We start from the raw sequence: 115,343 nt of genomic DNA on the forward strand, positions 1-115,343 counted from the left end.
ATTGTTAAAGATCACAGAATATTGAATTCTTTTTTCTGCTTGCCTTCCGGCTTTTGCTTCGAATCGTTTTGTTCGTCAGCAGCAGAGAAACGAGATTATGAAGCCTAGCCACGCTTGTGTCAACACCTTGATCGGAATCTTCTGTTTATTCTCTTTAAAACCTTGTCTTAACTATTATTCGGCGCAACAAAACTGGTTTGCGCTTAGCATCACGAGATGAACTATGATTTATTTGATGAGCTCACTAATACACCCGCCCAACCTGAAGAGATAGAGCCGGGCGTGGCTCTGCTGCGCGGTGCAGCCAGCCATCTGGCATCTGATATCCATCAACAACTCGGTGCTATTTTAAATATTTCGCCATTCCGACACATGTTCACGCCTGGCGGCCGGCGCATGGCAGTTGCAACCACGAGCTGTGGGCCTTATGGCTGGATTTCAGATCAGAAAGGCTACCGCTATCATTCTGTCGATCCTCTCACAGAGCAGCCGTGGCCAGCGATGCCTGTCAGCTGGATACACTTAGCACACGAATCGGCTTTACTTGCTGGCTTTCCGGACTTTCAGCCCGACAGTTGCCTGATCAATCGCTACCAAACTGACACTCAGCTAAGTTTGCATCAGGACAAAGACGAGAGAGATTTCAAGCATCCTATCGTTTCTGTGTCTTTGGGTTTAAGTGCGCAATTTCTGTTAGGCGGAATGCGAAGAGAAGATGCCACCATCAAAATCCTCCTCATGCATGGTGATGTTTTAGTTTGGGGAAATCAAAGCCGCTTGCGCTTCCATGGTATTTCGCGCATCCAGGCCGGATATCACCCCGTACTTGGAGATTGCCGGATCAATCTGACATTCAGGTGCGCAAACTAGTTAGTGCCTTAGACCAGCACTTGAACGCAAAAAAACAACCCGATTTACCGTCACGTTATAGATAGTGATATCTTCTTATCAATAATCAAATAATCTGCTATCACTCACCGACACCTGGGCACTTTACACATTTATGGCTTATTCCTTAGACCACTTATTGGTAATCGGCATTTCCTCACGTGCTTTATTTGATCTGGAAGCGGAAGATGAGATTTTCCGTCAACAGGGGCTGGATGCTTTTCGCTCTCACCAACTGCGACATGAAAACAAGGTCTTAAATCCGGGAGCCGGCTTCGCACTGGTCAACGCTTTGCTGAAGCTAAATGCACTCGTGCCAGAACGGCGCATGGTAGAGGTCGTTGTGATGTCGCGTAACTCATCAGAAACCTCGCTCAGGATTTTTAACTCGATAAAACATTATGGATTGGATATCAGTCGTGCTGCTTTAACTGGCGGCGCGCCTCTATCACCTTATCTTAAGGCATTTAATGTGAGCTTGCTTTTTGTCCTTACACGAAGATGATGTACAGGCAGCGATTAACTCAGGCGTAGCATCCGCCATGCTGTATCCCATGCCGCCCAATGCGGCGGACATGGAACAAATACGCATCGCTTTCGATGGCGACGCTGTGATTTTTTCGGATGAGTCTGAGAGAATTTATCAACAGCATGGGGTTGAGGCGTTTGAGCAGCACGAGCGTGAGAATGCCAAAAAACCACTGCCCGAAGGACCGTTCGCACGCTTGCTGGTTGCACTCTCGTATTTACAAAATCAGTTCAGAACGCCGGATGGTCGCGCTTTTCCTATACGCACAGCCTTAGTCACTGCACGTTCTTCACCCGCTCACGAACGCGTGATCCGCACGCTGCGCGCATGGAATATCGCCATTGACGAAACTTTTTTTATGGGTGGAGTGAATAAGTCAGAAGTGTTGGCTGCATTTAAACCGCATATGTTTTTTGATGATCAGCATGCCCACTGCATCAAGGCATCGGATGTCGTCCCTACCGGCCGGGTGCCCATCCGCCAAACTCAGCAGTAATAACGGGAGCAACTGGGGCAACAATAAAAAAACGGAGGCACAGGCCTCCGTTTTTTTTGCAGACTTAACAAACACTCAGCGCTGAGCTACCGCATCCACGACACACAATGCCGTCATATTCACGATACGGCGTACTGTTGCCGACGGAGTCAGAACGTGCACTGGTTTTGCACAACCCAGCAGGATAGGACCAATCGCCACATTGTTGCCAGCCGTTGTTTTCAACAGATTATAGGCAATATTCGCCGCGTCGATATTTGGCATAACCAGCAGATTTGCATCGCCATTTAAGGTTGTATCCGGCATCATTTTTTTGCGGAAAGCGGAATCAAGAGCCGTATCACCATGCATTTCGCCGTCAATTTCCAGATCTGGCGCATCGCGACGAATGATCTCCAGCGCAGCACGCATTTTCTGCGCAGATTCACTGTTACTCGAACCAAAATTAGAATGCGACAGTAAAGCTGCCTTAGGCATCAGACCGAAGCGACGCATTTCTTCTGCCGCCATAATCGTGATTTCCGCCAATTGTTCTGCGGTAGGATTTTCGTTCACATGTGTATCCACCAGCACCAGCTGACGATCTGGCAGGACCAGCGCGTTCATCGCTGCGTAGACATTGACGCCTTCACGCTTACCCAACACCTGATGGATATAGTTCAGGTGCAGCGTGGAATTGCCAAAGGTGCCGCAGATCATGCCATCTGCATCGCCCTTATGCACCATCATGGAACCAATCAGGGAGTGACGGCGGCGCATTTCCAGCTTCGCATACTGTTCCGTGACGCCTTTACGCGAAGTCATCTTGTGATAGGTCTGCCAGTAATCACGGTAACGTGGGTCGAATTCCGGATTGATGACTTCAACATCAATACCTGGACGTATACGCAAACCGAATTTTTCTACGCGTTGCGCCAGAACTTGTGGACGACCAACCAAAATCGGCGTTGCCAGTTTTTCGTCAACCACCACCTGGACAGCACGCAATACACGTTCGTCTTCACCTTCCGCATACACAATACGCTTACGTTCAGCTGGTGCTTTCTTCGCGATCTGGAATAGCGGCTTCATAAAGGTGCCACTGTGGTAGACAAATTGCTGCAATTTATCTGCATAAGCCTGCATATCCTGAATAGGACGCGCAGCCACACCACACTCTGCTGCCGCCCTGGCAACCGCTGGCGCAATCTTGATCATCAGGCGCGGATCAAATGGTTTAGGAATCAAATACTCCGGACCAAATGACAAATTACTGATGCCATAGGCTGAAGCCACAACGTCAGACTGCTCCGCCTGCGCCAACTCAGCAATCGCGTGGACAACCGCGATTTCCATTTCACGGGTAATAGTGGTAGCACCACAATCCAGCGCACCACGGAAAATATAAGGGAAGCACAAAACGTTATTCACCTGATTCGGGAAATCCGAACGGCCAGTCGCCATCACCGCATCATCGCGCACGGCTTTGACTTCTTCCGGCAGAATTTCCGGTGTAGGGTTGGCCAGTGCCAGAATCAGAGGATTTGCTGCCATCATTTTGACCATATCCTGCTTCAGTACGCCTGCTGCAGACAAGCCAAGGAAAATATCCGCGTCAGGAATGACATCGCGCAAAGTGCGCGCACTGGTGTCCTGCGCAAAACGGGCCTTGTCCGGATCCATCAGTTCCGTACGGCCCTGATACACAACTCCCGCTAAATCTGTAACGAAAATATTTTCGATAGGGAAGCCCAGATCCACGATCAGATCCAGACAAGCGAGTGCTGCTGCGCCTGCACCGGACACCACCATCTTGGTTTTTTTGATGTCCTTACCAACGACTTTCAGACCATTCAGGATTGCCGCGCCGACGATAATCGCAGTGCCGTGCTGATCATCATGGAAAACCGGGATTTTCATGCGTTCACGCAGCTTGCGCTCTATATAGAAGCACTCAGGGGCTTTAATATCTTCCAGATTAATACCGCCAAAGGTCGGCTCCAGCGAAGCGATGATATCAACCAGCTTGTCCGGATCAGGTTCATTAATCTCAATATCGAACACATCGATACCGGCAAATTTTTTGAACAGGACGCCCTTACCTTCCATCACGGGCTTGGATGCCAGTGGGCCGATATTACCCAGACCCAATACCGCAGTTCCATTGGTGATGACGCCAACCAGATTGCCACGCGCTGTGTATTTAAATGCAGCAGTCGGATCAGCGACGATTTCTTCACAAGGAGCGGCAACACCAGGAGAGTAAGCCAGCGCCAGATCACGTTGGTTGGTCAGTTGCTTGGTTGGCGTCACGCTGATTTTGCCCGGAGTCGGACATTCATGATATTCCAGCGCTGCCTGACGCAACTGCTGACGAATTTGCTCTTTCTGATCTGCTGAATCCATACGGCCTTCTTTCTTTTTACTTACTCAAAACTTACTGTTGGAGGATAGGCTCTAGATTCTAGCAGAGCATGCTTTCATTCTTCATACGTATTTGTACGGTTTCTATGCTTTTAGCGCATAGGTTCATACCGAATTCGAATGACGCAACCCTGATCGCATAGCAAGCCACTATCCAACCAATAAAAACAATTAATTTCACAAATAAATTACATATAACTATCATCAACAACACTTTGATAGCAAATAACCTTAAGCAGCATAACATGAAGCTCGTCATCACACGCAATCCTGCAACAGAACACTCAGTCCAGTATGAAAGGATACAAAGTATGCATGCCGCGCTCCACCTCCGCCAAGCAATACAAACAATATGGCAACGTTTCAATAACTGGCAGACTTTTCATACCTACAGTCTGTCCCCGGATGTGCAAAATATGCTGCTGACGGTCAGCAGGGTTTAAGCCTACACAAAAGCGGACACCCTGTATTTCCGCTAACAAACTCAGCCGCACACACTCTGCTATTCGGTACAATGCGCGCATGCTCTCCGAATTCGATTTAATCCAACATTATTTTGCGCACCACTCCCCGGCCGACTCGCATCTGGTGCTGGGTGTGGGTGATGACTGCGCGTTGATACAGCCTACGGCTGGCATGCAAACCGCGATTTCTACCGACATGCTGGTCTCAGGCCGACACTTCTTTCCGGACGCCGACCCACGTATGCTCGGGCATAAATGTCTGGCGGTGAATCTGTCTGATCTGGCTGCGATGGGGGCCCGTCCTATGGGCTTTAGCCTGGCATTGGCATTACCGGAAGCGAATGCCGACTGGTTGTATTCTTTTTCCCAAGGCTTACTGGCACTGGCCGATCAGCATCAGTGCCGCCTGATAGGCGGTGACACCACCAAAGGGCCGCTGAATATTTGTATTACCGTGTTTGGAGAAATCCCGCCAGGACAGGCATTGCGCCGGGATGCTGCTTGTGTAGGCGATGATATCTGGGTCTCGGGCACGCTAGGTGACGCACGGCTGGCACTGGCCGGATACTGGCAAGAACTGAAGTTAGACGCCGATATTCATCAGCAAGCGGCGCTGCGTATGCATATGCCCACGCCCAGAGTTGCGCTGGGACTGTCGCTGCGCGGCATCGCCCATGCGGCACTGGATATTTCAGATGGCCTGACTGGTGATCTTGGACACATCCTGAAACGCTCAGGTGTTGGTGCGAGTTTGTGGGTCGATGCCTTGCCAGCCGGACCTATGTTGCAACAGCAAGATCCTGAACTGCGCAGGCGCTTTTGCCTGACTGGCGGCGACGACTATGAATTGTGCTTTACTGCATCAGCGGATCAACGTGAGCAAGTACTGGCGGCAGCGCAAGCCAGCCAGACCCCGGTAACCCGCATCGGCCAGATTGAAGCCCAGCCAGGTTTGCGCTTATTCGATGCGCAACAGCAGCCCCTACAATTACATTTACAGTCTTTCGACCATTTCTCTACCCCATGACCACTCTGGATAAGAGCCAAACGGCTCAGATACAACGCCCTGGCGCACGCTTCATGTTCAGCCATCCTGCACATATCCTGGCGCAGGGCTTTGGCAGTGGCTTATCACCCACAGTCCCCGGCACCATGGGCACCCTGTTTGCCTGGCTGAGTTTCAATATTTTCAGCGACCGCTGGCCTGCATTTTTTACGCCCTGGAACTGGTTGCTCATTATCGCGATTGGTTTCGTAGCCGGCATCTGGGCTTGCCATATCACAGGAAAAAATCTGGGTGCCGCCGACCATGGCAGCATGGTGTGGGATGAGATTATTGCGTTCTGGCTGGTTTTAGTCTTAGTGACACCTGCTGGCGCACAGGCGCAAACCGCTGCGTTCCTGATTTTCCGCTTCTTTGATATGGTCAAACCACCACCGATACGCTATTTTGACCAACGCTTCAAGGGCGGTTTTGGAGTGATGTTCGATGACATTGTGGCAGCGTTTTTCAGTCTGCTGTGCATCGCACTGTGGGGTAGTTGGTAACTGCCAATCGCACCTGATCTCAGCTACGCAGTTGCAGAATTTCTCCACCATTGCCTTTATTGTACTCTATCCTCATAATATTGTGCTCAAAGCAATAAATAGGATATGACATGCGCATTGCCCGCGTTACCTCAAGTCTGATTATCATCACCCAGTTTTTCTTTGCCCCAATAGCCGCCGCCGATGATGAGAGTGGCGAACCCACTCCTGTGGTGAAGTTCGAGTTCCCGATGGATATGAAAGCTATCTGCAAACTGCCTGAATATCCGGCCGCTGCAGTGCGGCGTGGCATAGAAGGTGACACCAAATTAAAGCTGCATATCGATGAGCACGGCAAAATTGCAGCCTTTGACTTGCTGCAAAGTGCAGGCTGGAAAATACTCGATATGAGTATTATGAATCATCTCTCCGGTTGCCAGCTGCTGCCACCAGGCCACTATGCGCCGCAATCAAAAATCTTCGTCTTGCACTGGCAATATGATCACGGTTACTCAAGCCGTGCTGAGCTGGACCTGGCCAGTTGTAAGAAATCTGCGTCTCTTCGCATCGCCGAAAACAAAGATATTGCCAATGATATTGTAGTCGGCGTCATGGTTTCCTCCGGTGGAAAGGTCGTCGATGCAATCATTCAATGGGGAAGCGGCGATGAAGTGCTGGATAAGGAAAGTCTGCGCATTGCGCGCTCCTGTGAATTTTTTCCCGCCGAATACCAGGGTAAGCGAGTGGCAAAAGCGGAATCCTTACGTTTCATTGGTCAGAATGACTAAATCAGCCTGGCAAGCGGGCATTGTCTTATTCGATTAATTTTGTACATAAATCACGCGAACTCCAAGGGAAAACAATGTCGATCACAGCAAACACAGTTGCGTTGCTCGCTTTCATGTCATGCCTGACAGCGACACTTGTGCAGGCACAGGAACCAAATACAGCAACAATGATTTCCGCCAATTTACCCGGTCCACTTGATGTGGAAAAAAATTGTCCGATAGGTCCTTATCCCAAAAAAGCCAGGGAAGCTGGGATGTCAGGCATGGCCAAACTCAAGCTGGCTATCGGCGCTAACGGAAAAGTCGAGAGTTTTGAATTGACCAGAAGCAGTGGATGGAAGTTGCTCGATAGCATGGCAATACAAGCGGTCGACGGCTGCCAGGCTTACCCGGCGGGCAATTACACACCAGCTAGTAAAACAATAAGCTACAACTGGAACTTTACTGGCAGTCGCGATGTACAACTGAAACCGGATACTTGCCCAGAGTCTGCCTTGGTGCGACTGGCGCAGGAAAATGAACAAGGTGTCGGAATCGTGGTGGGAACCTATGTCAATTCTATGGGTGTCACCAGTCAGCAAGCGTTGCTGCAGTGGGACATAGGTGATGCCGGCGCTGAAGCGGAAGCCCTGCGCGTAGCAAAAAGCTGTCAGTTCGAAGCCGCTGTTTCGCAAGGGCGTACTGTAGGCAGTGGCGTTTCCCTAAGGTTTTTTAAGAAATAAATAGGCTTGTGAGCGAGCAGTAAAACCCGCTAACCGGGGCCACTCTGCTGAACAACAAAAGTTGGCAGACAGGTCGCATTATTTTCTTTTGCAAACAGACTTCACCCCAACACAGACTAAGTGGTAAAGTAGTTTCCACCGTTCATGATCAGCCACAGTGTCAACCATGATACGGAGAACTCAATAACCAGACGGGAGACGCATCATGCAAAATGCTATCGAACTCGCAGCACAAGTCGGTGAAGAACTCAAATCCAGACGTCTGTTACTGGCAGTTGCCGAATCCTGTACCGGAGGTGGTGTCTGTCAGGCCTTGACCGAAATTGCTGGCTCCTCAGAGTGGTTTGACTGTGGCTTTGTCAGTTATTCCAATTCGTCTAAGTCTGAACTGCTCAATATACCCGCCGCGCTGATCGCACAACATGGCGCCGTCAGCGAAGAAATCGCTGCTGCGATGTCCGAAGGCGCGATTGCGAACTCGGAAGCCCATGTGGCGCTTTCCACCACGGGAATTGCCGGACCTAGCGGTGCAGTACCAGGAAAACCGGTCGGCACCATCTGCTTTGGCTGGACGGTGGGTGGAATGACGCACACCGAGCGCAAAATATTTAGCGGCGACCGTCACAGCGTACGCGAACAGACTGTCGCCTATGCATTGGAAAAATTATTACGCTATCTGGCAGAAATCTAATCTAAGCGTAGCAGGCAAAACTGCCTGATATCGCATATGGTCTGGTCTGCTCTGGCTAATGGCTCTGCGTCAGTAACTCGTTCAATAATACCGACTGCACTTTGTCCGTAGCCAGTCGCTGGTTCAAATCAGTGCGCATCTGTTCACGGATGCGCTCCAGACCTTCTTCAGTTTTTAAGTCTTCCGGGGCGATGGTAGTCATGGTAATCGGAAACATTTCGGTCAGCTCCTGTTTATGCTTTGCCAGCCATTCCCTGTCCGCATTGGCGACCTGAATATTGACCTGCATACGGATCACCTGACCATCCAGATTCACCACAGTCTGAGGCAATGCGAGGTAACTAGGTTTGTTTTCGTTATTGGAAAATTTTGCGTAAAAAATAACACTAAAGATCGCCACAAAACTCAGCAATGCAACGATTGCAGCATAAAAAGCAAAATTATCTGCTTTCGCCGCCTTCTGCCGCTCGCGCTCTAACTGCTCCTGACGCAATCTTTCTTTGACAAGTTCAGCGGGGGAACGCAAGATCACTGGCGTTTTTCCTGATTTGTTCTCAGTTTGGATCGCCTCTTTGTCGACATCAAACTGCAAGTGTGCCAATTCATCCGGTGGCTCAACGGGCGCGCCGGGATTCCGGATATCTTCGAAATCTAGTTGAGCACTGAGCAAACTGGCCCGTGATTTTTCTCTCGCCATACCACGCTATCCCAAATTTTAACTACTATCTCCGTGCAGAAAACGCATAGAACATTTCAATAGATAAACATATTTTACCTGACTCTCCTGACCGCTCCATCACTGAAATCGCCAAAAACTCAGAATAAGCAAGCATGCAGACTGCCGCTGGCCGCCATCAGCAAATGCGGATACACAATCCAATTTCCCCAAATCGAAATACGTTACAAAAGAGAACTACTTAATTACGGGAAAATATCCTAAATTCGTTTATCATCACGGCTCTTTGCGGTAATTGATTGAATTGACAAGTATGCACACCTCCCGCCCCGCCCTGCCCCTGAACAGAAATACCAGCCTCGACAATATCAAAGGCTTGCTGATTTTTCTGGTGGTGTTCGGTCATCTGGTGGAATTACACATCGCGAGTGATGCCTTCCTGCGCCCAATCTGGATACTGATCTACACCTTCCACATGCCTATGTTTGCGATGGTATCTGGCATGTTATCAAAATCCGATCTGAACCAGCATCAGTCCAGGCAACTGATCCGTAATATACTCGCGCCTTTACTGGCCTTCGAATTGCTGTATGAGCTAACAGAGTATCTCCTGACCGGCAGTTTCAGTGCATACGCAAAACTGATCGCGCCTTATTGGATGCTATGGTACTTATTAAGTCTGTTGAGCTGGAGGCTGTTGCTGCCGCTGTTTACGCGTTTGCAATTTCCCGTTCTTATCTCCATTTTGCTGGCCATGGCAGGCAGCTATTCAGAGCACAGCGGTTATTTTCTGAGCATTTCACGGACACTGACTTTCCTTCCATTTTTTATACTGGGCTGGACGTTGGGGCCGGATTTCTTACAGCGTTGGAAGAGTAAGCCACATTGGTTTTTGCTGAGCCTGCTGATCTGCGCCAGCGCGATCGTCGCTGCCATGTTATTACCTAAGCATTTTGATTACCGTTGGCTGTACGGCAGTTTTTCATTACACAGACTGGGGATGGCAAATCTGACAGGCAGTATGTATCAACTGGCTCAATACGCAAGTTGTACTGTGATCGGTCTGGCTGTTTGTTATTTGATGAGCCGCCGCAACTGGGGACTGGCAAGAATAGGACAGCAATCCATGTATGTCTTTTTATGGCATGGAATGGCGCTGATTATTTTGCATAATACAGGCCTGTTGAACCGCATTTTGCATCTGGAAGACACTGCCCGCCTGTTAGTTTCGCTGGGAGCGAGTGCCCTAATCGTCTGGCTGGCGGCCCACCCGTATTGCGAATTATTGACCAATAAACTCATACTGCAAGCTACGCAATGGTTATTACTGAAGCAGGACAGCAAAACAGAGCAAGTTGCTTCCGCAGCCAGCAGCGAATCCAGGCATATCAGCTAAGCGACAGGTAGCTAGGTAGTTATGACAATCAAACATCCTGATCTGAATAGATATGCGGTTGACAGCTGCATTTCAAGCTGACAACCGCATCAAATCAGGGCCTGATCGTGCACGGCCCCGTCACCCAAGGGATGCGCTGGCAATCGCTGTACCAGCTCAGCGAATTTGAATATTGTCTTCAAATTGCTGTGGATGCTTGCCTTGTATACCGGCGTAGAACCGACGAATTTCCTGCATGTCAGCAACGATATCACCAGTCGGCATAAACATTTTGCCTATACCACCCACTTTACGCCCAAAATCCAGGTAACCCAGGGCTATCGGCACCCCGGCACCAAGTGCGATATAGTAAAAGCCGGTTTTCCAATGGGTGACTTTGCCACGCGTACCCTCCGGCGGTACGATCACTGTCAGCCTGTCACTGGCATGAAATGCATCCACCGTACTCTGCACCAAATTGCCGGAACGGCTACGATCTACTGCAATCCCGCCCAACCAGCGCATGACGCCTCCCAGCACAGGTGGAAACAGGCTGGCCTTTCCCATCCAATACACACGCAGGCGCAGCACAAAGCACACCATCAGGGTCACCGGAAAATCCCAGTTACTGGTATGCGGGGCCGCAATCAGTACATATTTTTTTTCGGCAGGCTGTATACCCTCAACGCGCCAACCGGTCAGGCGTGCGGCCAGGACAGAAATCCAGCGCATCAGGGTGTTAATGATAGGGGTTTCGAAGATAGTCAGATGCATGCCGTAAGTCTTTGATATAAAAAGGGAAACTGCCCTGAGTTCAGGGAGACGGCATTATAGGTAAGTATTGCTGGAGAGGGTAATTTTCCTAAAGAAATATTGAGATTTTCGACCAAATCCTCCAAAACCAGGCATACGCAAGACTTACATTGCGTTACGTCGCATCCGGACACCGATGCGTTGACCAGGAGTCAGGAGGACACCAGGGCGAGCACCTGTTTTCCCCTTTGTACATGTCATTGGAAGCCAACAAGCTTTAGGCTTCTATCCAGCGCAAGACGTCTTCCCATTGCTCCAGATCTTTATCGACACGTGATGGTGCGACATCCCAAATGGTCGCGCCATGGGCCGCCAGTTGTATATAGTTTTGAGTATCACGCAGATAGCCTATCACCGGCAGCCCGAGTTGATTCACGTAATTCGCCAACTGATCGGCGGAGCGGCTGCGGGCATGGACGCGCATACCTAATACGCCGACCTCGCAGCGGTGTTTTTGTTGTGCGATCAGATTCAGGAAATCTTGCGTGGCAAGAATATCAAAAATAGAGGGTTGTAATGGAATGACGATCTTGTTTGCCAGCGCCAGTACCTGTTCCAGCGCCTCACCGGCCAGACCGGCGGGCGTATCCAATACCAGATGTCCTTTGCTTGCTTTGGATGGCAGTGCATCAACTGGCTGCCAGGGGGTGATGCGCGCCAGATTGTCTGGACGGATTTTCAGCCAGCTGAGGGACGACTGCTGAACATCCATGTCCCCTAGCATCACAGTCTGGCCCTGTGCCGCAAAATACCCGGCCAGATTAGTGGAAAAAGTGGTTTTTCCTACGCCCCCTTTGGGGTTGGTCACAGCAATCACGCGCATAGTCAGTTTCCTCATTCATGATCAGCAGCAATATGACAGACCTGCTACCCATCCCGTCAGGCCTGTGAATTCATGTTGAAACGTCGTAGCAACGCGCAGACAGCCCGCTTACGCGCTGAAATCGACTGGCACCAGCAAATCCAGTTGTTCTTGCGTCAGGTAACACCATTCGCCTTCTTCCAACTCCAGCGATGCAAGTGTTAACTTACCTATTGCCGTACGCTGCAAGGCGGCACAATGATTGCCAGCGGCTGCTAACATGCGTTTGACCTGATGATACTTGCCTTGCTCCAAAATAATCTCTATCTGAAACTCAGCAACCTGGCGGCACATTTGGGCAGCTAGGGGGGCAGGTTCATCATGCAACTGCACACCACTGAGTAAGGTATTCACCAGTGCCTCAGTCACTGGTTCAGCCGTTGTCGCCAGGTAGACCTTGGGCACATGACGCTTAGGTGAAGATTGCGCATGAATGAAAGGTCCATCGTCTGACATCAGCAACATGCCGGTGGTATCGTGATCCAGGCGACCAACTGGCTGCACATCGCGCCAGCTGAATTGTTCAGGCAATAAAGTCAGGACACCAGGATGGTGGCTGGGTTTGCGTGAACACTCGAAATTGGATGGCTTGTTGAGCGCAATGTAGACATGCTCGCGATAAGTCCACTCCTCCTCAAATATCGTGAACTGCAAGCCCTCAGTTTCCAACGTCAGCTTATAGTTATCGACAACTTCTCCCTGGATGCTGACCTCGCCATCCTCTATCAGCTCGCGGCAATACTTGCGCGATCCAAATCCCTGCGACTGCAGAATACGGTCTAAAGATAATTTACTCATTACAAGACTGTAGCAGAACTATGGCATGCAGGCAAAGCGACGACATCAGATCAAACAGCAACTTGCTCAATGCGGCGTTTCTGCGATTTTGGCAGTTTTCGGGATGCTCATACTAAAACGCGTTCCTTCACCGACGGTGCTGGATACCCGGATATCGCCTCCAAGCACATCTTTGACCAGATTGTAGACGATGTTCAGCCCAAGCCCACTACCACCTTGTCCCAGACGGGTAGTGAAAAAGGGATCAAAGATACGTCCAATATTGGCAGGTGCAATGCCCTTACCATTGTCAGTTACGGTGATTTCTATAAACGCATGATCCTTGTCGTGCGCCTCGATACATACCCGACCGCGAACTTCCGGATCAAATGCATGGATAAACGCATTGTTGATCAGATTGGTCATGACTTGCCCTAAGGCGCCCGGATAGCTATCCAACAGCATTTTCGCAGGAATGTCAGCAGTCACTTCATGCGGCGTCTTGCGTATCATAGGACCCAGCGTAACAATCAATTCGTCCATCATCTCGTCCAGCGCAAACTGGCGACGATTAGCACTGGTACGGTCTACCGCGACTTGTTTGAAACTGGCGACCAGCTCAGACGCTTTGCTCAGATTACGTAATAACAGGTCCGTACCGAGACGGGCATTGGACAAATATTCTTCCAGCACGGATTTGCGCAAACCTTGTTGAAATTGCTGATAAATTTCTGTCGTTTGCTGCTGCAAAGTACTGGCGACGGTCACACTGGTACCGATAGGTGTATTGAGTTCATGTGCCACTCCCGCAACCAGCGAACCCAAAGCCGCCATTTTTTCCGTACGGAGTAATTCTTGTTGTGCACGCTGAAGGTCTTCGAGCACAACGGTCAGTTCGCTATTGGCCTCTTCCAGTTCATGGGTACGCTCAGAAACGCGCTTCTCCAGCGTGGCATTCATATTTCGGATCGCCTGCTCATTCTGGCGCTTCTCCGTAATATCTTCCTGAACCAGAATCAACATGGTTTCCTCGGCAATTCTTACCAGACGACCAGACAATTCACACAATAACAAACGACCTGCAATGCCACTGCGGCACCAGGCTTCGTAGCCATGTATTTCTCCATCACGCTCAAGACGGCTGACGACGTGATGAAAATCATCCATATTGCGCCACAAATACTCTTGCATACTGACCTGCCCAAGTATCGTCTCATGTGACCAGCCAAACTGGCGCACCCACGCGTCATTCACATCGGCCATGCGATAACTGGGATTTTTTCTGAACACGGTCATAGCGACCGGGGAAGCCTGAAAAATCGCGATAAACTTTTCTTCCGTTTCGCGCAGGATTTGCTCCACCCGCAAGCGCTCTGCGAGTTCCTGTTGCAGCAGAGCATTCTGATGTTCACGTCCCGCAATTAACTCGCCCAGGTTCAAACGCATTTTATCGAGTCCCTGTGCCAGATTACCAATCTCATCCTGCCGGGTCCAGGCGAGTGCCTGGTCCATCTGACCACTGGCCAGCCTGGCTGTTTCCTGCTGCAAAATTCGTATAGGTCGTACGATGCGGCGGTCAAACAGAAACCAAATTAAGGCAAATGAAAATAAAACCTGTGCGCCAAGACCCAGCAATTGCTTAGCTATATCCTCCAGCAAATCATGCTTGACATTTGCCGTTGTGAGCGAAATTTCAACTTTACCAATAATTTTACTATCAAGGATGACTGGGCGAGTATCGGTGATTAATGCAGCGCCAGATGACATATCTTTTTTTTGCTTCACAAAATCCGAACCTGCTTCATCAGTAATTGCAATACTGACTACTTCCGGGTTATGCATCACCCCATTAACAAATTGGCGACCAACCTCTTTGTCGACGTTCCAGATCGGGACTTCCATCGCTTTTGCCAACATGTCAGCATACTGCACCATGGGATTGCGGACACGCAGCTGGACTTCACGCTCATACCGCGCCAACACCATGAAGTAACCGAACACGAGCGCCGGCAGCAAAATGCCGAGACCGACGCCAAAAATCGAAATTTGTCTTAAAGAATATCTTTGCAAAGCAAGCCTCTGTGCTGCAGTTTATTTTGCGTGCTGCTTGCGCCAGAGTTCCATATTGGTCTCCAACAATTTATCCATCACTTTTTGCTTATCAAGTTTATACATCGCTTTTGCCAGACGTGAACGTATATCTGCCGTATTGCACGGAGACTTATGTGGAACTGTCAAATATAAATTTTCGTTAGTGATAGCAGGATAAACTGCCTGCAGACTGGTGATTTGATTTTTTGCAGCAATGGCTAAACCTGGGGTCTCCTCGTATATCAGGTAGTCTGCACGCCCCAAATTCAGAATGGCCAAGGCCTGTTCCAGCGTCGCCACAGTAGAAATACGCAGAGATTCTTTGGCATACCGGTCAAACTCTTCGCCAAAGCTGTTATTAATGACGGTGACACCACTTTTACCAGTCAGGTCACTCCACTTTTTATAGCGAACCTTGCCACCTTTCCTGACCCAGATCACAGTGCTGGTTTCACGAAATGCAGGGTAGACATAATCCATGTAGTCGAAACGGGGTAGCGTCAAAAAAGCACCGGCCAGCAAGTCTACCCTGCCCAGTTTTGCCTCTTCCTGCACTCTTCCCCAGGGGCCTAAATAGCGGACTTCAACCGGAATACCAATTTCTTTTCCTATTGCCTGTACGAAATCAGCATTGGCACCGATCAAACGGTTTTCATCGTCAGGATCGCGCCACAAATACGGCGGATATTCTGGGTTACCGGTAGAAAGTATTTTCTTACACGACTCCGTTGCAGAGGCCTGCACCTCCGACCCGGCAGTGATGAGCAAACCTAATCCTATGCTCAAATGGAAACATTTCAATAATATCCTGCGCATTCTCATCCGTATGCCTCTTGGCAATAAACTTAAATCTGGCTTGCAGTCTAACTGCGAGATTCTTTTGAGGCAAGAAAGGGATTTTTGTCTCTGCATTTTTGTTGTGCAGATGCAGGAAAAAAATAGAAAAACGGCATAACAATTTAAAAAATGTTATGCCGTCATATCTGATACGCAACAAAATTGATCAGAAAAACAATTATCTGCGCACGATGCCGGAACCGCTATTTTTGACTAAATCACCGGATTGAAATCCAGGGTCCTGATCAAAGTGGAAACTTTGTTTGTTCCCGTTATCATATTGAACTGTGACAGTCCAAACTTTGGCGGATTTCACTTTTTGTTCAATTTTATGACCAGCCATCGCACCACCGGCCGCGCCGGCTATCGTGGCCAGATCACGGCCAGTACCGCCACCGACCTGATTGCCGAGTAATGCACCGGCAACGCCGCCTGCAATAACGCCTAAAGCACTGCCTTCACCTTCTTTTTCACTGACATTGACTGCAACAACTCGACCACATTCTGCGCAGACCGGCTGATTTTTCTGATTGGCACTCACATTATTTGATACAGATGCTGTTTTTGCCGCAGCGAGTGCATTGGTGTACACGGCTTTCGCATCCCGTAAGCACTGCATGCGTGCACTGGAACTTGCTTCCTCTGCACACAATTTTTTATCCTCGGCGTAACGATTAGCTGCCTGTTTTGATGCTTCACTATATTGTTGCTTCGACGTCTGTGCATTTTGAGCAAACACCGCTGAGGCAGAACTCAATAACAAACCAGCCAACATTAAATTTTTTTTCATGGTCAACTCCTGTTGAAAAACGATGAACCTGTTAAGCATAACGTCACACCACTGAATCAGATGACAATTATCACAATTACTCACAATTCTGCGTAATTAATTCCAGCTTAGAGTTGCATAGAATAATTCAGTTACCTGTTCAGTTACCTGACTTCCCAAACCAGATAGCCAACAAAAAAGCCAGCTACTGATGGGTAGCTGGCTTCGCCTCATAACAGGTGGCGGGAGATCAGAGTTTTGCTTTGATCAGTTTGCCCAGTTTTTCTATGCCCTCATGAATGCGCTCAGGTGAAACCGTGACAAAGGATAAGCGCAACGTATTTTTCTCTGCTTCATTCGCGTAGAAAGGGCCACCGGGTACAAAAGCCACATTCTGCGCAATCGCCTCGTCCAGCAATTGCTTGCTATCCATATGTGCTGGCAAGGTCACCCAGATAAACATGCCGCCTTCAGGACGGGTCCAGCTGACGCTGGCGGGGAAATGTTGATTCATAGCTTCCAGCATGACGTCGCACTGACGCGAATACAGTGCACGGATAGTAGGGATATGTTCTTCAAGGAAGCCATCTTTGATGACTTCGTACACCACCATCTGTGTCAGCTGTGCGGTATGCAGATCGGAAGCCTGCTTAGCCTGTTCCAGCTTACGGATCAGCGGTACCGGCGCCACGATATACCCCAGACGTATACCTGGGGTCAGCACTTTAGAGAAGGAACCCATGTAAATCACACCGTCCGGATTCATGTTCAGCATTTTTGGCAGTGGCTCACCGCTATAACACAAATCGCCGTAAGGATTATCCTCAATCAACGGTATGCCCATGCGTGCGCAAGTCTCTACCAGTTCATATCTGCGCTCAATCGATAAGGTGCGGCCGGTCGGATTCTGGAAATTTGGCAAGGCGTACATCAGCTTCGCGCCCTGACCTTTTTCTGCCACGGAAGCCGGGATCAAACCATGTTCATCGGTATCGACTGATTCAAACTGCGGCTGATAAACGGAAAACGCCTGCAAAGCACCGAGATAACTCGGTGTTTCCACCAGTACTTTACTACCTTCGTCAACCAGAACTTTGCCGATCAGATCCAACGCTTGCTGCGATCCGGACACCATCATGATTTGCTCAGGCAAAATCGTCGAAGTTGGCGTGGACAGCGATTTCGCCAGAAATTCACGCAGCGGTGCATAACCATCGGTAGGGCCATACTGCAATGCCATCTTGCCTTGCTCAGACAATACTTTGTCGAAAGCTGCTTTCATGCGCTCTACCGGGAAGGTTGCAGGTGAAGGCAAACCGCCGGCAAAGGAAATGACTTCCGGACGCATGGTCACTTTGAGAATCTCACGGATCGCAGAGCTTTGCAGTTGCTCGGCGCGAACGGAGAACTTCCAATCTATAGGGGTGGGATTTTCAAGTTTCATGCTGGTCTCACTAAAAGTCATGCCATGTCGGCAATTTTGTTGTCGTTAAATGTAAGTAAAGCAAATTCCAGTATGTCAGCGCGACCCGGAGTCACGCCAACGGACAGGGATTAAGCGAGCTCGGCGATCAGCTCAATTTCTACGCAAGCCCCCATAGGAATCTGTGCCACGCCGAAAGCCGAACGTGCATGTTTGCCAGCATCACCAAATACTTCTACCATCAACTCCGATGCGCCATTGGTGACCAAATGCTGCTCCGTGTAATCAGGGGTTGAATTGACCAGACTCATCAGTTTTACAATACGCTTGACACGAGTCAAATCACCACCGCAAGCAGCCTGCAAAGTCGCGATCAGATCGACGGCAACTGCACGTGCCGCCAGCTTGCCCTCTTCGGTCGTAATATTCTTACCTAACTGCCCTATCCAGACCTTGCCATCCTGCTTGGCAATATGACCCGAAATAAATACGGTATTGCCAGTCTGGGCATACATCACATACGCAGCAGCAGGTGTGGCGACTGCAGGCAATTCTATGTTCAGTGCTTTCAGTTTTTCGTAAACAGACATAATTAATCCAGAGTAAAGGACGCCGGGGAAAAGGCGACGAGGTTGGCGGCAGTGGTTGCAGATGAACCTGCCTTCGAATAACGTTCTATTGTAAGCCTGCCTCAGAGTGATTCATACCCCCAAAATCGAGTGGTCTTATTGATTTAATTCGGCATAGTCTACCATTATGCGGTTTGCACCGATGAATCTTCGTTTTTCAAAGAACGCTATATCGTCTGAATTTTCAGCATACGTGCAAACGCAAAATATTGCATTTACATCAACATCCATAATGCGGTACATGCCAGCGCGGCGCCCATGCTCCGATTGAAATAACGCAAGCGCTGACCGACCAGTAGCCAAGCTCGTAACTGCTGCCCCATCCAGGCCCAGGTCAGCAAACTTAAGGCACTGGGAATCGCGAAGCCGACACTCATCCAGGCCATACGGTTCAGAAAATCACCTTGTCCAATCGCATAGGTGGAGGTTGCAGCAACCAGCATCATCCAGGCTTTTGGATTGACTACTTGAAACAATGCCGCTTGCGGCAAGGTCAAGGCCTGCATGCCGCGGTTGTCGGCCAGACTGGTAGAAAAACACAGTTTCCACGCCAGATACAATAAGTAGGCGTTACCCAAAATCTTCATCATCAGGATTAACACCGGATACTGTTGCAATACCAGTGTGCTACTGCTGCCAATTACCCACATCATCACGACGAAACCCAGTGGCACGCCTGCCACCTGCGGCAAGGCGGCGCGCAAGCCATGATTCACACCGGTAGTGGCAGCAATCGCTACATTCGGGCCAGGTGTAAATGAGCCTATCCAGGCAAATGCAGAGAACGCAAAAAATTCAGTCAGCGGCATGCCAGTTCACCTGCCTTCGCTACGCCTGGCTGATTGTTCATGGATGCGGACGGCATCTCTGCGGAATTGATTTGCACGGACTGCAGATGGAGTGTCGATGACGTACCCCAGCTTTCGACAACCACCTTCTGTGCTGGTGGTAAATGCAACTGCATACCAGGTGACAACCAATAATCAAAGCTGTCATTACTCACGGTCAGCCACACCAGACCTGCATGCACGCTAAGCAATTGCACGTGATCAGCAGTCCAGGACAGAATCTGTCCTTCCTTTAGCTGTAGCTGATGTTGCTGTGCCTGATGTTGCTGTGCCTGATTTTGCATCCTATTCTCCTTTGTTGGCTCCCTGCATCAACAGGGATAAAGACCCGTCGTCAGATCATGTGTTTGTGCTATCCTAAACGGAATAACCGATACAGTACCAGTACACTAAAAACGATAATTCACACACTGTACTGGACACTTTCCCATGACAGCGGCCGGAGACACGCCCTATGCAAACCCCACATTTTTTTATTTCCCGTGATTCAGGTGGTTCACTGGTAGAACAGATATTTCATGCAGTTGCCAATCGTATCGACGATAAGTTGTTGCGAACCGGCGCACGCATGCCATCAATACGTCAGTTTGCAGATGAGCAAGGCGTGTCGCGCTTTACCGTGGTGGAAGCCTATGACCGTCTGGTTGCCAAGGGCTATCTAGAATCGCGGCGTGGGGCTGGATTCTATGTACGTGAGCGCGCATCGATGACGATGAACACGCCAGTCATGCCGCCCCTGCCGGATAGCGCGCAACAGCTGGATGTGGTCTGGCTGGTCAGGAATATGTTTCGCCAATTACCCCCTCAGAAAATGCCCGGGTCCGGCGTCCTGCCACATGACTGGCTGGATGGAGAACTGGTCGCGAATGGCTTGCGCGCCATCAGTCGTCTGAACCAGAATCTGCTGCTGCACTACGGTACCCAGCAAGGCTTCCTGCCTTTGCGCCAGCAACTGCAACTGAAGCTGGCGGAACAGGAAATAGCCGCAGCACCGGAGCAAATCGTGATGACGACAGGTGTGACACAGGCGCTGGATTTGGTGGCGCGTGAATTTACCAAACCTGGCGATACGATTTTTGTTGATGATCCGGCCTGGTTCCTGATGTTCGGCTCCTTCGCGATTTTGGGTACCAAAGTCATCGGCATACCACGCTTACACGATGGCCCGGACGTAGTCAAACTGGCTGAACTGGCTGCCATTCACAAGCCTAAGCTGTACATCATCAATTCAGTGATGCATAACCCGACTTCGACTTCGCTGTCAGCTGCGAAGGCATTTCAGGTACTCAAAACCGCTGAACTGCATGACTTTATGATTGTGGAAGATGATATTTATTGCGATATGCATCCGGGCAGCGCAGTACAGTCGGCGACCCGGATCGCAGCACTCGATCAGCTTAACCGTGTGATTTACCTGGGCGGATTTTCTAAAACGCTGGCAGCCAATCTGCGGGTCGGCTTTATTGCCACCTCTCCGGAACTCGCGATACGGCTGTCGGATCGCAAAATGCTATCCACCCTGACCACCACAGAAATCGGTGAGCGGGTCGTGTATAAAATTTTATCGGAAGGTCATTACCGTAAGCATGTAGACCGCATTCGCGTCAAACTCGACGGCGTGCGCGACCAGATCACTAAACGCCTGGAAAATCTGGGTATGAAGGTCGAGCACCGCACCCCGGCGGGAATGTTTTTATGGACTGATACCGGGCTCGATACGAACAAGCTGACAGAAAAAGCCCTGGAGCAAGGCTATCTGCTGGCTCCAGGCAGCCTGTTTTCACCGCAGCAGCTACCTTCCACCCGCATGCGTATCAACATCGCTGCCATGTCCGATCCTGGGGTCTGGGATTTTCTGCAAAAAGCCATGAAGTGAAGCCCTGACCGGTTAAGGTCAGAGGGGTAACACATGCCGGTATCTACAGCCCGGGAACAGCAGAAATCCGGATATCTATGCTACATTCTGTCAGAATCCCTGCTTATTTGTGCCCAGCTTGACGTAAAATAGCGGCTTCTCTGCGCTAACCGATCTGGTGTACCCCGGCTAACCCGAACATTACCAGATGCAGATAGCGCAGTCCAAAACGACATCACTTAACCATGACACGTGCATCCAGACTTGCTATCGCTTTCGCTACCGGCCCACGGCCAGGTCAGCGCACAGCCTTAGTCTGTGGCTGCTATTGCACGCATTGTTGCGCTGGTTATTGTACTTGTTGTCGCGCTTGCTGCTTCTGATTCCTGCCAGTCTGGTGATGCCAGCACTGCGCCAGCCAACTGGCTAACAACCATTTTTCTCAATATTTTTCTAAATTACGATGGACATTCAGCTCTACGACAATTGGGAACGCCGCCTGCGTCCTTTTACTCCGCTGCGCAATGACTGGGTAGGTCTGTACTGCTGCGGCCCGACCGTGTACGACTATGCGCATATCGGTAATTTGCGCACCTATCTGTTCGAAGACATCCTGCGCCGTACACTGGAATGGAATGGGCACACGGTACGCCATGTCATCAACATCACCGATGTGGGTCATCTGGTTTCAGATGGTGATGACGGCGAAGATAAGATGGAAAAAGGCAGCCGCAAAGCCGGTGAGTCTGCGTGGCAAATCGCTGACCGCTTTACTGCAGCATTCAAAAACGATCTGCAAAGTCTGAATATTCTGGAACCTGCGATCTGGTGCAAAGCGACCGATCATATTGCTGAGCAAATCGATTTTATCTCCTGCATAGAAAAAAACGGTTACACCTATCGCACCAGCGATGGCATTTATTTTGATACCAGCAAACAGGATGATTACGGCTATCTGGCCCGTATCAAACGCGATGCCATCAAGGCTGGCAGCCGGGTTGAACTGGGAGAAAAACGGAATGCCACGGATTTCGCCTTGTGGAAATTCAGCCCAGACAACGAGCAACGTCAAATGGAATGGGATAGCCCCTGGGGGCGCGGTTTCCCGGGCTGGCATATCGAATGCTCGGCAATGTCCGCCAAGTATCTGACGCCTTGGTTTGATATCCATTGCGGTGGCGAGGATCATATCTCCATCCATCACAGCAACGAGATCGCACAAAATCAGGCCTGCCACGGCACGCGCCTGGCGAACTTCTGGATGCACGGCTATTTCCTGCAAATCGATTCCGGCAAGATGTCGAAATCCAGTGGCGACTTCCTGCGTCTGCAAACCCTGCTCGACCAACATATTGATCCGCTAGCCTATCGCTATCTGTGCCTGACTGCGCATTACCGCAGCCAGATGCAATTCAGCTTTGAAGCGCTGCAGTCTGCGCAAACGGCGTTGCAACGCCTGCGTGAGACTTATCACGCCTGGCCAGCCGGTGGCAGTGTTTCCAGCGCCTACCAGGAAAAATTCACCGCCTTTGTGAATGAGGATCTGAATGTGCCACGCGCACTTGCACTGGTGTGGGAAATGTTGAAATCCGAGCTCAGCGACGCCGATAAAAAAGCGACCATCACTGAGTTTGACCGTATCTTTGGCTTGGGTCTGGCCAGCTGGGTACCACAGGCATTGGAAGTACCGGCTGAAGTACAGACGCTGGCAGAGCAACGCCAGGCAGCCCGTGCTGCAAAAAACTGGGCAGAAGCAGACCGCTTACGCGCAGAATTGCATGCACTCGGTTTTGAAGTAGAAGACAAGGCTGGCAGCATGCAGATCAAGCGTCTGTAATTCAAGCCCTGGCAAAGAAAAAGCTGATCCCGCAAACGGATCAGCTTTTTTTATATCCCGGTATCTGCACCCACAAGCAGGGACTACAAACGTTTTTCCAGCACCAGCCGGATCGCCGTCGATCTTGGCGTCTCTATACTCCGCAGCATATTGCCCTGATAGGTGTAGCCCTCTGCTGTTACGAGTGGCTGATGCAACACATTCAGTAGCGAAAGACGTAACTGCAAGCCCTGCTCCCATTTCCACAAACTGTAAATATCCAAACTACGATTCACGCTGCTGTAACTGTTTAACCAGATTGCGGTACGCACATAGCCTCCGGTCTGTAAGTTCAGATTCATCCCCAGCGTGTGATTGGCGTTGCGCTGATAATCCAGGCTCAGATTGCCTGTTACCGGCACCTGTGCTACCAGGCGGTTATCCGGGCCCGGCACACTGTCCACTCTCGACCAGTTACGCGCCAAATTGAAGCGTATGTCGACCGCCGGTGCCTGAGGCCACCACCATTTCAATGGAAAACGCGCATCCATTTCTACGCCAGCGATCAATGCGCGGCCCTGATTGTCCGGCCAGCTCACCCACTCGCCACCCTGCCGGAATAACTGAAAGGTGGTGATATTGTCGACCCGCTTCCAATACGTGCTCAGGCTCACGACGCTGTCTTTGCTCAGGTAATGTTCGTAAGCCAGATCGATGCCCCAGGCCAGCTCAGGCAGTAAATGAGGATTCCCCTGAAAATCAGCGTTGGTCGGGCTGTTGGCATTATTGACGGTGTAACGCCGTGGCACCAGATTACGCGTGAGTGGCGCTTTATAAGTACGAGATACCGCCAGCCTGAGCTGATCCTTGTCACTGCCGGGAAGTTTCCATAGCCATTGCGTCACCGGGCTGAATACACTGGAACGGGTGTCAACCGGTAGCATTGTTAATCCGCGTATGGCAGTGTTCAGGCCCTCCCAACGCAAGCCCAGATAAGCCTGCAGCGCAGGTGATATCTCCCACTCATCCTGAGCATACACAGCCAGCCTGCGTACATCGGCATGGTATTCTTCGTTTAGCCGGCTCAGTTCTGTCGAACCTGCTGCATGATCAAGCTGTAGGCGTTGCTCGCTGCGGCGTACCAGCCCCCCATCCCAACCCAGTGCGAAACTATGCTGATCATTCAACTTCATCAGCAATTTTCCACTGGCGCTCAGATTCTGATCGACCGCATAAGACACGACATTGCGCACGAATGGTGAGGTAGCGGCGGGTCGGAAATACCCATCAAAAAAATAATCAGAATCGCGCCTTAGGTAAAATCCACTGACTTTGCTGTCGAGCTTGATCTCAGGTGAAAAACGATGGCTCCAGCTCAGGTCGCTGCGCAGATGTCGGGTGTTGGCATCGGAGCGGTAATCATTATCGGGATAATCCGAAGCTTGTCCCAGCTCAGTCTGTTCATGGTTATTGCCGCGCATGCTGTTCTGGCTGTATTCCAGTAAATTCTGCCAGACCAGCTGATCACCATTGTCCAGCTTCCAGCTCAGGCGCGGTGCCATGCTGAATTTATCAGTTTGAAACCGGATGTCTTCATGAAACCGGCGCAAACCTGTGAGCGTATCCTGCGTATCACGCGCCGTCTCGGTCGTCACAGGCTGGCTACCGCTGCGGTTTTGTGTCAATGCAGTATTCAGCGACCAGCTCAGTTTTCCATTCTGATCTGCCAATTCCAGGCTCAGCGCCGGACTCAGACCCGCCTCACCATGCTGGACGCTGAATTTAAGCTGGGTAGTATTCCGTTCCACGTTTTTGCGCAAGATGATATTGATGCTGCCAGCAATCGCCTGCGCACTGAATTCTGCTGTTGTACTGCGAAAGATTTCCACCCGCTCAATCAACTCCGGTGACAAGCTATCGATAGAAAACCCAGGTGGCACCGGCTCTCCATTGATCATGATCTGGGTATAACCGGAACCCAGTCCGCGCATACGAATTTCAGTGCCAACCACAGAAATGCCGGGTTGCCGTTTTAAGGCTTCGGCCAGGCCCTGTTCACCAAACTGCAATAACTCACTACGCGCGATCACGATTTTGCTGGCACTATCCTGACGGCGCTGACTCTGGGTATCGGGCGCAGTGATTTCTACATTCTGAATTTTTTGTTTATCGTCGGCGCCATCCTGCGCCAGCACGTTAGAGCTGACGGCACTGCTGATACCCAGCGCACACGAGACAACCCGAATTAAACCGACGCCAGCAGCAGGCGCGGATTTGTTGAAACAAAACTTAGTCGGCATAAGTAAGTCAATAAAACAAGCATTTATAAAAAGACACATTATGCTCACTTGCGGCGCCTGATGGATAAAAATGTGATGAATGCGGTGATTGGAGGGACGAGTCTCCGCTGTTTCAGAAACAGGCAAGCGCAACAACCGCGCTTTACGTACTGTGTTTTCATAGCCTGCTTTGGATAGCATTAAGTAGTATTGCTGCGCTCATGAAGGTCAGTGATAGCCTGCAGTCTGGTCAAATACAAAACCCTGAATTTGGAAACCTGCACTGGTTTACTGGCTGGTGGCTTAGATGTGTCGGCTATCTGGCGCTTACCTTCAGTCTGCATCTGCTGATCCTTCGCAGGCCCGGGATTTTTCAACACAGATTTGCGATTGCGCTAGGGCCTGTTAACATTGAGATTGGGAGATGCGTTCAAACCAAAACGTGGGCTGGCAAGGCGAGCGTCGCAGTCAGGGCAGTTTTGCGTAAGTCCTAATACAGTTAACATCTGCAACCAACGGTATTTTTCAGCCATCCGACATACCGTCGCCAATAAAGGCACATAAGGGCGCATAAAGGCGCATTTTTCCGGGACAGGCTAAATCGCCTTTTACGACAAGTGCGTGCCAAAACGTTGCAACATTCCGACACGTCGAACCTGCCAGTTCATTCAATGCAAGAGAAGCGGAAATTCCGAATGAAAATAATTTCTCAGTAAAAAGCAGATCTCGAAAACCTGATTTCCAGAGAACGATTCAAATCGTATACCTGACAATGCCCATCGCGATCCTGCCCGCTCATGGCTTTACATGAAAATTTTTTTTCGCGGACGCTAAGTAATATCCGCAGGCATTCAATTTAAAACGCCCCGATATACTGCGCTCTCCAAACAAAAAACCGGAGACTGAAGATGAGAAGTATTGCAGGATGGCCGCGACAATTCATGGCGGCGTTTTTTTGCGTATTGTTAAGCGGAGTCGCTCTGGCGCAAGGCAAACCGAATGTGGTGGTGCTGGCGACCGGCGGCACTATCGCAGGTGCCGGCGCGGATGTCACCAACAGCGCTACCTACCAGGCGGCCAAAGTGCCGGTCGATAAACTGATCGCCGGCATTCCGCAATTGACCGACATCGCCAATGTGCGCGGCGAACAGGTATTTCAAGTCGCCTCCGAAAGCCTGAAAAACGAGAACCTGCTTACGCTCGGACATCGCGTTTCCGATCTGCTCAAGCGCGACGACGTCGACGGCATCGTCATCACTCACGGCACCGACACCACCGAAGAAACCGCCTATTTTCTGAATCTGGTAATTCACAGCGACAAGCCGATTGTGGTGGTCGCCTCAATGCGCCCGGGTACTGCCATGTCTGCCGACGGCATGCTGAATCTTTACAATGCCGTCAGCGTTGCTGGCAATCGCGAGTCGCGCGGCCGCGGCGTGCTGGTGGTGATGAACGATGAAATCAACAGCGGACGCGATGTCGCCAAAACCATCAACATCCGCCCGGATGCATTCAAAAGCCCATGGGGCGATCTGGGCATGATCGTGGAAGGAAAAACTTACTGGTTCCGCCGCCTCGACAAACGCCACACAAGCACGTCTGAATTCGATATCGACAAAATCAAATCATTGCCGCTGGTGGAAATCGCCTACGCAAGCGGTAATGTGAGCGACACAGCCTACCGCGCGTTTGCTCAAGAAGGCGCGAAGGCCATCATCCATGCCGGTCCGGGCAACGGCTCCGTCAGCGGCAGTCTGGTGCCTGTGTTGCAGGAACTGCGCGCCAAGGGCATACAAATCATCCGTTCTTCGCACGTGAACGGCGGCGGCTTCGTGCTGCGCAATGCCGAACAACCTGACGACAAATACGACTGGGTCGTAGCGCACGATCTGAATCCGCAAAAGGCGCGCATTCTCGCTACCGTCGCTTTAAGCCTGACCAACGACAGCAAAGAACTACAACGCATTTTCATGCAGTACTGACAGAGCCTGGGGTTCTGTATAAGTGTGCGGCTCACCTTGGCGATGGGGTGAGCCGTTTTTATTCCGACTACGGAGACAGGACTTCGCAGCTAAGTTGCACTCAATTTTTCAACTTATCCCCATTGACAATCTTAGGGCCTGTAAACAATCAAGCGATCCAGACGTAAGTGCAGACGAGGTTAAGAAATGACAGGTAGTTACGACCCAGCTTTTCATAACGTGTTGCGATCCTTCGAAATTGCTTGATTCGGTTAAAAAACGTTCGACCACTGCATGAATCTTGCTCGTCAGTCCGCCACGCGAGCGTCCTATCGCTTGGGGACCTTCTTGTTTTGGGCTCCCGCCGCATGCTGATGCGCACGCACCGCCGTGCTGTCGATCATCAGCATTTCCAAAATCAGATAATAATTTTTTCCTTGAAATACGTTGTGCTGTCCCCAGATATCGAGAACGCTGTTTTGCAGATTATCTCCATCTTTGTCTGACAAAGCAGGCAAAAGCACGAAAAACCTCTATCTAACCCTGTCTTCCTAAGCTAAATTCCGAGGAAAAAATGTCAGAAAAACAAACCCTGGGCTTTCAGGCCGAAGTCAAACAGTTGCTGCAACTGATGATTCACTCCTTGTATTCCAACAAGGAAATCTTTTTGCGCGAATTAATTTCGAATGCGTCAGATGCATCCGACAAATTGCGCTTTGAAGCAATCAATAATGCTGCCCTGTACGAAAATGACAGTGAGCTGCAAATCCGGGTCAGCTTTGATAAAGCCGCACGTACCATTACGATTTCCGATAACGGTATCGGTATGACGAAAGAAGATGCGATTGCGCATCTGGGTACCATCGCCAAATCCGGTACCAAGGAATTCTTTGGCAAACTGTCTGGCGATCAACAAAAAGACGCGGCCATGATAGGTCAGTTCGGTGTTGGTTTTTACTCCGGCTTTATCGTCGCCGACCGCATCACGGTCGAATCGCGCCGTGCCGGTCAGCCAGCGGCTGAAGGCGTACGCTGGGAATCCGAAGGAAGCGGTGACTTCAGTGTAGAAACTATTGCAAAAGCCAATCGCGGTACCGACATCATCCTGCATCTGCGCGAAGGGGAAGATGACTTCCTGTCGACATGGAAGCTGAAATCAGTGATCCGCACCTATTCCGACCATATCTCGCTGCCGATCAAAATGCAGAAAGAAGAATGGGACGAAGAGAAGAAAGAAAACGTACTGAAGGATGAGCTGGAAACCGTCAATCAGGCCAGCGCGTTGTGGGCCCGCAGCAAATCGGAAGTGACCCAGGAACAGTACGACGAGTTCTACAAACATATTTCGCACGACTACAGCGCACCGCTGAGCCATACCCATAACCGGGTTGAAGGCCGTAGTGAATACACCCAGTTGCTGTATATTCCGGCACGTGCACCGTTTGATCTGTGGGACAGAAATAAACGTGGCGGTATCAAGCTGTATGTGAAACGCGTATTCATCATGGACGATGCAGAACAATTGATGCCAGTCTACCTGCGCTTCGTCAAAGGCGTCATTGATTCGAACGATCTGCCGCTGAATGTATCACGTGAAATCCTGCAAGAAAGCCGCGATATCAAAGCCATTCGTGAAGGCTCGACCAAGCGCGTACTCGGCATGCTGGAAGATCTGGCTAATGCCGAAGGTGAAGAAGCAGCAGCCAAGCATGAAAAATATGCGACCTTCTGGAAAGAATTCGGTCAGGTGCTGAAAGAAGGCATAGGTGAAGACCATGCCAATAAAGACCGCATCGCTAAGTTGCTGCGCTTTGCCTCCACCCACAATGACAGCGATGCGCAAAACGTGTCACTGGCCGACTACCTGGCACGTGCCAAAGAAGGTCAGGACAAGATTTACTATGTGACCGCCGACAGCTATGCCACCGCGAAAAACAGTCCGCACCTGGAAATTTTCCGTAAAAAAGGGGTGGAAGTCTTGTTGCTGACTGACCGCGTCGATGAATGGATGCTGTCCTTCCTGTCTGAATTCGAAGGCAAGGAACTGGCTTCCGTCGCTAAAGGTGGCCTGGATCTGGGTAAACTGGAAGACGAAGCCGAGAAAAAACAGCATGAAGAGACCGAGACGCAGTTCAAAGAGCTGGTCGAGAAAATGAAAGCTGCACTGGCCGATAAAGCCAAAGACGTGCGTGTGACTTTCCGTCTGACCGACTCCCCAGCCTGCCTGGTCGCGGATGAGCACGACTTGTCAGGCAATCTGGCCCGTATGCTGAAAGCCGCTGGCCAGGCTGCGCCGGAATCCAAACCTATTTTGGAAATCAACCCTGACCATCCGCTGGTACAGAAGCTGAAATACGAAGAAGCGAAATTCGCTGACTGGTCACACATCCTGTTCGACCAGGCTTTGCTGGCTGAAGGTGGCAACCTAAGCGACCCTAGCGGCTTTGTGAAACGCCTCAATGAAATGCTGTTAAATGCATAAAGCAAGCGAGTGAAGCGCGATAACGCTTCACTCACGCGCTCAGGCCCGTCCCATCAGGACGGGCTTTTTTATTTTTACAGCGACACGTGAACAAAGAATGCATAACCGCTAGCTGCGCCGCTCTTTCAATCGCAGTACCGGCAACTCGCTAGCCCCACCATCCTTGCACGTGACCACTTGCACCACTATGATGAAAGCAGCCTTCAATCAATCGACTAACTGTCATGCTTTTGCTTCAGCCAACGACTACCGCTTATGATGATCGCAGACTCACAGCGCCAGCAACTGTCAGCTTGTCTGTAAGCGAGGCAAAGTCAGCCGATTCTCCAGCATCGCAAACAAACAAAACCAGCGATAGCAAGAATCAGCCAGCAAAATCCTCAACAGCTAGCAGTCAGCTTGCACTCAGTGAGGAAGCGAAAGCCTTAATCAACCAGCTCAAGGCAACGAATAGCGAAGTCAGAGCACATGAATTTGCTCATCTGGCTGCCAGCGGCGGTCTGGCGACGGGTGGCCCCAGCTTTGTGTATCAAAAAGGTCCGGACGGACAGCGCTACGCAGTTGGCGGCGAGGTGAATATTGATACGTCTGCGGGATCAACGCCTCAGGAAACCATACAACGCGCCAGAACCATACAGGCAGCGGCATTAGCGCCGGCCGAGCCCTCAGGGCAGGATTTTGCAGTGGCGGCTAAAGCACGCAATATGGAGCAACAGGCAATGGCAGCACTACAGTTACAACGTTCAGCGGAGATGCAAGAGGCTTACAAGACTCAGGCGCAATCCGGTGTGCAGGTGAAGAACGGCGTTGATATTCAGGTTTAATTCAGGTTCAATGTCTGCATCTGCACCCGCTCAGGCTGGGTTCACCAGCTTAAATCGCTGGCGACATCCTTCCAATGCAACTCCCGGATCAGCTCAGTCAGATCAAAACCATGCAGAATAGGATTCTGTTGCTGAAACCAGACCAGCGTTGCTGCAGACATCAGGCAATCCGGATGATGTACCGGTTCAGCAAAACGCAAATTGACGGCACAGGCGTACTCAGGCAATGCAGGATAATGCGCATTGTCGTTCATTGAGCTGAACAGCAAATAGGGTTTGCCTTGCCAGGCGCGCTGACGGATATCCTGAACAAAATCAGCCACAATATCCTGATTGATTTTCGGATCTGCCACCCCCTCAATAAATCCGGAATAAATGTTTTTGACGTAAATATTATCGACACTCTGAAACTCTGTACCGCACCGAAACAAGATTGTTTTCATCACTGCACCAGGTAGCTTGACTAGAGATACAGGCATTATTGCCGCATTAACAGTTTTTGTAAAAAAAGACCTGAGCCCAGTTATGCGGGCATCAGGTCTTAATTATTTCAAATAAGAAACTATTTATCTGATTTTGGGGATAAACCCATGAAATCAGACCAAGTTTAGCTTTGTAGAGCAGTAATTCAGTGTACGAGCACCGCTTATTTATTTATTTGGAAAAATCTGTTCGCGCTGTTGTTTTTTAAACCAATCCGTGAGCATTTTTTCTTCATACTGCAAACTGGTATGACCTGATGGGATCATGCTGTTCATGAGGAAATTCATATCTTTAATATCCTCTTTCGCTTCGGCCAGCACTTTGCCACTGCTATCAGTCATCTTATAGTGCAGGCTCATACGTGGCCAATACAAGTCTTTCACAATACGGATATCGTTGACTCTTGCACCCTGTGGAGGGCGCACATCACCCGCAAGATCCAGATCTGTCACCGTCACATCCCATTGCACACCTTCTGGCAACTTTTTTGCCAAGTTCTGAAATACCGCGTCGAGTTCCTTGGTCACGCGTTGCTGGAAAGCCTCACGTGTTTCGCTGGTCGGGCGGATATCTGTGTACTTTTCAGGGTCTTGCCAGGTTACTTTGACCTCGCCAGCCTGCGTTAAGGAAGTAACTGAAACTAAAGCCGATGCGCATAAAAACGCAAATGTGTACTTTTTCATTTTTACTCTCCAAAAATAGCCTGCAATCTGCTTCCATAGCAGATCTGCAGCGCCACATTGACGCAATGATAACTTACCATCTATTGCGAGACTCAATACGCATGGCGCTTAAATTGGGCTAATGAGTGAAAAGCGAAAGACAGACACCCACTGTCTTTCGCAAGAACTTCGGTCAACACTCAGACGCGCAAAGCCGTGTTCAGTGGGTAACGCGGGTGGTACGGCCATTGGATAACAAACGCACGCGTTCACCGGCACGGAAGTATTCGTCAGCTTCCTGCACGATCGCTTTCATTTCACCATTGTCCAGACGTACTGTAATTTCCAAGCCACGCTTCTGGTTCATATTACCTTCGACTTTCTGGCCGATCAGCCCGCCAGCAATCGCACCCACGATACCTGCAGCAACGGCACCGTTACCGCCACCGATACTGGAACCGGCAGCAATACCGCCTAAAGCAGCACCAGCCGCTGTACCTACCCCACTCTGGCCTTTTTCTATGGTCACTTCACGCACAGACTCAACAACGCCCATGCGCACACTTTGCTCGTTCTGAGTCTGACCCGCACGGTAGACACTGCCGGAGTTAGATGGGCTCGCACAGGCGCTCAATAAAGCAACAGAGGTAATCACACTCAGGGCAACAAATTTTTTCATCATGCACTCCTTTTATCCGTTTCGTTCACATCACGTTGTTTACTCTGTTTAAACGTAAAGCATCGTGCTCACGTTGACAGCATAGTCGACGACCACAGCATACATCCAATGAATTCGCCATAGTCTTACATTTTCAGCCTTCGCGTACCACCGCGCTTTAGCCTGCATAACACCACGCATATGGCTGAACGCTTAGCCGTGCAAAGAGCATCCTTAGCGATCGCACCGGCTGCAGCACTGAATTACCTATAAAATACCCGAGGACAAGCTTGCTCCTTTCCCTTGCTCCCTACACTTGAACTTCCTCGCTATCGCATACACAGAAATGACTCCCACCCAAACCGAGCTGCAAGGTTTTCCACCTCTGATTGATGCACAAACGCATACTTTGATACTAGGCAGTTTCCCCGGTGTCGCGTCGCTGCAGACGGGGCAATATTACGCCCATCCACAAAACCAATTCTGGCGCTTGCTGTCTGCGATGCTAAATGCAGATCTGTACCTGTTGACCTACCAGGAAAAAACCGTCTCCTTGCTGAATCATGGCATAGGCTTGTGGGATATCTATGCATCCTGCTACCGCGAGGGCAGTCTTGACAGTGCAATTCGTCTGGGTCAATTCAACGATTTTTCTGCGTTGCGCCACAGCTTCCCTAAGTTGCAAAGAATAGGTTTTAACGGAAAAGTTGCAGCAAAGATTCAATCTCATTTCCAGCAACAAGGTTTTCAGACACTGATCCTGCCCTCATCCTCACCCGCCAACGCAAGCTGGAGTTTCGAAAAAAAATTATCGGTATGGCAGCAATTATTACGTTTTGATGCACAATTCTCCTGAATCACCGCCTGCTTCTGGCACAATGCATAACAAGAATTCCCTGCAACAACAGGACTGACACAAAATTGCCCTGGCAAGGCATAACAACGCGGACCGTAGCAATGCTACGACCAGGAGCTATAACGAAGCCAGAGAGATTTTGCATCTATCCTTGAGAAGATGCAGCGTGAACACAGGAACACGTTTTATTACTCATATGTTAATTAAAAGAAAATCAATCGAAGCGGAAGCGAATCTGCGCTCCGGCCCCAAAGCAGCGATAAAAAAAGCGCCCCGCAAACCCAGGTATGCACCAGTCACCTTATCGGAACTGGATGGCGTGCGCTTTCTGCACTTTGGTACAGAATGGGTGCAAGGTGCGATGCGCATACGTAAGCCAGATGCGATAGAGCTTGAATATGCGCAGCAAATGATGGCGTGGATGCTGTTCAACACTCAGCCGGTTCATGTGGTTCAGCTCGGGCTGGGTACCGGCGCACTGACGAAATTCTGTTATCGCCAGTTCCCTGAATTGCAGGTGACTGCCGTAGAACTCAATCCTGCTGTGATCAACATTTGTGAAAGCATGTTTAAGCTGCCAGCCAATGATGATCGCCTGCAAGTGCTGGAAATGGATGCGCTTGATTTTGTAAATGACAGCAACAATCATGCTTGCTTTGATGCCTTACAGGTCGATCTGTATGACGCCACAGCAAAGGGACCGGTTCTCGATACAGCGGAGTTTTATCAGGCTTGCGCCGCCTGCCTGAAAGACGACGGCATCCTGACGGTGAATTTATTTGGTGAGCACCCTAGTTATAAACGGAATTTAAAAGCGCTGCGTTTCGCCTTCGATTGCGTCATGTGCCTGCCTGAGGTACATGATGGGAACGTGGTCGCTATCGCATTTAAACAAAAGCCGGCGCTGGACTTCACAGCCCTGTATGAGCGTGCCAATGAGATCAAAACACAGACTAAGTTACCAGCAAAATCCTGGGTAAATGGTCTGAAAGCAGCGGCTGATCCCAGCTGAAACAGGCCAACCATTGATACGTAAACAGTCATGAAAACGAATCCGGAACGTCAGCTGAATTTGCAGCAGATTTTTACCTGGCTGATGGCAGATGGCCTGATACAGAAAGAAGATGCCAAGCAAAAATTCAATCAGGCGCAAGGCATACTAAAAAATGCGCCATCGGCCATGCATGCGTTGACCGCTGCTGCCCAATGCAAAATTATCTCTGCCAAAGAGCCCCATGCCTTGCTGACGCTGGACTGGTTAACGGAATGGACAGCCCGTAAAGTCCATCTGCCGTTTTACCGTATCGATCCACTAAAGATAGATTTCACGTCGGTCTCCGAAGTCATGTCAGCCACCTATGCGACACGTTTCAATATTTTGCCGGTAGAGTTATCAGGCAATACCGTGGTGGTTGCGACCACAGATCCTTACAATCGTGAATGGCAAGATGAAATCGCCAGGATTTCGCGTAAAGACATCCGTCTGGTGTTTGCCAATCCGCTTGATATTTCGCAATACATAGGCCAGTTTTTTTCACTTGCCAAGTCGATTAAAGACGCACGTAAATCGAATGGCAACGACCTGGGCTTACGTCAGAATCTGGAACAACTGGTCGAACTGGGTAAATCCAATAAGCAGGTGGATGCCAATGACCAGCACATCATTAATATCGTCGACTGGCTGTGGCAGTTTGCGTTTGATCAGCGCGCCTCAGATATTCATCTGGAACCTAAGCGCGAGTTAGCAGTCATCCGTTTTCGCATTGATGGCGTGCTGCATCAGGTGTATCAGGTACCGGCAACAGTCATGATCGCGATGATCGCACGTATCAAATTGCTGGGCCGCATCGATGTCATTGAAAAGCGCCGCCCACAGGATGGCCGCATCAAGACCCGTACCGCCGCAGGGCAGGAAGTCGAATTGCGTTTATCGACTTTACCTACCGTGTTCGGCGAAAAAATGGTGATGCGTATCTTTGATCCGGAAGTGGTGGTCAAAACCTTACCGGAGCTGGGCTTCCCGCCGGAAGATGCGAGACGCTGGGATCAACTGACGGCTAAACCGCACGGCATTATTTTGGTGACAGGACCGACCGGTTCAGGTAAAACCACCACCTTGTACACCACACTGAAAGCACTCGCGACGCCGGATGTCAATGTCTGTACCGTCGAAGACCCGATAGAAATGGTGGAAGGTAGCTTTAACCAGATGCAGGTACAGTCTGCGCTGGACCTCGATTTCTCAGATGGCATACGCGCACTGATGCGTCAGGACCCGGACATCATCATGGTCGGTGAGATCCGCGATCTGAAGACCGCTGAAATGGCGGTTCAGGCGGCGCTGACTGGTCATCTGGTCTTATCGACTCTGCATACCAATGATGCGCCTTCAGCCATTATGCGGCTACTGGAACTGGGTGTGCCTTATTACTTGCTGGAAGCCACCATCATAGGAATCCTGGCGCAACGCCTGGTGCGCACCCTGTGCGTACACTGCAAGGCGCCGGATGGCAGCATCACGGATCCAGTCTGGACTTCGCTGACCGAAGAATGGGCCTTACAAAAACCTGCCACCATTTATCGCCCGGTTGGCTGCCCGGAATGTCGTCAGACCGGTTATTTAGGACGTACTGGTTTATACGAACTATTGACAGTCACCTTGCCCTTCAGCAAACTGATCACTGAACATGCGGATATTCATGCCCTGCGTCAACAAAGCATACGGGACGGAATGAAGCCCTTACGCATAGCCGGAGCTGAAAAAATTATAGATGGACTTACAACTGCGGAGGAAGTCCTGAAAGTGACTTCATCACTCGTCTAACCGCTGCTGTCTGAACAGATTGCTATGCCCAAGTTATCGTCCCAGTCAATACTAGTGCCGCTCTTGCTGGCAACAGCAGTGTATCTGGCTGCTGGCAGACTGGGCATGTTACTGGCAATTCCACCCGGCTATTCAAGTGCGCTGTTTCCGGCCGCAGGCATCGCCTTTGGTCTGGTGCTGTCATTTGGCGAGCGCATGCTACCCGCTATTTTCGCCGGGCAAATCCTGTTTCATCTGTCTATGAGTCTGAGCCAAAGTGCAGGACTGAACATCGACACTATCTCGCTGGCACTGATACTGGCGGCAATCGCCGTGTTTCAGGCGGCTGCAGCGCAGCGCATGATACGGCATGCGCTCAAGGACAGACTCGTACTGGATAGTAACCGCGATATTTTTTATTTTTTCCTGTGTACCGTAGTGGTTTCGCTTGTCAGCAGTGCAATGGGTGTGACGGCACTGCGTCTGATGGGTCGCCTGAGTGGCGCGGAATCAGATAGCAGCTGGCTGGTCTGGTGGGTCGGTGATGTACTGGGTGTCATTACGACCACCCCGCTGGTATTGGTGTTATTTGCGCGCCCCGCTGACCTGTGGCGTTCGCGCCGCTTCAATGTACTGGTTCCGCTCAGTCTGTGCCTGCTGGTCGTGCTGGTTGCTTTTCTGTTCATCCGCGATCGCGAAACCCAAAAACAACAATTGGAATTCAGGCTGGAAGCCCAGCGTATGAGCCAGAATATACAAAACCGGCTTAACAGCAATGCGGATGTCATGGACAATATTGAGCGCTTATTTTCCAGCTCCAAACATGTGGAACGGGAGGAGTTTGCGACATTTGTACAACATGCACTCAGGGGAAATCCTGCGATCAGTTTGCTGACCTGGGTGCCACTGGTCAGGCATGCACAAAAATCAGCGTTCGAGCGTAGTGTTGAGCTCGAAGGCTATCCGGGATTCCGGCTCACTGAAAAAGATGAAAACGGACGTTACCAGCCAGCCAGGGACAGGGATGAGTATTTCCCCATGCGTTACCTGCAACCCTATAACAGCCCGCCAGACCTGGCAGGCTTTGATCTTGGGTCCGTGATCCGGCACCGCAACGCAATCGAAGACGCACGCGATACCAATCAAATTACCGCGACCGACCCCATGCTGGATGAACGTGGTCAGAAAGTGGTCATGTTATATGTGCCGATTTATCTGCGCGGTCACGCCATCTCTACCCCGGCAGAACGGCAGGAAGCCTTTGACGGCGTTGCAGCAGGCATGTTCAGGGTCGCAGACATGATCCAGGAAACCCTGAGCGCGCAGGAAAAAAACGATATGCTGATCAAGTTCTATGATCTGTCCTATCCCGTATCGAACGGTGTGTTTATCGACACCATAGAATGGTCCGATCCTGCTTTTCAGTTTCAATCCACGATCCATTTCGGTGGCAAACAATATGCCTTCCTGGTGCAGGCCTCGCCCCTGTACTGGAAGACCCACGTCTCCTGGGTAACCTGGAGTGCGATGGTGGGCGGCTTGCTGTTCACCGGTCTGTTCGGTGCTTATCTGCTGATGACCAGCGCTCATACCTATAACGTGGAAGCCTTGGTCAAACAAAGAACTGCAGAGTTACATGAGAGCGAAGAACGCCTGAGTTCCATACTCGATCACGCAGCAGAAGGCATACTGACTTGCAATACCTCAGGCCTGATACAGTCGGCCAATCCCTCTGCAGAAGCCTTATTTCATTTTCCACCCGGCAGTCTGAAAGGACGTCAGCTATTCAGCCTGTTTCCGGAAGAACGCGCACAAAAGACCTTGCATCAGCATATCGATGCGATCACCAATACCGACAGCACCTCAACCATGCCTAAAGCAAACCGGGTGGAAATCCGCGCCAGACAACGTTCTGGCGACGACATTCCGCTGGAGCTGGCGATGACACGGGTCAGTCTGGGGACTCAGACCCTGCTGGTCATCATCTTGCATGATCTGAGCGAAATCAAACGCGCAGATAAATTAAAAAGCGAGTTCGTATCGGCGGTATCCCATGAATTGCGTACCCCATTAACCTCAATACGTGGTGCTTTGGGCTTGCTCAAAGGCGGGGTGGCGCCCAACATTCCGGAACAGGCACAAAAGCTATTGGATATGGCCAATGACAATGCAGTCAGGCTGACCTCGCTGATTAACGATATTCTGGATTTCGAAAAACTGGAATATGGCGGCATGCAATTCCATGCAGAAGACCATATTGTTCAGCACCTGGTCAATCAGTCTATCGACGCCAATCTGGGCTATGCCGAGAATTTCCATGTGAACCTGGAGCTGGCACAGCAACAACTTCCCGATCTATGGGTGCACGTCGATGCCCAGCGCTTTGTTCAGGTATTGTCCAACTTGCTCTCAAACGCAATTAAATTTTCCGGACAAAGAGCCCGGGTTGACGTGCGGCTGTCGATGCGCGGTGAATGGGTGAAAGTAGAAGTACAGGACTACGGCATAGGCATTTCGGATGACTTCAAATCCAGTATTTTCCAGAAATTTACCCAGGCAGAAGCCAACTCCGCCCGCAAATATGCGGGTACCGGTCTGGGCCTGAGTCTGAGCAAAACCATGATAGAAAAAATGGGTGGAAAAATCGGCTTTAAGAGCGAAGAGGGCCATGGCTCTTTGTTTTACCTGTTATTGCCGCTGATACCACCGCCTGATCAGCGCAATCCAAAAATATGAATGCTACAGAACGAGTAAAGCAGCTTCATGCCAGCTCAGCCCGTGCCGCTGCCACACCGGCCTGCACATCGGGATAGCGCAGGCGCATCCCCAGTTCGCGCCGGATACGCAGATTCTTAAGTCGCCGCGATTCCGACATAAAACTCAGTTGCACCGGCGAGACCTGCTGCATCAGTTCAGCACGCGTCAATCGTGGTGCTCTTGGTAAGCTGAACTGATCAGCCACTAAATCAAAGTAGGCCGCCATTTTCAGATCGCTGTCATCCACCGCATGGTAGACACGGGAGGGTTTGGCACGGAACAATGCCAGGCGTATCAAACTGGCCAGATCATCCGCATGAATATGATTGGTGTACACATCTTCCGTCTCAGTCAGAGCTGGCGAGCCCTTGCGCAAACGTTCCAGCGGCAGCCGGTCTGCCGCATATATGCCAGGCACACGCAGAATGGAGAGCCGGGACTGTGAAGCACGCGCCCAATCCCTGAGCAGGTTTTCAGCCGCAACCCGGCGTATCGCACGCGCATTCTGCGGCGCCACCGGACGGCATTCATCAAACTCAGCGCCGCCACAATCACCATAGACGCCAGTGGTGCTGACATAAACAAGGCGGCACTTGTCAGGTAAAATGGCGGCCAGATTCTGGGTGCGGCTATCGATTTCGCCCTCTGCTTTGGGTGGCGCCAGGTGCACCAGCCACTGTGCCAGCCCTTTGAGACGGCGCAAACTGGCTGGCTGATCCAGATTACCAATCACAGGAATAGCACCGGCAGCACGCAATTCAGCTGCCCGCGCTGGCTGGCTGGTCAGGGCAAACACACAGAAACGTTCGCGCAGCAGCGGCAACAGCCGCATGCCGACATCGCCACACCCGATAATGAGCAAGCGTGGCTTGCCGATTTTTTTAAACTGTTTTTTCATGCACAGGATTGTATGACTTTTCAAGTAACCGTGACCCCGAGTGGTCGTCAATTTAGCTGCGAAGCAGATGAAACCGTACTCAATGCCGCACTGCGTGCTGGCCTCATTTTGCCTTATGGTTGTAAAAATGGTGCCTGTGGCTCCTGCAAAGGGAAGGTTAACAGCGGCAGCGTTGTTCATGGCAACCACCAGCAACGCGCGCTGCCTGATACCGAAGAAGCGGCTGGCATGGCGCTGTTCTGCTGCGCCAAACCGCAAAGCGATCTGACCATAGAAGCGCGTGAAATTGTGAGTGATGGCGACTATCCGGTCAAGAAACTGCCGACCCGCATCGCCCGTATGGAAAAACTGTCGCACGACGTGATGCTGGTGGCGCTGCAATTGCCTGCCAATGAAAAACTCAATTATCGCGCCGGTCAGTATATTGAATTCCTGCTGCGTGACGGCAAACGCCGCAGCTACAGTATGGCCAATGCGCCGCATGATGCAGAACAGATCACGCTGCATATCCGTCATATGCCCGGTGGCGTGTTCACCGACCAGGTATTCAGTACCATGAAAGAGCGCGACATCCTGCGCTTTGAAGGCCCGCAAGGCAGCTTCTTCCTGCGTGAAGACAGTGACAAACCGATTATTCTGCTGGCGTCCGGCACCGGTTTCGCGCCGATCAAAGCCCTGATGGAACAACTGATCCATACCGGTTCGACCCGCCCGGTCAGCCTGTACTGGGGCGGCCGCCGTCCGGCTGATCTGTACATGGATGCGCTGTGTCAGGAATGGGCTGCCAAGTTGCCGCATTTCCGCTACATCCCCGTCATCTCTGACGCGCAGGCAGAAGACAACTGGACCGGCCGCAGCGGCTTTGTACATCAGGCAGTGATCGCCGATGTGGCGGATATGTCGGGCTATCAGGTCTATGCCTGCGGTGCACCGGTGGTGGTGGAATCTGCGAAACGTGATTTCAGTGCGCAATGCCAGTTGCCCGCCGATGAGTTCTATGCCGACTCGTTTACCTCCGAAGCCGATCTGGCTGGCTGAGTGCAGGAAACAGGTAAGCAGAAAAAATTCTGAAACGGGTGGAAATTTATTTTGACGCAGTGCGCAAAAAGTCCTACTATCCGTTTTATGAAAATTTCTGCTGACATGTCCTCACCAAATATCGTGCGACGTCGCCGCTCGCTCTGCGAGCCTGGGCGGATGTGTTAGTGTACCTGCGCGTCAAATGAGCGTGCAGCACCCAACCAAAGCCACAGGCCGTCCCTGTGGCTTTTTGTTTTTCTGTTCATATTTAATTTTTTATCCACCCTTGCTTGATCACAGGAGTCCAGAATGGAATTCAGTCAGTACAACGTAAATTCTCTGATGTACATCACGCCGCGCCCGGAAATCGTTTTTACTGAAGGCAGCGGCATGTGGCTGACCGATCATACCGGCAAACGCTATCTGGACTATTTGCAAGGCTGGGCAGTGAACTGTCTGGGCCACAGCCCGGCGGTGATACATGAAGCCCTGGTCAGCCAGTCTAAAAAACTGCTGAATCCTTCACCCGCTTTCTACAATGCACCGATGGTGGAACTGGCGACCATGCTGACTCAGCAATCCTGCTTCGACCGCGTATTCTTCACCAACAGCGGTGCAGAAGCCAATGAAGGCGCAATCAAACTGGCGCGTAAATGGGGCCAGCTGAATAAAAACGGCGCGTTTGAAATCATCACCTTCGATCATGGCTTCCACGGCCGCACCCTGGCAACCATGTCAGCTTCCGGCAAACCGGGCTGGGATACGTTGTTCGCACCGCAAGTGTCTGGCTTCCCGAAAGCCGATCTGAATGACATCGCTTCAGTCGAAAAACTGATCAGCGATAAAACCGTGGCGGTCATGCTGGAACCAGTACAAGGCGAAGGCGGTGTGATACCGGCCAGCCGCGAATTCATGCAGCAACTGCGCGCCTTAACCCAGAAGCACGGCATCCTGCTGATCGTGGATGAAGTACAGACCGGCATGGGCCGCACCGGTGAATTGTTTGGCTATCAGTTGTCCGGTATCGAACCAGACATCATGACCCTGGCAAAAGGCATAGGCGGCGGCGTTCCACTCGGTGCACTGCTGTGCCGCGAAGCAGTCGCCTGCTTCGTGCCAGGCGATCAGGGCGGTACCTACAATGGCGCGCCACTGATGACAGCAGTTGGTATCGCCGTGCTCAAAGAATTGACCAAACCGGGCTTCCTGGATGAAGTCAAACAAAAAGCCGCTTACCTGAGCGCGGAACTGATCAAACTGTCGGAAGAATTTGGCCTGCAAGGCGAACGCGGTGAAGGCTTACTGCGCGCGCTGAAACTGGGCGACAACATCGGCGCAGAAATCGTGGAAAAAGCCCGCAATCTGGAACCGTTCGGCCTGCTGCTGAACTCCCCACGCCCTGACCTGCTGCGCTTCATGCCAGCCCTGAACGTGACCCGCGAAGAACTGGACCTGATGCTGAACAGCCTCAAAGGCATCCTGCGCGACATCAAAGGCGGATCACACTGATCGCCTCAACAATACCTCAGGCAGCGTCACCGTAACGACGCCTGCCCTGTGCACCCTACAAACTAGCCATGCACCCGCATGGCTAGTTTGCTTTTCTGACCTGTCGAACACCGCAACACCCTGCCCAATCACCCGTATCCATCGCCTGCATCAGGTTCACGACTATGCAAAGATCGTCATTTCCCATTTTCTGAGAACCAGACTTTCTTTAGGCAATTGCAAGATCACTATGGTGAATACCGCATTTAGGAAGTTTTTGGGTGTTTTTTGTGCTCTGGTTTCTGTTTGCGTAGCTTGATTGAAATTGGCGGCACCAAGGCGGTAACACGGTAAGGGGCAATCCCCTGGCTCATACGGCGCAATAGGTGCATTCCCTTACGCCTGACCAATTAAACACTTGTTGACGAGATTAGTACGAATTTGCAAACATCGCCTCAGACATTACTTCACCGGCTTTGACTTCAAGCTGTCAGCCGCCGCAGTTGGTGTTATGCACCCAAATACCAATCTTGCCGACGTAATAGGTATGGAAGTCTTCAACTTCGAGGTTGCAAACAGGCAATTTCAGATAAGGATAATTCTCTTCGCTTTTTTCAGCTTCCTCTAAGGCCAATTGCTTGTATAGAGGATGTTCAGATTCAAGAGCTTGAATTCGATCAATCGCCTTGACGTCATTTGCCAAGAATTTACAGTTGACGTAATCCCTGAGACCTCCCAACCCAGATAAATCACCCATTTGCGACGGAGTCCAACCAACGCCTGGTTGATCTGTGACAAAAATTGGCGTACATGCACCGACGCGGGTCTGTGATCCATCGTGTAACTCAAATTTTACGTCACCTGTATTAAAACCTTCTGGCAAATCACGTGCCGCAGTCCAACCTTTGTCTACTAGCCAAAACGGATGGTTTAAGGTCGCGATCACAGGGTCGAAACTTAAAAACTTATTGGGAACCGCTCCGGCAACGCGCATCACCGCCGCAGGCTCATGCGCAAAGGTTTTCAGCACGCGCTTGTAGGCTTGCTCACCACCATTCTCTGGTTTCGATAATACCCAATCGCCGACCTTGATTTTCTCAATGGGCACCAAGCCTTCTTTGGTGTGCACCAACGTACCTGCAGCAAAACAGGCTTCTGAACATTTCTCGCAATACCGTTGGGTGGCTTCGGTGATGGTTTTGCTTGTTGCGTTTAGCACGGTAAAAATAAGTTTCTCCTTAACCCGTAAATTTTTCTTCAGGTAGGCAAGCACTTGTTGAAGAGATCAATGCGAATTTGAGGTCATTGCTTCTGACAATACTTCACCACCGTTGACTTCAAAGTTTAAGCCGCCGCAATTGGTGTTGTGGACCCAAATTCCAATTTCGCCGACGTAATAGGTATGGAAGTCTTCAACTTCGAGGTTGTAAACAGGCAATTTTAGATAAGGGTAATTGTCTTCGCTTTTTTCAGCTTCCTCCAAGGCCATTTGCTTATAGAGAGGATGTTCGGATTCCAGCGCTTGAATTCGCTCAATCGCCTTGACACCAGTTGCCACATATTTACGATTCGCATAATCCCAAAGATCTCCTCTGCCAGTTAAATCGCCCATCTGTGAAGGTGTCCATCCAACGCCCGGTTGATCTGTGACAAAAATTGGCGTACATGCACCGACACGGGTCTGTGATCCATCGTGTAACTCGAATTTTTCACCACCAGTATTAAAGCCCTCGGGTAAATCACGTGCTGCGGTCCAACCTTTATCCACAACCCAAAATGGATGATTCAATGTAGCAATAACTGGTTCGAAACTAAGGGGTACGCTAGGTACAGCGCCACCAACGCTCATCACCGCTGCAGGCTCACACGCAAAAGTTTTCAACACACGCTTGTAAGCTTGCTCACCACTATTCTCAGGTTTCGACAGTACCCAATCGCCGACCTTGATTTTCTCAATGGGTACTAAGCCTTCTTTGGTGTGCACCAAGGTACCTGCAGCAAAACAGGCTTCTGAACATTCCTCGCGATACCCTTGGGTGGCTTCGGTGATGGTTTTGCTTGTTGCGTTTGGCACGGTAAAAATAAGTTTCTCCTTAATGCAGACCTGTGTTTCGCTTGGTATGGTAGTTACCTTACTTTTGTATGGATAGCCTTCCAAGCGTTGTGCAGTTATCTTTATTTACACCTTCGTCAAACCAAGACTGTATAACGACTATGAACAAATCGCTATGCTGAACTCCGCATTTGATGGAAATTTTTTACGGTTTGGCTGCTTCTGAGGCCTTTTGTGTTGCCCGACCGCTGCGGCAAGAAAGCCAGTAAAAAAACCGCTCGCCGTTGCCGGTGAGCGATTGCTTGCTGCGGGCCGTGGAAAGTCCGCGCTGAATTGCCGGTGCAGGAATCAGGGCTTCAGCACGTAGTGCATGACTGAATAGCCGGGCAGGCTGGTGCTGAAATTGTTTTGTGTAATCGTGGCCTGTACATTGCGTGCTGTGACCTGTGGGCCGCTGGCATCGACGCCCCAGGCCTGTACATAGTTAAACAGCACAGGATTTTTAATTTGCACGCTGGCGGTGATCGGCGTTGCCAGGCGGTTGATCGCGATGATGTGCAGGGTGTTCGGGTCGGTGGCGCTGACGGCGGCATAGACAGTGCCATTGCCATTATTCGTCGACACAGCTTTGACCGAGACTTCAGGGAACACGGACTTATTCCCGTCGTAGTTGCGGAACAATTTAAACGCTGCGCCGATATAGCCTTCGACATCGCCAAAATAATTTGCCAGATACACGCCTTGCTTACCGAAAGCACCCAATGCGTCTGCCTGGGCCACGGCACCGGTGACATCATCCCGTCCGCCGAAGTCATACTCCGTCACGGCCAGTTTGGTGCCCGGATAAAAGTCAGCCACGGATTTCTGTAACTTAGGCAGTAAGGCGATGCCACGGCCATCGGTAAAGCCATAACCTGCCTGCGTAATCCAGGTCGGTTCCACATACTGCGCATCCCACAGACTGCGTGAAGCCTGCACCCGGGTCGCCTGATCATACGAGGCTTGAGGATAGTAGTGGAAGGAGAAGGCATCCAGCAAACGCTTACCGGCAGCGGTCGAGGCCTGACGCATTTTATCCAGATAGACATTGGCAAAAGTCATGCCGTTGTAACGGTAGCGATCACCGGTGTTTTTGGAGATATACGGCTCCACATTGTATTGCCCCCAATCGGCTGGCTGACGTGCCTGCGCACCATCCCATACCGACCACAGGCTGAATAAACCCAGGTAGCCACTGACTGCCGGGCCAAAGGTTTTAGCACTGGGATCAACCCGTTTGATGGTCGTTGCGAGGTCCAGATTTTTTTGCACGACGTCAGCGACAGTGCTCAGTTGCGGGTACAGGCGCTCATGGGTACCGTTACCAAATTGCGAAGGCCACAAATGCCAGAGGTCGGGCTCATTATCGAGCTCATAGCCCTTCAGGCCTTTAGCAGCCGAACTCTTACCGTATTTTTTGATGATGAAGTTCAGCTCTTCATCGATATACACCACATTGTCATTCAGACTCGGCGTCAGGCTCAGCGCACCGGCGCTGGCTGGCTTATTGTTGACGATGGTCAGCCAGCGATTGACATCTGTGTTCGATGCGCCGGGCGCATCCTGCCACAGCGGCCAGCCATTGCAATTGCCTGGCGGGTTCATATTGACGATGTCTTTAGGTAATTTGCCTGCCGCTGGCAATTGCAGCAAAGAGAAGGTATTTAATGCGATAGACTGGTCGTGAAATGCCTTGATCGCCGCACCTGGCGCATAGTAGGCCAGACCAGCAGTCTGACTTGGATTTCCGGCACCGCTGGAATAACTGACACCCGCATTCGACGAGTGGCACCAGTCTGCACCGGAATTGCTGACGCCGTTTTCCCAGTTATAGCTGGTCATATTATTCCCGCCCATACGACGCGACGTCAGGTTCAGGCTTTCCAGATTCGCGCGTCCGCCATGCGCATCCCAGCCAGCGCGGCCGCTGCCGTCAGCATAGGCGTTAAAGCCATAAATCAAGGGGCTGATCGCTTTACGTTCGGCCTGGGTATCAATGGTAAAAGTGACATTCTGAGCGTAAGAAACGGATATTTCCGTGGATATCCCTAGAATTGCCAGAACTTTCATCAAATCAGATGGTCTCATCTCATTCTCCGGTTAGCTGCTAATTTCCACATGGAAACTCTTTGCATTCGGAGGACGTTATAAACACCAAGTTTCTTTGAATCAACTTATCTTACATTTCGGTAACACTTCTTACCTTATCTGTAAAAAGTCCTGGCTCTTGTTGCAACTTGAAGATGTTTTTTGTCAGTCATTCCAACCATTACAACGACTATGAAATTGACCAAGATCGCGCTTACTCTCGCCCTCAGCGGTTTGATCAGCAGTGCTGCCGCTGCACCTGGCTATTACCGCTTCCCTGCCGTCCATGCGGATACGGTGGTGTTCACCGCAGAAGGCGATTTATGGAAGGTCGGCGTACAAGGCGGTCAGGCGCAGCGTCTGACCACCCATCCGGCAGCGGAAATCCAGCCTGCCGTATCCAAAGATGGCCAGTGGCTGGCATTCGCGGCTTCCTATGAGGGTGCGACTGAGGCGTATATCATGCCCTTGCAAGGTGGTCTGCCTAAGCGCATCAGCTTTGATAACGATGTGGTGCATGTACTGGGCTGGACCGCGCAGGCTGAAGTCCTGATCAGTACGCTCAACAGCACTGGTCCGAATGCGCATCGCGTGATTGCTGCGATCAATCCGAAAACACTGGAGCGCCGGATTTTCCCGGTCGCTGATGCCAATGAAGCGGTACTGGATGACAGCGGCCGCTATCTGTATTTCACCCGCTTTGGTCTGCAAATGACCAATGACAATGCCAAGCATTACCGCGGCGGTGCCATCGCCCAGTTGTGGCGTTTTGATCTGCAAAGCAAACAGGAAGCCGTTCGTCTGGCCGGTAATGAAAACAGTAATAACCGCCGCCCGATGTGGTGGCAGGGTCGTCTGTATTTCGTCAGCGACCGTAACGGCGCCTTCAATTTGTGGAGCGCCAATCCGGATGGCAGCGATGCCCAGGCACTCACCAGCCACCAGGATTGGGACGTACGTAGCGCCAGTCTGGGCGATGGCAAGATCGTGTATCAGCTGGGCGCGGATCTGCATGTATTTGACCTCAACAGCAAGGCCGACCGCACGCTCAACATCGATCTGGTGTCAGATTTTGATCAGCAAAGAAAGCGCCTGATCCGTACACCGCTGGATTATCTGACCGATACCGAATTAGCTGGCAAGTCAGAAAAACTGATGTTCACTGCGCGTGGCAAAGTCACGATCGCCGGACTCGGCAATCAGCGCCGTATCGATCTGGCGATACCGGAACAGGCCCGCTCACGCGCCGCCGTGTTCTCACAGGATGATCAGTCTGTATTCGCCATCGTTGATACCACCGGTGAAAACGAAATCTGGAAATTCCCGGCCAATGGCATCGGCAAAGCCGAGCAACTGACCAAAGACAGCGACTTCCACCGCTTGCAAATTTTCCCTGCACCGGATGGTAAACATCTGGCGCACACCGATAAGCGCGGGCGCTTATGGTTGCTCGATCTGAACACCAGACAGAATCAGCTGATCGATGATGCAGGCAAAGCAGGTGCCGGTAATCACGCAGAAATCGTCTGGTCACCGGACTCAAAAACCCTGGCGATCGTGCGTGCCGCAACCAGCATCAAGCGCAATCAAATCGCCTTGTATGCGCTCGATACCCGTCAGCTGCAGTTCGTCACCAGCGACCGCTTTGAATCGCAATCGCCGGTATTTTCGCCAGATGGACAATGGCTGTATTTCCTGTCTGAGCGCAACTTCCAGGTCGCGAACCGTTCCCCATGGGGTGACCGGAATATGGGCCCGGCCTTCGACAAACGCACAGGCATTTATGCACTGGCACTGCAGGCGAAAAATCGTTTTGCATTCAAAGCAGATGATGAGCTGAACAAGTCCGCCCCGAAAGCAGAAGAAAAAGCGGAACCGAAAGCAGCAGACAACGTGAATGCAGCTGGCAGCGACAAAAACGCCGACAAAGCCACCGACAAAGCCGCAGCTAAACCAGCAGCCCGTGCAGCAATTCCTGCGATTGAATACACCGGGCTGGCAGACAGGCTGTATCAGGTTCCTGTCAGTGCGGGTAACTACCGTCAGCTGGCGGTTGATGACAAACGCTTGTATATACTTGAGCGTGAAGCCGATGACCGCTCCAGCCTGAAAACCATCGCCTTCAGCAAACAAGGTGCAACGGCAGAAGTCTTTGCCAGCGGCATCCGTCAGTATGATTTATCGGCGGATAAAAAGCATATTATGTTGCGCAATAGCGCAGGTGAATTCCTGATCGTCGAAGCCGGTGCAAAAATCCCGAATGACATCAGCAAAGCCAAGGTCAGTGTGCAGGACTGGAGTTTCCCGTCCGATCCTAAGCTGGAATGGAAGCAAATGCTGGGCGACGCCTGGCGTATGCATCGCGACTACCTGTTCGACACGCAGATGCGCGGCGTCAACTGGCTCAAGGTGCGCGACAAATATGCGCCACTGGCAGAGCGCGTGACTGACCGTGCCGAACTCAATGACGTGCTGGCGCAAATGGTCAGCGAAGTCGGCACCCTGCACTCGCAATTCCGCCCCGGTGATTTGCGCCGCGCAGCCAGCGAAGGCACGCCGGCCTCACTCGGCGCCGTGCTGAGCCGCAATGCGCAAGGCTATAAAGTAGAGCACATCTACCGCAGCGAACCGGATTTGCCGAATGAGCGTTCGCCCTTAGACCGCCCTGACGTGAATATCAAAGAAGGCGATGTGATCCTGTCAGTCAATGGTAAGAGCACGAAAGAAGCACGCGATATTTCTGACCTGCTGTTGAATCAGGCGGACAAGCAAGTGTTATTGCAAGTCCAGCGTGGTAACCAGGCAGCGCACGCAGTGATCGTACATCCGGTCAGCATGATGAAGCATGCCAATCTGCGTTACAGCGACTGGGAACAAAGCCGCGCAGCGCGGGTACAGCAAGCGTCCAATGGCAAGATAGGCTATCTGCATTTGCGTGCAATGGGAGCCCAGGACATCGATGCATTTGCGCGTGAGTTTTATGCCAATGTCGAGCGTGATGGCCTGATCATCGATGTGCGCCGTAACCGTGGCGGCAATATCGACAGCTGGATCATCGAAAAACTCTTGCGTAAAACCTGGGCCTTCTGGTCACGTGCCGGCACTTCACCTTACACCAATATGCAGCAGACTTTCCGTGGTCATCTGGTGGTGCTGGTGGATGAGCTGACTTACTCGGATGGTGAGACATTTGCGGCCGGCATCAAGGCACTCAAACTCGGCCCACTGGTAGGCAAGCGCACCGCCGGTGCCGGTGTCTGGCTGTCCGACAACAATGCCTTACTGGATGGTGGCATGATACGTGCCGCTGAAACTGCACAATTCAGCATGGACGGCCAGTGGCTGGTGGAAGGCGTAGGCGTGGCACCGGATGTGGAAGTGGAAAACCTGCCACATGCCACCTTCAAAGGCCAGGACCAGCAACTGGAAACAGCCATCCGCATGCTGACCGACAAACTCAAAGAGCAGCCGGTTAAAGCTTTGCAGCCACAAGCGATACCACCGCTGAAGTAAGTACACTGTCAGTCGCTAAGTCATTATCAACCACAAGCCCGGTCGTTATAGTGACCGGGCTTTTTTTCGAGGCTTGCTGAGCTTTCAAGCTAAGACTTAACACAGGCTGATATCGGGCATCCCGCGACTTGTACAGAACGATCTGTTCAGGGTTATGCTGACACAGAAATCCACACCACAACAGCCATCAGCGCAACACAGCCGCTGCGCTTTTTATCGTCACATCATGCATCATATGCAGATACGCCTCGACATATCCCTTATGAGAAGCGCCGACTATGCTCAGCACGCGCTGTCCGGGGAATGGATCCAGAGTCTCACGGATATTCGATACCATGCGCAGATTACGGGTTTCCCAGTAAGCGACATATGTGCGGCCATATTGCCGGGCTGACTTATCTTTCAATGCAGCACCGAAGTCACTGCGGTACACAAGCATGGCTTGGTCAGGCCGGTTCAATACGCGGTACATATTCAGCACGCCTTCGTCGCTATCTAAATGGGACTCCAGTGCTTTATCCTGCTCCAGTCGACTGGATGACGCAGGATTGTCCCATAGCCGCTGCATAATGTCGCCAGCAGCCTTATTATCTGCTTCATCCGAAGAAACAGAATCTGCCGTATGATCATCAATCGCATATACCCGTTCAAGCCCCAGGCGTACCGCCAGCGGCGCGGCAAGTAAAGTATTTTCGCTGCGTTTTTCAGCTAAGTCCTGAAGTTTTTCGGTGAGTGCCTGCTCCAGTCCATTACCCGCACGCCGCTCGGCCGCAGGCAGCTTTAGCCACTGCACCAATGCAGAGACAGGTTCGCCGGCAGCCAGAAATACAGCAGCCAGCGAACGTCGCTGATCAGCACTGGGCGCCTTCGGCCAGGTAGCAAGCAAACGCGCCATTTCAGCTGTCGCTGCAGGCACATCAAGTCCGGTTGCCTTGAACGCCGCTGTGGTATCCCAACAATAAGACCGCACCGCGTCGGCATATCGTGCGCTATAGCGACGCATATAGTCACACTGACTACCGGACAGTGCTTCAATGGTGATGATACTGGGCTGCCAGGCTTGCAGTCGACTGATCAGCGTCTGCAAATATCGCGCTTGAAAACCGGCCGGTAATGACGAAAAATGCGGTGTCCCCAGTACCAGCACTTCATTTGGCTTTGCACTGGCTGTCCTTTTCAGCTGACCGGGATTGAAGGCGGGCGTTTCAGCTTGTGCAGCAAACACCGTCACTGAAACAAAGGCACTAAGGAATGCTAAGATTTTGATCATCCTGTTTTCTTTCAACGAAATTTCATCAAAGAGCGTGTCTTACACATATTGGTGTAAGAAAAAAATCAATGAAGCAAGGCAAAACAAGGAAAGCATGTAAAACATGAAGGACAAGGCAGAACAGCCGCAACTCTGTAGCATCTTTCCTGGCAGGATCAACGTATAAAATACGCCATGGTCTCTTTACATTGAACTACTTTGTTTTACCTCTTGATGCAGCAGGATAAAACGCTTACAAGGTCGTGCGTATCCCGCACAGCAGTGTCGTCACTGCAATCGGGAAACAAAGAGCTCCCAAACTATCGCATTGTCCATAAAACAAATCAAGTATCTAAGGAATCCAAACATGTCTACACCAGCAAACCCACCATCCGGCTTTCCACTGGCCATAGTCGCCGACAGTGCACCGCTGCGTACGGTTAAATCGCTGTATCCGGAACAGTTTTCCTTGTTAATGGAAGGCCGTAGTAAACAACCTTTGGGGACCTTGTTTGGCTTAAGTCAGTTTGGTGTAAATCTGACGCGGCTGGCGCCGGGTGCGATATCGGCTTTACGTCACGCGCACTCGCTGCAGGATGAATTCATCTACATCATCAGTGGTCATCCCAGCCTGAAAACAGATGAAGGCCTGACCCAGCTGGCACCGGGGATGTGCGCAGGCTTTGCGGCTGGCAGCGGTAATGCGCATCAGCTGATTAATCTGAGTGAGCAGGATGTGGTGTATCTGGAAGTCGGTGACCGCAGTGCAGGCGATCAGGTCAGTTATCCCGACGATGATTTACAGGCGACTATGATTGATGGTCAGTGGCGTTTCAGCCACAAAGACGGCAGCCCTTACTGAGGCTGCCGGTAAGAATCAGGAAGGGATGTCACTGGCTGCGGTCACTGGGGTGACCAACCACATCCTTGTAGGCGTGCCAGGTCGCATGGCCGATGACGGGTATCAGGATGATCAGTCCCAGATTCCAGCTCATCATGCCGATCACCACGGCCGCCACGATACAGAGCCCCCAGAACAAACAGGCCGGTACATTGATGAACAGCGAGACACAGCTGATAATCATGGCGGTAATCGCATCGGTGTCGCGGTCCAGCATCAGCGGGATCGAGACCCAGGAAATCGCAAATACGATGCTGGCGAATACCGCGCCTATGCAGGCGTAGACCAGTACAAACTCCAGGTGGTCGAGCGAGAATAACTGGCTCAGAAAGCTTTGCATGCTGGGCATGCCCTTGTTATAGAACAGCGCAAAAATCACCAGCGAGGCGCGCGCCCAGACCATCATGATGACGGCCAATACCAGCGCCAGTACGCCGATATTGCTCCAGCGGCCGCGCATAGAAAACACGCTGCCGAGCAAGCCTGAACGCTGATTTTCCATACGGCGGCTGATGTCGTATAAACCCAGCGCCAGCAAGGGACCGATCAGTAAAAAACCACAGCTGAGTGCCGATACATATTCGGGTGCATTGTGCAGCACCAGCTTCAGCACCATGCCCATGAGTGCGAAGCAAATGCCGTAGAAAATACTGGTCGCCCCCGAGGCACGAAAATCCTGCCAGCCGGCCTGTAACCAGCGCAGCGCCCTGAACATCCCCACCCGGCGCACGGGCGGGAACGGAGACTCTTTATCGATGATAGTACGAATATCCGGCGGCGCGCTGTCGCCGCCTCTGCCCTGTGCCTGGTCGCTCATGCTGTCTCCTGTTTTCCCTTATGGAAATGCACATTTTTTTAGCAACAATACTAAGGTGATCGGCACGCTTTAGCAATCAGGAATGTTGCAAATTTCAGGAAACTTACATTGCAGTGCAATAGCTGCTTAGAACTCAATTCGGTGTCACGACCGGATCCAGAAAATCTGTTAACACCGGCAGCAGGCGTGGTGCGAGTGGCAAATCCGGGTTCATATACGTGGCGATATTCGCGGCGCGCTCAGCCGGTGCCAGCTTGAGCACATGATTCATGCCGCCGATGATTTCCAGTCGCGCAGCAGGTAGAGCGGCTTTCAGTGCACGCGCCTGTTCGGTACCGACCTGAATATCATGATCACCCTGCACAATCAGTACTGGTAACTGCAAACGTGCGATTTCCTGCGCCGGGGTATAGCGGTACAACGAAATTAAATACGGCTGCACACTAGGGCGGAATAATGTCGCCAGGGCCGGAGGCGCATCGGACACCGTTTTACCTTCCTTCAGACTGCTGAGCGCCTTGTTTGCCTGCGCCAGTAAGTCAGCGGGCATGCCACTGGCCTGTAACTGCACAGCCAGGACATCCGCCGGACTTTGCGCAACACCGGCGATCGCCACCAGCGCATGCACAGGCTGTTTTTGCGCAGCCAGTACGGCGATAGAAGCACCCTCGCTGTGCCCCATTACCACCACTTTGGAGAACCTGGTATCGGCCTTCAAATACGCGAGCCAGGCAGCTGCATCATCGACATAGTTCTCAAACCGTAATGCAGATTCCGTGCTGCCCGCAGCCAGACTGGCGGCCACACCGCGTTTATCGTAACGCACCGTGGCAAAACCCGCATCCGCCAATTGTTCTGCCACCATTCGCAGGCTATGGTTTTTACCGGGCAGCCCCAGCGAATTGCCATCCCGATCGGTCGGGCCTGAGCCGGAAATCAAGAGCACGACAGGCGCAGGCTTTGGCTGTGCCGGAAGTATCAGGCTACCTTGCAAGACACCGCTGCCGGTATCGAGCGAGATCGCTTGCTCACTGCGCTGTGCGCGTGCGCCAGGCAACAGGCAAGTGAATGCCAACAGCAGGATCAACAGTTGCAATACATTTTTCTTCTTCAACAGCAGATGGCGCATTTGCATTGGTTTCCTTTTCGCGTCAACGATTGGCTGGCATGTCGCTTTGGCTCAGATATACACATCTGAGCTGTAACACGACTACCCAGTCTTGCCTTCTCCACCCAAATGACGGATATCAGTCTTAACAAAACAGTCTTAACAAAAGCTTTATATCTCAGTTGCGGGTTTTTAGGCAATTTTTATAAAAATGTACGTATCGTTCTCTTGTCAGCATCACCCGTTCACAGGAGTCATGTATGCCAGCACCAGCCAGCACTACGTTTGATCTTCACCTGCCTGCATCGGCGGCGCCTATGCAGCGCAAGCACAGTAAAAAGAGAGCGCTCTATTTGACGCAAATTGTTGTTGCTCAGTGCTATCAGCAAAGGCTGCGTGCGCTGTTGATACAGCTATGCGGACTACAGCTGAATTATCTGCGTACCCAAGCCGCAGATCATGGTTGCGCTACCCGCTTTCTGATTAGTAGCGAGGTTAACCCTAAGCTGTTTTTTCCGCTCCTAATGCGCGAATTGCCCAGCGCAGAATTCGGAAAAATTTCACAGATTTTTGTAGAACGATATTGAGTCAGATTTGCGGCACATCCTCATGGACAAGCGACAAGCAGATAAAAGGAAAATGGCTATGAAACAAATGCAAGGTATATGGATACCCTTAGTTACGCCCATTCATGGCAACGAAGTCGATATTCCGGCTTTACAAAAACTGACGCGACATTATTTTTCTGCCGGTGTGAGTGGTTTAGTAGTCTGCGGCTCTACCGGTGAGGCCTCTATGTTATCGGAAGGCGAAAAAGCGCAGATACTGGCCGCCGTGCAGGATGTCGTGCCTGTCGGCTTTCCTGTGATGATGGGAATAGGTGGAAGCTATACTCAGCGTGTCGCAGAAAAACTGACTCGCCTTGAAAAATTTGGCACACCTGCCAGCGCCTATCTGATTTCTGCTCCTGCTTATGTACGTCCGTCCCAGGAAGGAATTGCGCTGCATTTTCGCGCCTTATGCACAGCGACTGAACAACCGATCGTGCTGTACAACATACCTACACGTACCGGCGTACACATCGAAACCAGTACCTTGAATGAATTGCGTGATTGTCCGCAAATTATTGGCATCAAGGATTGCTCCGGCCGATTGCAGCAAGCAGCCCGGATTTTACGTACATCGCCATTGCGCTTAATGTGTGGTGACGACCACCTGTTAATCGATTTTCTGTCTATCGGTGGGCATGGCGCTATTTCGGCCGCAGCACATATCCGCCCTGATCTGTTTTGCGCTCTGTATGCCATGATCAGGCAAGGTGAAACCGCACGTTCCTTAGTGTTGTTCCAGCAGCTATTTCCACTGATCCGCTTATTGCATTGCGAACCTAACCCTGCACCGCTAAAAGCAGCGCTGTCTCTGCTAGGTATGGTGAAGGAGGAGTTTCGTCTGCCGATGACAGCGATGTCAGCCAGCGGCAAACAATACCTGGCCAGGGAACTGGAAAAAGTGATGCAAATTCCGGTGCCACAAGTGTCGGCCACCAGCCCGGTAGCTCGCGAAACCGGCGCAACCAGCGAAAGCCGTTTGTTGTTCCCCAGCTGTGTGGTGTGATTGCGCGCAGGAGAGTCACTATGTTGCTCCATCAATCTGATCTTGAATACGCGTTGCGCGCCTCAAACCAGGTATCAGGCCATATTGAAAAACGCCTCTGTGCCGGGGGCTTTGTATTGCTGTCAGCACTCGCGCTTGCGCTGCCGGATCAAAGTCTGACTGCACTGTGCGCTTCATTACTGCTTTTCATCCTAAACTGCATGCTGCTGTTTCAACAAAGCCGTTCTGTTCATCCTTGCAGCGTCAGACGTAACATACTGAGCTATGCAGCCATGGTGCCAGCCCTGCTGTTCCTAGCATGCAGTAAACATCTGGCTCCCGGTGTACAAAGCCTGCTCATCCTGACTTTCCTGCTAAGCTGCCTGCTTACTTGCCTGCTGGGCTTACTATTGTTTTGTGTACCAACACACGACAACTCACTGCGTTGGCATCGCCTGAGTTTGCTGTACGCCTCACATTTCCTCAGCCTTAGCCTGTTCATCATCTGCTTACTCGACGCTGCATTAATGATGCTGAAGCAGATCCACTTCGCGTAACCGGATTCAGCCATGTATACCCAGATTATTGCGCCGCCTCAAACTGTCCATCTCTGTTACTCACTTCAGCTACTCAACACACTGGCGCAGTGTCGTGCGCGACATGGCAGAAATGTCTTGTCCGCTGAACAGCTTCATGCAGACAACGAAAATGGATGGCGTATCCGCCTCTGGAAAATGAATGCCGCCGCTTATCAGATTGCTGCAGGTCATCTCGCCACAGAACTCAGTCAGCTTGCCGGGCCGTATCAGGATTTGTTGCTGCATCTGCAGCAGCATCAATGTAAAGAAGCATTTCTGAAACACTGGCAACCAGACCGCATCATCTTCCCTTGTGTTGCCAGTGACTTGGATCTCCCCACGACCAAGTGGCTGACTCATACCGTCCGCCAGATTCGTAGCCGCAATACCCGCCAGGAAATCGTACTCTGGACCGATATCGCTCAACAGGCATGGCAGCATAATGCGCCACTCATGCAAATTTGCGATCAATTACGGCTGACGCCGCATGGCGGCACAGATCGCACGACCACCTGTCATACACCCCCAGAGTTAAGCTTCATGGGTGCCAGAGATTGCTCTTTCGATGCGGCTGTCAGGCACTAACCACATCAAGGCGACCAGTACATAACTGAGCATAGAAATTTGGGGTACCCAGAATGCAAAAATGATCCCGACTAAATATAACACTGGAGACATTTTGCCTTTCCAGTCGCTGCCCACAGCCTGCTTCAATAAGGAGTGCTCCCCCTGGCTGCGAATGATCAGCGTTTGCAAAATATAGTAGGCAAATGCCGACCACAGCAGGACCACACCATACAAGGCGACCGGGATGGTCGCGAAATGATTCTCGCCCATCCAGCCGGTTGCAAACGGTATCAGCGATAAGCTGAACAGCAAATGCAGGTTCGCCCACAGGATGCCACCGGTGACTTTTTTACAGGTGTGTATCATGTGATGGTGATTATTCCAGTAAATACCGACGTAGATAAAGCTCAGCACATAACTCAAAAAAACCGGCAATACCGGTAGCAAAGCTGATAAATCCGTACCATGCGGCACCTTCATTTCCAGCACCATAATCGTGATCAAAATGGCGATCACACCGTCACTGAATGCTTCTAAGCGGGTTTTACCCATTTTTATCTCCTGTTGTCTGCAATTCCGCCGTCGGTAGCTCTTCACTTCTGATGTTGGCAGCTATCCCGCTTACCACACTGGTACAGCGGGGGACCAGAAACCGTCTGCTCAAAAGCCAGCAGTCTACCCAAGTCGGGCCAGATTGGCATGATCAAACAGACACATTTTTTCGTTCTTCCCAGGTTTTTGCACACGATGCGGCCCTGCATTTCACACCATCGGCAATGGCTTTCACGACAAGATGCCGCCGTATGTCGCATTTCAGTCGCCTGCCAGATCTGTCCTCTTTAAGCTGCGATCAGTCCCAAACCGATCAACCAAGGAGAACACCATGTACCGCAAATCGACGACTGCCCTGCTCTTCAGTGTTTGTGCCTGCCTTTCATCTATGCAGCCAGCGTATGCCTATTCCGAACCTGAATTTCAGGCGGCGTTTCAGGCTTTCCGCGCCAGTGCTGGTAATGAAGAACGTGCAGCCAAAGCCTTTCAGGATTTACTCAAAGCCGAACCAGGTCAGCCTTTGCTGATGGCCTACACCGGTGCAGCAACCAGCAAGCTGGCGACCACCACCATTTTCCCCTGGAAAAAAATGTCGTATGCCGAAGAAGGTCTGGCCATGATCGATAAGGCGCTGGTGTTGGCCGATAAAGAACAGACTCAGATGCACGGCAATGTCTTACAACTGCTGGAAGTCAAATTTGTTGCCGCCTCGACGTTTCTGGCGGTGCCGGAATTCATGAACCGTCAGCCACGTGGCCAAAAATTATTAGAAGACATACTGGCTCACCCACAGTTAGCGACAGCAGAGCTGGGCTTCCGGGGTGAAGTCTGGATGCGGGCCGCGCGTCTGGCACAGCAGCAAAAACGTAACGCCGACGCAAAAAAACTGGCAGAAGAAGTGATACGTCTTCAAGCGCCGCAATCAGAAAAAGCGAAGCAGTTTCTGCAAGGATTCAGTGCATGAAGCCCGTCATCGAATTGCACGGTGTGCATAAATCCTATCAACTGGGTCAGCATCTGGTGCGTGCATTGCGTGGTGTGGATTTACAAGTGCAGGCGGGAGAATTGCTGGCATTGACCGGTCCTTCCGGCAGCGGCAAAAGCACGATACTGAATCTGTGCGGGCTGATCGATCAGGCTGATCAGGGTCAGGTCGTGATACAGGGCAGCGATATCGCCAGCTTGTCCGAACGCGAACTGACACTGCAACGACGTCAGACCATAGGCTTTATCTTCCAGAGCTTCAATCTGGTACCGGTCATGACGGTGGCAGAAAACGTCGACTATCCCTTGTTCTTAAATGGCGTGCCGGAAGCAGAACGCAAAGCCAGAGTGGCAGCGCAACTCAAGGCGGTAGGACTGGAAGAACATGCACAGCACCGGCCTGATGCCTTGTCCGGCGGCCAGCGCCAGCGGGTCGCGATTGCGCGTGCACTCATCAAACGTCCGGCTTTAGTCATTGCCGATGAACCGACAGCCAGTCTGGATTCCATCACCGCAGATCAGGTGCTGGACCTGATGCGTGAACGCGGCCAGGCCGAAGGTGCGGCGTTTGTGATCGCCAGTCACGATGAGCGCTTAACCCGCCGTGCTGACCGTGTTGTGCATTTACTGGATGGGAGACTGCAATGAAACGATTCGCGTTAGAAAGCACCTGGCTGCGCTTTGCCTTCCACAATGCCTTGCGCAACCGGCGCCGCTCTTTGGTCACCGTCAGTGTCGCCGCACTGGGGTCGGCTGCATTGCTGCTCGCAGGTGGCTTCGCTTATTCGACTTACGAAGGTCTGGCCCAGTCCGCGGCGCGCAGCAGCGGGCATCTGATCGTCGGCACGGCAGAGCACTTTGATAAAGAAGAAGACACACCGCTGCAATATGGACTCAGCAATGTGGCTCAGCTGGATAAGCAAATCCTGAGTGACCCTGCGGTACGCTATGTGCTGCCGCGGGTAGAATTCAGCGGATTGATCAGCAATGGCGACAAGTCCACCATTATGCTGGGCGTGGGCATCGATGCCGATGCAGAATTTGCTGTCAAAGGCCCTTTCCTCAAAGTCGTGGCTGGCAGCATACTGCAAGACCCGAATAGTACCGACATCGTAATCGGTGAAGCCCTGGCGCGCAGTCTGAAAGCCACACCCGGCAGCAATCTCACATTAATGGTCAGCACTACAGAAGGCGCGCTCAATGCCATGGATGTGAATGTGCGTGGCATCGTCACGACCGGCATACCCGACATCGACAAACGTCTGATTTACACCGGTATCCACAACGCGCAAAGTCTGCTGCATACCGATAAAGTCAGTAGCCTGGGCGTATTCCTGAACAGCATGCAGGCGACGCCGGAAGCGCAGCACAGACTGCGGCAACAATTAAACGGCCTCACCATACAGAACTGGGAAGATCAGGCTTTTTTCTATCGATCGGTGCGTGCATTGTATAACCGGATTTTCGGTGCGCTGGGTTGCATTATCAGTCTGATCGTGGTGTTTGTGGTGGCCAATGCGATGGCGATGGCGATTATAGAAAGAACCCGCGAGACCGGCAGTCTGCGTGCGATGGGTACCCTGCCCGGCGAACTGATACGCAGCTTTTCGTATGAGGGCATGTTCCTGGGTGGCAGTGGTGCTTTATTGGGTGCGGCCATCGCGGTCGGTGTGGCCTTGCTGCTGACCGTGTTCCCGGTGCAGATGCCACCACCACCCGGCCGCTCTACCGGTTATCCCTTGCTGATCAGCCTGGACCTGAACATGTATCTGCTGACCATCAGCGGCATGATAGTACTGTCCATGTTGTCCTCTGCACTGATTGCACGCCGCACCCTGAACCAGCCTGTGGTTGATGCGCTGGCCCATACCTGAACTGGAAAAAATCATGAAAAACTTACGCTATTCGAGCGCATACCTAATGCTGACACTGGGCTGCCTGTTCAGCCTGAGCACCGCGCAGGCCACAGAAGTAAGCCAGATCATCAAAACCACCGATCAGCTGCGCACCGGTGGCGGCAATATGCAGGTCGAAACTGAAATCACTACCTATCTGCGTGATGGAACGCTGGAAAAAGAACGCAAATACCGCGTGTATAGTCAGGCCCAGCGCCAGTCATTGGTGTTGATGCAAAGCCCGGCGGAAAAAGGGCAAAAAGTGTTGATGTCGGGCGATGATTTCTGGATGCTGTTGCCGGGCAGTCAGCGCCCCATGCGCATCACTGCGATGCAGAAACTACTCGGTGATGCCTCGGTCGGCGATATCGCGACCATGAACTGGGCCGATGATTATCAAGCCAGCCTGAGCGGCGAAGAAGTATGCGGCAACCAGCCCTGCCTGCATTTGCGGCTGGACGCGAATCGTAAAAGCCTGGCCTATCAGCATATAGAACTGTGGGTAGGTAAAAAATATTACGAACCAATCAAAGCCGACTTGTACGTGCAATCTGAAAAACTGGCGAAACAAGCAAGCTTTGTGATGGATAAAACACAGGCTCCGTCTGCGGTGGTGGAAATGCGTCTGAGCGATCAACTCAGCAGTCACAAAGAGACACGCATACGCTATCTGAGCCGTCAGTCGAAAACGGTACCGGAAGCATGGCTCAATCCCATGTTCCTGGCGAAAAATCCAGTGCTGGAGTGAACTTTATGTCCGCACTCAAAACGTCACCATCTGGCCTTGGTCTGGTAGCCGCATTGCTGTTGTCAGGCTGGCTGATGCCACCGGCACAGGCCGCAGAAAACGATTTCAGCTATAGCGGCAACTGGCGCACGTTGTTCAGTTCCACTCAGCGCAATACTGACGGCCCGGCTGCGCAGGCAGAGCAACTGCAACCCGGCCTCATCCGCACTGTGCAAAGCAGCCTGCAAACTGAGCTGGAACTCAAGGTGCAATACCGGAATCTGCACAGCACCGTGACTACCCATACCGACCAAAACGGCGATGGCGCAAGCCAAACCACCGCCTGGCTCAATGAGCTGTATGGCAATCTGGATCTGGGTGCCTGGCAATTAAGTGCGGGTAAAAAAATCATCGCCTGGGATGTGGGTTATGGCTTTCGCCCGAATGATGTGATACAGCAAGAAACCAGGCGCAGTCTGATCAGCCAGACTGCGACAGGCAAGCCGCTGGCCAGCCTGGATTATTTTACGGCTGAGCAGGCCCTGAGTCTGGTCTGGGTGCATCCCGCACACCAGAACAACAGTGAGAGTGATCAGGAACAGGCATTGGCGGCACGCTGGTATCAACGCAGCGGCAATGTCGACTGGCATGGCTTTGCACGTGTTGGTCAGCAGACTCAGGGCAGTCTGGGCGCGGCCTTTTCCTGGGTCGCCAGCGATGCCATCGAGTTACATGGCTCGCTACGTTACCAGCAACAGGCCAAGCAATTGCAGTATGTGGGTGGCAATGGTTTGGCACGCAGCGCGCCCTGGCAATGGGGCATGCAACACCAAGTCAGCCAGTGTCTGCTGGGTGCGAATCTGACCACTGAAGATCAGCACAGTTTTTTTTTGGAGTACTGGTATGACGGCAGTGCGCGCAGTCAGTCCGACTGGCAGCAGTGGCTGCAGCATAACCAGCGCTTACAAGTGATCGCGAGGCAAGCTGAATGGCAGACTGCGGCAGCGGCGAATCTGGCCTGGCAAAATACCGCATTTAACGCAGCCAGCAATCTGCGTCGCCACAATCTGTTTGCGCGCTGGAGCCATCAGCAAGAAGCCTGGCAAACAGCCATCGATGTGCTGTGGATGCCGGAAGATGGCGGCAGGATCAGCAGCTTCAGCGTGGAATGGCAAGGTGACCGCTGGCGCTGGCAGGCCGGTTTGCGTTTGCTGAATGGCCCGCAGCAGGCGGTAGTACGTCAGCTGCCTGGCAGCCACAGCGCCTATGTCGCGACTAACTGGGCGTTCTGAGCTGATATGCAGTCTATGCAGTCGGAGTTGGCTTAATTTTGTTTCATGATCAAGCCACGCACGACATCATTAAAGGCGTTGACCAGCTGAGCATCAAACTGCACTTCGACATTGGCATTGATTTCTGAAATTGCGCTTAGCAAACTTTTTTTATAGCTGCGGTCTGAACGTTCCGTGGTAATCGAACAAAAGGTATCGATAATCGCCAGCATACGGCCACCGGGATGGATTTGCTCGCCACTCAAACGACCCGGATAGCCTGTGCCATCGTAGGACTCATGATGATCGAGCACCATTTTTGCAGCTTCATCCCAACCGGAAAAACGCTGCAACATCTGATAACCGATCTGCACATGATCCTGAATGATGCGCTGCTCTTCACGCGACAGATGCCCTTCTTTATTGAAAATAGAATGAGGAATAAATGCCATCCCAATGTCATGCATCAGCGCCGCCGCCTGCAACTGCTCTGGATCGACTATCGTACCGACCGCCTGATTCAGCGCATTTGCCAGTTGCACCGTCTGCGTACTGCGATTTTTTCGGAAGATACTCAGATGATCGATACATTCCGCCCATTGTTGCATCAGTACCAGGTCAGCAGGCAAGGCTGGTGCGGTACGTTCAGTTTTCGCCGACTCCGCTTTAGAAGTGCCCCTGCCCCCCAAAGCGATAAGCGCATCGCGGAAATACTCAGAACGCAAACCCGAAGCACAACGTTGTTGTAACTCATCACATACCGCAGCCAGGCGGGAGCGTCTGAGCTCATCACCGACGCCTTCATTGATCAGCTCAGTCAGCAGCTGTTCGATTTCATCCGTCGCCAGTAATAAAAACTCACCCAGCTCAGGAAAATACTGCTCAGGATGCGCACGCAGTACAGAAAAAATTTCTTCTATCCTATGCATCAAGGCATTGAATGGCGCCAGTCCCACCATCTGACAATTGCCTTTGAGTGAGTGCATGGAGCGGAACATACGATGTATGTATTCCGAGCCACCATGTCGGTTCAGGGCCTTAACGCAGGAATCCACTTCGATACAACACTCGCGCGTGCAATCCACAAAATCATCAATGATAGTGCGCTCCATTTTCAGGAACTCAGGACAGGTGAAGAAATTGCTCTGTACGGTAGTGTTCATATTTCCCGGCTTTCAGTGACTGAGTTGGCAAGGTTAAAGGACATGACACAGCTTAGGGGGACAGCAGCGAGGCAATCTGCGCGTCAGGTGGGCGTTGTTACGCGGCACGCAGCTGTTCTTACTATAGTGCAATTCTGAGTGCTTGGACAGCATTCCGCTACAGCGCGAAATGTCAGGCGATATTTTTGAGTAAATTGAGTCACAATTGTTAGTTTTTTAGCGCATGGCTTACCATCGCCCGACACTTGCCCTGCAATTCAGACGCTCGCGCTTCTTTTATCCTCAAAAAGCTGATAATGCTGCTTGACTTAGAGTGCACTCTAACCTCCAGACTATATTCATGACCACGACTCTGACGATACAACAGGCCGCCGAGGCAACCGGACTTAGCGTACATACCTTGCGCTATTACGAACGCATCGGTTTGCTCGATCCCATCAGCCGGCGCGACAACAGCCACCGCTTATTTCGCGAAGAAGATTTGCTGTGGATAGCCTTTCTGCTCAAGCTGCGCCGCACTGGTTTGCCGGTACGCGACATGCTGCAATATGCGGCATGGCGGCGGCAGGGAAATACCGTTCAGAGCGTGGCTGCACGCAAAGCATTGCTGATTGCGCATACGCAGAGCGTGGAACAGAACCTGGCTGAATTGCACAGCAACCTGCAAGTCTTACAGCGCAAGATCGCGATGTACGAGGAGCTGGAACGGCACAATTCAGGCCAGAGCAACCACAAGGAGCCATGAGATGCAAACACGAACTCACCATGAAATGAACTCAGGCAGCATCCTCCCCATGCGCGAGCTAGGAAAAAATGGGCCACGCGTTTCGGCCATCGGCTTGGGCTGCATGGGCATGAGCGATTTTTACGCAGGCCGTGACGACGCCGAATCAATCGCTACCCTGCACCGCGCGCTGGAACTGGGTATCAACCTGCTCGATACCGCCGATATGTATGGGCCGTACACCAATGAAGAACTGATAGGACGTGCGATACAGGGCAAACGTTCGCAATGCTTTCTGGCGACGAAGTTCGGTATCGTACGCGATCCGGCGAATCCACATGCACGTGGTGTGAATGGCAGCCCCGACTATATACGCCAGTCCGTAGAAGGCAGTCTGCGGCGCTTACAAACCGATCATATCGACCTGTATTACCAGCACAGAATAGACCGCCAGATCCCCATCGAAGAAACCATGGGTGCGCTGTCGGATCTGGTACGTGCGGGGAAAATTCGCTACCTAGGCTTGTCAGAGGCCTCCGTCGCCACCATAGAGCGTGCCCATGCAGTGCACCCGCTGACTGCAGTACAAAGCGAGTATTCGTTGTGGACGCGGGATCCTGAAGCCGGGGTGCTGGCCGCCTGTCAGCGCCTGGGCATAGGCTTTGTGCCTTACAGCCCGCTGGGCAGGGGCTTTTTGACTGGTACCCTGACCAGTCCTGATCAGTTTGCGGAAGATGATTATCGCCGCCACAGTCCACGTTTTCAGGGTGAGAACTTCACGCGCAATCTGGCACTGGTGGCTCAAGTCAGACAGCTGGCACAAAGCTATCAATGTACCCCCTCACAACTAGCTCTGGCCTGGGTACTGGCACAAGACCCGCATATCGTGCCCATCCCCGGCACCAAACGGCGGCGCTATCTGGAAGAAAATCTTGGGGCACTGCAAGTCAGGCTGAATGACAGCGATCTGGCCACGCTGAATCACTTATTCCCGCCGGATATCGCTGCCGGTGATCGTTATAGCACAGAGAGCATGCGGGTATTGAATGGCTAATTATTTAATATACAGCGCACTAGATTACAGAGTATCCGGCTATAACTAAAGACGATTCGGCGATTCATTTATGCGGCTGCAACAACCATACCGATTCGGTGGCGGGTGCTTTGCCTTTGATACCTCCGGCAACTGCTACACGTGTCAGGTGGCTGAGCTGATAGTGTTGCGCATAATGTTGCTGCACTTCTGACGCCAATACCGCAAATGGTGGCCCGTCGGCGAGCGTCTGCTCGTACTCATAGGTGATCAGCAATTGCGCGGCCTGGTGGCTCAGCGCCTGCAGATGCTGACTATAGGCAGTACGCATAGCGGGCGGCAGGGCCACCAGTGCCGCCCTGTCGTACACGGCATCGACAGTACCTAACAAAGCAGCATCCAGGCTAAAAAAATCACCGACAAACATATCGATGCCAGCTGCACTGAATTGCAATAAACCAGCATGCTGTGTGATAACAGGCTGCAGCTGTAATTCGTCGAATAAAGCGCGGATAGCGATCTCGCTGAGATCGATACCCACCAGCCGGTATCCACCTTGTCGGAGCCAGTGAATATCCAGCGACTTACCACACAGCGGCAAAAATACACGCGCGCCCGTCGCCAGCTGCAGACTCTCAAGATACTGAGTCAACAGTGGGTTCGCTTGCGCCAGATGGAAAGCGATCTCCTCGCGTGCCCATTTGCCATGCCAGAATTCTGCTTCCATTTTATTTTCCTTATGCTTGTACAGTCTGAATCTAGGATGCATACCTTTGCATCAGCATCAGCATCAGTCAGATCGTTGGTTGAATATGCGTTGCCTGAAAAAGAATAGCAACTCAAGCGTACTTGAGGTCAAGTCAGGATGCATAATCGCTGTTTCAGCATACACGCGGCGGAGACGACATGGATATAGGTGAAGTGATACAACAGTCGGGGATACCCGCATCGACGTTACGCTATTACGAAGAAAAGCAATTGATACGCTCATATGGGCGACGCGGTTTGCGGCGTCAGTTCGACAGCTCAGTGCTGACGCAACTTGCGTTAATCAGTCTCGGTCAACAGGCAGGATTTCGCTTAGAGCAGATTGCGACCTGGCTGCACAGCGATAACCCTGGCCTGCAACGGGAACTATGTCTGCAACAGTCACAACTGCTGGATCAAAAAATCAAGGAATTACAAGCGGTCAGGAATGCATTACAACACGCCGCTCACTGCCCTGCCACACGACATATTGAATGTCGCCAATTCCAGAAATTGATGCGTATCGCTCTGCACAGAAAGCGCAAAGCACACACCGGCGCTGCAACGGTCTGAAAAAAACCCCGTCCTTCTGCAAAGACGGGGTTTGCTTGCCAGTTTTGCGACCACAGTCGCAATCCTTAGCGGAGCTTACTTCTTACGCTGAGGCGGTAAGTCGGTACAAACGCCTTTATAGACTTCTGCCGCCATGCCTATCGATTCGCCCAGTGTAGGATGCGGATGGATAGTTTTACCGATATCGACTGCATCGGCCCCCATCTCTATCGCCAGTGCGACTTCTCCGATCATGTCGCCAGCATGGGTACCCACGATACCGCCGCCGATGATGCGCTTGCTTTCTGCATCAAAGATCAGTTTAGTGAAGCCTTCGTCACGGCCGTTAGCCACGGCACGGCCCGATGCCATCCATGGGAATACACCTTTTTCAACTTTGATGCCCTTGGCTTTGGCTTCATCCTCAGTCACGCCTACCCAGGCCACTTCCGGATCGGTATAAGCCACAGAAGGAATGACCTGTGCATCGAAATAGGCTTTTTCACCGGCCGCTGCTTCGGCTGCCACATGTGCTTCGTGAACGGCTTTATGCGCGAGCATAGGCTGGCCGACCAGATCACCAATCGCAAAGATATGCGGCACGTTAGTACGCATTTGTTTGTCGACGTTGATGAAGCCACGGTCTGTCACTGCCACACCGGCTTTGTCAGCAGCGATTTTTTTACCGTTCGGGCTACGGCCTACTGCGACCAACACTAAATCATAGAGCTGTGGCGCAGGTGCGGCTTCGCCTTCGACGGCAGCAGCAAACGTGACTTTAATCCCTTCCGGCAGCGCTTCCACGCCCACGGTTTTGGTCTTAAGCATGATATTGTCGAAGCGTTTTTCATTGTGCTTCTGCCAGACTTTCACCATATCGCGGTCGGCACCTTGCATCAGACCGTCCATCATTTCGACCACGTCGATGCGCGCACCCAGCGTGGAATACACGGTCGCCATTTCCAGACCAATAATGCCACCACCGATGACCAGCATGCGTTTCGGCACCTGACGCAATTCCAGCGCGCCGGTACTGTCAACGATACGCGGATCTGCAGGAACAAACGGCAGATTCACAACGGAAGAACCGGCAGCGATAATCGCCTGCTTGAACTGCACCACTTTTTTGCTGCCTTCAGCTGCAGTTACTTCGATATGGTAAGGGCTCAGGAATTGACCCACGCCTTGCACCACATTGACCTTACGGGCTTTAGCCATGCCAGCCAGGCCTGTGGTCATTTTTTTGATGACGCTTTCTTTGTAGCCGCGCAGTTTGTCGATATCAATCGCCGGTTTCGCGAAGCTGACACCCAGTGCTTCCATATGCGAGGTTTCGTCAATCACCGCCGCCACGTGCAACAAGGCTTTAGAAGGGATGCAACCTACATTCAGGCAGACACCGCCCAGCGTAGAATACTTTTCTACCAGCACAGTATTCAAACCCAGATCGGCAGAACGGAAAGCAGCTGAATAGCCGCCAGGACCGGCACCCAGAACCATCATATCGCACTCAATATCGACCTGACCGGCATAGCCGGACGCCACCGGGGCTGGTACTGCCGGCGCAGCCGCGGCAGGAGCGACCGTTGCAGGCGCAGGTGCTGTTGAAGATGCAGCAGCTGGTGACGTTGCGGCACCCGCAGCTTCGACCAACAACAGCAAGGAACCTTCCGCAACTTTGTCGCCGACTTTGACTTTGACTTCTTTCACCACACCCGCATGGCTGGATGGAATTTCCATACTGGCCTTGTCGGATTCTACGGTGATCAAAGACTGATCCACTTTGATGGTATCGCCCGCTTTGACCATCAATTCGATGACTTCAACTTCTTTGAAATCACCGATATCGGGTACTTTAACTTCAACAATGCCAAGCACTGCAGGTGCGGCAACTGGCGCAGCGGCGGCCGGGGCTGCAACCGGAGCAGCAGTTGCACTCGGTGCAGCCACTGCTGGTGCAGCAGGTGCTGCTGCAGCGCCCGTTTCTGCCTCAACGATCAGCAGCAAGCTGCCTTCAGCAATTTTGTCGCCGAGTTTAACGCGCAATTCTTTGATCACACCAGCGTGGCTGGATGGGATTTCCATACTGGCTTTGTCAGACTCCACGGTGACCAAAGACTGATCGACCTTGATGCTGTCGCCGACTTTAACCAGCAATTCAATGACTTCAACTTCTTTAAAATCGCCGATATCGGGAACTTTGATTTCTATTGTGCTCATGCCCGGTTCTCCATTCACAGCAAGGTTTTACGCATGTCGGCCAGGATATCGGCCAGATAAGCAGCAAATTTGGCAGCCATCGCACCGTCGATCACGCGGTGATCATACGACAGCGATAAAGGCAGCATCAGGCGTGGCACGAATTGCTTGCCATCCCATACCGGTTTGATGCCGGATTTGGACAAGCCCAGGATCGCGACTTCAGGTGCATTGATAATCGGCGTGAACGCAGTGCCGCCTATACCACCTAAAGAGGAAATCGTGAATGTCGCACCTTGCATATCAGCTGGCTTCAGTTTGCCGTCACGCGCTTGTGCGGACAGTTCACCCATTTCACGTGCGATCTCAGAGACCGTTTTCTGATCCGCGTTTTTTACGACCGGCACCACCAGACCATTCGGGGTATCCGCCGCGAAACCAATGTTGTAATACTGTTTCAGGATCAGGTTTTCGCCAGTCGCATCGAGCGAAGCATTAAATGCCGGGAATTTTTTGAGCGCAGCCACGCTCGCCTTGATCACAAATGCCAGCATCGTCAGCTTGACGCCGGATTTTGCCAGCGCCTCGTTAGACGACTTACGGAATTCTTCCAGGTCGCTGATATCGGCCTCTTCAAAATGCGTGACATGCGGGATCATGACCCAGTTGCGATGCAGATTCGGGCCAGACAGCTTTTTGATACGGGACAGAGGCTGGGTCGTCGTCGCACCGAATTTGCTGAAGTCCAGCGACGGCCAGGCCAACAGATTCAGACCAGTACCGCTGCCATTCACCGGTGCAGCTGGTGCTACGGCGGCGACTGCAGTTGAACCAGCCATAATACCTTTGACGAAGTTCTGTACGTCTTCCTGAGTGATGCGGCCTTTTTGACCAGAACCGGCTACACGGCTCAGATCCACGCCAAGCAGACGTGCAAACTTACGGATGGATGGGGAAGCATGTGCCTTACCCGCAGCAGCGGTGGCGACTGTGGCTGCAACTGCAACCGCAGGTGCAGGCGCTGGAGCAGGAGCCGGCGCAGCAGCGACTGGCGCTGCTGCCGCCACTGGTGCGGGTGCGGCTGCCGGAGCAGGCACTGGTGCCGGTGCAGCCGCATCCGCGCTGGCTTCCACGATCAGCAACAAGGAACCTTCAGCGACTTTATCGCCGAGCTTCACTTTAATTTCTTTGACGACGCCGCCATGGCTGGAAGGAATTTCCATACTGGCTTTGTCAGATTCTACGGTGATCAGGGATTGATCCACTTTGATGGTATCGCCGACTTTGACCATCACTTCAATAATCTCGACTTCTTTGAAATCGCCGATATCCGGGACTTTGACTTCAATTGCGCTCATAAATTAGCTCCGTTTGCGTATCTTTAACAGGGTGCGTCGTGTGTCGTCAGCCAGGGAATGCATCGCATCCCCTGGCGCAGACATTACACAGTCACCGGATTTGGTTTATCCGCATCAATGCCGTACTTGGCGATTGCCTGGGCAACCACGGAAGCAGACAAAGCGCCTTCGTCAGCCAGGCTTTTCAGTGCAGCGATGACGACGAAATAGCGGTTAACTTCAAAGAATTCACGCAGTTTTGCGCGGGTATCGGAACGGCCATAGCCATCGGTACCCAGAACTTTATAGCTGCGGTCTTTAGGAATGAAAGCACGGACCTGTTCTGCAAAAGTGCGCATGTAATCGGTCGATACCACGATAGGGCCCTGGGTGTCCTTCAGACATTCAGTGATGTAAGGCAGACGCGCAGTTTCGGTCGGGTGCAGCATGTTCCAGCGTTCTGCATCCTGGCCATCACGTGCCAGCAACGTGAAGGAAGGCGCAGACCAGACATCAGCAGCGATACCCCAGTCGTTTTTCAGCAATTCAGCAGCAGCAATCACTTCACGCAGTATCGTGCCTGAACCCAGCAACTGAACGCGGTGTTTGGTGACTTCCGGTGCTTTCTGCAGCGGGTACAGACCTTTCAGGATGCCCTCTTCCTGACCTGGCTGGATGCCTGGATGGCTGTAGTTCTCGTTCATCAGTGTGATGTAGTAGAACACGTCTTCCTGGTTGGTGATCATGCGACGCAAACCGTCATGGATGATCACGGCTACTTCATGCGCGAAGGTCGGATCGTAAGGTACGCAGTTAGGGATGGTGGACGCCAGGATGTGGCTGTGTCCGTCTTCATGCTGCAAACCTTCACCATTGAGTGTAGTACGGCCAGCCGTGCCGCCCAGCAGGAAGCCGCGTGCGCGCATATCACCCGCAGCCCAGGCCAGATCGCCGATACGCTGCAGACCGAACATCGAGTAATAGGTGTAGAACGGGATCATCACGCGGTTATTGGTCGAGTAGGAAGTCGCCGCAGCGATCCAGGAACTCATACCACCGGCTTCATTGATACCCTCTTGCAGAATCTGGCCGGCTTTATCTTCACGGTAGTACATGACCTGGTCTTTATCGACCGGTTCGTACAGCTGACCGACCTGGCTGAAAATACCGATCTGACGGAACAGACCTTCCATACCGAAAGTACGCGATTCATCCACCATGATAGGCACCACGCGTGGACCAACGCTGGCATCACGCAGCAAGGCGGTCAGGATACGTACATAGGCTGCAGTAGTAGAGATTTCACGGCCTTCGGCAGTCGGCTCCAGCATGGCCTGGAAAGCTGAAAGTTGCGGTACGACCAGTTGTTCATCCGCTTTCTGACGACGTTGTGGCAGGTAACCACCGAGGGCACGGCGGCGCTCATGCAGATACTGCATTTCCGGCGTGTCATCAGCCGGCTTAAAGAATGGGATTTCCGGCAATTGCTCATCGGCGATAGGTAACTGGAAGCGGTCACGCATTGCTTTGATTGCGTCATCATCCAGCTTCTTGGTGTTATGCGCCGTATTGCGCGCTTCGCCAGCCTTACCGAAGCCAAAGCCCTTGATACTCTTAGCCAGAATCACAGTAGGCTGGCCTTTGTTTTCCTGCGCGACTTTGAATGCGGCGTAAATTTTGTGTGGGTCATGACCACCACGGGTCAGACGCCAGATATCGTCATCCGACATATTGGCGACCATGTCCAGCAATTTAGGATGCTTACCGAAGAAATGCTTACGCACGTACGCACCGTCTTTGGCTTTGTAGTTCTGATATTCGCCGTCTACGGTTTCCATCATCACTTTTTGCAGGATGCCTTCTTTGTCTTTCGCCAGCAACTCATCCCAGCCACTGCCCCAGATCACTTTAATGACATTCCAGCCAGCGCCACGGAAATCGGATTCGAGTTCCTGAATGATTTTGCCGTTTCCACGTACCGGGCCATCAAGGCGTTGCAGATTACAGTTAACCACGATGACCAGATTGTCCAGCTGTTCGCGGCCAGCCATACCGATCGCGCCCATGGATTCCGGCTCATCCATCTCACCGTCACCGCAGAAGGCCCAGACTTTACGCTTCTCGGTATCAGCAATGCCACGTGCATGCAGATACTTCAGGAAGCGTGCCTGGTAAATCGCCATCAAGGGGCCCAGACCCATCGATACGGTAGGAAATTGCCAGAAGTCTGGCATCAGTTTTGGATGCGGATAGGAGGACAAACCTTTGCCATCGACTTCGCGACGGAAGTGCAGCAATTGTTCTTCACTGATACGGCCTTCGAGGAAAGCACGGGCGTAAATACCAGGTGCAGAGTGGCCCTGGATGTACAACAGGTCGCCGCCATGTTCTTCGGTCGGTGCATGCCAGAAGTGATTAAAGCCTATGCCCAGCATGTTTGCCAGGGAGGCGAAACTGGACAAGTGACCGCCGAGGTCGCCATCCACACGATTGGCTTTGACCACCATCGCCATCGCATTCCAGCGCATATAAGAGCGCAGACGTTCTTCGATTTCCAGATTGCCAGGGCAGTGCACACCCTGATCAGCCGTGATGGTATTGACGTAGGCGGTATTACTGGAGAAAGGAATATGCGCACCGCGACGGCGTGCCAGATCCAGCATACGCTCCATCAGATAGTGGGCACGGTCAGGGCCTTCCAGCTCGATCACAGCTTCGAGTGCATCTAACCACTCGTTGGTTTCCATAACATCAGGATCATTAACGGCTTGCGCCAGAACTTGGTCTATCTGAGGTGACATACGGGTCTCCGGTTGGTGCGCTGACAGGTGCAGCGGCGTTTGCATATCGACGAATTTACAGCTTCAATTTTTTTAGCTTAAGCATTCTAGCAGGGCTTTTTTCATTTTCCAAATAGTGATATTTGATTTCATAATGCGATATTTTGTTTGCACTGCAACACACTATGGAGAGCTTATTTTTATTGCCAAATAAATCACACCCCCTGCGATAAGCTGTCGTTTTTTTGCCATGCGGGCTGCGCACTGTCAGCCCTCCCCCTCCCCAAAAAAAAACAGGGCAATGATTGCTCATTGCCCTGTTTTAGGTACCGCTGTCGATTCACCGGTCTCACGATCAGCGTATCGGGCCTACACTGCGCGAATCTGGTCGCACAGCATAAACCTGCCCGCAGCATTATTTGAACTGATACTTCAAACCTACTTTGAAGTAACGGCCAATTGCACCGCTGGCATCCATCGGGTTGTAGCTCATGCCTCCGTAAGTCAGCGGATCCAGTGGAGCCACTTTATCGAACAGATTCTGCACCGAACCAAACACTTCCAGATTCTTCATGGCTTTCCAACGGAAAGACAGATCGACTGTTGTAAACGAAGCCAGTGTGCAATCTGAAGTAGGCGCATTGCTGAGATGCATGCTCACTTTTGCCCATTTTTTATAAAAACTTAATCAGAACTTTATGCTTATCCCCATCAGAGTGATGACCACCGTCACATTCATGGTGTAGCCAATACTACCTGCGCAACTAACTCACAGGGGCAATTTTGCGTAAGTCCTAATTGCGTAGCATCCATCATTAAATAAATAAAAAACCATGTAATACAATAGTAAGAAATACCTAAACCATGACAAAAATCGACGTGCATGCGTACCATGCGCCAGTCCATGCGTTATAGCCGGGCTGCATCCTTTATAATCACGCTTTGACCTAGCTCTCTACCCACCATCATGACCGCCCAAATCATCAACGGAACCGAACTCTCCCAACAAATCCGCGCCGACGTCAAACAACGCGCCGCCGCCCTGAGTGCCAAAGGCCAGCAACCTGGTCTGGCCGTCATACTGGTTGGCGACAATCCCGCCTCCCAGGTGTATGTACGCAACAAAGTCAAAGCCTGCGAGGATTGCGGCTTTTACTCTGTCTTGGAAAAATACGAAGGCAATCTGAGCGAAGCTGAATTGCTGGCGCATATCTCACGCCTGAATCAGGATCCAAAAATTCACGGCATCCTGGTACAACTGCCTTTACCTGCGCATATCGATGCCAATAAAGTCATCGAAGCGATCGCCGCTGAAAAAGACGTCGATGGCTTCCATATCAGTAACGCCGGTTTGCTGATGACCGGCCAGCCGCTGTTCCGCCCATGCACACCGTATGGCGTGATGAAAATGCTGGAATCGATTGACTATCCGGTACGCGGCGCCAATGCTGTCGTGGTCGGTGCTTCCAATATCGTCGGCAAACCGCAAGCTATGTTGCTCTTGCAAGCCGGCGCGACCGTCACCATCTGTAATTCCAAGACCCGTGATCTGGGCGCGCACACCCGCAACGCCGACATCCTGGTCGTCGCCACTGGCAAACGTAATCTGGTCACTGCCAACATGATTAAGCCAGGCGCAGTCGTGATCGACGTCGGCATGAACCGCGATGATGAAGGCAAGCTGTGTGGTGACGTCGATTACCTGCCAAGTAAAGAAGTTGCGGGCTACATCACGCCGGTACCGGGTGGCGTGGGTCCGATGACCATCACGATGTTACTGGTGAATACTATCGAAGCTGCAGAAAGAATGTAAATATGAAAGAAGCCTATCCATTGCTGGACCAGAGTGATCTGACCCGTTTTCAAGATATCCGTGCCGAACAGGTAACGCCGTCAATTGCCGAATTGCTGAACCAGGCGCGCGCAGTCGTGGCACGTCTGAGCAGCGCAAGCGAGGCGCCGGACTGGGAACATTTCGTCCAGCCTTTGGAAGAGGCGACTGAAAAACTCGGACGCGCCTGGAGCGTGGTCGGCCATCTGAATGCCGTTGCTGACACACCCGACATGCGTGCAGCCTACAACGACAATCAGGCCGCGGTGACTGAATTCTGGACCGAACTCGGCCAGAATCTGGCACTGTTTGAGCGCTATAAAGCCTTGCAGGCAAGTCCGGATTTTTCATCTTATTCACAGGCACGCAAAACCATCGTCGAACATGCGATCCGCGATTTCCGTCTGAGTGGCGCTGAATTAGCGGACGACAAAAAGCAGCGTTATGCGGACATTCAGGAACAGCAAGCCGCACTGACTACCCGTTTTTCTGAAAACGTACTCGATGCCACCAATGATTTTGGCTTGTGGGTGGACACGGAACAAGAACTCAGCGGTTTGCCGCAGGATGTGATTCATGCCGCTAAAGCGGCGGCAGAAAAAGACGGTAAGCCCGGCTATAAATTCACGCTGCATTTCCCATCTTATTATCCCCTGCTGCAATATGCAGAAAACCGCAGCCTGCGCGAACAGATTTATCGTGCCAATGCGACCAAAGCCTCAGAACTGGGTGCAAATCCTGACTGGGATAACAGCGCCATCATGCGTGAATTACTGGCCTTGCGGCGTGAAGAAGCGCAGCTACTCGGCTATGCGCATTTTGCTGAAGTGTCGCTGGTCAGCAAAATGGCAGACTCACCGGCACAAGTAATCAGCTTCCTCGAAGATCTGGCACAACGTGCGCGTCCCTATGCAGAACAGGATTTGCAAGAGCTGCGTCAGTTCGCCAGCGAACAATGCGGCCTGAATGAACTGCAGGCATGGGACGTTGCCTTCGTCTCTGAAAAACTGCGTGAACAACGCTATGCGTTTTCTGAGCAGGAAGTCAAACAATACTTTCCTGAACATAAAGTCGTGGCCGGTTTATTCCGTGTCATCCAAACCCTGTTCTCAGTCTCGATTTTGCCGGATCATGCCCCCAGCTGGCACCCGGATGTCAAATTCTTCCGCATAGAAAAAGATGGGCAATTACTGGGACAATTTTACCTCGACCTGTATGCACGCTCCGGCAAGCGTGGTGGCGCATGGATGGATGATGCGCGCGGCCGCCGTCGCATCGGTGAACACATACAAACGCCAGTGGCGTATCTGGTCTGTAACTTCTCAGAACCGCTCAGTATCCATGGCGTGACGCGTCCAGCCTTGTTTACCCATGATGAAGTGATTACCCTGTTCCATGAATTCGGTCACGGTCTGCATCATATGCTGACTCAGGTTGACGATTTATCGGTATCCGGCATTTCCGGTGTGGAGTGGGATGCGGTTGAGCTGCCATCGCAGTTCATGGAGAATTTCTGCTGGGAGTGGGACGTGTTGCAGGAAATGACTGCGCACATCGATACAGGTGAGACGCTGCCACGCGCGCTGTACGACAAAATGATTGCGGCCAAAAACTTCCAGTCCGGCTTACAAACCCTGCGCCAGGTGGAATTTGCACTGATGGATATGCGTCTGCACAGTGAGTTCGATCCGACAGATAACAGCACCAGCATACAGGATGTGGTGGATGCAGTGCGCCAGCAAGTTGCAGTACTGATGCCGCCGGCCTTCAATCGTATGCAGCATTCCTTCAGCCATATTTTTGCCGGTGGCTATGCGGCTGGCTATTACAGTTATAAATGGGCAGAAGTCTTATCTGCCGACGCCTATGCCGCCTTTGAAGAAAGCGCTGCACAGGAAGGCAGCAGTCTGTCGGCTGCGACCGGTGAACGCTTCCGGCGCGAAATTCTGGAAGTTGGCGGCTCGCGCCCAGCCTTAGCGTCTTTTCAGGCTTTCCGCGGCAGAGCGCCTGCCATCGATGCTTTATTACGCCATAGCGGCATGGCAGCCTGATTTCAGCAAATGGAGAAAGCAATGCCTACTTTGCCTCAAACATTCCGCCCTGCCCTGCTGGCTTGCGCGATGTTGTTATGTGCCGCGCAAGCGCAGGCGCAGTTGTATAAGACAGTGGGGCCGGACGGTAAAATTACCTATTCAGACACACCGCCGGCCGCCAATCAAAAGCTGCTGGAAACCCGCAGCCTGAATCCTGCGGCCGAAAGTAATCGCTTTCCGTATGAGCTGTCACTGGCCGTGAGTAAAAACCCGGTCACGATTTATACCGGTAACAACTGCGCTCCGTGCAACGAGGGCAAAGCCTTCTTGAAATCAGCAGGCATCCCATTCGCTGAAAAAACGGTGAAAACCAAAGAGGACAGCGACAAGCTGCAACAAGTCAGCGGTGATACGCAGCTGCCCTACTTGCAAGTGGGTAGCCGCAGTCTGCATGGCTACAATACCGAAGACTGGAAAAGCGCACTCAGCAGTGCCGGTTATCCGTCCAGTAATATGCTGCCTGGCGACTACCGCTATCCCGCAGCAGAAAGTGCTGCGCCCGTCACAGCTACCGCAAACAAGGCGGCAGAACCCGCAGCAAAGAAAAAGAAGCAGCCTGAGCCTGTGAAAAAAGAAGCCGACAATGGATTCCGGTTCTGAACAATGAAGATAGACTTTCACAGCAATGTCGCCGACAAACTGAATTACACCTGCCGCCTGATACGCAAAGCCTATAACGCTGGCGCCAGGCTGGTGGTGTTCGATAGCGATACCAGCCAGCTACGTCAGCTGGATGAGGCACTATGGACATTGACCGAAGCGGAGTTTTTGCCGCATGTAGGCATGGATCATGCCATGGCCAGCCTCACTCCCATCATTTTCAGCGCAGGCAGGCTCAATGACAGCCCTCATTTTGATTTGCTGATCAATCTGAGCACCAGTGTGCCTGAACATTATCAACAATTTGGCCGTATGATAGAAATCGTCAGTCAGGAACAGGCAGCGACCCTGGCTGGACGCGAACGCTATCGCTATTATCAACAGCAGGGGCACAGCCTCAGCCATTATCCCGCTAAATAACATGAGCAATCTGATTGATGCCAACATTCCGGTTCTGACTGAGGTCATTTTGCCCGATGAAAAAATCAGCACGATACCGCCTGTCACCGAAACAGCGCCAGCCTTAACACAGGACTTGGCCGCGGTCAGCGAACCGGCTGTTGAAAGCCTGCCGCAGCAAGACTGGCAAGAGCTGGAACAGAATGTCAAAGAAGCCGTGCTCAAACAAGTATTGACGCGTGTGGATTTTGTCCTTGAGCATCGGGTCAGGGACGGGCTGGCCGATGTGTTACAAACGGCTGTCGATAAACTGGCAGATGAAATCCGTGCCGGCCTGTCAAAATCGCTGGAAGAACTGATTACGCGCTCAGTGAATCAGGAAATTTCCAAACTGCGTTCAGGTAAATAATGCGTGCAGCGCGCTGGCCGCAGCGCTGGAATCCATGCCCAGCCAAACCGGCAGGCTACCTGGCTTGGCGCCATGTCTGAAGCATGAAAGTGATCATCCTCGGCGCGGGTATTATAGGCACTTGCACTGCCTGGGTGCTGGCACGTCAGGGGCATGAGGTCACCGTCGTCGAACGGCAGCCCGCAGTGGCACTGGAAACCAGCTTTGCCAATGGTGGTCAGATCTCCGTTTCGCATGCCGAACCCTGGGCCAATCCCGCTGCGCCCGGCATTCTGTTACGTTCACTGGGCAAAGAAGATGCCCCACTGTTGTTCCGTCTGCACGCCGACTGGCAGCAATGGCGCTGGGCGCTGGCATTTCTGCGTGAATGCAGCCCACACAGAACCAGACAGAATTTGCGTCAGATCGTCGCATTGGCTGACTACAGCCGGCGTTGTCTGGTACAACTGCGCGCAGAAACCGGTATTGTCTACGATGATTTACAGCGCGGCATCCTGCATTTTTATACCGATGAACAGGAATTCACACGCGCCCAGCGCGTTGCTGCGCAAATGCGTGAACTCGGCTGCGAACGCCAGACGCTGACGCGTGAACAGGTGTTGCACACCGAACCCGCACTGTATCCGCTTGCACAGCAATTGGTAGGTGGTGATTACACAGCCAGCGATGAATCCGGCGATATACAGCTATTCGCACGTCAGTTGGCGGAACAAGCCAGTGCTCTGGGTGTACGGTTCTTATTTCAGAGCGAAATTTGCCGCCTGATCCCCGATGCAAAAACAGGACAACAACTCAGCGCCATAGAAATCATTGACCCGCAAGGGCAACACCAACAATTGACGGCTGACGCGTATGTCATGGCGTTGGGCAGCTATTCAGCTGCTTTACTAAGACCGCTAGGTATACGTCTGTCGATTTTTCCCGCCAAGGGCTATTCGGCGACATTCACAGTGACGAATCCCCAGGCTGCGCCTCAGGTCTCGCTGACGGATGATGCACACAAACTGGTGTTTTCGCGTCTGGGCCCAAGACTGCGCGTGGCCGGCACCTGCGAGATTAATGATTACAGCCGTGCCCTGAATCCAGTGCGCTGCGAAGCGCTGCGTCGTCGTACCCGCGAGTTGTTTCCTGATGCCTGTGATTATGAACAAGCCCATTTCTGGGCTGGATTACGCCCGCTGACACCGTCCAACCGCCCCTATATCGGCGCCAGTCAAATGCCGAATCTGTATCTGAACACCGGCCATGGCAGTCTGGGCTGGACCATGGCTGCCGGATCAGCGTATGCATTGGCAGACATCATGGCAGGACGCCGCCCTGACGTCGATTTTCTGTTTTCAACCTGAAGCAAACTGACGGCAATCAAAATGCTGTCCTCTGACAGGCCTGTCACCCATCATTGTCCACTGACAATCAGCAAACTGGGTATCCAAGCATCGTTGTTGCAACGCATCAAAATAGTGCAAAAATTGGCGGTCCTCCAAATGCGCGATAACGGTATCAAGCACCCTGTCTGCCGACGTGGATTTCTCGAGCCCGTATGCTGCAGCGCACATTTTTTTATCTTCTCTGTGCGATTTATTTTTATACCCTGGACCGGACTGGCTGCCCAAGAAAAAAACACGCGCATTTTACGAACAATTTTGGTGCAAATCCTCCCAAAAAACCGGCATATAAAAAATGCTGCTTAGCTGGAAAAACCGCACAAAATAGCTTTGAGAAATAAAATTTCTGTTGTACCTTTTGTCTATTCAGTTTTCTGAATAAGTTGGTTAGCAGTATTGTTGTCCTACTTAAAATAAACCTTAGGAGTATGTTCATGTCGTTCAAAACTAAAATGATTCCACTGGCTGGCGCAATCGCTTTCGCTTTCGCTGGTTCTGCGGCAGCTCAGGAAATGGTAGTAAAAATCGGTCACGTAGGTCCCGTGTCCGGTGCAATCGCCCACTTGGGTAAAGACAATGAAAACGGCGCCAAAATGGCGATCGAAGAGTTGAACGCAAAAGGCGTGACTATCGGCGGCAAAAAAGTAAAATTCGAATTGCTGGCTGAAGATGATGCAGGCGATCCTAAACAAGGTACAACGGTTGCGCAAAAACTGGTTGACGCGAAAGTCAACGGCGTGATCGGCCATCTGAATTCCGGTACAACTATTCCTGCTTCTAAAATCTATAACGATGCAGGCATTCCTCAGATCTCCCCTTCCGCAACAGCTGTTCCTTACACCAACCAGGGTTTCAAAGGCGCGTTCCGCGTAGTAGCGAATGACGGTCAGCTGGGTGGCACTTTAGGCCGTTACGCAGTACAGATTTCCAAAGCGAAGAAAATCGCTGTGATCGACGACAAAACTGCGTATGGTGAAGGCGTCGCTAAAGAATTTATGAAAGGCGCAAAAGGTAAAGGCGCAGAAATCGTGGTGCAGGAACATACAACTGACAAGTCCAATGACTTTGCAGCGATCCTGACCACCATCAAAGCAAAACAGCCTGACCTGATTTTCTTCGGTGGTATGGATGCGGTTGCCGGTCCTATGCTGCGTCAGATGAAAGCACTGGGCGTGAATGCGAAATTCATGGGCGGTGACGGTATCTGTACCGCAGATCTGGTCAAACTGGCTGGCGATGGTATCGGTGAAGGCCAGGTCGTTTGCGCGGAAGCCGGCGGTGTTCTGGACGCACAGAAAAAAATCAATGAAGACTGGAAAGCCGCATACAAGAAAAAATTTGGCGTAGAAGTTCAGATCTATGCACCGTATGTGTACGACGCAGTCATGACCATGGTAGAAGCAATGAAGCAGGCTAACTCTGCTGAACCTGCAAAATACCTGCCTGCGCTGAAAAAGATCAAATTCAAAGGTGTAACTGGCGATATCTCCTTTGACGACAAAGGCGACATCAAAGATGGTACACTGACTTTGTACACCTACAAAGGCGGCAAACGTGATCTGCTGACTGTGACTAAATAATCAGATACACACGTCAATAAAAACCCCGGCAGTGTTCGCACTGCCGGGGTTTTTATTTGAATCTCAGCAGCCGGAACTGGCCGCTACAGGCATTATTTCAATGCCAGGATCCATTTCACCAGCGTTTTCGCTTCGGCTTCATTGACTTGCGCATTCGCTGGCATAGGAATCGCGCCCCAGGTACCAGAACCACCCTTTAATACTTTTTGTACGAGCTTCGCTTCTGCCGTTTTATCACCCGCATATTTTTTTGCGACTTCTTTGTAAGCAGGGCCAACGACTTTCGCGTCTACGTTATGGCATGCCATACAGTTCTTTGCTTTTGCCAGATCGGCATTCGCCATCGCGGAACCAGATGCAAAAACAGCCATCAGTGCTGCTGCGTATACAGTTTTTTTCATTGCTCTCTCCAGGTTAAAAATGCGTGTTCATTTTAGCGGTATTTTCTTCAGTTAGAACAGAACTTGATAAAGTGTTGACCTGTTACAAATACCGCTTTACTCTTCATACATTATATTGACGGGTTTGCACTGCACTGACTAAAGGACAAGCGTTTATGCTGCTCATTATCCCCCTGGTTTTGTTACTAGTTTTAAAGTTAGCGGAAGTCTCGTTTTTTGCCAGCATGTCCTGGTGGTGGATCGTCGGACTCGCGGTGTTTGCATTTCTTTGGTTTGAATTTTTTGAACGTGTATTTGGACTGGATAAACGCCAGGACAGCGCGCATTATGAAAAAATAAAACAAGAACGCATCAAACGCACTTTCGATAAAAAGACGGGCCGCCAATAAGCCTGCCATCAAAAGCCGATGCAATCCATCGGCTTTTTTAAGTGCTCATGACCTCTCCAGACCACAAATTCCCCGAACTGCGACAACTACGCTATTTTCTGGCCGTCGCTGAAGAACTGCACTTTGGCCGTGCCGCGCAGCGCCTGCACATGACCCAGCCACCGCTGTCACAGGCCATACAGGCACTCGAGCAAACGCTGGGAGCCACCTTGTTTATCCGCAGCACACGCCAGATCAGCCTGACGGCGGCTGGAAATGCGCTGATTCCGGAAGCGCAGAAGCTACTGCAGCAGGCGCAGCATCTGCCTGAACTGATGCAAGGCTATGCCACCGGCACTCTAGGCAAGCTGACTCTGGCCTTCGTATCGATTGCCGACTACAGTGTGCTGCCCCCTCTGCTCAGGCAATACCGGACGCAATCGCCCGGAATACGGATAGCGTTGTGTGAAGCAACGACGGATATCCAGCTGCAGGCGCTGGAAGCGGGTGAAATTGATGCGGGATTTTTGATTCCGCCGCTGCCTGAACATCTGCAAACGGATCTACATTACCGAAAAATTCTCAATGAGGCGCTGATCCTCGCCGCACCCGAGCAGTTGCTGCCACCAGGGCCGGTGCAACTGGCACAATGTGCGGGTCAGGAAATCATCCTGTTCCCGCGTCGTATCGCACCGGCTTTACATGACGCGATACTCAGCTGTTTTGCACAGGCTGGCCTCACGCCGGTGATAGGACAAGAGGCGATACAGATGCAAACCATCGTCGGGCTGGTTTCTGCTGGCATGGGAATCGCACTTGTGCCACAATCCGTCGCGAACTTAAAGCGGCCCGGTGTGGTCTACCATACCTTGCTGGACGACGTGCCACAAGTGGAAATCGGTATCGCCTGGCGTAAAGATAATCACTCAGCCGCGCTGGCCGCTTTTTTGCAGTTATCCCTGAGCTTTGCCTGACACGGCTGAGGCCTGTTTGCGTCATTACGGGTGTTAACCCTTATCTTCACACTAAAACTGATTAGTCATTATGTTGATTCATCCAAATCCTGATCCGGTTGCATTTGCACTGGGCCCACTGAAAATTCACTGGTATGGCCTGATGTATCTGGTCGCCTTCACTCAATTTGTCCTGCTGGGTCGATATCGCCTGCGGCTGCCGCACGTCGCGGCTAAAGGCTGGACCCGCGAGCATATCGATGACATGCTGTTTTACGGCGTACTCGGCGTCGTGCTTGGCGGCAGGCTGGGTGAAGTGCTGTTTTACGGCCTGCCGTATTATCTGGAACATCCGCTGGAAATTCTGATGGTCTGGAAAGGGGGGATGTCTTTCCACGGTGGTTTTCTGGGCGTACTGATTGCGATGGCCCTCTGGGCGCGCCGCGCCAATATGCATCTGGCCGATGTGTATGATTTCATCGCACCGCTGGTACCGCTGGGTTACGCGGCTGGCCGTATCGGGAACTTCATCAATCACGAATTACCTGGTCGTCTGGCCAGCCCCGATCTGCCATGGGCCATGATCTGGCCAGGACAGGCATTGCCGGTGCATCCTTCACCGATTTACCAGGCGCTGGTCGACGGCGTGCTGGTGTTCTTCATCCTGTGGTGGTTCGCCAGTAAAGCAAGGCCACGTCTGGCAGTTGGCTCGCTATATGTCATTCTGTATGGCTGCACACGCTTCCTGACTGAATACTTCCGTACCCCGGACTACGAGGTCAATGTGCTGGGGCTCACCATTTCAGCCGGACAAATGCTGTCCTTCCCTATGATCATCGTCGGTGGTGTCTTAATGCTGCTGGCCTATCGTAACACAAGGCCCATCAGCAAATCAGCCTAAGCAGAACCTGATAAAAAAGCCCGGATTTACATACTTCCGGGCTTTTTTTGTGCATGCTGATCATCTCTTAAGGCGACTCAGGGTTTGGCCGGTACGTAAAGGTCTATCATAGCCGCCACCGCATCGCGACAAACTGCACAGAACTTCTCGCTGCGATCAAACATAATGCATTGCATTTCAGGACGGTAGTAACCGGTCGATTCATAGTTCGCACCTTCAAATGCGCCTATCGTATGGCGGTGTGGTGCGCTATTGAGTAACTGAGTCGATCTGGCCAGGTCGGTTTTAAACAAGACATTCATTTCAGCTTCAGGCCGGTCGGCAGCGCGCAATTCAGCACGTTTTTTCTGATAAGCGCGCGAAGCCTCGTCATACACCTGCTTAGGCCACGGCGTTGGCAGCGGTGTGGATGCTTTCAGATACTGCTTCCACTTGAGTTGCGCCGGGTCTTTCATCGCAGTCACGTTCGGCTCCCAGGGTTCATTGCGCTGACCGGTACTCTGATAAGCGACTGGCGAGGTATAGTATTCATCGGCCAGACCCGCGAAATGATGGCCAAATTCATGCACAAACAGGTAATTCGACCAGTCACTGCTGGCCGCTGCAGTACTGAACTGACCAAAAATCCCACCACCGCCATAGGTCTGGTTATTGACCAGAATTTCGATAAATTCATACGGCGCATTTTGGGCGATGCTGCGCAAAGCCTGATTATCCAGCGTCAGAATATAACGTTCGCTACCAAACACATCATAACGCGCCCCCAAAGCCGAAGCGTGATACACGCCAGTTGATGGACGCGATACGCCACTTTCGGCGGTAGGTACAGCAATCGCCCAGATATTGAAATCGTTTTCATGCTCTTTAAATGGCGTGACGGTGAACAAATGCTTGGCCAGACGGCGTGCATCCGCTTCAAATTTTGCCATTTCCTGCTGGGTGTAACCATCACCCATAATCAGTAAATCCACCTTATCCGCCGACGCACCGCTGACATGGACAGGTATCGGTTTTAAGCCGCTGTCTGCTTGCTTTTTAATCACATCCTGGGCATCCGTATCAACATTCACGCTCCATACCGGCACGAAGTGATTGCTGTCATCGCGTTTGAGTACACTGACGGTGACTGGTTTTTCAGGTTTAGGGAAGCGCAGGGATTCCTGAAAACTGCGTTTGAGTTTCGCCGCTTCATCGGTACTCTGCCATTCACCAAAAATGGTGGAGAAACCGCGTGAGTACAGCAATTCACCGCTGACGGCATCGCGTACCTCGAATTTATTGACACCGCGATTGGTCTGATCGATGCGCTTATCCAGATTGCCCGGCCATGGCAAAGGCTCGATGAGGACACGCTCTATCGCATACTGTTCCGACTTGGCGTCTCCACTATGCTGATAATCGACCCGCACCGTCGCCGGTGCAGATGCTGCCCACGCACTACTGATGGCAGCGGTGCTCAGGCAAGCTGCCAGGCGCATTAATTGGAAAAATTTTTTCATAAATACTCACAAAAAAAAGAGGAATCCTTTGCTGCATACTTATCGATTTTGGCAACAATTTCATTCGTAGCAGAGGCAAACTTCGCTAAACAAAAATGATATAGCAGGATTTCGGAACATTGCATTGTAGCGCCATGCCTTACCGTAGATGTACACAGAATCAGACATACGCAAAAAAATTTTCAATTTCTGTATTTAGTGCTGAACTTTTCATCGTTACACTGATTCCAAGCAGCCTGTTCTTTTGTTTTCTGTTGTCAGTGCCAATCGCTGCGCCACACAATGAACCACATAAGGCGCGGCTAGCTGAACAGCCACTCATTTTTTTAAGGATATTCTTATGCGTCTTACCTTGCTGAGTCTTGCACTCGCTTCTGCATTTCACGCACTGCCTGCCAGCGCCGCTCCGGCGAATAATGCACCGGCTGCTGCAACGAAACAGGCTGCACCGCAATCCGGCATCGATCTGCAATGGATAGACAGCAGCGTCCGGCCTCAGGATGATTTTTTCAAATTCATGTCGGGTAAATGGCTGGCCACGGCAGATATTCCGGCTGACCGTGCACGCTTCGGCTCTTTCGATCAGTTGCGCGATCTGTCTGAGCAAAGCTCGCATGCGATTATCACTGCGCTGGCTGCGGACAAACATCTGAAAGCCGGCAGCAATGAACAAAAAATCGCCGATCTGTATAACAGCTTCATGAATGAAGCACGTGCCGACAAACTGGATATACAACCACTCAAATCGATCTTCAGCCAGATCGATAAAGTCAGCCGTAAAGAAGATTTACCAGCGCTGATCGCACAACTGGCACACCTGGGCGTGTCTTTGCCTGTGCAGTCCGGTGTGGCGCAGGATGCGCGAGAATCCGCCAAATACGCGGTGTACATCAGCCAGGGTGGTCTGGGCTTACCGGATCGTGATTACTACCTGAAGGACGACGACGCCAAGCTCAAGGGCTTCCGTGATGCGTATCTGAAGCACATAGAAAAGATGCTCTCTATGAGCGGCGAAAAAGACGCTGCCCAGTCAGCGGCATCGATACTCGCGCTGGAAACCGCGATCGCAAAAATTCAATGGACTAAGGTGGAAAACCGCAATCCGGTCAAAACCTATAACAAAGTCGAAGTCAGCAAACTGACTGAGCTGATGCCAGGCTTTAACTGGACACGCTATTTTGAAGGTACAGGTGTAGGCAACAAAGTCGATTACGTGATCGTACGCCATCCGAGTTTCTTTACTGCGCTGTCTAAAGTACAGGAAGACACAGCGCTGGACACGTGGAAGACGTATTACAAATGGAAGGTGCTGAGCAGCTACGCGCACCTGCTGTCTAAGCGCTTTGTCGATGAAGATTTCGCGTTTTCCAGCGTGACGCTGCGCGGCATTCCTGAAAATCAGCCGCGCTGGAAACGTGGCGTTGCGCGCGTGGAAGAAAGTCTGTCTGAAGCCCTGGGCAAAATCTATGTGGAAAAACACTTCCCGCCTGAGAACAAGGCGCGCATGGAAAAACTGGTCGCCAATCTGATCGAGGCTTACCGTCAAAGCATAGAAACTCTGGAATGGATGAGCCCTGAAACCAAGAAAGAAGCGCTCACCAAACTGTCTAAGTTCACCCCTAAGATAGGTTACCCGGATGTCTGGCGTGATTACAGCAAGCTGAACATCAAAAAAGATGATCTGGTGGGGAATGTGATACGTGGTCGTGAACATGGCTATCAGCGTCAGCTCGCGAAACTGGGGCAGCCGGTAGACCGTAAAGAATGGGGCATGAGCCCGCAAACCGTGAATGCGTATTACAACTCGCGTCAGAATGAAATCGTGTTCCCGGCTGCTATCCTGCAACCGCCTTTCTTCAATCCGGCAGCGGATGATGCGGTCAATTACGGTGGTATCGGCGCGGTAATCGGCCATGAAATCAGCCATGGTTTCGATGACTCCGGTAGCCAGTCTGACGGTGACGGCAATCTGCGCGACTGGTGGAGCAAAGAGGATAAAGCTAACTTCGGCAAACTGACTACAGCCATGATCGCGCAATACAATGCCTACAGCCCGCTGCCTGGTTACAACGTGAATGGTGCGCTGACGCTGGGTGAAAACATTGCCGATAATTCCGGCCTGTCCATCGCCTATAAAGCCTATCTGATTTCGCTGGGCGGCAAACCTGCGCCAGTGATTGATGGCTATAGCGGCGAACAACGCCTGTTCATGGGCTGGGCACAAGTCTGGCGCGGTAAAGCACGTGATGCAGAGGCGATCCGCCTGCTCAATACCGATCCGCATTCACCGGCTTCGGTTCGTGGCAATGCACCGCTGACCAACATCCCCGGCTTCTATTCCGCGTTCGGTGTGAAAGAAGGCGATAAGATGTACGTCGCACCGGAAAAACGCATCACCATCTGGTAATCAGCATGTGCTGCTGAATGCAGTAGCATTGAGTAAAACAGACCAAACAGCCACTTCAAAAAATGAAGTGGCTGTTTTTTTACTTGACGAGCTGCAAGCTCAGCATATACAGTCAGGCTTATGAACTCTCACACCCATCATGTCGCCACACGCAATCAGTGCACCGCAGCCCAGACTGCCGGGCGCCAGGCCGCATCGATGCTAACACCAGTACTACCGCTAAGGCTAACAGCTCTATCCTCGCTACATCTGCAACAGCCAGGCTGATTCCTAATCAGCAGCACGCAATACACACAATACTTAGTACAACGATGTCCCTGGTAAAACAGGACATCAGGCTCCACCCAAACACCAAACTGATCATTTCATGATGCGTAGCGTAAGCATACTTTGCACCTTGAGCACATCTGAGCAAGTCCGCCTCTGCAAGCAGCAGGCAAACTCCGTTGTTGCTGCGCGCCGCAATGGATTTATCACGCTACGACTAAGACTCGCTTGACTGGCCGCGCGTCCACCGGTGGCAGCCAGTAAGCATACAGGCCGCCGCTGGATGTCACAACTAAGGTGCATCCTTACACTAACCCGCTGATCACGCATCGTCGCGCTGTATCGCAGCGCACGCCTCCCGATTGAGGCCTTTATCATGGCCGACAAGCTGCTGTGCCGGTTGCAATCACCATTTGCTTCCGGCGCAGTTTGTGGCAAACACAGCTTCCCGAAAAAACGCTATATCTGTAACGCAAGTAGCCCACCATTCATGGCATGATGTGTCAATTGCAGTTCCCGTTTCAGCACCCAACACCCATCCATACCAACGCAATCAGGAGTCCTTCAACACCATGTACATGCCAGCCGCCTTCAACGAAAACCGGCCTGAAGTATTACACGGATTAATACGCGCTTATCCGCTGGGCAGCCTGGTCAGCCACAGCAATCAGGGTTTAACTGCAGATCATATTCCTATGCTGATGCTGCCGGCGAATGCCACCCATCCGCAAGGCAGGCTGATCGCGCACGTGGCGCGTGCCAATCCGGTCTGGCAGCAGCAGGGCGAAGTCATGGTGATATTTCAGGGGCCGCATGCGTATATCACGCCAGCCTGGTATGAAGAAAAGCAGCAAAGCGGTGCGGTGGTGCCAACTTATAACTATGCCGTAGTACATGTGCATGGCAAGCTGCAAACCGTCGATGACAAGACTGACTTCCTGCACATACTGGAGCAACTGACCGATCACTTTGAAGCGCAACGCAGTCGTCCCTGGCGCGTTAGTGATGCACCAGCTGACTACATACAAACGCTGATGGAAATGATCGTCGGTATAGAAATTCCAGTAGAACGTATTACCGGAAAATGGAAAACCAGCCAGAATAAGTCGGTACAAAACCGTAGCAATATCGCTGCGGGTTTGCGTGAACAAAACGACAGCGCGGCGCAGGCACTGGCGCATATCACGGAACAACAATTATTTGGTGCATAAAAAAATCCGCCAGTCCTACAATTGGCGGATTCTGCATACACGGTCGCAATTTAGTTCTGCACGACACCTGCACTCGCCAGCATCGCATGCAATAAGACATTGCAACCCGCGGCCAGATGTGCAGGCTGCGCATCTTCGATTTCATTGTGGCTGATGCCATCTTTGCAGGGCACAAAGATCATGCCGGATGGCGCCAGTCTTGCCGTGTAAATCGCATCGTGCCCGGCACCGGACACCACATCCATCGTGCTGTAACCCAGTGCGGCTGTGGCGTTGCGCACCGCCTCCACACAATCGGGATGGAAGGGGCAAGGTGGATAATACGAAACCCGTTCCGCATGAATTTTCAGGCCGGTATCACGGCTGCGTTGTTCGATAAAGGCCAGAATTTCCTGATGCATGGTATCGAGTAATTCAGCCGTGACATTGCGTAAGTCCATACTGAATTTCACTTCACCCGGAATGACATTACGGCTGTTCGGAAACACCTGCACCATGCCCACGGTACCACGCCCATAAGGCGGATAGCGGTTACCGATATTCACCACTTCCTGCATGATGCCGGTTGCGACCTGCAAAGCATCCTTGCGTAAGCCCATAGGCGTCGGCCCTGCATGCGCCTCCATACCGGTCACGGTGCAATCGTACCAGGACAAACCCAACACACCGGGAACCACACCGATGACTTTTCCTGCATCTTCCAGTACCGGGCCCTGCTCTATATGCGCCTCAAAATAAGCGCCGACAAGATGCTGTCCTGGCACCTGATCACCCAAATAACCGATGCGTTGTAACTCATCTTTCACGCTCAGACCGGCGGTGTCGGTCGCGGCATACGCATGCTCCAGACTGAAAGCGCCGCAAAACACGCCTGAGCCCATCATCACCGGTACGAAGCGCGACCCTTCTTCATTAGTCCAGAACGCCACTTCCAATGGCGCCTCCGTTTCTATCTGATGTTCATTCAAGGTACGTATCACTTCCAGCGCCGCCAGCACACCGTAATTGCCATCAAATTTACCGCCGGTCGGCTGGGTATCAATATGACTGCCAGACATCACAGGCGGCAATGCCGGGTTGCGTCCTGCGCGCCGCATAAACACATTGCCGATCTGATCGATAGTGATACTGAGTCCGGCTGCCCTGCCCCAGGACACGACCAGATCACGTCCCTGTTTATCCAGATCGGTCAGCGCCAGCCGTTTTACGCCCCCTTTTTCAGTCGCACCGATCTGCGCCAGTTCCATCAGTGACTGCCACAATCGTTCCTGATTAATACGTAACTGCTGTACGGACATCGTGCTTCTCCTTGATATGCAATCAATACGCACTGCGCATTTTATCCATCGCCGCAAACACGGCAGAATACGGCGGCCGCTTCACATACTGACCGGCTCCGGCCACGGCACGCAAGTCACCCAGCTGATATGCCAGCCTGCCGCCGCTGATGGTATGCGTCGGCACACCCCGGACCTGGCGCCCTTCAAACACATTGAAATCGCCGCGTGAAAACTGGGTCTTCACCGACAAAGTTCTGCTGGCGGCCGGGTCCCATAACACCAGATCAGCATCGGAACCTGCAGCAATCACACCTTTACGTGGATAGATATTGAAGATCTGGGCGCAATTGGCGGAAGTCACACGCACGAATTCAGACGGCGTGAGTTTGCCACTGTTGACCCCGGCATCCCACAGCACCATCATGCGTTCTTCTATGCCGCCGCAACCATTGGGAATACGTGTGAAATCATCTTTACTAGCCGCTTTCTGAGCCGCACAAAACGTGCAGTGATCGGTCGCTGTCGTGTGCAGATTCCCACTCTGCAAACCCTGCCACAAGGCTTGCTGGTGGTGCGCCGCGCGGAATGGTGGACTCATCACATGGGCGGCAGCCTGAGCAAAATCGGTTTGCTGGTAAACGCTGTCGTTCACGGTCAAATGTCCGGCCAGCACTTCGCCAAACACGCGCTGCCCCTTGCTGCGGGCAAGTGTGATCGCAGCCAGCGATTCCGCACACGACACATGGACGATGTATAGCGGCGTATGCAGCACATCGGCAATCGCAATCGCGCGCTGTGCAGCTTCTGCTTCCACCACCGGAGGCCGTGATAGCGGATGCGAAGCAGGCCCGGTTTTTCCCTGTGTCAGCAAGGCTTGCTGCAGGCGGTAAACCAGCTCTCCGTTTTCCGCATGCACGGTTGGCATTGCGCCCAGTTCCACCGCGCGCGAAAAGCTGTTAACCAGAATTTCGTCATCAGCCATGATGGCGTTTTTGTAGGCCATGAAATGCTTGAAGCTGTTGACGCCATGCTCCTGCACCAGCGTTCCCATATCACGATGTACGCTGTCATCCCACCAGGTAACCGCAACATGAAAAGAATAGTCGGCGGCAGATTTTTCAGCCCAGCTGCGCCATTGCTGAAACGCCGCCATCAGACTTTGCTGAGGATCGGGAATCACAAAGTCGATGATGCTGGTCGTACCGCCAGCAAGCCCGGCGGCAGTACCGCTGAAAAAATCATCCTGTGTGACCGTGCCCATGAAAGGCAGCTGCATATGCGTATGCGGATCTATACCGCCTGGCATCACATACAAACCACCGGCATCAATGACTTCAGCACCGGCCGGTGCCTCAAGTTGGGCTGCTACTGCCAGAATTTTTCCGCCTTCGCATAGGACGTCGGCGCGAAATTCTGTGTCCACATTCACTACCGTACCACCACGTATCAAGATACTCATCGCAACTCCTGAAACAAGACGACATCGACCACCCGGCTGACTGCCAGCCGGAATTCAAGCTGCGCGCTTGCCTTTCATCAGCAGCAAATACATCACACCTGACAGCATCAAACCCAGAAACCAGGCATAGGTGTACAGGGTTTTCCAAAACTCAGAAATATCAGGGAAAGAAGCTGGAAAGGCGGCATTCAAAAAGCCCGGTATATTCGGCAATACGCCCAGAATGAAGGCAGCCACCGCAGCCCTGTTCCAGCCATTTTGATAGCTGTATATGCCCTGCTCCTGATACAGCGCCGCGACCTCAATACGGGTGCGGCGGATAAAGTAGTAATCGATAATCAGGATACCGGCTATCGGCCCCAGCAACGCCGAGTAACCGATCAGCCAGGTAAAGATGTATCCCTGGGTCGTTTCCAGTATCTTCCACGGCATCATCACCAGCGCGATCCCCGCCGTGATATAGCCACCGGTTTTATACGAAATTTTTTCCGGATTCAGCGCAGAAAAGTCGTAAGCTGGCCCCACCAGATTCGCAGCCAGATTCACGGAAACGGTATCGATCAGCAGGATAATCAAGGCCACCAGCACCGCCGCACCTGTCATGCGGCTGGCCAGATCAACCGGATCCCAGATTGCTTTGCCATATAAAACAACGGTAGCCGAAGTCACAATCACCGCCAGCAAAGCCAGCAAACCCATAGGCGCAGGCAGACCGATGGTCTGGCCCAGCACCTGATCGCGCTGGGATTTGGCGAAACGCGTAAAGTCAGGAATATTCAAAGCCAGCGTAGCCCAGAAACCTATCATGGCCGTGAGTGAGGGCCAGAAGCTGCTCCAGAACTGACCAGCTTTTTTGCCACCTTCAGCGAACTGCGAGGGTTGATCCAGGATAGGGCCAAAGCTGCCGGCCTTCTGATAAACCCAGCCCAGCAAGACAAAGCAGATCAGGATTTTGAGCGGTGCGGTATAGGTTTCCAGCTGGCGGATCGCTTCCATGCCATGAAAGATGTACCAGAACTGTATGCCCCAGAACAGCAGAAAACAAATCAGCTGAGCAGTATTGATACCGAGTCCGGGTAAGACATCGCTCCCCAGCGGATGTCCGAGTAAGACCCCGCCCAGCGTGTATATCATCTGACCGCCAAACCAGGTCTGAATCCCATACCAGCCACAGGCCACGATGGCACGCATCAGCGCTGGCAAACGCGCGCCTTGTACACCAAATGAAGTGCGTGCCAGCACCGCATACGGGATGCCGTATTTAGCACCGGCATGACCGATCAGCAGCATGGGGATCAACACGATGGCATTGGCAATAAATACGGTACTGACAGCCTGCAAAGCAGACATGCCGCCTTCGATCAGGCTTGCCGCCAGCGTATAAGCGGGGATGCACATCACCATCCCAACCCACAAGGCGGCGAAATGGAACCAGCGCCAGTTACGCTGCGCCTCCGTGGTTGGCGCCAGGTCCTCATTCCACAGCCGTCCACTTTCAGTATGCATTATTGGTCTCCTACAAAATTCGGTTTAAGTGTTGAAACGGTGTACCGCCATGCCGGGTTTGCCAGCAAGCCCATACACGCAAAAATTGTTCCGGCCGCCTCCGCCTGGCAGCAAGGTCTGCACTGGCAGGCTGGTCAGCACACAGCATTGCAGCATACTACGCTTGCCTGCACACGACGTTCTGTTTTTTGTCAGCATGGCCGACATTTCAACACCTAAGCATGACGAGGCTGGACCAGCCACCGTCACGGACTTCCTCAGTATCTGCAGCTCAGGATTGCGACTGTAGGTCAGCACGTGGGTTACGCGGGTCCTGCGTCCAGTTCATGTAAGGCTTACCGCTATCTTGCGGCACCATACTGATACAACCTTCTACCGGACACGTGATCTGACACAGATTGCAGCCCACGCATTCCTCCGCCTTAACTTCATAGCGACGGCCATTCTCTGCCGTGATCAGTTGGGCGATAGACTGATGGGAGGTGTCTTCACAGGCCACATAACAACGGCCGCACTGTATGCATGCATCCTGATTGATGTGGGCAATCACCTGGTAATTCATATCCAGATATTTCCAGTCTGTGGTTTGCGGTACCGCTTTGCCACAAAAGTCTGCGATGCTGGCGTAGCCTTGTGTATCCATCCAGCGTGACAAACCATCCTTCATTTCATGCACTATCCGGAAGCCGTGTAACATCGCTGCGGTGCAGACCTGCACCGAACCGGCACCCAGTGCGATGAATTCAGCCGCATCCCGCCAATTACCGATACCACCTATACCGGACAACGGCAGACCGCGCGTGGCAGGGTCACGGGCAATTTCTGCCACCATATTCAGCGCGATTGGTTTGACTGCACTGCCGCAGTAACCTCCGTGGGTACTTTGATGGCCGACTATCGGTCTTGCCACCATCTGCTCCAGATCGATGGAAGTAATCGAATTGATAGTATTGATCAACGACACCGCATCCGCCCCACCCGCCAGTGCCGCCCGCGCCGGAACCCGGATGTCGGTGATATTCGGCGTCAGTTTGACAATCACCGGCAAGGAGCAATACTGTTTGCACCAGCGTGTAATCATTTCTACATACTCAGGAACCTGGCCAACCGCAGCCCCCATGCCACGTTCCGGCATACCGTGCGGACAGCCGAAATTGAGTTCTATGCCATCTGCGCCGGTCGCTTCCACCAGCGGTAAAATACGCTTCCAGCTGGCTTCATCGCAGGGATACATCAGCGAGACTATCATGGCGCGATCCGGCCAGTCCTTTTTGACTTGCGTGATTTCGCGCAGATTGATCTCCAGGCTACGGTCGGTAATCAACTCGATATTATTAAACCCGATGACCTCACGGTTTTTACCGAAGTGCGCGGAATAACGCGAAGAGACATTCACCGGTGGCGGATCTTCACCCAGGGTTTTCCATACCACGCCGCCCCATCCGGCTTCAAACGCACGCACCACGTTGTAAGCCTTATCGGTCGGTGGCGCAGAGGCCAGCCAAAACGGGTTAGGCGCCTTAATACCCGCAAAATGAATCGACAGATCAGCCATATCACACCTTCGCATTCAGATCAGAATGGATCGCCAGCGCAGCCAGCTTTCCGTGTTGTACCGCCTGCACCGTTAAGTCTTGTCCGGCAGCGATGCAGTCGCCGCCCGCATACACGCCGTCCAGGCTGGTGCGATATTGCGCATCAACCCGGATTTTGTCGTGCTCAATTCGGATATCGCGCGCATCGCCAGCGCTGAAGGTTTGCGTATCCAGCGTCTGGCCTATCGCTTTAAAGATTGCCTGCGCCGGAATATCTGTGACGACCCCATCGGCAATCAGACGCCCCGCATGCTCGCGCGTTTGCACCACGCGCAGTCCGCTCACCTGGCCCTGCGCATTCAGCAACACTTGCTGCGGCTGTTGCCAGGTCATGATTCTGACCTGGTGATCACGCGCAATCGATTGCTCATGTGCGGTGGCAGACATCTGCTGTGCACCACGGCGATACACCAATGTCACCTGCTCTGCACCCAGACGGGAAATCTGCACCGCCATGTCGATTGCTGTGTTACCGGCACCGATCACCACACATTGTGCAGGCAGTGCTAAACCGGATAAATCCTGACTCTGGCGCAGTTCAGCGATATAGTCGACCGCAGCTAACATACCCGGCGCATCTTCCTCTGCCAAACCAAGACGGCGGCTGGAACCCAAGCCTATCGCGAGAAACACCGCATCATAATCCCTGCGTAAATCGTTCAGATGAATATGCTGACCGAGGGTCTGATTGCACAGAATGCGGATGCCGCCTATACCCAGCAGGAATTCGATTTCACGCTGCGCCGTGTCCTGCACCAGCTTATAGCGAGCGATGCCGTATTCATTCAGGCCTCCCGCTTTGGCTTGCGACTCATAGATCACCACGTCATGACCATGCATGGCTAACTGATGCGCACAGGCCAGTCCAGCCGGCCCCGCGCCAACGATAGCAATGGTTTTGCCAGTCGCAGCTGCGCGTTGAAATGGGTGAGAAGTGAAGCCGGCATGATCGAGCGCATAGCGTTGCAAGAGGCCGATACGCACCGGTGCCGCCTCGCTGTCATGATTACGTACACAGGCATGCTCACACAAGATCTCGGTGGGGCACACGCGCGAACAACTCGCTCCCAGTATATTTTGCTGCAAAATGCCAGTCGCTGCGCCCTGCAGATTGCCGCTGGCGATGTTCTGTATGAAAGAAGGAACATCAATTTCTGTCGGGCAGATGCGGGTACAAGGCGCATCGTAGCAGTACAGACAACGTGCACTTTCGAGCGCAGCCTGACGCGCATTCAGCGGTGGCTGTAAATCATTGAAGCGATTGAGCAGTTCAGTCTGTCCTGCTGAGTTTGATGCTGAAGCTGATGCTGCTGAGGTTGAGGCAAGATGCTTTAAGGCTTCCAACATGGGTGGCTCCTATCGTCATTGCTACATATACATAGGTACATCCTGAAACATGAATCAACTTAAGTGCTCAATTGCGCTGCCAGACCTGCAGTTCAACCGCAAGCCTGGCAATGCAAACTTACTTCATCTGCGGAAAAGCAAATTCTGTACCTTTACTGACACTATCCGGCCAGCGCTGCATCACGGCTTTGAGACGGGTGTAGAAACGCACGCCCTCAGGGCCATAAATATGATGATCACCGAACAGGCTGCGCTTCCAGCCACCGAAGCTGTGAAATGCCATCGGTACCGGCAAAGGCACATTCACACCGACCATGCCGACCTGTATCATCCTCACAAATTCACGGGCAGTACCGCCGTCGCTGGTAAATACAGCAACGCCGTTGCCATATTCATGCTGATTAATCAGTTCAGCCGCTGCCGCCATATCGGGCACCCTGAGTACACATAAGACCGGGCCGAAAATCTCCTGACGATAAATACTCATCTCAGGCGTCACATGATCAAACAGGCTACCACCGGTAAAAAAGCCCTGCTCACAACCTGGTACCACATAGCCGCGCCCATCCACCACCAGCGTCGCGCCTTGCTGCACACCTTCAGTAATTAAGTGTTCTATGCGCTGTTGTGCGGCTTTGGTGATCACCGGCCCCATCTCTGCGTCAGCGACTTTGCCATGGTTGACTTTCAGCAGGCGTACGCGTTCTGCCATGCGCTCTACCAGCGCATCAGCCGTGCTGCCCACTGCCACCGCAACCGAAATCGCCATGCAGCGCTCACCCGCAGAGCCATAGGCCGCACCCATCAAGGCATCGACCGCCATATCCAGATCGGCATCCGGCATGACGACCATATGATTCTTGGCACCGCCGAGTGCCTGTACCCGTTTGCCATTGGCGCAGCCACGCGCATAAATCGCTTCAGCAATCGGCGTGGAACCGACGAAGCTGACCGCCTGTACATCAGGATGATCCAGCAATGCATCCACCACTTGCTTATCCCCCTGCACGACATTGAATACCCCATCCGGCAAACCGGCTTCGCGCAGCAAGCGCGCATGCAACAATGAAGGTGAAGGATCACGTTCTGAAGGTTTCAAAATAAAGGTGTTCCCGCAGGCCAGTGCAATCGGGAACATCCACATCGGCACCATGACCGGGAAATTAAATGGCGTAATCCCGGCCACCACTCCCAGTGGCTGGCGCATGCTGCAGGCATCGATGCCACGCGCGATTTGCTCGGAATACTCCCCTTTCAGTAATTGTGGAATACCAATCGCAAACTCCACGACTTCGATGCCGCGTGCGATTTCACCTTTGGCATCGGCCGTGGTTTTGCCATGTTCACGCGTCAGTATGTCGGCCAGTTCATCGCTGTGCTGATGCAAGAGATTCAGGTAATTCATCAGTATGCGCGCGCGTGCCAAGGCTGGTGTATTGGCCCAGCCGGGAAAAGCCTGTTTGGCCGCAGCAACCGCCAATGCCACATCGTCTGCATCGCCCAGCGCCACTTGTCCCTGCACTGTGCCATAAGCCGGATTAAAGATATCGGCGTAACGTGGCAAACGGCTCTGATGCAGGCTGCCATGGATAAAATGTTCTACTTGATAGGTCTTCATGCTTAGGCCAGGTTTTTGAGGATTTGATGTAATTTACCGAACAGCAGATCGATATGTTGTTTTTCCAGGATCAGCGGCGGCGACAAGGCGATGATGTCGCCCGTGGTTCTGACCAGCACACCTTCTGCAAAGGCTTGCTTATAAGCCGCCATCGCACGTGCACCTGGCTTACCAGGAATAGACTCCAGCTCGATCGCACCGATCAGGCCGACATTACGTAAGTCAATCACATGCGGCAATCCTTTGAGCGAGTGCAGTGCATCTTCCCAGTACGCCGTCATGCTCTGCGCATGCTCCAGCACCTTCTCTTCTTTAAAGACCTGCAGCGAAGCCAGTCCGGCAGCGCAAGCTAATGGGTGGCCGGAATAGGTATAGCCGTGGAAGAATTCAATACCGGCCGGACTTTGCATGAGCGTGTCGTAAATTATGGAACGGCTAAATACGGCCCCCATAGGCACCACACCATTGGTCAGCCCCTTGGCCGTCGTCATCAGATCGGGCCGCACATCAAAGAAATCGGCTGCAAACGGCGTCGCCATGCGGCCAAAACCAGTGATCACTTCATCAAAAATCAGTAGGATGCCGTGCTTGTCACACAGTTCACGCAAGCGTTTCAGATAGCCTTTCGGTGGCAGAATCACACCAGCCGAACCAGACAAGGGCTCGACGATGACAGCGGCAATAGTGGAGGCATCATGCAAGGCGACGATACGTTCCAGTTCATCCGCCAGGTGGGTACCGTACTCTGGTAAGCCACGGCTAAACGCATTTTTTTCCAGATTATGGGTATGTGGCAGATAATCCACGCCACCCAGTAAATTCCCAAAATGTTTGCGATTCGCGGGCAAGCCACCAACCGACATACCGCCAAAGCCGACACCGTGGTAACCACGTTCACGGCCGATGAAGCGGGTACGCTGCGCCTCACCACGCACACGGTGATAAGCGAGCACCATCTTCATCGCTGTATCCACCGCTTCCGATCCGGAATTGGTGTAAAACACCTGACCAAACTGATGGCCGCTGAAAGCGATCAGTTGTTCCGCCAGTTCAAACGCGTCCGGATGGCCCATCTGGAATGCAGGTGCGTAATCCAGTGTCGCCACGGCTTGCTGTACCGCACGCACAATGGTCGGATGCGAGTGTCCCAGCGGCACACACCACAGACCGGCGGTGCCATCCAAAATTTCACGTCCCTGCTGATCGCGGTAATACATCCCAGACGCCGATGCCACCACGCGCGGCGCTTCTTTGTAGTCCCTATTTGCCGTGAATGGCATCCAATAGGCATTGAGCTGTTGTTTGTTAAGCATACGCTGTCCCCTGAAAGAATTTACCAAGTGGTAAAAATATGTTGAAATCTTAAATAAGCTTATGCAGGCGTGACATATACAGCGAGCACTCATTTTCCCAACCGTACAGGCAAAGACAGCTGTACAGTCAGAACCATCTTCACATCAAAAGGGATCGCGATGGACGTGATTGAACAAGCAGCCGGGCCGGACGACGCCATACAGCAGTGGCCCAGACTACGTCTGGAGCGTCGCAAAGCCACTAGTCTGGTCGAGCAGATCGTGCAAGAAGTCAGCCTGCTAGTCAAACAACAGTCACTGACTCAGGGCAGCAAAATGCCTTCGGTGCGTCAGTTTGCGAAGTGTAATGCGGTCAGCACTTTCACTGTGGTGGAATCCTATGAGCGGCTGATCACGCTGGGCTTACTGAGCTCGCGCCGTGGCTCCGGTTATTTTGTAAACCGGCCTGCCAATCTGGTCAGTCCGGCTGCACCCAGCCCACAGCTGATACAGGATGCGCTGAGTCCGGATTTGTATTCCGGCGTGTCGACGGCCTTGCCAGTCGGTTCCGGCTGGCTGCCACCAGAATGGGTTGGCGACGACACCTTGCTCGATTCGGTACGACAAGCAATGCGCATTCCGAGCCAGCGCATGCGCGGTTATGGCAATCCGCTAGGTTTTCCCAGCCTGCGCCAGCATCTGGCGCAGACCTTGTCTCAAGATTTATTCGCTGTCGATTCCGAACAGATACTGCTTACACATGGTGCGACCCATGCCTTTGATCTGATCCTGCGCACTCTGTGCAAAGCGGGTGATGTGGTCCTGGTGGAGACTCCGGGTTACAGCAATCTGATCTCTCTGATACGTCATCATGGCTGTATACCGGTCGGCATACCGCGCGATGCCAGCGGCCTGCAACTGGATGTGCTGACAGAAAAAGCCGTGCTGCATCAGCCTAAAATCATGTTCGTCAACACGGTGCTGCACAACCCACTCGGCACCAGTCTGAGCCAGCCGCAGGTCCATCGCCTACTCGCGCTGGCTGAGCAATTCGATTTCTGGCTGGTAGAAGATGATATTTACCGTGAATTATGCCCTCGTCCTGAGCCTTCGCTGGCGGCCATGGATGGCTTGCGACGCGTGATACGGGTAGGCAGTTTTTCCAAGGTGTTGTCGCCTGCACTGCGGGTCGGTTCAATCTGCGCCTCGCACTCGCTCACCGGTGAACTGTTACGGGTCAAGATGCTGGCCGGGCTGACGACCTCAGAAATCAATGAGCGCGCCGTATTGCATGCACTCAGCTCCAGCCAATACCGTCGCATGACAGAAAGGCTAAAACGGCAGCTGGATCAGGGGCAGTTAAGAGCGCAGGAAATATTGCAATGCGCCGGCCTGCAACTGCTGGCACAACCGCGTGGGGGCATGTTTGTCAGTGCCGGTTTGCCCAACGCGACACAGAGCGTGCATCAGCTCACGCAACAGGCACAAGAGGCCGGCATATTACTGGCACCGGATCATTTCTTCAGCCTGCAGGAATCGCCCTATCCATGGTGGCGCTTTAATATCGCCTGGTGTGATGCGCCCTTATTGCAGCAATTTCTGCGGAGTCTGTGAGATGGAGAGGCGCACAGAGAAACGTACGAATGAGCGTACAGAAAAGCAGAGCGATCTGCGCGACCAGACCGAGGCCAGGATCATGCGCTGTGCCATTGAAGTATTTGCTGAATCCGGTTACGCAGGCAGCAGTCTGGCAAATATTGCGGACAGAGCAGGCTTATCGAAACAAAATCTGCTCTACTATTTTTCCAGCAAACAAGCCTTATACCTGTGCGTACTCGATCAGATACTCGATCAATGGCTGGAAAAAATGGACATCCTGGCAGACGACAGTCAGGAGCCGGCTAGTCTGCTTCGCAGCTATATTGCCGCTAAACTCAGATTTTCCCGGGAGCAGCCTCAGGCGTCGCGTGTATATGCGATGGAGGTCATCAGCGGTGCGCCTGTGTATGGCCATGCGATGCAAAAGAAAATCCTGCCCCTGATGCAAAAAGACATCGCCATCTTTGAACGCTGGATCAGCGAAGGGAAAATGGCTGCCCTCAATCCGGCTCATCTGTTGTTTTCCATCTGGGCCATGACCCAGTCATATGCGGACTTCTCAACACAGATGGGACTGGTGCTCGGTCATCAGGCCTTACAGGATCAGGATTTCGACGAAGCTGAAGAATTAATTACCGGGCTGGTGCTGAGTCGCCTGCTCCCCTTTTCTGCGGGTAGTAAAGAACTTAAAAAATGTCGATGATGCTGTGAAGTAAGGATATACTTTTGTACAGGTTCGACACTGATATCCAAGCGCCACGGGCGTAAGATAGCCCTTTGTTAAACAGCTAGTACAGATTCGCTATCCATGGGTACGCTGATTCAGATCTCACCAGCTAACTCATTACCTATCCTCTTAACCGGGGAGCAGCGACTAATTTCTGCCTGACACATTACTCCAGCACGAATGGGAAACCAGCCTTGTTAGAAAAACTGATCAACCAACTAGGATTCCGTCGCATCGGCGTTCGGCTTGCTATCAGCTATGGCTTACTCCTGATACTGATCGCGGCGCTGATACTCATGCCATTTTCACAAATACAGAAAATGACAGCCAGAAATAAGGAATTCACTCAAAAAGAAATGCGCAGCCTGCTTGATGTGCAGGCGCTGAGCCTTTCTGCCGAGAGCGTCAGTAATGCCCTGTTGCAGTTACTGACTTCCAGTCGTGAAAAACGCGAAATTGAGTACGCGCTTGTGGATGTCAAAAATCGCCAGATCACGGATCTGATCGAATCGTTGGAAAGTAATCTGACCGATCAGATGCAGCTGGACAACCTGCAAAGACTGAAACTGCGTAAGGAAAACTACTACCGCATCTTCAATGAGATGGTCAACCAGCTCGAAGATCAGGGGCAGGAAATCGCTAAACAGACTTTCGTCGAAGATGTACAGCCTGCCCTGTCAGCTTTACTGCAAGAGTCAAAAATCCTGCTCGACTATGAACAAAAACTGGTACAACAGCATCAGTTGCAATCCCAGGATGAACTGGAAAAAACTGGCCTGCTGGTGATTATTCTTTCTTCAGTCATCATCCTGTTTGCCGCCGTTCTCGCCTGGCTGACCACACGCAGCGTGATCAAGCCCTTAGCTATCCTGGAGCAAAATGCACTAAGGATTGCCTCCGGCGATTATAAGTCCCAGGTTCCTGCCAGCAATACAGAAGAAGTGACCCGGGTAGGGACGGCATTAAATCTGATGTCAGCAGCGATTGCGCAGCGCGAAAGTGACATCGAGCAGTTTGCCTACTACGATCCCATCACACATCTGCCGAACCGTACCTACTTGCTCAAAGCCTTTGAACACAGAGAGCTGGAACACTACGGGATGATACTGATGGATTTGGCGCGTCTGAAAACCATTAATGAAACCCTGGGTTTCGACACGGGCGACTATGTCATCGCTGATGTCGCCAAACGTATCCAGGAAGTCGTGAAAACCGGCGATACAAAACAGACAGGCTTACTGAGTAAACTCACGGGTGGCGCTTTTGCTTTACTCTTCCCGGCACAACATAAAGACACTGTGACAGAACTGTTTGAACGGATTGATGCTGCCATGGGCCAGCCTGTACGCTGTCATCAACATGCCGTTGATGTGAGTCTGGTCTATGGTTTTGCTATCGTCACTGAACAAAAAATCAGTCTGATCAGTCTGATGCGCAATGCGGAAGTCGCCTTGTATGCAGCCAAACGCTATACACGGCAAAGCGCTTGGTATAACGATGCACAGGAAGCATCGCGCCTTAGCCACTTAAGCCTGTTGTCTGATTTACGCTCCGCTGTCAAGGCGTCTGAACTACAAATGTGGTTACAACCCAAACTCAATCTGCAAAATGGACGCATCTACGGATTTGAGTCACTGGTGCGCTGGCAACATCCTGAACGTGGTTTTATCTCTCCGGCAGAATTCATTCCATTTGCTGAAAAAACCGGTTACATTGGCATCGTCACACAATGGATGCTGGACAGCGCCTTACTTAAACTCCATGCATGGAAACAGCATTACCCGGATCTCAGTATCGCAGTCAACGTCAGCACTTATGATTTACGTGACCGCAGCTTCCCTGAGCGCGTTGTCAGTCTGCTCAAAAAATATGATGTCGCCCCCCATCTGCTCAAAATTGAAATGACAGAAAGCGGCATCATGGAAGATCCGCAAGCGACAATAGAATTACTCAACAGGCTCAGAGATACTGGTGTAGGTCTGTCTATTGATGATTTCGGCACAGGCTATTCATCACTCGCCTATTTGCAAAAATTGCCGGTCAATGAATTGAAAATCGATCGCAGCTTTGTATCGGACATTCAGCATGCTGACGCTACTAAGAAATTAGTCAGAACCATCATCGAAATGGGGCATGGTCTGAATCTGCACGTCGTGGCAGAAGGGATAGAGCAGGAACAGGAAAAAATAACCCTGTCTGAACTTGGTTGTGACGCCATGCAAGGCTATCTTCTCAGCAAGCCCTTGTACGGTAACTCTTTGCAAGAGTGGATGCACTTACACATACCACTGTCGCAAAAAACATAATTCTCTTGTTTTTAGCCTGCATTTCCCCGAAAAAGAAATGACTTTCCTATTACTATTATGTAAATGAAGTATTTCTGAAGCAAAGTGATTTTTTCGATCGCAGCAAAGTGCAGGGCCTAAAGCCTGATTTATCGTTTGCATCGTTCAGGAATATTTACTCAGCCCCGAACTCACCTGATAGCCAGTTTAAGTTATGCAGCCACCGGACCTACCCCATGACGAAAAACTACGCCTTAAAACACTGAGGCAATGTGGCTTACTCGATACGCAGCCGGAAGAGCGCTTCGATCGGCTCACCAGGCTGGCACAACAACTGTTTCAATGCAAAATAGTCTTAATTTCTTTAATTGACGCCAATCGTCAGTGGTTAAAATCAAAACAGGGCCTGGATATCGTTGAAACCTCCAGAGATATCTCCTTCTGTGGGCATACCATACTCTCGTCTGAATTGCTGTTGGTCGGCGACGCGACCAAAGATCCGCGTTTTCAGGATAATCCTCTGGTCGTAGATACGCCGTATATCCGCTTTTACGCAGGCGCTCCGTTACATGCACCAAACGGGCAGAGACTGGGCAGCCTGTGTTTAATCGATGATCAGCCGCGTCAGCTGAGCGAGCATGAAGAGAAACTGCTGTGTGAACTTGCTGCTTGCGTAGAACATGAAATTGCCAATCAACAGGCACAACGCCAGCATGATGCACTGCTGACATTGACCCGTATCACATCGCTGAGCTTTGAAGATCCGATTACGCTGTTACGCGAGACGCTGGCACTGGGTTGCCAGTATTTACAGCTCACCACCGGCGTGATATCGCATAAGCTGCCAGACGACAGAATGGAAATCCTGGTGCAGCATCCCGAGACTTGTGACAATCTGGAAGGGCAAATTTTCCCGCGCTCGCAAACCTACTCCGACCTGGTCAGCCGTGAACATGGCGTGTTTTCAGTAGAACATGTGTTTGCCAGTCCCTACCGCCTGCATCCCAGCTATCTGCAATTTAAGCAGGAAACCTATATCGGTATTCCTTTGTTCATGGATGGCAAGCGCTATGGCACACTGGGATTTTCAGATAAAGTTGCCCGGGCCAATCCTTATTCCGGTACGGAAAAGGAGTTCATCAATATTCTGGGCGACTGGGTCAATGCAACGCTGCGGCGCATGGAGTTAAACCGCTCACTCGCTATGCAGGAATTGATGAATGCCGCGATTGCAAAAGCTCAGACGCAATTCATCAAAGGTAAAGAACGCAGCAAAGGTTTTGATACCTTACTTGAAGACATGCTGCGACTCACAGAGAGTGCATTTGGCTTTGTAGGTGAAGTCTTGTATGACAAACTGCATGCGCCTTATTTGAAAACCTACTCCATCACCGATATCGCCTGGAGTCAGACATCCAAAGATTTCGTTGAAAAGAATCTTGCAAATGGTCTGGAGTTCACCAATACCCGGACTTTATTTGGACAAGTCTTGCTAACGCAAGAAATCGTGATTGCGAACGATGTCAAAAATGATCCCCGCTCTATGGGCGTTCCGCAAGGGCATCCTGAACTCAACACTTTTTTGGGTATACCGGTGCATCATGATGGCAAATTACTGGCAATGATAGGCCTGGCGAACCGCAAGGGTGGTTATAGCAAGGAGCTGGCTGATTTTCTGCAGCCTATGCAAATCACCTTAGGCCAGCTGGTCAACGCCGATCGCATACAGCGTCAGCATGAAGAGAGTGAAAAGCGGCTCGCCAATATCATCGAGGGGACTAACATAGGCACCTGGGAATGCCATATTCCCTCCGGCAATGCCATCTTTAATGAACGCTGGGCGGAAATGCTGGGTTATACGCTGGAAGAATTGTCTCCCACAACGACACAAACCTGGCTGAATCTGTGCCACCCCGATGACCTGAAAATCGCGAGTCGCTTATTGCAACAGCATTTCAGCGGTGACGTGCCTTACTATGACCTGACGACACGTCTGCGTCACAAAAACGGACACTGGATATGGGTCAGAGATCGGGGTTGCGTCGTCAACTGGGGCGAAGACGGCACACCTTTACTGATGTCTGGCAGTCACCAGGACGTGACCCAGGAGAGGCTCGCAGAAGAAAAACTCGCCCACGCCTATGAGTTGTTGGAACAGTCGAATGCTGCCGCACGTATCGGTACCTGGGAATATGATTTGGCAAACCAAAAACTGTATTGGAGTAAAGTCACACGACAGATACATGAAGTGGCGCCTGACTTCGATTGTGATAAAGAACAGGCGTTGAACTTCTACAAAAAAGGCCGGCACAGGGAACGCATTCAGGCGCTGCTGCACGATGCAGTAACTAAGGGTCAAAAATTTGACGATGAATTCAAAATCATCACGGCCAACGGCAACGAACGCTGGGTGCGTGTGATCGGCCTGGCACAGTTCAAGGATTACCAGATCCACAAACTGTACGGCATTTTTCAGGATATCAGCACCACCAAAGCCAGCGAACAGGCGATGCAAGATCAGGCTGCACACACGCAGGCAATACTCGACAACGTGCTCGACGGGATTATCACCGTCAATCATAAAGGTAAGATAGACGCCGTGAATCCGGCTGCGGCGAATATCTTTGGCTACCAACGCGATGAATTGACCGGACAGCATTTCAGCGTGCTTTTGCCTGAGCATGCACAAGTCACCGCACATCTTTTTCAGGGACGCGCCCTGGACGAGCATGCGGTATTGGGCGCCGCAAAAGAAATCGAAGCACGCAGAAAAGACGGTAATGTATTCCCGCTCGATCTGTCCGTCTCTGCCGTAACCCGTCAGGGGCGCCCCCTCTACATAGGATTGATGCGCGATATTACTGAACGCAAACGGCTGGATAGAATTAAGAGTGAATTTATCTCTACTGTCAGCCATGAGTTACGCACCCCACTGACCTCCATTTCGGGCGCACTCGGCTTATTATTGGGTGGCGCAACCGGTACCTTGCCGGACAGCCTGACACCGCTGCTGAATATCGCAAGTAAAAATAGCCAGCGTCTGACCTATCTGATTGATGATTTACTGGACATGGAAAAGCTCAGCGCAGGCAAAATGCACTTCCATATCCAGCAATTGGCCCTAATCCCCTTACTGCAACAATCCGTCGAAACGAATACCACCTTTGGTGCACAGAGGCAGATAAGCCTGTCTATCAATGAACCTGTACCTGAAGTCCTGATTTCTGTCGATAGTCAGCGTTTCATGCAAATTATTTCTAACTTGCTGTCCAACGCCATTAAATATTCGCCTCAACAAGAAACCGTGACTATTTCAACCAGTTTGCAGAATGACTATGTGCGTATCAGTGTCACGGACCGGGGCAATGGCATTCCAAAGGAATTCAGAAGCAGAATTTTTCAGAAATTTGCACAGGCAGATTCGTCTGATACCCGTGAAAAAGGTGGAACCGGTCTGGGCCTGGCCATTACGCGTGAACTGGTTGAACATATGGGAGGACAGGTGGGTTTCGAATCCATACCTGGTCAGGGTGCTACTTTTTATTTTGAATTGCCCTACCAATTGCCGGCTCAGATTCACGCTAAAACCCCGACGAAGGTATAATCGCGCCTTTGCATGCCGACCTGGCATGTCGTCATTTTTGAGTATTTCCTATGATAGTTTTAGGCGTTGAATCTTCCTGTGATGAAACCGGACTGGCTCTGTATGATACCGAGCACGGTCTGCTTGCCCATGCCCTGCATTCACAGATCGCGATGCATCAGGAATATGGCGGCGTGGTACCAGAGCTGGCCTCACGCGATCACGTTCGTCGCGCACTACCCTTGCTGCAGGAAGTGATGCAAAAGTCGGGCAAGCACAAGCAAGATATCGATGCGATCGCCTATACCCAGGGCCCGGGCCTGGCTGGGGCACTGCTGGTCGGTGCCTCGTTTGCCTGCGGCCTGGGGATGGCGTTGAATAAACCTGTGCTGGGTGTACATCATCTGGAGGGGCATTTGCTGTCGCCCTTACTCGCGACACCTGCGCCAGCATTTCCATTTATCGCCTTACTGGTCTCGGGAGGCCATACCCAATTAATGCGGGTCGACGGTGTGGGCCAGTACCAGTTGTTGGGTGAAACCCTGGATGATGCGGCAGGCGAAGCTTTTGATAAATCGGCAAAATTACTTGGTCTGGACTATCCAGGCGGCCCCGCCATTTCAGCGATGGCGGAACGTGGTCAAACCGGGGTTCACCTCTTCCCGCGCCCCATGCTGCATTCCAAAGATTTTAACTTCAGCTTTTCCGGTCTGAAAACAGCAGTGCTGACCGTCGTCAAAAAGTCCGAATCACCGTTGAGCCAGACTGACAAGGAAAACATCGCGCGTGGCTTTGTAGAGGCGATTGTGGATGTGTTGGTCGCTAAGTGTGTAAATGCCATGAAGCACACGGGCTTAAAGCGACTGGTGATTGCGGGAGGTGTGGGTGCTAACCGTCAGCTTAGAGAAGCGCTGAATGCTGCCGCCAGCAAAAAACGCTTTGCGGTGTATTACCCTGAATTACAGTTCTGTACCGATAACGGTGCGATGATAGCCTTTGCAGGAGCAATGCGTCTGAAAAACAATCCTGCACTGGCGACGACTGATTATGGTTTTAATGTGCGCCCGCGCTGGCCATTGCAGGAGCTCGAACCGGCATAACAAGGCTGCCAGCCTGTCCATGCCTTGCATTGTCAATCCGCACCCAGCAAGGACAGGCTGAGCACTTATTCTTTTTTGTAGACCCCACAACCTACAATCACACCCTCGTACTTTTCGACATACATGGATTTCGGCTCTATCTGCTTAGAAACCGGGTTGACGAATTTGTAATCTTGCCAGCCACTGCCTTTCTTTTTCACTAGTTCTATGCGCTCACGTACGAAGTACTTGCCATCGGCATCTTTCAGATCGGAGAGATCTTTGCCTATCATCTTGGGATTGATATGGGCGAGATTTTTACCGTTGAGGTCATACACAACGATGTACAGATCACGGTCCTGATACTTCCCATCTTTTTTATTTACGTCAGCGACGGTACTATCAACACCATTTTTTTTCATACTGTCTATCGCCCGCTGTACCATGGCTTTTGCTTCAGCTGGCGTCCCCTGCTCCTGCGCCCATACCAAAGCAGCGCTTAAGCAGCTCGCGAACAACAACATTTGCAAAAAATTTTTGAACTTGGGGAATGTCATCATCACTGCACTCCTGGAAAACATAAACAAATCCGGATCTTGCTACTTGATGATAGTTGAAGAATTACTAAATTGAAACTTTATTTAACTGGCGACAGTAATATGCGTCTTTGCCACGAGAGCGCCAGGCTCTCATGGCGTCGATGTGATTCAGTTTATTTCTTTTTGCTGCCGATTTTGCTTTCCTTACCTGCCATCAGATTCGCGATGTTCTGACGATGGCGATAAATCAGTAAGCCACTCATGATCAATACCGCCAACATCATCGGGTCGGGGCCAAACAAAAATCCATAATACAAAGGCGCAAACAGAGAAGCCATCAAAGCCGCCAGCGAAGAGTAACGGAAAGCGTAGGCAATGATCAGCCAGGTCGCCAGCGTTGCCAGTCCCAGCCACGAATCAATACCGATCAATACCCCGGCCGCAGTCGCCACGCCTTTACCACCGATAAACTTGAAAAAGACCGGCCATAAGTGTCCAATAAACACAGCCAGTGCCACGCCCGCCAACGCCATCGTGTCCAGGCCAAACTGCGCACTGAAATGCTGTGCCAGCCAGACCGCAAACCAGCCTTTGAGCGCATCGCCTAGTAAGGTCAGAATTGCCGCAGCTTTATGACCGCTGCGCAGCACATTCGTTGCACCAGGATTCTTGGAACCATAAGTGCGCGGATCAGATAAACCAAAAGCATGGCTGACTACGACAGCAAAAGAAACAGAGCCAATCAGATAGGCAAGAAGTATTGCAATTAAGGTGTACATTTTTTCCTTCAGATGTGAGCGGTTACATGGCCGGACTACGATGCAGTTTGCAGTTCCACCCCGATGTAAAGCCAGAATTCTATCCTATACCGGACTGAAATTACTCTTCTAATGCACAATGCACGGCCTGTGCAGATAGTGCATCAGTCAGAATCTGCGGTGCAATTCCTATCAGATAACCGCGGCGTCCGCCGTTAATGTAGATACGTGGCAGATGCAATATGCTTTCCTCGACAAACACAGGCATACTCTTTTTCGTGCCAAAAGGTGAAGTCCCGCCGATCAGATAGCCAGAATGCTTCTGGGCGACTTCGGGCTTACAAGGCTCTATGCTTTTGCGGCCAGTCTGGCGGGCGAGATTTTTAGTCGATACTTTACAATCGCCATGCATGAGTACGACCAAGGGTTTCGCCGTTTCATCCTGCATCACTAAGGTTTTGATTACACAATGCTCATCCACCCCTAGCTCCCGGGATGAGACCGCTGTACCGCCATGCTCTTCATAAGCATACGGATGCTCCGAATAACTGAACCCTTTTTTCTTCAGAAACTGTGTCGCCGGTGTTTCTGATACATGCTCTTTTTTTGCCAACTTTTCCTCCATACTGAATTGTTCATTTCCGCGAATCCGGTACGTATAATCGATCAGGTGAATGAGGCATCCTGACTTTAACCTTGATCTTATCGCTAAGCCCTGGGATGATGCAGTGCATGCAGTTGTTTCAGGCGCTCTTTAGCCACATGTGTATAAATCTGCGTAGTGGTGATATTCGCATGACCAAGCAACAGCTGAACCACGCGCAGGTCTGCACCGTGATTCAGCAGGTGTGTCGCAAACGCGTGCCGCAAGGTGTGTGGTGATAGCGATAAACGGATACCAGCCTGCGCTGCGTATTTTTTGATCAGTACCCAAAACATTTGCCTTGTCATGGCGGTACCACGTGCAGTGACAAATAAGGCATCGTCGATTTGCCCCTGCAATATGGCAGGGCGCGCCGTTTGCAGATACCGCTCTAACCAACTGCGCGCATGTTCGCCAAATGGTATCAGACGCGTCTTATTGCCCTTGCCAGTGACGCGCAGCACACCTTCGTTTAAGCCCACCTCGGTGGTTTTGAGTTGCACCAGTTCACTGACGCGCAGACCACAGGCATACATTAACTCTATCATCGCCCGGTCACGCAAGCCAATCGCACTATCATCCGGCGCTTGTATCAGCGCCTCCACCTGTGCTTCACTCACAGACTTGGGGAGTTTTTGTGCTGCCTTGGCAGAACGCAGCTGTTCAGTCGGATTCTCGCTCAGGCTGCCAGCGCGTACCGCAAGCTGATAAAACCGTTTGAGTACGCTCAGGCGACGGTTGGCACTGCTGGATTGCGAGCCGGGATTCTTTTCAGACAAGTAGTCATTTAATTCTGCACTTCCGACCTGGTACAGATCACTGACTTCATGTTGCTGCAGCCAGGCAGCAAAAAAACGCAGGTCACTGCGATAGGCTTCTATCGTATTTTTAGAGAGTCCCTCTTCCAGCCATAGCAAGTCACAGAAATTGTCTATCTGCGTCTGGACCAGCACACTCAGTGCGATCGTCTGCACCGGTGCCCGGCCACGGCGACGGGCCGCCAGCTCAGCCGTGTTCTTAAGTGCCATACTGAGTGAGGCCTTCATGGGCCAGTAACCAGCGTTTTACGCCAAGATGAAAACCACTTTCATCATCATGATGCGAAAAACCACCCAGGCCAGTTGCAGCGGTAACCCGATGGCAGGGAATCACCAGCGGATACCAGTTGGCACCACATGCCTGACCGACCGCGCGTGGCGCCGACCGTATCTGTCGTGCGACCTCGCCATAGGTGAGTACGCTACCGCAAGGGATTGCTGCAATTGCTCGCCAGACGCGGTTCTGGAACTCACTGCCACGGGGCTGCAAAGGTAGGGAAAAGCGAAAATGCGCATCATCGAAATAGGCCAGCAATTGCTGATGTATTTGCAAATTCAGGGCATCTGAAGGCGCTTTTTCTTCAAAACGTGCGGGTAAATACACCAGTTCGCTGAGTAAGTCATTTGCCGTGCGTATGCCTACCGCGCCGAAAGGAGCGCGGACAATTGAGTCAAACAATTCGGATTCAGCTTTTGTCATATCTGGTCTTGGCAATATGTAAATGAGGCATCCAAAGGAGAACACTGTACGGGGCGGGTTTGTGTATCCAGCCAGTCCGGGTTGGCGTTTGCCCTATCCCAGCGTCACTATATTAACAGGCTAGGCTCACCAAAGAAAAAAGGCGCATCTGCCGATGCGCCTTTAAAAATTTTTCGCGTTTTTTGCTGTTTAGTTGGCTGGCACAGGCCAGTCACTCAGCTTATATGAAAAACGCGCGTCTCCTCAGTGTACGGTATGAGTACCGTTTTTTTGCACTACCGCCTTATAAATCTGCACTGCGAAATTCTGAACTGCGCAGAATATAGCATGGCGAAATACCAGTGACAAAAAAAACTAAGTAAAAATACGGCATTGTTGCAGAAATGTAAAAGTACTATAAAGCATATAAAAATGTGGTAAACAAAATTAAAACCATAGATAGGCTGGCCATGTAGGGCTTTATTAAAATTAACAATAGATTTATATGCTTATTTTTAAATCAGATTTGGCGCAAGCACCCTATGTGTGTAATGCTAAACGTACATCTCTGTTTGCTACGCATACTCAATAAACATGGAATCACAAGTAACAAGGGGTTGCTCAAGACTGTTTTTGTAATACCAGATGCAAACGATCTCCTTTATCCATCCAGTCAAATTCGCGACTCTACGATGGCGATGCATATAAAGGAACAAAGCAGACAAGGATTTGACCTGGCTGTCAAATGAAACAGCTGACGCCACAAATAGAAAGCCGGATTACTTATTTAATACCGAGGCGGGCAGTTTCTTTATTGACGTTGGCAATGAGGTCTTTCCCGATACGGTTCTCCATATCCTTTTGCACGGATAACAAAGCCTTACGCCATTCTGCTTTTTCCTTTTCGGTCAGAACATACACCGTCGTCTTGCCGGATTTACGCACAGCCTCCAACGCATTGTCATTTTCCTGCTGCGCGATCGCATTCGCATATTTAGTTGCAGCTTTCATCGCAGCATCGAGATCATTGCGCACATCAGCCGGCAAACCATCCCAGAATTTTTTATTGACGATCACCGCATATCCCAGATAACCGTGATTGGTGACGGTGACATGCTTCTGCACTTCATGCATTTTTTGTGTGTACAGATTGGATGGTGGGTTTTCTGTGCCATCTACCACGCCAGTCTGTAGTGCCTGATACACCTCAGAAAACGCCAGAACCTGGGGAATAGCGCCGACAGCTCGCATCTGGGCATCTAAGACTTTAGAGGATTGAATGCGTAATTTCTGTCCTTTTAAATCCGATGGCAGATGGACAGGTTTATTGGAAGACATAAGCTTAAAACCGTTATCCCAGTAAGCCAGACCGGTAATACCTTTGGATTCCAGTTTTTTAAATAAATCCCGGCCTATCTGTCCCTCTGTCACCGCATACAGGACATCCTTGGTCGGGAAAATATACGGCAGATCGAAAACTTCAAATTCTTTCACGCCCAGCGGCCCGAACTTTGCAAGCGAAGGTGCCAGCATCTGTACTGCACCCAATTGCAAAGCTTCAAGTTCCTCTTTATCTTTGTACAGCATACTGTTTGGATAGACCTCGACCCGGACTTTTCCTTTGGTTGCCTTTTCTGCCAGTTCTTTAAAGCGTTCTGCAGCTTTACCTTTCGGCGTGTCACTGGCAACCACATGACTGAACTTAATCACGATAGGAGTCTGCGCAAATGCTGCACCGCTGATCAGTGGAAGAGTAAATAAGGAAAACAGGAGTGTCTTGATCTTCATGCTGGTCTCCGGGATTTTATTATTCAGAAGCGCGACAGTTTGGACGCTTCTATTTCTTTTATTTAATTTTTAATGCTCTGTGATTATTCAAAATTAACTGTGCTGATACTAGTGTGGATAACCACTATGCGATTAATAACTAGCATCGGGTTTCTGCTCAGCGGGGAGTAGATTACACTATATAGCATGAAAAAATTTTACCAATCGCAAACCTGGCCCAATCAGAAATGGCGCTGGATGATCCCTATCCTGCTGCTTGCGCTGTTTCTGGCTACCCTGATCTGGCTGCCCTGGCAGGCGCAAAGAATGGAAGCCAATGAAAGGCAGGAACAATTAATTGCCGACACGCTGTGGGTGGAACAGGCCATCATCTTTCAGTTAGACCGCAACGATGAAGTGGTACGACAAATCGGTTCAGATGTAGTGACGGCCGGCACACAGCCAAAAGCAGTGCTGGAACGCTTTCAGCAACTGCTATCCAGTAACCGTGAAATCGTGCGTATCAGCTGGATAGGACCAGAGGGCGAGACCGTCGTCTCAACCGAAAAAAAAGGAGACCCCTCTCAGGCCGGGCCACCACCGCACACTCTGGTATCGAGCGTTTTTGAAATCGACCGTAAAACACGCTGCTTTCTTCCTGCGCTGGATGCGGAAGCGCAGAGAAACAGCTATCTGATCAGTTGCCAGGTACCGTTGTACAAGCAAAACACGCACTACGGCAATATCGTAATCAGCTATCTGGCCAACGGCATTCTCGACGAACTGGTGCCCTGGTGGTTTGCGCAGGAAAATCAGATTTCCATCCTCGACAATGACGATACGGTATATGCCACGCGTGCCGCAGGTGGGGTGGGTAAAAACGTCTACACCCACAACCGCCAGCTGGAGTTGCCTGAGCTGAGTCTGATCTTACGTACCAACAGTACTAAGACAGAACCAAAAATCCTGTCTAATCTGCTCGTAGTCACCATCGTGCTGTTGTCGATAGGATTAATCTGGAGTTTGCTGGCGCTGTGGCGCGATATTAACCGCCGTCTGGCCGCAGAAGGCGCGTTGCGCCAGCAAGTGATTTTCCGTACTGCGATGGAAAATTCGCTGGTAACAGGTTTGCGCGCGCGCGACATGCAGGGACGTCTGACATATGTGAATCCGGCTTTTTGCAAGATGGTAGGCTATCCGGCTGAACAAATTATCGGCCACGTCCCGCCCATGCCTTACTGGGCACCGGAAGCCTATGAAGAATATCAGGAGCGCTTCAGTCAGTTATTGGCTGGCACGGTACCACAAGAAGGCTTTGAAACCATCTATCAGCATGCTAATGGTGAGCGTATCCAGGTTTTGATTTATGAATCTCCACTGATTGATGAATCAGGCAAGCAAACCGGCTGGATGAGCTCGATACTGGATATCTCTGAACTCAAACATGCGCAGGAAATCACGCGCCAGCAAGAAGAGAAGCTACATGCGAGTGCCAAACTGGCGACCATGGGGGAAATGGCATCCATGATGGCGCATGAACTGAAT

General features: G+C 51.7%; 95 protein-coding genes and 2 pseudogenes (1 of these 97 running past the window's edge). 51 read left to right on the forward strand and 46 right to left on the reverse strand.

The features are described from left to right. The first annotated feature begins 216 nt into the window (after window positions 1-216). Together alkB and H8K47_RS11950 are read left to right on the forward strand one after the other, a co-directional pair. The gene (gene alkB / locus H8K47_RS11945) at window positions 217-870 is read left to right on the forward strand and encodes a DNA oxidative demethylase AlkB (protein WP_186881645.1); all 654 of its coding nucleotides are present in this window, start codon (window positions 217-219) and stop codon (window positions 868-870) included. A gap of 133 nt (window positions 871-1,003) precedes the next feature. After that, window positions 1,004-1,913 (forward strand): annotated as a pseudogene (locus H8K47_RS11950) (5'-nucleotidase). Between the two features lie 75 nt (window positions 1,914-1,988). Here the strand turns inward: H8K47_RS11950 and H8K47_RS11955 are convergent. Beyond that, window positions 1,989-4,298 carry an NADP-dependent malic enzyme gene (locus H8K47_RS11955; protein WP_222612788.1) on the reverse strand — a complete coding sequence of 770 codons (2,310 nt, stop codon included), beginning with the start codon at window positions 4,296-4,298 and terminating at the stop codon, window positions 1,989-1,991. Between the two features lie 540 nt (window positions 4,299-4,838). On the opposite strand from H8K47_RS11955, the gene thiL reads away from it, so the two are divergent. The 5 genes from thiL to H8K47_RS11980 all read left to right on the forward strand — a co-directional run bounded on the left by thiL (window position 4,839) and on the right by H8K47_RS11980 (window position 8,508). After that, window positions 4,839-5,807: a thiamine-phosphate kinase gene (gene thiL / locus H8K47_RS11960; RefSeq protein WP_186881646.1), complete on the forward strand. Its 969-nt coding sequence runs from the start codon at window positions 4,839-4,841 to the stop codon at window positions 5,805-5,807. Next, window positions 5,804-6,328 carry a phosphatidylglycerophosphatase A family protein gene (locus H8K47_RS11965; RefSeq protein WP_230405205.1) on the forward strand — a complete coding sequence of 175 codons (525 nt, stop codon included), beginning with the start codon at window positions 5,804-5,806 and terminating at the stop codon, window positions 6,326-6,328. Before thiL ends, H8K47_RS11965 begins: the two co-directional genes overlap by 4 nt. 110 nt (window positions 6,329-6,438) lie before the next feature. After that, window positions 6,439-7,095, forward strand: a complete 657-nt coding sequence (locus H8K47_RS11970; RefSeq protein ID WP_186881647.1) for an energy transducer TonB — start codon at window positions 6,439-6,441, stop codon at window positions 7,093-7,095. Window positions 7,096-7,169: 74 nt separating this feature from the next. Further along, window positions 7,170-7,817 (forward strand): energy transducer TonB, encoded by a 648-nt coding sequence (locus H8K47_RS11975; RefSeq protein WP_186881648.1) that lies wholly within the window; start codon window positions 7,170-7,172, stop codon window positions 7,815-7,817. Window positions 7,818-8,022: 205 nt separating this feature from the next. Then, window positions 8,023-8,508, forward strand: coding sequence for a CinA family protein (locus H8K47_RS11980; protein ID WP_186881649.1), 486 nt, complete (start codon window positions 8,023-8,025; stop codon window positions 8,506-8,508). A gap of 55 nt (window positions 8,509-8,563) precedes the next feature. Here the strand turns inward: H8K47_RS11980 and H8K47_RS11985 are convergent, their stop codons facing one another. Next, window positions 8,564-9,205, reverse strand: a complete 642-nt coding sequence (locus H8K47_RS11985) for a flagellar basal body-associated FliL family protein (RefSeq protein WP_186881650.1) — start codon at window positions 9,203-9,205, stop codon at window positions 8,564-8,566. A 292-nt stretch (window positions 9,206-9,497) separates the two neighbouring features. On the opposite strand from H8K47_RS11985, the gene H8K47_RS11990 reads away from it, so the two are divergent. Beyond that, the gene (locus H8K47_RS11990; protein ID WP_186881651.1) at window positions 9,498-10,580 is read left to right on the forward strand and encodes an acyltransferase family protein; all 1,083 of its coding nucleotides are present in this window, start codon (window positions 9,498-9,500) and stop codon (window positions 10,578-10,580) included. A 156-nt stretch (window positions 10,581-10,736) separates the two neighbouring features. Here H8K47_RS11990 and H8K47_RS11995 read toward each other — a convergent pair whose 3' ends face one another. The 10 genes from H8K47_RS11995 to H8K47_RS12040 form a co-directional block, all read right to left on the reverse strand. Beyond that, a complete protein-coding gene (locus H8K47_RS11995) occupies window positions 10,737-11,333 on the reverse strand; it encodes a lysophospholipid acyltransferase family protein (protein ID WP_186881652.1) in 597 nt (198 codons plus the stop codon). A gap of 256 nt (window positions 11,334-11,589) precedes the next feature. Continuing rightward, window positions 11,590-12,195: a ParA family protein gene (locus tag H8K47_RS12000; protein ID WP_186881653.1), complete on the reverse strand. Its 606-nt coding sequence runs from the start codon at window positions 12,193-12,195 to the stop codon at window positions 11,590-11,592. 108 nt (window positions 12,196-12,303) lie between these two features. Beyond that, window positions 12,304-13,032, reverse strand: a complete 729-nt coding sequence (locus tag H8K47_RS12005; RefSeq protein ID WP_186881654.1) for a pseudouridine synthase — start codon at window positions 13,030-13,032, stop codon at window positions 12,304-12,306. A 66-nt stretch (window positions 13,033-13,098) separates the two neighbouring features. Continuing rightward, entirely contained in the window at window positions 13,099-15,081 is a 1,983-nt protein-coding gene (locus tag H8K47_RS12010; protein WP_186881655.1) for an ATP-binding protein, read from the reverse strand. Between the two features lie 21 nt (window positions 15,082-15,102). Then, complete coding sequence (locus H8K47_RS12015) at window positions 15,103-16,014, reverse strand: substrate-binding periplasmic protein (protein WP_212681614.1); 912 nt, start codon at window positions 16,012-16,014, stop codon at window positions 15,103-15,105. A gap of 103 nt (window positions 16,015-16,117) precedes the next feature. Further along, window positions 16,118-16,729 carry an outer membrane lipoprotein gene (locus H8K47_RS12020; protein ID WP_186881656.1) on the reverse strand — a complete coding sequence of 204 codons (612 nt, stop codon included), beginning with the start codon at window positions 16,727-16,729 and terminating at the stop codon, window positions 16,118-16,120. Window positions 16,730-16,958: 229 nt separating this feature from the next. Then, entirely contained in the window at window positions 16,959-18,152 is a 1,194-nt protein-coding gene (locus tag H8K47_RS12025) for an aminotransferase-like domain-containing protein (RefSeq protein WP_186881657.1), read from the reverse strand. Window positions 18,153-18,262: 110 nt separating this feature from the next. Next, window positions 18,263-18,721 carry a RidA family protein gene (locus tag H8K47_RS12030; RefSeq protein WP_186881658.1) on the reverse strand — a complete coding sequence of 153 codons (459 nt, stop codon included), beginning with the start codon at window positions 18,719-18,721 and terminating at the stop codon, window positions 18,263-18,265. A gap of 254 nt (window positions 18,722-18,975) precedes the next feature. Continuing rightward, window positions 18,976-19,569 (reverse strand): LysE family translocator, encoded by a 594-nt coding sequence (locus H8K47_RS12035; protein ID WP_186881659.1) that lies wholly within the window; start codon window positions 19,567-19,569, stop codon window positions 18,976-18,978. Then, window positions 19,560-19,892 carry a DUF2917 domain-containing protein gene (locus H8K47_RS12040; RefSeq protein WP_186881660.1) on the reverse strand — a complete coding sequence of 111 codons (333 nt, stop codon included), beginning with the start codon at window positions 19,890-19,892 and terminating at the stop codon, window positions 19,560-19,562. The genes H8K47_RS12035 and H8K47_RS12040 overlap by 10 nt, the downstream gene beginning before the upstream one ends. Before the next feature lie 170 nt (window positions 19,893-20,062). Between H8K47_RS12040 and H8K47_RS12045 the strand changes: the two genes are divergently transcribed. Both H8K47_RS12045 and cysS read left to right on the forward strand, forming a co-directional pair. Further along, on the forward strand, window positions 20,063-21,484 hold the full coding sequence (locus H8K47_RS12045) for an aminotransferase-like domain-containing protein (RefSeq protein ID WP_186881661.1): 1,422 nt from the start codon (window positions 20,063-20,065) through the stop codon (window positions 21,482-21,484). Between the two features lie 442 nt (window positions 21,485-21,926). Next, complete coding sequence (gene cysS, locus H8K47_RS12050) at window positions 21,927-23,300, forward strand: cysteine--tRNA ligase (RefSeq protein ID WP_186881662.1); 1,374 nt, start codon at window positions 21,927-21,929, stop codon at window positions 23,298-23,300. Between the two features lie 83 nt (window positions 23,301-23,383). On the opposite strand, the gene H8K47_RS12055 is transcribed toward cysS, so the two are convergent. After that, entirely contained in the window at window positions 23,384-25,579 is a 2,196-nt protein-coding gene (locus H8K47_RS12055) for a TonB-dependent receptor plug domain-containing protein (RefSeq protein WP_186881663.1), read from the reverse strand. Window positions 25,580-26,499: 920 nt separating this feature from the next. Here H8K47_RS12055 and H8K47_RS12060 point away from each other — a divergent pair. Continuing rightward, window positions 26,500-27,540, forward strand: a complete 1,041-nt coding sequence (locus H8K47_RS12060) for an asparaginase (RefSeq protein WP_230410201.1) — start codon at window positions 26,500-26,502, stop codon at window positions 27,538-27,540. A 261-nt stretch (window positions 27,541-27,801) separates the two neighbouring features. On the opposite strand, the pseudogene H8K47_RS18730 reads toward H8K47_RS12060, so the two are convergent. Next, window positions 27,802-27,932, reverse strand: a pseudogene (locus H8K47_RS18730) (IS5/IS1182 family transposase); the annotation flags it as partial. 161 nt (window positions 27,933-28,093) lie between these two features. On the opposite strand from H8K47_RS18730, the gene htpG reads away from it, so the two are divergent. Both htpG and H8K47_RS12075 read left to right on the forward strand, forming a co-directional pair. After that, on the forward strand, window positions 28,094-30,001 hold the full coding sequence (htpG, locus tag H8K47_RS12070; RefSeq protein WP_186881666.1) for a molecular chaperone HtpG: 1,908 nt from the start codon (window positions 28,094-28,096) through the stop codon (window positions 29,999-30,001). A 293-nt stretch (window positions 30,002-30,294) separates the two neighbouring features. Continuing rightward, the gene (locus tag H8K47_RS12075) at window positions 30,295-30,825 is read left to right on the forward strand and encodes a putative metalloprotease CJM1_0395 family protein (protein ID WP_230405204.1); all 531 of its coding nucleotides are present in this window, start codon (window positions 30,295-30,297) and stop codon (window positions 30,823-30,825) included. A gap of 41 nt (window positions 30,826-30,866) precedes the next feature. Here H8K47_RS12075 and H8K47_RS12080 read toward each other — a convergent pair whose 3' ends face one another. From H8K47_RS12080 to H8K47_RS12090, 3 genes are all read right to left on the reverse strand, one after another. Next, entirely contained in the window at window positions 30,867-31,268 is a 402-nt protein-coding gene (locus tag H8K47_RS12080; protein WP_186881668.1) for a hypothetical protein, read from the reverse strand. A gap of 207 nt (window positions 31,269-31,475) precedes the next feature. Then, on the reverse strand, window positions 31,476-31,991 hold the full coding sequence (locus H8K47_RS12085) for a DUF3016 domain-containing protein (protein WP_186881669.1): 516 nt from the start codon (window positions 31,989-31,991) through the stop codon (window positions 31,476-31,478). A 199-nt stretch (window positions 31,992-32,190) separates the two neighbouring features. Next, window positions 32,191-32,649 (reverse strand): outer membrane lipoprotein, encoded by a 459-nt coding sequence (locus tag H8K47_RS12090; RefSeq protein WP_186881763.1) that lies wholly within the window; start codon window positions 32,647-32,649, stop codon window positions 32,191-32,193. Between the two features lie 325 nt (window positions 32,650-32,974). On the opposite strand from H8K47_RS12090, the gene H8K47_RS12095 reads away from it, so the two are divergent. From H8K47_RS12095 to H8K47_RS12110, 4 genes are all read left to right on the forward strand, one after another. Further along, window positions 32,975-33,484, forward strand: coding sequence for a DNA-deoxyinosine glycosylase (locus H8K47_RS12095; RefSeq protein WP_186881670.1), 510 nt, complete (start codon window positions 32,975-32,977; stop codon window positions 33,482-33,484). 196 nt (window positions 33,485-33,680) lie between these two features. Beyond that, on the forward strand, window positions 33,681-34,496 hold the full coding sequence (locus H8K47_RS12100) for a spermine/spermidine synthase domain-containing protein (protein WP_186881671.1): 816 nt from the start codon (window positions 33,681-33,683) through the stop codon (window positions 34,494-34,496). Between the two features lie 30 nt (window positions 34,497-34,526). Further along, window positions 34,527-36,308: a type IV pilus assembly ATPase TfpB gene (tfpB, locus tag H8K47_RS12105; protein WP_186881672.1), complete on the forward strand. Its 1,782-nt coding sequence runs from the start codon at window positions 34,527-34,529 to the stop codon at window positions 36,306-36,308. A gap of 24 nt (window positions 36,309-36,332) precedes the next feature. Then, window positions 36,333-39,023, forward strand: coding sequence for a CHASE domain-containing protein (locus H8K47_RS12110; RefSeq protein WP_186881673.1), 2,691 nt, complete (start codon window positions 36,333-36,335; stop codon window positions 39,021-39,023). 25 nt (window positions 39,024-39,048) lie between these two features. Here H8K47_RS12110 and H8K47_RS12115 read toward each other — a convergent pair whose 3' ends face one another. Further along, complete coding sequence (locus H8K47_RS12115) at window positions 39,049-39,942, reverse strand: NAD-dependent epimerase/dehydratase family protein (RefSeq protein WP_186881674.1); 894 nt, start codon at window positions 39,940-39,942, stop codon at window positions 39,049-39,051. Between the two features lie 12 nt (window positions 39,943-39,954). On the opposite strand from H8K47_RS12115, the gene H8K47_RS12120 reads away from it, so the two are divergent. Beyond that, window positions 39,955-40,980, forward strand: a complete 1,026-nt coding sequence (locus H8K47_RS12120; RefSeq protein ID WP_186881675.1) for a CDP-6-deoxy-delta-3,4-glucoseen reductase — start codon at window positions 39,955-39,957, stop codon at window positions 40,978-40,980. A 291-nt stretch (window positions 40,981-41,271) separates the two neighbouring features. Beyond that, the gene (locus H8K47_RS12125) at window positions 41,272-42,471 is read left to right on the forward strand and encodes an acetylornithine transaminase (protein WP_186881676.1); all 1,200 of its coding nucleotides are present in this window, start codon (window positions 41,272-41,274) and stop codon (window positions 42,469-42,471) included. Window positions 42,472-42,940: 469 nt separating this feature from the next. On the opposite strand, the gene H8K47_RS12130 is transcribed toward H8K47_RS12125, so the two are convergent. The 3 genes from H8K47_RS12130 to H8K47_RS12140 form a co-directional block, all read right to left on the reverse strand. Next, complete coding sequence (locus H8K47_RS12130; RefSeq protein ID WP_186881677.1) at window positions 42,941-43,723, reverse strand: polymorphic toxin-type HINT domain-containing protein; 783 nt, start codon at window positions 43,721-43,723, stop codon at window positions 42,941-42,943. Window positions 43,724-43,735: 12 nt separating this feature from the next. Then, complete coding sequence (locus tag H8K47_RS12135; protein WP_186881678.1) at window positions 43,736-44,608, reverse strand: polymorphic toxin-type HINT domain-containing protein; 873 nt, start codon at window positions 44,606-44,608, stop codon at window positions 43,736-43,738. Between the two features lie 243 nt (window positions 44,609-44,851). Further along, complete coding sequence (locus H8K47_RS12140; RefSeq protein ID WP_186881679.1) at window positions 44,852-46,630, reverse strand: glycoside hydrolase family 44 protein; 1,779 nt, start codon at window positions 46,628-46,630, stop codon at window positions 44,852-44,854. 192 nt (window positions 46,631-46,822) lie between these two features. On the opposite strand from H8K47_RS12140, the gene H8K47_RS12145 reads away from it, so the two are divergent. Next, the gene (locus tag H8K47_RS12145; RefSeq protein ID WP_186881680.1) at window positions 46,823-50,143 is read left to right on the forward strand and encodes a S41 family peptidase; all 3,321 of its coding nucleotides are present in this window, start codon (window positions 46,823-46,825) and stop codon (window positions 50,141-50,143) included. Between the two features lie 187 nt (window positions 50,144-50,330). Here the strand turns inward: H8K47_RS12145 and H8K47_RS12150 are convergent, their stop codons facing one another. Continuing rightward, on the reverse strand, window positions 50,331-51,413 hold the full coding sequence (locus tag H8K47_RS12150) for a DUF5694 domain-containing protein (protein WP_186881681.1): 1,083 nt from the start codon (window positions 51,411-51,413) through the stop codon (window positions 50,331-50,333). A 346-nt stretch (window positions 51,414-51,759) separates the two neighbouring features. On the opposite strand from H8K47_RS12150, the gene H8K47_RS12155 reads away from it, so the two are divergent. Further along, window positions 51,760-52,254: a cupin domain-containing protein gene (locus H8K47_RS12155; protein ID WP_186881682.1), complete on the forward strand. Its 495-nt coding sequence runs from the start codon at window positions 51,760-51,762 to the stop codon at window positions 52,252-52,254. A gap of 28 nt (window positions 52,255-52,282) precedes the next feature. On the opposite strand, the gene H8K47_RS12160 is transcribed toward H8K47_RS12155, so the two are convergent. Continuing rightward, window positions 52,283-53,110 (reverse strand): DUF2189 domain-containing protein, encoded by an 828-nt coding sequence (locus H8K47_RS12160; protein WP_186881683.1) that lies wholly within the window; start codon window positions 53,108-53,110, stop codon window positions 52,283-52,285. A gap of 133 nt (window positions 53,111-53,243) precedes the next feature. Continuing rightward, window positions 53,244-54,239 (reverse strand): alpha/beta hydrolase, encoded by a 996-nt coding sequence (locus H8K47_RS12165; protein ID WP_186881684.1) that lies wholly within the window; start codon window positions 54,237-54,239, stop codon window positions 53,244-53,246. A gap of 239 nt (window positions 54,240-54,478) precedes the next feature. Between H8K47_RS12165 and H8K47_RS12170 the strand changes: the two genes are divergently transcribed. From H8K47_RS12170 to H8K47_RS12185, 4 genes are read left to right on the forward strand one after another with little or no spacing between them, the layout of a single operon-like run. Continuing rightward, window positions 54,479-54,805 (forward strand): hypothetical protein, encoded by a 327-nt coding sequence (locus H8K47_RS12170; RefSeq protein WP_186881685.1) that lies wholly within the window; start codon window positions 54,479-54,481, stop codon window positions 54,803-54,805. Between the two features lie 58 nt (window positions 54,806-54,863). Then, window positions 54,864-55,832, forward strand: a complete 969-nt coding sequence (gene dapA / locus H8K47_RS12175; protein ID WP_186881686.1) for a 4-hydroxy-tetrahydrodipicolinate synthase — start codon at window positions 54,864-54,866, stop codon at window positions 55,830-55,832. 20 nt (window positions 55,833-55,852) lie between these two features. Beyond that, window positions 55,853-56,368, forward strand: coding sequence for a hypothetical protein (locus tag H8K47_RS12180; RefSeq protein WP_186881687.1), 516 nt, complete (start codon window positions 55,853-55,855; stop codon window positions 56,366-56,368). A 12-nt stretch (window positions 56,369-56,380) separates the two neighbouring features. Then, the gene (locus tag H8K47_RS12185; protein WP_186881688.1) at window positions 56,381-56,974 is read left to right on the forward strand and encodes a hypothetical protein; all 594 of its coding nucleotides are present in this window, start codon (window positions 56,381-56,383) and stop codon (window positions 56,972-56,974) included. Here H8K47_RS12185 and H8K47_RS12190 read toward each other — a convergent pair. Next, a complete protein-coding gene (locus H8K47_RS12190) occupies window positions 56,921-57,508 on the reverse strand; it encodes a TMEM175 family protein (RefSeq protein WP_186881689.1) in 588 nt (195 codons plus the stop codon). The two genes, H8K47_RS12185 and H8K47_RS12190, sit on opposite strands and share 54 nt — an antisense overlap. Window positions 57,509-57,839: 331 nt before the next feature. Between H8K47_RS12190 and H8K47_RS12195 the strand changes: the two genes are divergently transcribed. Genes H8K47_RS12195 through H8K47_RS12215 form a run of 5 tightly spaced genes read left to right on the forward strand, consistent with a single transcriptional unit; the run spans window position 57,840 to window position 62,406 of the window. Beyond that, window positions 57,840-58,472 (forward strand): hypothetical protein, encoded by a 633-nt coding sequence (locus tag H8K47_RS12195; protein WP_186881690.1) that lies wholly within the window; start codon window positions 57,840-57,842, stop codon window positions 58,470-58,472. Beyond that, window positions 58,469-59,140: an ABC transporter ATP-binding protein gene (locus H8K47_RS12200; RefSeq protein ID WP_186881691.1), complete on the forward strand. Its 672-nt coding sequence runs from the start codon at window positions 58,469-58,471 to the stop codon at window positions 59,138-59,140. Before H8K47_RS12195 ends, H8K47_RS12200 begins: the two co-directional genes overlap by 4 nt. After that, the gene (locus H8K47_RS12205) at window positions 59,137-60,366 is read left to right on the forward strand and encodes an ABC transporter permease (RefSeq protein WP_186881692.1); all 1,230 of its coding nucleotides are present in this window, start codon (window positions 59,137-59,139) and stop codon (window positions 60,364-60,366) included. The genes H8K47_RS12200 and H8K47_RS12205 overlap by 4 nt, the downstream gene beginning before the upstream one ends. A 13-nt stretch (window positions 60,367-60,379) precedes the next feature. Continuing rightward, window positions 60,380-61,135 carry an outer membrane lipoprotein-sorting protein gene (locus tag H8K47_RS12210; protein WP_212681592.1) on the forward strand — a complete coding sequence of 252 codons (756 nt, stop codon included), beginning with the start codon at window positions 60,380-60,382 and terminating at the stop codon, window positions 61,133-61,135. 5 nt (window positions 61,136-61,140) lie between these two features. Continuing rightward, the gene (locus tag H8K47_RS12215; RefSeq protein WP_186881693.1) at window positions 61,141-62,406 is read left to right on the forward strand and encodes a hypothetical protein; all 1,266 of its coding nucleotides are present in this window, start codon (window positions 61,141-61,143) and stop codon (window positions 62,404-62,406) included. Window positions 62,407-62,438: 32 nt separating this feature from the next. On the opposite strand, the gene H8K47_RS12220 is transcribed toward H8K47_RS12215, so the two are convergent. Beyond that, window positions 62,439-63,548 (reverse strand): HD domain-containing phosphohydrolase, encoded by a 1,110-nt coding sequence (locus H8K47_RS12220; protein WP_186881694.1) that lies wholly within the window; start codon window positions 63,546-63,548, stop codon window positions 62,439-62,441. 340 nt (window positions 63,549-63,888) lie between these two features. On the opposite strand from H8K47_RS12220, the gene H8K47_RS12225 reads away from it, so the two are divergent. Both H8K47_RS12225 and H8K47_RS12230 read left to right on the forward strand, forming a co-directional pair. Further along, entirely contained in the window at window positions 63,889-64,293 is a 405-nt protein-coding gene (locus H8K47_RS12225; RefSeq protein WP_186881695.1) for a MerR family transcriptional regulator, read from the forward strand. 1 nt (window position 64,294) lies between these two features. Further along, window positions 64,295-65,326, forward strand: a complete 1,032-nt coding sequence (locus tag H8K47_RS12230) for an aldo/keto reductase (RefSeq protein WP_230405201.1) — start codon at window positions 64,295-64,297, stop codon at window positions 65,324-65,326. A 64-nt stretch (window positions 65,327-65,390) separates the two neighbouring features. Here the strand turns inward: H8K47_RS12230 and tmpT are convergent, their stop codons facing one another. Then, a complete protein-coding gene (gene tmpT, locus H8K47_RS12235; protein ID WP_186881696.1) occupies window positions 65,391-66,032 on the reverse strand; it encodes a thiopurine S-methyltransferase in 642 nt (213 codons plus the stop codon). A gap of 179 nt (window positions 66,033-66,211) precedes the next feature. Between tmpT and H8K47_RS12240 the strand changes: the two genes are divergently transcribed. Next, window positions 66,212-66,625 (forward strand): MerR family transcriptional regulator, encoded by a 414-nt coding sequence (locus tag H8K47_RS12240; protein ID WP_186881697.1) that lies wholly within the window; start codon window positions 66,212-66,214, stop codon window positions 66,623-66,625. A 75-nt stretch (window positions 66,626-66,700) separates the two neighbouring features. Here H8K47_RS12240 and lpdA read toward each other — a convergent pair whose 3' ends face one another. The 4 genes from lpdA to H8K47_RS12260 all read right to left on the reverse strand — a co-directional run bounded on the left by lpdA (window position 66,701) and on the right by H8K47_RS12260 (window position 73,575). Further along, window positions 66,701-68,824: a dihydrolipoyl dehydrogenase gene (lpdA, locus tag H8K47_RS12245; RefSeq protein ID WP_186881698.1), complete on the reverse strand. Its 2,124-nt coding sequence runs from the start codon at window positions 68,822-68,824 to the stop codon at window positions 66,701-66,703. A 14-nt stretch (window positions 68,825-68,838) separates the two neighbouring features. Further along, window positions 68,839-70,161 (reverse strand): dihydrolipoyllysine-residue acetyltransferase, encoded by a 1,323-nt coding sequence (gene aceF, locus H8K47_RS12250; RefSeq protein ID WP_186881699.1) that lies wholly within the window; start codon window positions 70,159-70,161, stop codon window positions 68,839-68,841. A gap of 83 nt (window positions 70,162-70,244) precedes the next feature. Next, a complete protein-coding gene (gene aceE / locus H8K47_RS12255; RefSeq protein ID WP_186881700.1) occupies window positions 70,245-72,941 on the reverse strand; it encodes a pyruvate dehydrogenase (acetyl-transferring), homodimeric type in 2,697 nt (898 codons plus the stop codon). Window positions 72,942-73,335: 394 nt separating this feature from the next. Further along, window positions 73,336-73,575, reverse strand: coding sequence for a TonB-dependent receptor (locus tag H8K47_RS12260; RefSeq protein WP_186881701.1), 240 nt, complete (start codon window positions 73,573-73,575; stop codon window positions 73,336-73,338). A 312-nt stretch (window positions 73,576-73,887) separates the two neighbouring features. On the opposite strand from H8K47_RS12260, the gene folD reads away from it, so the two are divergent. From folD to H8K47_RS12295, 7 genes are all read left to right on the forward strand, one after another. Then, window positions 73,888-74,733 carry a bifunctional methylenetetrahydrofolate dehydrogenase/methenyltetrahydrofolate cyclohydrolase FolD gene (gene folD / locus H8K47_RS12265; protein ID WP_186881702.1) on the forward strand — a complete coding sequence of 282 codons (846 nt, stop codon included), beginning with the start codon at window positions 73,888-73,890 and terminating at the stop codon, window positions 74,731-74,733. Window positions 74,734-74,735: 2 nt separating this feature from the next. Next, window positions 74,736-76,802, forward strand: coding sequence for a M3 family metallopeptidase (locus H8K47_RS12270; RefSeq protein WP_186881703.1), 2,067 nt, complete (start codon window positions 74,736-74,738; stop codon window positions 76,800-76,802). A gap of 21 nt (window positions 76,803-76,823) precedes the next feature. Then, the gene (locus H8K47_RS12275) at window positions 76,824-77,444 is read left to right on the forward strand and encodes a glutaredoxin family protein (RefSeq protein ID WP_186881704.1); all 621 of its coding nucleotides are present in this window, start codon (window positions 76,824-76,826) and stop codon (window positions 77,442-77,444) included. 3 nt (window positions 77,445-77,447) lie between these two features. Continuing rightward, complete coding sequence (locus tag H8K47_RS12280; RefSeq protein ID WP_186881705.1) at window positions 77,448-77,864, forward strand: DNA polymerase III subunit chi; 417 nt, start codon at window positions 77,448-77,450, stop codon at window positions 77,862-77,864. 1 nt (window position 77,865) lies between these two features. Next, the gene (locus tag H8K47_RS12285; RefSeq protein WP_186881706.1) at window positions 77,866-78,252 is read left to right on the forward strand and encodes a hypothetical protein; all 387 of its coding nucleotides are present in this window, start codon (window positions 77,866-77,868) and stop codon (window positions 78,250-78,252) included. Window positions 78,253-78,335: 83 nt separating this feature from the next. After that, on the forward strand, window positions 78,336-79,598 hold the full coding sequence (locus H8K47_RS12290) for a D-amino acid dehydrogenase (RefSeq protein WP_186881707.1): 1,263 nt from the start codon (window positions 78,336-78,338) through the stop codon (window positions 79,596-79,598). A gap of 473 nt (window positions 79,599-80,071) precedes the next feature. Then, a complete protein-coding gene (locus H8K47_RS12295) occupies window positions 80,072-81,217 on the forward strand; it encodes a branched-chain amino acid ABC transporter substrate-binding protein (RefSeq protein ID WP_186881708.1) in 1,146 nt (381 codons plus the stop codon). A gap of 92 nt (window positions 81,218-81,309) precedes the next feature. On the opposite strand, the gene H8K47_RS12300 is transcribed toward H8K47_RS12295, so the two are convergent. Beyond that, window positions 81,310-81,618 (reverse strand): c-type cytochrome, encoded by a 309-nt coding sequence (locus tag H8K47_RS12300; protein ID WP_186881709.1) that lies wholly within the window; start codon window positions 81,616-81,618, stop codon window positions 81,310-81,312. Window positions 81,619-81,773: 155 nt separating this feature from the next. Between H8K47_RS12300 and H8K47_RS12305 the strand changes: the two genes are divergently transcribed. The 3 genes from H8K47_RS12305 to lgt all read left to right on the forward strand — a co-directional run bounded on the left by H8K47_RS12305 (window position 81,774) and on the right by lgt (window position 83,840). Beyond that, window positions 81,774-82,007: a TIGR04438 family Trp-rich protein gene (locus H8K47_RS12305; RefSeq protein WP_186881710.1), complete on the forward strand. Its 234-nt coding sequence runs from the start codon at window positions 81,774-81,776 to the stop codon at window positions 82,005-82,007. A gap of 47 nt (window positions 82,008-82,054) precedes the next feature. Beyond that, window positions 82,055-82,960, forward strand: coding sequence for a LysR family transcriptional regulator (locus H8K47_RS12310; RefSeq protein WP_186881711.1), 906 nt, complete (start codon window positions 82,055-82,057; stop codon window positions 82,958-82,960). A 70-nt stretch (window positions 82,961-83,030) separates the two neighbouring features. After that, a complete protein-coding gene (gene lgt, locus H8K47_RS12315) occupies window positions 83,031-83,840 on the forward strand; it encodes a prolipoprotein diacylglyceryl transferase (protein WP_186881712.1) in 810 nt (269 codons plus the stop codon). 77 nt (window positions 83,841-83,917) lie between these two features. Here the strand turns inward: lgt and H8K47_RS12320 are convergent, their stop codons facing one another. Further along, window positions 83,918-85,339 (reverse strand): IgA Peptidase M64, encoded by a 1,422-nt coding sequence (locus H8K47_RS12320; protein ID WP_230405200.1) that lies wholly within the window; start codon window positions 85,337-85,339, stop codon window positions 83,918-83,920. A 340-nt stretch (window positions 85,340-85,679) separates the two neighbouring features. On the opposite strand from H8K47_RS12320, the gene H8K47_RS12325 reads away from it, so the two are divergent. Both H8K47_RS12325 and H8K47_RS12330 read left to right on the forward strand, forming a co-directional pair. Beyond that, window positions 85,680-87,746, forward strand: coding sequence for a M13 family metallopeptidase (locus tag H8K47_RS12325; RefSeq protein ID WP_186881713.1), 2,067 nt, complete (start codon window positions 85,680-85,682; stop codon window positions 87,744-87,746). An 839-nt stretch (window positions 87,747-88,585) separates the two neighbouring features. Beyond that, on the forward strand, window positions 88,586-89,224 hold the full coding sequence (locus H8K47_RS12330) for an FMN-binding negative transcriptional regulator (protein ID WP_186881714.1): 639 nt from the start codon (window positions 88,586-88,588) through the stop codon (window positions 89,222-89,224). 50 nt (window positions 89,225-89,274) lie between these two features. Here the strand turns inward: H8K47_RS12330 and H8K47_RS12335 are convergent, their stop codons facing one another. The 7 genes from H8K47_RS12335 to aptA form a co-directional block, all read right to left on the reverse strand. Next, window positions 89,275-90,522 carry a Zn-dependent hydrolase gene (locus H8K47_RS12335; protein ID WP_186881715.1) on the reverse strand — a complete coding sequence of 416 codons (1,248 nt, stop codon included), beginning with the start codon at window positions 90,520-90,522 and terminating at the stop codon, window positions 89,275-89,277. Window positions 90,523-90,544: 22 nt separating this feature from the next. Further along, complete coding sequence (hydA, locus tag H8K47_RS12340) at window positions 90,545-91,963, reverse strand: dihydropyrimidinase (protein WP_186881716.1); 1,419 nt, start codon at window positions 91,961-91,963, stop codon at window positions 90,545-90,547. Window positions 91,964-92,017: 54 nt separating this feature from the next. After that, window positions 92,018-93,469: an NCS1 family nucleobase:cation symporter-1 gene (locus H8K47_RS12345; protein ID WP_186881717.1), complete on the reverse strand. Its 1,452-nt coding sequence runs from the start codon at window positions 93,467-93,469 to the stop codon at window positions 92,018-92,020. Between the two features lie 271 nt (window positions 93,470-93,740). Beyond that, window positions 93,741-95,024 carry an NAD-dependent dihydropyrimidine dehydrogenase subunit PreA gene (gene preA / locus H8K47_RS12350; RefSeq protein ID WP_186881718.1) on the reverse strand — a complete coding sequence of 428 codons (1,284 nt, stop codon included), beginning with the start codon at window positions 95,022-95,024 and terminating at the stop codon, window positions 93,741-93,743. Window position 95,025: 1 nt separating this feature from the next. Beyond that, window positions 95,026-96,411, reverse strand: coding sequence for an NAD(P)-dependent oxidoreductase (locus H8K47_RS12355; protein WP_186881719.1), 1,386 nt, complete (start codon window positions 96,409-96,411; stop codon window positions 95,026-95,028). Window positions 96,412-96,529: 118 nt separating this feature from the next. Then, the gene (locus H8K47_RS12360; protein WP_186881720.1) at window positions 96,530-98,029 is read right to left on the reverse strand and encodes a CoA-acylating methylmalonate-semialdehyde dehydrogenase; all 1,500 of its coding nucleotides are present in this window, start codon (window positions 98,027-98,029) and stop codon (window positions 96,530-96,532) included. 2 nt (window positions 98,030-98,031) lie between these two features. Then, window positions 98,032-99,342: an omega-aminotransferase AptA gene (aptA, locus tag H8K47_RS12365; RefSeq protein WP_230410198.1), complete on the reverse strand. Its 1,311-nt coding sequence runs from the start codon at window positions 99,340-99,342 to the stop codon at window positions 98,032-98,034. Between the two features lie 159 nt (window positions 99,343-99,501). Between aptA and H8K47_RS12370 the strand changes: the two genes are divergently transcribed. From H8K47_RS12370 to tsaD, 5 genes are all read left to right on the forward strand, one after another. Then, entirely contained in the window at window positions 99,502-100,935 is a 1,434-nt protein-coding gene (locus H8K47_RS12370) for an aminotransferase-like domain-containing protein (RefSeq protein ID WP_186881721.1), read from the forward strand. Between the two features lies 1 nt (window position 100,936). After that, window positions 100,937-101,623, forward strand: coding sequence for a TetR/AcrR family transcriptional regulator (locus H8K47_RS12375; RefSeq protein WP_186881722.1), 687 nt, complete (start codon window positions 100,937-100,939; stop codon window positions 101,621-101,623). Between the two features lie 218 nt (window positions 101,624-101,841). Then, the gene (locus H8K47_RS12380) at window positions 101,842-103,953 is read left to right on the forward strand and encodes a putative bifunctional diguanylate cyclase/phosphodiesterase (protein WP_186881723.1); all 2,112 of its coding nucleotides are present in this window, start codon (window positions 101,842-101,844) and stop codon (window positions 103,951-103,953) included. Between the two features lie 193 nt (window positions 103,954-104,146). Next, a complete protein-coding gene (locus H8K47_RS12385; RefSeq protein ID WP_186881724.1) occupies window positions 104,147-107,536 on the forward strand; it encodes a PAS domain S-box protein in 3,390 nt (1,129 codons plus the stop codon). 50 nt (window positions 107,537-107,586) lie between these two features. After that, entirely contained in the window at window positions 107,587-108,615 is a 1,029-nt protein-coding gene (gene tsaD, locus H8K47_RS12390) for a tRNA (adenosine(37)-N6)-threonylcarbamoyltransferase complex transferase subunit TsaD (RefSeq protein WP_186881725.1), read from the forward strand. Between the two features lie 65 nt (window positions 108,616-108,680). Here the strand turns inward: tsaD and H8K47_RS12395 are convergent, their stop codons facing one another. The 6 genes from H8K47_RS12395 to H8K47_RS12420 form a co-directional block, all read right to left on the reverse strand. After that, entirely contained in the window at window positions 108,681-109,154 is a 474-nt protein-coding gene (locus H8K47_RS12395; protein WP_230405198.1) for a cache domain-containing protein, read from the reverse strand. Between the two features lie 152 nt (window positions 109,155-109,306). Further along, window positions 109,307-109,912, reverse strand: a complete 606-nt coding sequence (plsY, locus tag H8K47_RS12400; protein ID WP_186881726.1) for a glycerol-3-phosphate 1-O-acyltransferase PlsY — start codon at window positions 109,910-109,912, stop codon at window positions 109,307-109,309. Between the two features lie 100 nt (window positions 109,913-110,012). Then, on the reverse strand, window positions 110,013-110,516 hold the full coding sequence (ybaK, locus tag H8K47_RS12405) for a Cys-tRNA(Pro) deacylase (RefSeq protein ID WP_186881727.1): 504 nt from the start codon (window positions 110,514-110,516) through the stop codon (window positions 110,013-110,015). An 83-nt stretch (window positions 110,517-110,599) separates the two neighbouring features. Then, entirely contained in the window at window positions 110,600-111,580 is a 981-nt protein-coding gene (gene xerD, locus H8K47_RS12410; protein WP_186881728.1) for a site-specific tyrosine recombinase XerD, read from the reverse strand. After that, window positions 111,552-112,052 (reverse strand): methylated-DNA--[protein]-cysteine S-methyltransferase, encoded by a 501-nt coding sequence (locus H8K47_RS12415; RefSeq protein ID WP_186881729.1) that lies wholly within the window; start codon window positions 112,050-112,052, stop codon window positions 111,552-111,554. Before H8K47_RS12415 ends, xerD begins: the two co-directional genes overlap by 29 nt. A gap of 762 nt (window positions 112,053-112,814) precedes the next feature. Then, a complete protein-coding gene (locus H8K47_RS12420) occupies window positions 112,815-113,819 on the reverse strand; it encodes a TRAP transporter substrate-binding protein (protein ID WP_186881730.1) in 1,005 nt (334 codons plus the stop codon). 186 nt (window positions 113,820-114,005) lie between these two features. Here H8K47_RS12420 and H8K47_RS12425 point away from each other — a divergent pair, with 186 nt between their 5' ends. Next, on the forward strand, window positions 114,006-115,343 hold the 5' portion of the coding sequence (locus H8K47_RS12425; RefSeq protein WP_230410199.1) for a PAS domain S-box protein. It continues 660 nt past the right edge of the window; the window shows 1,338 of its 1,998 coding nt (coding positions 1-1,338); the start codon lies at window positions 114,006-114,008; its stop codon lies beyond the right edge, outside the window.

It is taken from the genome of Cognatundibacterium rugosum, assembly GCF_014284365.1.
GTDB lineage: Bacteria > Pseudomonadota > Gammaproteobacteria > Burkholderiales > Burkholderiaceae_D > Undibacterium > Undibacterium rugosum.

What these genes read in the sequence shown, in the direction of transcription:
- alkB (WP_186881645.1), top strand. Translation starts at nt 217, where the DNA reads ATGAACTATGATTTATTTGATGAGCTCACTAATACACCCGCCCAACCT.
- H8K47_RS11955 (WP_222612788.1), bottom strand. Translation starts at nt 4,298, where the DNA reads ATGGATTCAGCAGATCAGAAAGAGCAAATTCGTCAGCAGTTGCGTCAG.
- thiL (WP_186881646.1), top strand. Translation starts at nt 4,839, where the DNA reads ATGCTCTCCGAATTCGATTTAATCCAACATTATTTTGCGCACCACTCC.
- H8K47_RS11965 (WP_230405205.1), top strand. Translation starts at nt 5,804, where the DNA reads ATGACCACTCTGGATAAGAGCCAAACGGCTCAGATACAACGCCCTGGC.
- H8K47_RS11970 (WP_186881647.1), top strand. Translation starts at nt 6,439, where the DNA reads ATGCGCATTGCCCGCGTTACCTCAAGTCTGATTATCATCACCCAGTTT.
- H8K47_RS11975 (WP_186881648.1), top strand. Translation starts at nt 7,170, where the DNA reads ATGTCGATCACAGCAAACACAGTTGCGTTGCTCGCTTTCATGTCATGC.
- H8K47_RS11980 (WP_186881649.1), top strand. Translation starts at nt 8,023, where the DNA reads ATGCAAAATGCTATCGAACTCGCAGCACAAGTCGGTGAAGAACTCAAA.
- H8K47_RS11985 (WP_186881650.1), bottom strand. Translation starts at nt 9,205, where the DNA reads ATGGCGAGAGAAAAATCACGGGCCAGTTTGCTCAGTGCTCAACTAGAT.
- H8K47_RS11990 (WP_186881651.1), top strand. Translation starts at nt 9,498, where the DNA reads ATGCACACCTCCCGCCCCGCCCTGCCCCTGAACAGAAATACCAGCCTC.
- H8K47_RS11995 (WP_186881652.1), bottom strand. Translation starts at nt 11,333, where the DNA reads ATGCATCTGACTATCTTCGAAACCCCTATCATTAACACCCTGATGCGC.
- H8K47_RS12000 (WP_186881653.1), bottom strand. Translation starts at nt 12,195, where the DNA reads ATGCGCGTGATTGCTGTGACCAACCCCAAAGGGGGCGTAGGAAAAACC.
- H8K47_RS12005 (WP_186881654.1), bottom strand. Translation starts at nt 13,032, where the DNA reads ATGAGTAAATTATCTTTAGACCGTATTCTGCAGTCGCAGGGATTTGGA.
- H8K47_RS12015 (WP_212681614.1), bottom strand. Translation starts at nt 16,014, where the DNA reads ATGCAGAGACAAAAATCCCTTTCTTGCCTCAAAAGAATCTCGCAGTTA.
- H8K47_RS12020 (WP_186881656.1), bottom strand. Translation starts at nt 16,729, where the DNA reads ATGAAAAAAAATTTAATGTTGGCTGGTTTGTTATTGAGTTCTGCCTCA.
- H8K47_RS12025 (WP_186881657.1), bottom strand. Translation starts at nt 18,152, where the DNA reads ATGAAACTTGAAAATCCCACCCCTATAGATTGGAAGTTCTCCGTTCGC.
- H8K47_RS12030 (WP_186881658.1), bottom strand. Translation starts at nt 18,721, where the DNA reads ATGTCTGTTTACGAAAAACTGAAAGCACTGAACATAGAATTGCCTGCA.
- H8K47_RS12035 (WP_186881659.1), bottom strand. Translation starts at nt 19,569, where the DNA reads ATGCCGCTGACTGAATTTTTTGCGTTCTCTGCATTTGCCTGGATAGGC.
- H8K47_RS12040 (WP_186881660.1), bottom strand. Translation starts at nt 19,892, where the DNA reads ATGCAAAATCAGGCACAGCAACATCAGGCACAGCAACATCAGCTACAG.
- H8K47_RS12045 (WP_186881661.1), top strand. Translation starts at nt 20,063, where the DNA reads ATGCAAACCCCACATTTTTTTATTTCCCGTGATTCAGGTGGTTCACTG.
- cysS (WP_186881662.1), top strand. Translation starts at nt 21,927, where the DNA reads ATGGACATTCAGCTCTACGACAATTGGGAACGCCGCCTGCGTCCTTTT.
- H8K47_RS12055 (WP_186881663.1), bottom strand. Translation starts at nt 25,579, where the DNA reads ATGCCGACTAAGTTTTGTTTCAACAAATCCGCGCCTGCTGCTGGCGTC.
- H8K47_RS12060 (WP_230410201.1), top strand. Translation starts at nt 26,500, where the DNA reads ATGGCGGCGTTTTTTTGCGTATTGTTAAGCGGAGTCGCTCTGGCGCAA.
- htpG (WP_186881666.1), top strand. Translation starts at nt 28,094, where the DNA reads ATGTCAGAAAAACAAACCCTGGGCTTTCAGGCCGAAGTCAAACAGTTG.
- H8K47_RS12080 (WP_186881668.1), bottom strand. Translation starts at nt 31,268, where the DNA reads ATGAAAACAATCTTGTTTCGGTGCGGTACAGAGTTTCAGAGTGTCGAT.
- H8K47_RS12085 (WP_186881669.1), bottom strand. Translation starts at nt 31,991, where the DNA reads ATGAAAAAGTACACATTTGCGTTTTTATGCGCATCGGCTTTAGTTTCA.
- H8K47_RS12090 (WP_186881763.1), bottom strand. Translation starts at nt 32,649, where the DNA reads ATGAAAAAATTTGTTGCCCTGAGTGTGATTACCTCTGTTGCTTTATTG.
- H8K47_RS12095 (WP_186881670.1), top strand. Translation starts at nt 32,975, where the DNA reads ATGACTCCCACCCAAACCGAGCTGCAAGGTTTTCCACCTCTGATTGAT.
- H8K47_RS12100 (WP_186881671.1), top strand. Translation starts at nt 33,681, where the DNA reads ATGTTAATTAAAAGAAAATCAATCGAAGCGGAAGCGAATCTGCGCTCC.
- tfpB (WP_186881672.1), top strand. Translation starts at nt 34,527, where the DNA reads ATGAAAACGAATCCGGAACGTCAGCTGAATTTGCAGCAGATTTTTACC.
- H8K47_RS12110 (WP_186881673.1), top strand. Translation starts at nt 36,333, where the DNA reads ATGCCCAAGTTATCGTCCCAGTCAATACTAGTGCCGCTCTTGCTGGCA.
- H8K47_RS12115 (WP_186881674.1), bottom strand. Translation starts at nt 39,942, where the DNA reads ATGAAAAAACAGTTTAAAAAAATCGGCAAGCCACGCTTGCTCATTATC.
- H8K47_RS12120 (WP_186881675.1), top strand. Translation starts at nt 39,955, where the DNA reads ATGACTTTTCAAGTAACCGTGACCCCGAGTGGTCGTCAATTTAGCTGC.
- H8K47_RS12125 (WP_186881676.1), top strand. Translation starts at nt 41,272, where the DNA reads ATGGAATTCAGTCAGTACAACGTAAATTCTCTGATGTACATCACGCCG.
- H8K47_RS12140 (WP_186881679.1), bottom strand. Translation starts at nt 46,630, where the DNA reads ATGAGACCATCTGATTTGATGAAAGTTCTGGCAATTCTAGGGATATCC.
- H8K47_RS12145 (WP_186881680.1), top strand. Translation starts at nt 46,823, where the DNA reads ATGAAATTGACCAAGATCGCGCTTACTCTCGCCCTCAGCGGTTTGATC.
- H8K47_RS12150 (WP_186881681.1), bottom strand. Translation starts at nt 51,413, where the DNA reads ATGATCAAAATCTTAGCATTCCTTAGTGCCTTTGTTTCAGTGACGGTG.
- H8K47_RS12155 (WP_186881682.1), top strand. Translation starts at nt 51,760, where the DNA reads ATGTCTACACCAGCAAACCCACCATCCGGCTTTCCACTGGCCATAGTC.
- H8K47_RS12160 (WP_186881683.1), bottom strand. Translation starts at nt 53,110, where the DNA reads ATGAGCGACCAGGCACAGGGCAGAGGCGGCGACAGCGCGCCGCCGGAT.
- H8K47_RS12165 (WP_186881684.1), bottom strand. Translation starts at nt 54,239, where the DNA reads ATGCGCCATCTGCTGTTGAAGAAGAAAAATGTATTGCAACTGTTGATC.
- H8K47_RS12170 (WP_186881685.1), top strand. Translation starts at nt 54,479, where the DNA reads ATGCCAGCACCAGCCAGCACTACGTTTGATCTTCACCTGCCTGCATCG.
- dapA (WP_186881686.1), top strand. Translation starts at nt 54,864, where the DNA reads ATGAAACAAATGCAAGGTATATGGATACCCTTAGTTACGCCCATTCAT.
- H8K47_RS12180 (WP_186881687.1), top strand. Translation starts at nt 55,853, where the DNA reads ATGTTGCTCCATCAATCTGATCTTGAATACGCGTTGCGCGCCTCAAAC.
- H8K47_RS12185 (WP_186881688.1), top strand. Translation starts at nt 56,381, where the DNA reads ATGTATACCCAGATTATTGCGCCGCCTCAAACTGTCCATCTCTGTTAC.
- H8K47_RS12190 (WP_186881689.1), bottom strand. Translation starts at nt 57,508, where the DNA reads ATGGGTAAAACCCGCTTAGAAGCATTCAGTGACGGTGTGATCGCCATT.
- H8K47_RS12195 (WP_186881690.1), top strand. Translation starts at nt 57,840, where the DNA reads ATGTACCGCAAATCGACGACTGCCCTGCTCTTCAGTGTTTGTGCCTGC.
- H8K47_RS12200 (WP_186881691.1), top strand. Translation starts at nt 58,469, where the DNA reads ATGAAGCCCGTCATCGAATTGCACGGTGTGCATAAATCCTATCAACTG.
- H8K47_RS12205 (WP_186881692.1), top strand. Translation starts at nt 59,137, where the DNA reads ATGAAACGATTCGCGTTAGAAAGCACCTGGCTGCGCTTTGCCTTCCAC.
- H8K47_RS12210 (WP_212681592.1), top strand. Translation starts at nt 60,380, where the DNA reads ATGAAAAACTTACGCTATTCGAGCGCATACCTAATGCTGACACTGGGC.
- H8K47_RS12215 (WP_186881693.1), top strand. Translation starts at nt 61,141, where the DNA reads ATGTCCGCACTCAAAACGTCACCATCTGGCCTTGGTCTGGTAGCCGCA.
- H8K47_RS12220 (WP_186881694.1), bottom strand. Translation starts at nt 63,548, where the DNA reads ATGAACACTACCGTACAGAGCAATTTCTTCACCTGTCCTGAGTTCCTG.
- H8K47_RS12225 (WP_186881695.1), top strand. Translation starts at nt 63,889, where the DNA reads ATGACCACGACTCTGACGATACAACAGGCCGCCGAGGCAACCGGACTT.
- H8K47_RS12230 (WP_230405201.1), top strand. Translation starts at nt 64,295, where the DNA reads ATGCAAACACGAACTCACCATGAAATGAACTCAGGCAGCATCCTCCCC.
- tmpT (WP_186881696.1), bottom strand. Translation starts at nt 66,032, where the DNA reads ATGGAAGCAGAATTCTGGCATGGCAAATGGGCACGCGAGGAGATCGCT.
- H8K47_RS12240 (WP_186881697.1), top strand. Translation starts at nt 66,212, where the DNA reads ATGGATATAGGTGAAGTGATACAACAGTCGGGGATACCCGCATCGACG.
- lpdA (WP_186881698.1), bottom strand. Translation starts at nt 68,824, where the DNA reads ATGAGCACAATAGAAATCAAAGTTCCCGATATCGGCGATTTTAAAGAA.
- aceF (WP_186881699.1), bottom strand. Translation starts at nt 70,161, where the DNA reads ATGAGCGCAATTGAAGTCAAAGTCCCGGATATCGGCGATTTCAAAGAA.
- aceE (WP_186881700.1), bottom strand. Translation starts at nt 72,941, where the DNA reads ATGTCACCTCAGATAGACCAAGTTCTGGCGCAAGCCGTTAATGATCCT.
- H8K47_RS12260 (WP_186881701.1), bottom strand. Translation starts at nt 73,575, where the DNA reads ATGCATCTCAGCAATGCGCCTACTTCAGATTGCACACTGGCTTCGTTT.
- folD (WP_186881702.1), top strand. Translation starts at nt 73,888, where the DNA reads ATGACCGCCCAAATCATCAACGGAACCGAACTCTCCCAACAAATCCGC.
- H8K47_RS12270 (WP_186881703.1), top strand. Translation starts at nt 74,736, where the DNA reads ATGAAAGAAGCCTATCCATTGCTGGACCAGAGTGATCTGACCCGTTTT.
- H8K47_RS12275 (WP_186881704.1), top strand. Translation starts at nt 76,824, where the DNA reads ATGCCTACTTTGCCTCAAACATTCCGCCCTGCCCTGCTGGCTTGCGCG.
- H8K47_RS12280 (WP_186881705.1), top strand. Translation starts at nt 77,448, where the DNA reads ATGAAGATAGACTTTCACAGCAATGTCGCCGACAAACTGAATTACACC.
- H8K47_RS12285 (WP_186881706.1), top strand. Translation starts at nt 77,866, where the DNA reads ATGAGCAATCTGATTGATGCCAACATTCCGGTTCTGACTGAGGTCATT.
- H8K47_RS12290 (WP_186881707.1), top strand. Translation starts at nt 78,336, where the DNA reads ATGAAAGTGATCATCCTCGGCGCGGGTATTATAGGCACTTGCACTGCC.
- H8K47_RS12295 (WP_186881708.1), top strand. Translation starts at nt 80,072, where the DNA reads ATGTCGTTCAAAACTAAAATGATTCCACTGGCTGGCGCAATCGCTTTC.
- H8K47_RS12300 (WP_186881709.1), bottom strand. Translation starts at nt 81,618, where the DNA reads ATGAAAAAAACTGTATACGCAGCAGCACTGATGGCTGTTTTTGCATCT.
- H8K47_RS12305 (WP_186881710.1), top strand. Translation starts at nt 81,774, where the DNA reads ATGCTGCTCATTATCCCCCTGGTTTTGTTACTAGTTTTAAAGTTAGCG.
- H8K47_RS12310 (WP_186881711.1), top strand. Translation starts at nt 82,055, where the DNA reads ATGACCTCTCCAGACCACAAATTCCCCGAACTGCGACAACTACGCTAT.
- lgt (WP_186881712.1), top strand. Translation starts at nt 83,031, where the DNA reads ATGTTGATTCATCCAAATCCTGATCCGGTTGCATTTGCACTGGGCCCA.
- H8K47_RS12320 (WP_230405200.1), bottom strand. Translation starts at nt 85,339, where the DNA reads ATGAAAAAATTTTTCCAATTAATGCGCCTGGCAGCTTGCCTGAGCACC.
- H8K47_RS12325 (WP_186881713.1), top strand. Translation starts at nt 85,680, where the DNA reads ATGCGTCTTACCTTGCTGAGTCTTGCACTCGCTTCTGCATTTCACGCA.
- H8K47_RS12330 (WP_186881714.1), top strand. Translation starts at nt 88,586, where the DNA reads ATGTACATGCCAGCCGCCTTCAACGAAAACCGGCCTGAAGTATTACAC.
- H8K47_RS12335 (WP_186881715.1), bottom strand. Translation starts at nt 90,522, where the DNA reads ATGTCCGTACAGCAGTTACGTATTAATCAGGAACGATTGTGGCAGTCA.
- hydA (WP_186881716.1), bottom strand. Translation starts at nt 91,963, where the DNA reads ATGAGTATCTTGATACGTGGTGGTACGGTAGTGAATGTGGACACAGAA.
- H8K47_RS12345 (WP_186881717.1), bottom strand. Translation starts at nt 93,469, where the DNA reads ATGCATACTGAAAGTGGACGGCTGTGGAATGAGGACCTGGCGCCAACC.
- preA (WP_186881718.1), bottom strand. Translation starts at nt 95,024, where the DNA reads ATGGCTGATCTGTCGATTCATTTTGCGGGTATTAAGGCGCCTAACCCG.
- H8K47_RS12355 (WP_186881719.1), bottom strand. Translation starts at nt 96,411, where the DNA reads ATGTTGGAAGCCTTAAAGCATCTTGCCTCAACCTCAGCAGCATCAGCT.
- H8K47_RS12360 (WP_186881720.1), bottom strand. Translation starts at nt 98,029, where the DNA reads ATGAAGACCTATCAAGTAGAACATTTTATCCATGGCAGCCTGCATCAG.
- aptA (WP_230410198.1), bottom strand. Translation starts at nt 99,342, where the DNA reads ATGCTTAACAAACAACAGCTCAATGCCTATTGGATGCCATTCACGGCA.
- H8K47_RS12370 (WP_186881721.1), top strand. Translation starts at nt 99,502, where the DNA reads ATGGACGTGATTGAACAAGCAGCCGGGCCGGACGACGCCATACAGCAG.
- H8K47_RS12375 (WP_186881722.1), top strand. Translation starts at nt 100,937, where the DNA reads ATGGAGAGGCGCACAGAGAAACGTACGAATGAGCGTACAGAAAAGCAG.
- H8K47_RS12385 (WP_186881724.1), top strand. Translation starts at nt 104,147, where the DNA reads ATGCAGCCACCGGACCTACCCCATGACGAAAAACTACGCCTTAAAACA.
- tsaD (WP_186881725.1), top strand. Translation starts at nt 107,587, where the DNA reads ATGATAGTTTTAGGCGTTGAATCTTCCTGTGATGAAACCGGACTGGCT.
- H8K47_RS12395 (WP_230405198.1), bottom strand. Translation starts at nt 109,154, where the DNA reads ATGATGACATTCCCCAAGTTCAAAAATTTTTTGCAAATGTTGTTGTTC.
- plsY (WP_186881726.1), bottom strand. Translation starts at nt 109,912, where the DNA reads ATGTACACCTTAATTGCAATACTTCTTGCCTATCTGATTGGCTCTGTT.
- ybaK (WP_186881727.1), bottom strand. Translation starts at nt 110,516, where the DNA reads ATGGAGGAAAAGTTGGCAAAAAAAGAGCATGTATCAGAAACACCGGCG.
- xerD (WP_186881728.1), bottom strand. Translation starts at nt 111,580, where the DNA reads ATGAAGGCCTCACTCAGTATGGCACTTAAGAACACGGCTGAGCTGGCG.
- H8K47_RS12415 (WP_186881729.1), bottom strand. Translation starts at nt 112,052, where the DNA reads ATGACAAAAGCTGAATCCGAATTGTTTGACTCAATTGTCCGCGCTCCT.
- H8K47_RS12420 (WP_186881730.1), bottom strand. Translation starts at nt 113,819, where the DNA reads ATGAAGATCAAGACACTCCTGTTTTCCTTATTTACTCTTCCACTGATC.